Source organism: Pseudoalteromonas rhizosphaerae, from assembly GCF_028885455.1.
In the GTDB taxonomy this organism is placed as follows: Bacteria; Pseudomonadota; Gammaproteobacteria; order Enterobacterales; family Alteromonadaceae; genus Pseudoalteromonas; species Pseudoalteromonas rhizosphaerae.
In genome coordinates this window covers 1,095,343-1,210,685 of sequence record NZ_CP118496.1, presented here as the reverse complement: position 1 = coordinate 1,210,685, position 115,343 = coordinate 1,095,343, and the positions used below count along the sequence as shown (strand labels likewise).

At 40.5% G+C, this 115,343-nt stretch carries 107 protein-coding genes, 4 rRNA genes, 1 pseudogene and 1 riboswitch (2 of these 113 only partly in view); of the genes and pseudogenes, 38 read left to right on the top strand and 74 right to left on the bottom strand.

Features of this window, described 5'->3' with window-relative positions; genetic code table 11:
- A protein-coding gene (locus PVK79_RS05345) for a YfiR family protein (RefSeq protein WP_145237558.1) crosses the window boundary here: on the top strand, positions 1-60 show its 3' end. 465 nt of this gene lie to the left of the window's left edge; 60 of the gene's 525 nt are visible here — the last part of the coding sequence; its start codon lies off the left edge, out of view; its stop codon occupies positions 58-60.
- Between the two features lie 108 nt (positions 61-168).
- Positions 169-885, top strand: a complete 717-nt coding sequence (gene arcA, locus PVK79_RS05340) for a two-component system response regulator ArcA (protein ID WP_016709833.1) — start codon at positions 169-171, stop codon at positions 883-885.
- Positions 886-912: 27 nt separating this feature from the next.
- Here the strand turns inward: arcA and arcB are convergent, their stop codons facing one another.
- The gene (arcB, locus tag PVK79_RS05335) at positions 913-3,237 is read right to left on the bottom strand and encodes an aerobic respiration two-component sensor histidine kinase ArcB (RefSeq protein ID WP_145237561.1); all 2,325 of its coding nucleotides are present in this window, start codon (positions 3,235-3,237) and stop codon (positions 913-915) included.
- A gap of 213 nt (positions 3,238-3,450) precedes the next feature.
- Between arcB and folE2 the strand changes: the two genes are divergently transcribed.
- From folE2 to PVK79_RS05315, 4 genes are all read left to right on the top strand, one after another.
- Entirely contained in the window at positions 3,451-4,371 is a 921-nt protein-coding gene (gene folE2, locus PVK79_RS05330) for a GTP cyclohydrolase FolE2 (protein WP_182732442.1), read from the top strand.
- Positions 4,372-4,462: 91 nt separating this feature from the next.
- A complete protein-coding gene (locus PVK79_RS05325; protein ID WP_145237569.1) occupies positions 4,463-5,056 on the top strand; it encodes a DUF2726 domain-containing protein in 594 nt (197 codons plus the stop codon).
- A 102-nt stretch (positions 5,057-5,158) separates the two neighbouring features.
- Positions 5,159-5,866 carry a 5'-methylthioadenosine/S-adenosylhomocysteine nucleosidase gene (mtnN, locus tag PVK79_RS05320; RefSeq protein ID WP_145237572.1) on the top strand — a complete coding sequence of 236 codons (708 nt, stop codon included), beginning with the start codon at positions 5,159-5,161 and terminating at the stop codon, positions 5,864-5,866.
- A gap of 1 nt (position 5,867) precedes the next feature.
- A complete protein-coding gene (locus PVK79_RS05315; protein WP_257325444.1) occupies positions 5,868-6,815 on the top strand; it encodes a cobalamin biosynthesis protein CobD/CbiB in 948 nt (315 codons plus the stop codon).
- A gap of 63 nt (positions 6,816-6,878) precedes the next feature.
- Here the strand turns inward: PVK79_RS05315 and tyrS are convergent, their stop codons facing one another.
- On the bottom strand, positions 6,879-8,078 hold the full coding sequence (gene tyrS, locus PVK79_RS05310; protein ID WP_257325443.1) for a tyrosine--tRNA ligase: 1,200 nt from the start codon (positions 8,076-8,078) through the stop codon (positions 6,879-6,881).
- 150 nt (positions 8,079-8,228) lie between these two features.
- On the opposite strand from tyrS, the gene PVK79_RS05305 reads away from it, so the two are divergent.
- Both PVK79_RS05305 and PVK79_RS05300 read left to right on the top strand, forming a co-directional pair.
- Positions 8,229-9,542, top strand: coding sequence for a peptidoglycan DD-metalloendopeptidase family protein (locus PVK79_RS05305; protein ID WP_257325442.1), 1,314 nt, complete (start codon positions 8,229-8,231; stop codon positions 9,540-9,542).
- 366 nt (positions 9,543-9,908) lie between these two features.
- Positions 9,909-10,334, top strand: a complete 426-nt coding sequence (locus tag PVK79_RS05300; RefSeq protein WP_257325441.1) for a hypothetical protein — start codon at positions 9,909-9,911, stop codon at positions 10,332-10,334.
- Between the two features lie 486 nt (positions 10,335-10,820).
- On the opposite strand, the gene PVK79_RS05295 is transcribed toward PVK79_RS05300, so the two are convergent.
- From PVK79_RS05295 to PVK79_RS05280, 4 genes are all read right to left on the bottom strand, one after another.
- Positions 10,821-10,997, bottom strand: coding sequence for a hypothetical protein (locus tag PVK79_RS05295; RefSeq protein ID WP_167542971.1), 177 nt, complete (start codon positions 10,995-10,997; stop codon positions 10,821-10,823).
- Between the two features lie 139 nt (positions 10,998-11,136).
- Positions 11,137-12,267 carry a sodium ion-translocating decarboxylase subunit beta gene (locus tag PVK79_RS05290; protein ID WP_145237582.1) on the bottom strand — a complete coding sequence of 377 codons (1,131 nt, stop codon included), beginning with the start codon at positions 12,265-12,267 and terminating at the stop codon, positions 11,137-11,139.
- Between the two features lie 11 nt (positions 12,268-12,278).
- Positions 12,279-14,063, bottom strand: coding sequence for a sodium-extruding oxaloacetate decarboxylase subunit alpha (gene oadA, locus PVK79_RS05285; RefSeq protein ID WP_257325440.1), 1,785 nt, complete (start codon positions 14,061-14,063; stop codon positions 12,279-12,281).
- Positions 14,064-14,073: 10 nt separating this feature from the next.
- Entirely contained in the window at positions 14,074-14,319 is a 246-nt protein-coding gene (locus PVK79_RS05280; protein ID WP_182731879.1) for an OadG family protein, read from the bottom strand.
- A 521-nt stretch (positions 14,320-14,840) separates the two neighbouring features.
- On the opposite strand from PVK79_RS05280, the gene PVK79_RS05275 reads away from it, so the two are divergent.
- Together PVK79_RS05275 and PVK79_RS05270 are read left to right on the top strand one after the other, a co-directional pair.
- Entirely contained in the window at positions 14,841-15,014 is a 174-nt protein-coding gene (locus PVK79_RS05275; protein WP_145237585.1) for a DUF1328 family protein, read from the top strand.
- Between the two features lie 54 nt (positions 15,015-15,068).
- Positions 15,069-15,260 (top strand): hypothetical protein, encoded by a 192-nt coding sequence (locus PVK79_RS05270; RefSeq protein ID WP_149980895.1) that lies wholly within the window; start codon positions 15,069-15,071, stop codon positions 15,258-15,260.
- A gap of 69 nt (positions 15,261-15,329) precedes the next feature.
- On the opposite strand, the gene pdxJ is transcribed toward PVK79_RS05270, so the two are convergent.
- From pdxJ to rpoE, 10 genes are all read right to left on the bottom strand, one after another.
- A complete protein-coding gene (gene pdxJ, locus PVK79_RS05265; RefSeq protein WP_182731878.1) occupies positions 15,330-16,061 on the bottom strand; it encodes a pyridoxine 5'-phosphate synthase in 732 nt (243 codons plus the stop codon).
- Positions 16,062-16,123: 62 nt separating this feature from the next.
- Positions 16,124-16,813, bottom strand: a complete 690-nt coding sequence (gene recO, locus PVK79_RS05260) for a DNA repair protein RecO (RefSeq protein WP_145237591.1) — start codon at positions 16,811-16,813, stop codon at positions 16,124-16,126.
- 17 nt (positions 16,814-16,830) lie between these two features.
- Positions 16,831-17,763 carry a GTPase Era gene (gene era / locus PVK79_RS05255; protein WP_145237593.1) on the bottom strand — a complete coding sequence of 311 codons (933 nt, stop codon included), beginning with the start codon at positions 17,761-17,763 and terminating at the stop codon, positions 16,831-16,833.
- A complete protein-coding gene (gene rnc, locus PVK79_RS05250; protein WP_145237595.1) occupies positions 17,753-18,430 on the bottom strand; it encodes a ribonuclease III in 678 nt (225 codons plus the stop codon). The genes era and rnc overlap by 11 nt, the downstream gene beginning before the upstream one ends.
- Before the next feature lie 2 nt (positions 18,431-18,432).
- Positions 18,433-19,368 (bottom strand): signal peptidase I, encoded by a 936-nt coding sequence (gene lepB, locus PVK79_RS05245; RefSeq protein WP_145237597.1) that lies wholly within the window; start codon positions 19,366-19,368, stop codon positions 18,433-18,435.
- Between the two features lie 39 nt (positions 19,369-19,407).
- Positions 19,408-21,195 carry a translation elongation factor 4 gene (gene lepA, locus PVK79_RS05240; RefSeq protein ID WP_182731876.1) on the bottom strand — a complete coding sequence of 596 codons (1,788 nt, stop codon included), beginning with the start codon at positions 21,193-21,195 and terminating at the stop codon, positions 19,408-19,410.
- Between the two features lie 69 nt (positions 21,196-21,264).
- Positions 21,265-21,714: a SoxR reducing system RseC family protein gene (locus PVK79_RS05235; RefSeq protein ID WP_182731875.1), complete on the bottom strand. Its 450-nt coding sequence runs from the start codon at positions 21,712-21,714 to the stop codon at positions 21,265-21,267.
- Positions 21,715-21,726: 12 nt separating this feature from the next.
- Positions 21,727-22,683, bottom strand: a complete 957-nt coding sequence (locus PVK79_RS05230; RefSeq protein ID WP_182731874.1) for a MucB/RseB C-terminal domain-containing protein — start codon at positions 22,681-22,683, stop codon at positions 21,727-21,729.
- Positions 22,684-22,687: 4 nt separating this feature from the next.
- Positions 22,688-23,299, bottom strand: a complete 612-nt coding sequence (locus PVK79_RS05225) for a sigma-E factor negative regulatory protein (RefSeq protein ID WP_145237606.1) — start codon at positions 23,297-23,299, stop codon at positions 22,688-22,690.
- A 1-nt stretch (position 23,300) separates the two neighbouring features.
- Positions 23,301-23,882 carry an RNA polymerase sigma factor RpoE gene (gene rpoE / locus PVK79_RS05220; RefSeq protein ID WP_145237609.1) on the bottom strand — a complete coding sequence of 194 codons (582 nt, stop codon included), beginning with the start codon at positions 23,880-23,882 and terminating at the stop codon, positions 23,301-23,303.
- Between the two features lie 263 nt (positions 23,883-24,145).
- Here rpoE and nadB point away from each other — a divergent pair, with 263 nt between their 5' ends.
- Positions 24,146-25,771: an L-aspartate oxidase gene (nadB, locus tag PVK79_RS05215; protein WP_145237612.1), complete on the top strand. Its 1,626-nt coding sequence runs from the start codon at positions 24,146-24,148 to the stop codon at positions 25,769-25,771.
- Here nadB and PVK79_RS05210 read toward each other — a convergent pair.
- A complete protein-coding gene (locus PVK79_RS05210; RefSeq protein ID WP_257325439.1) occupies positions 25,731-26,102 on the bottom strand; it encodes a hypothetical protein in 372 nt (123 codons plus the stop codon). The genes nadB and PVK79_RS05210 overlap by 41 nt on opposite strands.
- Before the next feature lie 40 nt (positions 26,103-26,142).
- Positions 26,143-26,394, bottom strand: a complete 252-nt coding sequence (locus tag PVK79_RS05205; RefSeq protein WP_054205400.1) for an FAD assembly factor SdhE — start codon at positions 26,392-26,394, stop codon at positions 26,143-26,145.
- A 130-nt stretch (positions 26,395-26,524) separates the two neighbouring features.
- Between PVK79_RS05205 and ygfZ the strand changes: the two genes are divergently transcribed.
- Together ygfZ and PVK79_RS05195 are read left to right on the top strand one after the other, a co-directional pair.
- A complete protein-coding gene (gene ygfZ, locus PVK79_RS05200; protein WP_145237616.1) occupies positions 26,525-27,436 on the top strand; it encodes a tRNA-modifying protein YgfZ in 912 nt (303 codons plus the stop codon).
- A gap of 12 nt (positions 27,437-27,448) precedes the next feature.
- The gene (locus tag PVK79_RS05195) at positions 27,449-27,934 is read left to right on the top strand and encodes an FKBP-type peptidyl-prolyl cis-trans isomerase (protein ID WP_145237619.1); all 486 of its coding nucleotides are present in this window, start codon (positions 27,449-27,451) and stop codon (positions 27,932-27,934) included.
- A 61-nt stretch (positions 27,935-27,995) separates the two neighbouring features.
- Here PVK79_RS05195 and PVK79_RS05190 read toward each other — a convergent pair whose 3' ends face one another.
- The 5 genes from PVK79_RS05190 to PVK79_RS05170 form a co-directional block, all read right to left on the bottom strand.
- The gene (locus tag PVK79_RS05190; RefSeq protein ID WP_145237622.1) at positions 27,996-28,448 is read right to left on the bottom strand and encodes a hypothetical protein; all 453 of its coding nucleotides are present in this window, start codon (positions 28,446-28,448) and stop codon (positions 27,996-27,998) included.
- A gap of 16 nt (positions 28,449-28,464) precedes the next feature.
- Positions 28,465-29,280, bottom strand: a complete 816-nt coding sequence (locus PVK79_RS05185; RefSeq protein ID WP_257325438.1) for a DUF481 domain-containing protein — start codon at positions 29,278-29,280, stop codon at positions 28,465-28,467.
- A gap of 61 nt (positions 29,281-29,341) precedes the next feature.
- Complete coding sequence (locus PVK79_RS05180; protein WP_145237630.1) at positions 29,342-29,662, bottom strand: HI1450 family dsDNA-mimic protein; 321 nt, start codon at positions 29,660-29,662, stop codon at positions 29,342-29,344.
- Positions 29,663-29,775: 113 nt separating this feature from the next.
- The gene (locus PVK79_RS05175) at positions 29,776-32,886 is read right to left on the bottom strand and encodes an efflux RND transporter permease subunit (protein ID WP_145237633.1); all 3,111 of its coding nucleotides are present in this window, start codon (positions 32,884-32,886) and stop codon (positions 29,776-29,778) included.
- 11 nt (positions 32,887-32,897) lie between these two features.
- Positions 32,898-34,064: an efflux RND transporter periplasmic adaptor subunit gene (locus tag PVK79_RS05170; protein ID WP_182731872.1), complete on the bottom strand. Its 1,167-nt coding sequence runs from the start codon at positions 34,062-34,064 to the stop codon at positions 32,898-32,900.
- Positions 34,065-34,362: 298 nt separating this feature from the next.
- On the opposite strand from PVK79_RS05170, the gene PVK79_RS05165 reads away from it, so the two are divergent.
- The 6 genes from PVK79_RS05165 (at position 34,363) to PVK79_RS05140 (ending at position 40,610) form a co-directional block, all read left to right on the top strand.
- Positions 34,363-35,154, top strand: a complete 792-nt coding sequence (locus PVK79_RS05165; RefSeq protein ID WP_182716997.1) for a crotonase/enoyl-CoA hydratase family protein — start codon at positions 34,363-34,365, stop codon at positions 35,152-35,154.
- Between the two features lie 97 nt (positions 35,155-35,251).
- Complete coding sequence (locus PVK79_RS05160; RefSeq protein ID WP_145237642.1) at positions 35,252-35,638, top strand: CidA/LrgA family protein; 387 nt, start codon at positions 35,252-35,254, stop codon at positions 35,636-35,638.
- A complete protein-coding gene (locus PVK79_RS05155) occupies positions 35,631-36,338 on the top strand; it encodes an LrgB family protein (RefSeq protein WP_257325437.1) in 708 nt (235 codons plus the stop codon). Before PVK79_RS05160 ends, PVK79_RS05155 begins: the two co-directional genes overlap by 8 nt.
- Before the next feature lie 35 nt (positions 36,339-36,373).
- Entirely contained in the window at positions 36,374-37,210 is an 837-nt protein-coding gene (locus PVK79_RS05150; protein WP_182734488.1) for a mechanosensitive ion channel family protein, read from the top strand.
- A 16-nt stretch (positions 37,211-37,226) separates the two neighbouring features.
- Positions 37,227-38,393: a DUF3450 domain-containing protein gene (locus tag PVK79_RS05145; RefSeq protein ID WP_145237652.1), complete on the top strand. Its 1,167-nt coding sequence runs from the start codon at positions 37,227-37,229 to the stop codon at positions 38,391-38,393.
- 240 nt (positions 38,394-38,633) lie between these two features.
- Entirely contained in the window at positions 38,634-40,610 is a 1,977-nt protein-coding gene (locus PVK79_RS05140) for a phytase (protein ID WP_257325436.1), read from the top strand.
- A 29-nt stretch (positions 40,611-40,639) separates the two neighbouring features.
- On the opposite strand, the gene PVK79_RS05135 is transcribed toward PVK79_RS05140, so the two are convergent.
- The 4 genes from PVK79_RS05135 to PVK79_RS05120 form a co-directional block, all read right to left on the bottom strand.
- Complete coding sequence (locus tag PVK79_RS05135) at positions 40,640-41,224, bottom strand: YqaA family protein (RefSeq protein ID WP_145237660.1); 585 nt, start codon at positions 41,222-41,224, stop codon at positions 40,640-40,642.
- Between the two features lie 199 nt (positions 41,225-41,423).
- Positions 41,424-42,317, bottom strand: a complete 894-nt coding sequence (locus tag PVK79_RS05130; protein ID WP_257325435.1) for a GGDEF domain-containing protein — start codon at positions 42,315-42,317, stop codon at positions 41,424-41,426.
- 161 nt (positions 42,318-42,478) lie between these two features.
- Positions 42,479-42,811 (bottom strand): PBPRA1643 family SWIM/SEC-C metal-binding motif protein, encoded by a 333-nt coding sequence (locus tag PVK79_RS05125; protein WP_145237663.1) that lies wholly within the window; start codon positions 42,809-42,811, stop codon positions 42,479-42,481.
- Positions 42,812-42,929: 118 nt separating this feature from the next.
- On the bottom strand, positions 42,930-43,793 hold the full coding sequence (locus tag PVK79_RS05120; RefSeq protein ID WP_145237666.1) for a PA4780 family RIO1-like protein kinase: 864 nt from the start codon (positions 43,791-43,793) through the stop codon (positions 42,930-42,932).
- A gap of 211 nt (positions 43,794-44,004) precedes the next feature.
- On the opposite strand from PVK79_RS05120, the gene PVK79_RS05115 reads away from it, so the two are divergent.
- The 7 genes from PVK79_RS05115 to PVK79_RS05085 all read left to right on the top strand — a co-directional run bounded on the left by PVK79_RS05115 (position 44,005) and on the right by PVK79_RS05085 (position 50,869).
- The gene (locus PVK79_RS05115) at positions 44,005-44,223 is read left to right on the top strand and encodes a hypothetical protein (RefSeq protein WP_145237669.1); all 219 of its coding nucleotides are present in this window, start codon (positions 44,005-44,007) and stop codon (positions 44,221-44,223) included.
- 84 nt (positions 44,224-44,307) lie between these two features.
- Positions 44,308-45,198: a dienelactone hydrolase family protein gene (locus PVK79_RS05110; protein WP_257325434.1), complete on the top strand. Its 891-nt coding sequence runs from the start codon at positions 44,308-44,310 to the stop codon at positions 45,196-45,198.
- A gap of 132 nt (positions 45,199-45,330) precedes the next feature.
- Positions 45,331-45,699: a hypothetical protein gene (locus PVK79_RS05105; RefSeq protein ID WP_179959150.1), complete on the top strand. Its 369-nt coding sequence runs from the start codon at positions 45,331-45,333 to the stop codon at positions 45,697-45,699.
- A complete protein-coding gene (locus PVK79_RS05100; RefSeq protein WP_182731860.1) occupies positions 45,696-46,076 on the top strand; it encodes a hypothetical protein in 381 nt (126 codons plus the stop codon). Before PVK79_RS05105 ends, PVK79_RS05100 begins: the two co-directional genes overlap by 4 nt.
- 136 nt (positions 46,077-46,212) lie before the next feature.
- A complete protein-coding gene (locus PVK79_RS05095) occupies positions 46,213-47,847 on the top strand; it encodes a BamA/TamA family outer membrane protein (protein ID WP_257325433.1) in 1,635 nt (544 codons plus the stop codon).
- Between the two features lie 160 nt (positions 47,848-48,007).
- The gene (locus tag PVK79_RS05090; protein WP_257325432.1) at positions 48,008-48,574 is read left to right on the top strand and encodes a DUF2799 domain-containing protein; all 567 of its coding nucleotides are present in this window, start codon (positions 48,008-48,010) and stop codon (positions 48,572-48,574) included.
- Positions 48,575-49,198: 624 nt separating this feature from the next.
- Positions 49,199-50,869 (top strand): GGDEF domain-containing protein, encoded by a 1,671-nt coding sequence (locus PVK79_RS05085; protein ID WP_274804054.1) that lies wholly within the window; start codon positions 49,199-49,201, stop codon positions 50,867-50,869.
- 445 nt (positions 50,870-51,314) lie between these two features.
- On the opposite strand, the gene istB is transcribed toward PVK79_RS05085, so the two are convergent.
- Positions 51,315-52,088, bottom strand: a complete 774-nt coding sequence (gene istB, locus PVK79_RS05080) for an IS21-like element helper ATPase IstB (protein WP_182762799.1) — start codon at positions 52,086-52,088, stop codon at positions 51,315-51,317.
- On the bottom strand, positions 52,085-53,119 hold the full coding sequence (gene istA / locus PVK79_RS05075; protein ID WP_182762801.1) for an IS21 family transposase: 1,035 nt from the start codon (positions 53,117-53,119) through the stop codon (positions 52,085-52,087). The genes istB and istA overlap by 4 nt, the downstream gene beginning before the upstream one ends.
- Positions 53,120-53,553: 434 nt before the next feature.
- Between istA and PVK79_RS05070 the strand changes: the two genes are divergently transcribed.
- Positions 53,554-54,396, top strand: a complete 843-nt coding sequence (locus PVK79_RS05070) for a hypothetical protein (protein WP_257325430.1) — start codon at positions 53,554-53,556, stop codon at positions 54,394-54,396.
- Positions 54,397-54,504: 108 nt separating this feature from the next.
- On the opposite strand, the gene PVK79_RS05065 is transcribed toward PVK79_RS05070, so the two are convergent.
- From PVK79_RS05065 to PVK79_RS05055, 3 genes are all read right to left on the bottom strand, one after another.
- Entirely contained in the window at positions 54,505-55,146 is a 642-nt protein-coding gene (locus PVK79_RS05065; protein ID WP_257325429.1) for a GNAT family N-acetyltransferase, read from the bottom strand.
- Positions 55,147-55,178: 32 nt separating this feature from the next.
- The gene (locus PVK79_RS05060; RefSeq protein ID WP_257325428.1) at positions 55,179-55,526 is read right to left on the bottom strand and encodes a hypothetical protein; all 348 of its coding nucleotides are present in this window, start codon (positions 55,524-55,526) and stop codon (positions 55,179-55,181) included.
- 568 nt (positions 55,527-56,094) lie between these two features.
- Positions 56,095-56,568, bottom strand: coding sequence for a VOC family protein (locus PVK79_RS05055; RefSeq protein ID WP_145237712.1), 474 nt, complete (start codon positions 56,566-56,568; stop codon positions 56,095-56,097).
- 190 nt (positions 56,569-56,758) lie between these two features.
- On the opposite strand from PVK79_RS05055, the gene PVK79_RS05050 reads away from it, so the two are divergent.
- Positions 56,759-57,370 carry an SDR family oxidoreductase gene (locus PVK79_RS05050; RefSeq protein ID WP_182731851.1) on the top strand — a complete coding sequence of 204 codons (612 nt, stop codon included), beginning with the start codon at positions 56,759-56,761 and terminating at the stop codon, positions 57,368-57,370.
- 192 nt (positions 57,371-57,562) lie between these two features.
- On the opposite strand, the gene PVK79_RS05045 is transcribed toward PVK79_RS05050, so the two are convergent.
- Both PVK79_RS05045 and PVK79_RS05040 read right to left on the bottom strand, forming a co-directional pair.
- Positions 57,563-59,299, bottom strand: coding sequence for a DUF4153 domain-containing protein (locus tag PVK79_RS05045; protein WP_257325427.1), 1,737 nt, complete (start codon positions 59,297-59,299; stop codon positions 57,563-57,565).
- 58 nt (positions 59,300-59,357) lie between these two features.
- Positions 59,358-60,056: a tRNA1(Val) (adenine(37)-N6)-methyltransferase gene (locus tag PVK79_RS05040; RefSeq protein WP_145237721.1), complete on the bottom strand. Its 699-nt coding sequence runs from the start codon at positions 60,054-60,056 to the stop codon at positions 59,358-59,360.
- Positions 60,057-60,132: 76 nt separating this feature from the next.
- Here PVK79_RS05040 and srmB point away from each other — a divergent pair, with 76 nt between their 5' ends.
- Positions 60,133-61,365, top strand: coding sequence for an ATP-dependent RNA helicase SrmB (gene srmB, locus PVK79_RS05035; RefSeq protein ID WP_145237725.1), 1,233 nt, complete (start codon positions 60,133-60,135; stop codon positions 61,363-61,365).
- 89 nt (positions 61,366-61,454) lie between these two features.
- On the opposite strand, the gene PVK79_RS05025 is transcribed toward srmB, so the two are convergent.
- Positions 61,455-63,533 carry a S8 family serine peptidase gene (locus tag PVK79_RS05025; protein ID WP_338052621.1) on the bottom strand — a complete coding sequence of 693 codons (2,079 nt, stop codon included), beginning with the start codon at positions 63,531-63,533 and terminating at the stop codon, positions 61,455-61,457.
- 469 nt (positions 63,534-64,002) lie between these two features.
- Here PVK79_RS05025 and PVK79_RS05020 point away from each other — a divergent pair, with 469 nt between their 5' ends.
- A complete protein-coding gene (locus PVK79_RS05020; protein WP_182759996.1) occupies positions 64,003-64,326 on the top strand; it encodes a BON domain-containing protein in 324 nt (107 codons plus the stop codon).
- 241 nt (positions 64,327-64,567) lie between these two features.
- Here the strand turns inward: PVK79_RS05020 and PVK79_RS05015 are convergent, their stop codons facing one another.
- The 7 genes from PVK79_RS05015 to yaaA all read right to left on the bottom strand — a co-directional run bounded on the left by PVK79_RS05015 (position 64,568) and on the right by yaaA (position 70,752).
- Positions 64,568-64,759, bottom strand: coding sequence for a hypothetical protein (locus tag PVK79_RS05015; protein WP_145237732.1), 192 nt, complete (start codon positions 64,757-64,759; stop codon positions 64,568-64,570).
- 101 nt (positions 64,760-64,860) lie between these two features.
- A complete protein-coding gene (locus PVK79_RS05010) occupies positions 64,861-65,253 on the bottom strand; it encodes a hypothetical protein (RefSeq protein WP_182731847.1) in 393 nt (130 codons plus the stop codon).
- Positions 65,254-65,676: 423 nt separating this feature from the next.
- Positions 65,677-67,686 (bottom strand): alpha-amylase, encoded by a 2,010-nt coding sequence (locus PVK79_RS05005; protein ID WP_257325426.1) that lies wholly within the window; start codon positions 67,684-67,686, stop codon positions 65,677-65,679.
- Between the two features lie 298 nt (positions 67,687-67,984).
- Positions 67,985-68,179, bottom strand: a complete 195-nt coding sequence (locus PVK79_RS05000) for a DUF1289 domain-containing protein (protein ID WP_145242920.1) — start codon at positions 68,177-68,179, stop codon at positions 67,985-67,987.
- 109 nt (positions 68,180-68,288) lie between these two features.
- Positions 68,289-68,768 carry a DUF2059 domain-containing protein gene (locus tag PVK79_RS04995; protein ID WP_182758768.1) on the bottom strand — a complete coding sequence of 160 codons (480 nt, stop codon included), beginning with the start codon at positions 68,766-68,768 and terminating at the stop codon, positions 68,289-68,291.
- A gap of 189 nt (positions 68,769-68,957) precedes the next feature.
- Positions 68,958-69,872: a mechanosensitive ion channel family protein gene (locus tag PVK79_RS04990; protein ID WP_145242916.1), complete on the bottom strand. Its 915-nt coding sequence runs from the start codon at positions 69,870-69,872 to the stop codon at positions 68,958-68,960.
- Between the two features lie 100 nt (positions 69,873-69,972).
- Complete coding sequence (gene yaaA, locus PVK79_RS04985) at positions 69,973-70,752, bottom strand: peroxide stress protein YaaA (protein WP_149983400.1); 780 nt, start codon at positions 70,750-70,752, stop codon at positions 69,973-69,975.
- Positions 70,753-71,002: 250 nt separating this feature from the next.
- Here yaaA and tal point away from each other — a divergent pair, with 250 nt between their 5' ends.
- Together tal and PVK79_RS04975 are read left to right on the top strand one after the other, a co-directional pair.
- A complete protein-coding gene (gene tal / locus PVK79_RS04980) occupies positions 71,003-71,953 on the top strand; it encodes a transaldolase (RefSeq protein ID WP_182759993.1) in 951 nt (316 codons plus the stop codon).
- A 177-nt stretch (positions 71,954-72,130) separates the two neighbouring features.
- The gene (locus tag PVK79_RS04975) at positions 72,131-72,319 is read left to right on the top strand and encodes a DUF3545 family protein (RefSeq protein ID WP_145242910.1); all 189 of its coding nucleotides are present in this window, start codon (positions 72,131-72,133) and stop codon (positions 72,317-72,319) included.
- A gap of 109 nt (positions 72,320-72,428) precedes the next feature.
- Here PVK79_RS04975 and ung read toward each other — a convergent pair whose 3' ends face one another.
- The 10 genes from ung to PVK79_RS04925 form a co-directional block, all read right to left on the bottom strand.
- Positions 72,429-73,091 carry a uracil-DNA glycosylase gene (gene ung / locus PVK79_RS04970; RefSeq protein WP_145242908.1) on the bottom strand — a complete coding sequence of 221 codons (663 nt, stop codon included), beginning with the start codon at positions 73,089-73,091 and terminating at the stop codon, positions 72,429-72,431.
- Complete coding sequence (locus PVK79_RS04965) at positions 73,088-73,945, bottom strand: cobalamin-binding protein (RefSeq protein WP_145242907.1); 858 nt, start codon at positions 73,943-73,945, stop codon at positions 73,088-73,090. Before PVK79_RS04965 ends, ung begins: the two co-directional genes overlap by 4 nt.
- On the bottom strand, positions 73,945-74,544 hold the full coding sequence (gene cobO / locus PVK79_RS04960; RefSeq protein ID WP_145242905.1) for a cob(I)yrinic acid a,c-diamide adenosyltransferase: 600 nt from the start codon (positions 74,542-74,544) through the stop codon (positions 73,945-73,947). The genes PVK79_RS04965 and cobO overlap by 1 nt, the downstream gene beginning before the upstream one ends.
- Entirely contained in the window at positions 74,528-76,030 is a 1,503-nt protein-coding gene (locus PVK79_RS04955) for a cobyric acid synthase (protein ID WP_182731883.1), read from the bottom strand. The genes cobO and PVK79_RS04955 overlap by 17 nt, the downstream gene beginning before the upstream one ends.
- Positions 76,030-76,557, bottom strand: coding sequence for a bifunctional adenosylcobinamide kinase/adenosylcobinamide-phosphate guanylyltransferase (cobU, locus tag PVK79_RS04950; protein WP_182759992.1), 528 nt, complete (start codon positions 76,555-76,557; stop codon positions 76,030-76,032). Before cobU ends, PVK79_RS04955 begins: the two co-directional genes overlap by 1 nt.
- On the bottom strand, positions 76,554-77,351 hold the full coding sequence (locus PVK79_RS04945) for an adenosylcobinamide-GDP ribazoletransferase (RefSeq protein ID WP_182759991.1): 798 nt from the start codon (positions 77,349-77,351) through the stop codon (positions 76,554-76,556). Before PVK79_RS04945 ends, cobU begins: the two co-directional genes overlap by 4 nt.
- A complete protein-coding gene (gene cobT, locus PVK79_RS04940) occupies positions 77,351-78,415 on the bottom strand; it encodes a nicotinate-nucleotide--dimethylbenzimidazole phosphoribosyltransferase (protein WP_182735816.1) in 1,065 nt (354 codons plus the stop codon). The genes PVK79_RS04945 and cobT overlap by 1 nt, the downstream gene beginning before the upstream one ends.
- Positions 78,416-78,419: 4 nt before the next feature.
- Positions 78,420-79,415 (bottom strand): FecCD family ABC transporter permease, encoded by a 996-nt coding sequence (locus PVK79_RS04935; protein WP_182735817.1) that lies wholly within the window; start codon positions 79,413-79,415, stop codon positions 78,420-78,422.
- A complete protein-coding gene (locus PVK79_RS04930) occupies positions 79,402-80,238 on the bottom strand; it encodes an ABC transporter ATP-binding protein (protein WP_425607876.1) in 837 nt (278 codons plus the stop codon). Before PVK79_RS04930 ends, PVK79_RS04935 begins: the two co-directional genes overlap by 14 nt.
- A gap of 86 nt (positions 80,239-80,324) precedes the next feature.
- Positions 80,325-80,467: riboswitch (cobalamin riboswitch) on the bottom strand.
- 22 nt (positions 80,468-80,489) lie between these two features.
- A complete protein-coding gene (locus PVK79_RS04925; RefSeq protein ID WP_274804053.1) occupies positions 80,490-80,738 on the bottom strand; it encodes a histidine phosphatase family protein in 249 nt (82 codons plus the stop codon).
- Positions 80,739-81,372: 634 nt separating this feature from the next.
- On the opposite strand from PVK79_RS04925, the gene PVK79_RS04920 reads away from it, so the two are divergent.
- Both PVK79_RS04920 and PVK79_RS04915 read left to right on the top strand, forming a co-directional pair.
- Positions 81,373-81,507, top strand: coding sequence for a hypothetical protein (locus PVK79_RS04920; protein WP_257324444.1), 135 nt, complete (start codon positions 81,373-81,375; stop codon positions 81,505-81,507).
- A 168-nt stretch (positions 81,508-81,675) separates the two neighbouring features.
- Positions 81,676-81,900: a transposase gene (locus tag PVK79_RS04915; RefSeq protein WP_257324442.1), complete on the top strand. Its 225-nt coding sequence runs from the start codon at positions 81,676-81,678 to the stop codon at positions 81,898-81,900.
- Positions 81,901-81,960: 60 nt separating this feature from the next.
- Here the strand turns inward: PVK79_RS04915 and PVK79_RS04910 are convergent, their stop codons facing one another.
- The 7 genes from PVK79_RS04910 to PVK79_RS04880 form a co-directional block, all read right to left on the bottom strand.
- Entirely contained in the window at positions 81,961-82,293 is a 333-nt protein-coding gene (locus PVK79_RS04910) for a histidine phosphatase family protein (RefSeq protein ID WP_257325424.1), read from the bottom strand.
- A gap of 135 nt (positions 82,294-82,428) precedes the next feature.
- Positions 82,429-82,770, bottom strand: a complete 342-nt coding sequence (locus tag PVK79_RS04905) for an FKBP-type peptidyl-prolyl cis-trans isomerase (protein WP_310736657.1) — start codon at positions 82,768-82,770, stop codon at positions 82,429-82,431.
- Between the two features lie 394 nt (positions 82,771-83,164).
- Positions 83,165-83,279 (bottom strand): 5S ribosomal RNA (gene rrf, locus PVK79_RS04900).
- A 62-nt stretch (positions 83,280-83,341) separates the two neighbouring features.
- Positions 83,342-83,456: ribosomal RNA gene (gene rrf / locus PVK79_RS04895) — 5S ribosomal RNA — on the bottom strand.
- A 197-nt stretch (positions 83,457-83,653) separates the two neighbouring features.
- Positions 83,654-86,540: ribosomal RNA gene (locus tag PVK79_RS04890) — 23S ribosomal RNA — on the bottom strand.
- Positions 86,541-86,836: 296 nt separating this feature from the next.
- Positions 86,837-88,377: ribosomal RNA gene (locus tag PVK79_RS04885) — 16S ribosomal RNA — on the bottom strand.
- Together the 16S, 23S and 5S rRNA genes form the textbook arrangement of a ribosomal RNA operon.
- Positions 88,378-89,023: 646 nt before the next feature.
- On the bottom strand, positions 89,024-89,881 hold the full coding sequence (locus PVK79_RS04880; protein ID WP_145241107.1) for a tetratricopeptide repeat protein: 858 nt from the start codon (positions 89,879-89,881) through the stop codon (positions 89,024-89,026).
- Between the two features lie 100 nt (positions 89,882-89,981).
- Between PVK79_RS04880 and PVK79_RS04875 the strand changes: the two genes are divergently transcribed.
- A complete protein-coding gene (locus tag PVK79_RS04875) occupies positions 89,982-91,292 on the top strand; it encodes a M20 metallopeptidase family protein (protein ID WP_182734636.1) in 1,311 nt (436 codons plus the stop codon).
- 16 nt (positions 91,293-91,308) lie between these two features.
- Here PVK79_RS04875 and PVK79_RS04870 read toward each other — a convergent pair whose 3' ends face one another.
- The 4 genes and pseudogenes from PVK79_RS04870 to pomA form a co-directional block, all read right to left on the bottom strand.
- Positions 91,309-93,219: a DNA topoisomerase III gene (locus PVK79_RS04870; protein ID WP_257325423.1), complete on the bottom strand. Its 1,911-nt coding sequence runs from the start codon at positions 93,217-93,219 to the stop codon at positions 91,309-91,311.
- Positions 93,220-93,291: 72 nt separating this feature from the next.
- Complete coding sequence (locus PVK79_RS04865) at positions 93,292-93,774, bottom strand: hypothetical protein (protein WP_182731837.1); 483 nt, start codon at positions 93,772-93,774, stop codon at positions 93,292-93,294.
- A 147-nt stretch (positions 93,775-93,921) separates the two neighbouring features.
- Positions 93,922-94,837 (bottom strand): annotated as a pseudogene (locus PVK79_RS04860) (flagellar motor protein MotB).
- Between the two features lie 2 nt (positions 94,838-94,839).
- On the bottom strand, positions 94,840-95,607 hold the full coding sequence (gene pomA / locus PVK79_RS04855; RefSeq protein WP_145241117.1) for a flagellar motor protein PomA: 768 nt from the start codon (positions 95,605-95,607) through the stop codon (positions 94,840-94,842).
- A gap of 301 nt (positions 95,608-95,908) precedes the next feature.
- Here pomA and PVK79_RS04850 point away from each other — a divergent pair, with 301 nt between their 5' ends.
- The 3 genes from PVK79_RS04850 to dxs all read left to right on the top strand — a co-directional run bounded on the left by PVK79_RS04850 (position 95,909) and on the right by dxs (position 99,013).
- The gene (locus tag PVK79_RS04850; RefSeq protein WP_145241119.1) at positions 95,909-96,151 is read left to right on the top strand and encodes an exodeoxyribonuclease VII small subunit; all 243 of its coding nucleotides are present in this window, start codon (positions 95,909-95,911) and stop codon (positions 96,149-96,151) included.
- A gap of 3 nt (positions 96,152-96,154) precedes the next feature.
- Positions 96,155-97,042 (top strand): (2E,6E)-farnesyl diphosphate synthase, encoded by an 888-nt coding sequence (gene ispA, locus PVK79_RS04845; protein ID WP_257325422.1) that lies wholly within the window; start codon positions 96,155-96,157, stop codon positions 97,040-97,042.
- Positions 97,043-97,147: 105 nt separating this feature from the next.
- Positions 97,148-99,013, top strand: coding sequence for a 1-deoxy-D-xylulose-5-phosphate synthase (gene dxs, locus PVK79_RS04840; RefSeq protein ID WP_257325421.1), 1,866 nt, complete (start codon positions 97,148-97,150; stop codon positions 99,011-99,013).
- 165 nt (positions 99,014-99,178) lie between these two features.
- Here the strand turns inward: dxs and PVK79_RS04835 are convergent, their stop codons facing one another.
- The 11 genes from PVK79_RS04835 to PVK79_RS04785 all read right to left on the bottom strand — a co-directional run.
- Entirely contained in the window at positions 99,179-99,958 is a 780-nt protein-coding gene (locus PVK79_RS04835) for an aldolase (protein WP_257325420.1), read from the bottom strand.
- 16 nt (positions 99,959-99,974) lie between these two features.
- On the bottom strand, positions 99,975-100,688 hold the full coding sequence (locus PVK79_RS04830; RefSeq protein ID WP_257325419.1) for an iron-containing redox enzyme family protein: 714 nt from the start codon (positions 100,686-100,688) through the stop codon (positions 99,975-99,977).
- A 141-nt stretch (positions 100,689-100,829) separates the two neighbouring features.
- On the bottom strand, positions 100,830-103,289 hold the full coding sequence (locus PVK79_RS04825) for an AMP-binding protein (RefSeq protein WP_257325418.1): 2,460 nt from the start codon (positions 103,287-103,289) through the stop codon (positions 100,830-100,832).
- Entirely contained in the window at positions 103,286-105,523 is a 2,238-nt protein-coding gene (gene pabB / locus PVK79_RS04820; RefSeq protein WP_257325417.1) for an aminodeoxychorismate synthase component I, read from the bottom strand. Before pabB ends, PVK79_RS04825 begins: the two co-directional genes overlap by 4 nt.
- A 78-nt stretch (positions 105,524-105,601) precedes the next feature.
- Positions 105,602-108,259 (bottom strand): aminotransferase class III-fold pyridoxal phosphate-dependent enzyme, encoded by a 2,658-nt coding sequence (locus tag PVK79_RS04815; RefSeq protein ID WP_257325416.1) that lies wholly within the window; start codon positions 108,257-108,259, stop codon positions 105,602-105,604.
- A 117-nt stretch (positions 108,260-108,376) separates the two neighbouring features.
- Positions 108,377-109,522 (bottom strand): acyl-CoA dehydrogenase family protein, encoded by a 1,146-nt coding sequence (locus PVK79_RS04810; RefSeq protein WP_257325415.1) that lies wholly within the window; start codon positions 109,520-109,522, stop codon positions 108,377-108,379.
- Positions 109,523-109,664: 142 nt separating this feature from the next.
- Positions 109,665-109,994: a DMT family transporter gene (locus PVK79_RS04805; protein WP_210794908.1), complete on the bottom strand. Its 330-nt coding sequence runs from the start codon at positions 109,992-109,994 to the stop codon at positions 109,665-109,667.
- A 119-nt stretch (positions 109,995-110,113) separates the two neighbouring features.
- Positions 110,114-111,487, bottom strand: coding sequence for a condensation domain-containing protein (locus PVK79_RS04800; RefSeq protein WP_257325414.1), 1,374 nt, complete (start codon positions 111,485-111,487; stop codon positions 110,114-110,116).
- A gap of 39 nt (positions 111,488-111,526) precedes the next feature.
- Complete coding sequence (locus PVK79_RS04795; RefSeq protein ID WP_257325413.1) at positions 111,527-113,203, bottom strand: class I adenylate-forming enzyme family protein; 1,677 nt, start codon at positions 113,201-113,203, stop codon at positions 111,527-111,529.
- A 212-nt stretch (positions 113,204-113,415) separates the two neighbouring features.
- Positions 113,416-114,231 (bottom strand): aminodeoxychorismate lyase, encoded by an 816-nt coding sequence (gene pabC, locus PVK79_RS04790; RefSeq protein ID WP_257325412.1) that lies wholly within the window; start codon positions 114,229-114,231, stop codon positions 113,416-113,418.
- Between the two features lie 936 nt (positions 114,232-115,167).
- Positions 115,168-115,343, bottom strand: the final stretch of a protein-coding gene (locus PVK79_RS04785) for an IS1182 family transposase (RefSeq protein WP_202819450.1). It continues 1,267 nt past the right edge of the window; only the last 176 of its 1,443 coding nucleotides appear in the window; its start codon lies off the right edge, out of view; it ends in the stop codon at positions 115,168-115,170.

Below are 115,343 nucleotides of genomic sequence, written 5' to 3'. Positions count from 1 at the left end.
CGCAGCAGTTTTAAAGTGCAATCTCGGTTATTAGCTGTTTCTAAATTTCATCCGAATTGATTTTACTTGTTAACAATTGGATATACTCCTATAATCACTAGTATTCGGTTTTATAATACAATACCGAATTAATTGTAAATAAAATATTCCGAAAAAGGTTAATTAATAATGCAAACGCCAGTCATTCTGATTGTAGAGGATGAAGACGTAACTCGACTAAACCTCGTTAGTTTATTTGAAGCTGAAGGTTACAAAGTTATTGAAGCCATTGATGGCGATGACATGCATGACAAGCTTACAAATAATGATGATGTGAACCTTGTAGTTATGGACATCAACCTGCCAGGCAAAAACGGGCTAATACTAGCGCGTGAATTACGTCAAAAGCGTAACGTTGGACTTATTTTCCTAACCGGTCGTGATAATGATGTAGACCGTATTTTAGGCCTAGAAATTGGCGCGGACGACTATATTACTAAGCCGTTCAATCCTCGTGAATTAACTATTCGTGCTCGTAACTTGCTTTCTCGTACTGCCCTTGGTGGTGAAGAATCAAGCCTTGAAACAAATGGTGTGATCACATTCAATGGCTGGGAACTTGACGAAAATAGTCGCTGTTTAACATCGCCAAATGGTGATGCCAAACGTTTACCTAAAGGTGAATACAGAGCACTGCGTCTAATGCTTGACTCTCCGGGCCGTATTTTCAGTCGTGAGCAACTAATCAAGCATATGACTGGTCGTGAGTTACGTGCGAATGACCGTACCGTTGATGTAACGATCCGTCGTATCAGAAAGCATTTTGAAAGTGATAACAGCACATCTGAGCTTATCAGCACCATCCATGGTGAAGGTTATCGTTTCATTGGTAAAATTGATAGTTAATATCTGTTTTACCAAGTAATGACAGCATTAACGTTCTAATTGCTGTAAGAATAAATGAAGGGCATGTTGCCCTTCATTTATTTTATCTGCCAATATTACTAACCAAGTCTTTAATACTTCATCACTTTCTTCAATAGAACCATGTTCCATGGTCTTAGCGTGTAACTGTACATCATTTAAACCAACTGAACCTGCAGCACCTTTAAGCTTATGTGCTACAGACTTATACTCTTCACGGTCACCGGCTGCTAATGACGTTGCTAACTCTTGCTGATACTGTGGATTTAGCTTTTCAAATAAACTGCTGCTGCGCTTAAATGTTACTATGCCCATCGAATTAACAAAATCTTCAATGGTTTCAACATCAAGTAACTCTACATTGATATTTTCACTGGCTTCTTTGCTAACCGTCAGGCGTGTTTCATCAGACTGTTGTAGATGTTTAATATCAAATAGTTCAGCCAGCATTTTATCAAGCTTCGTGGTATTGATAGGTTTAGCTAATGCGCCTTGAATTGAGATCCCTTGTAACTCTTCTTCGGCGCTACGCACATTAGCCGTAAGCGCGACAATAGGTAACTTATCAAAATGGCTATCGGCACGGATCTGTCTTGCTACTTCATCGCCATTAATATCTGGCAGTTGCATATCTAGCAGTACTAAATCCAGATCATCCTCAGTTTCAACAAACGACAATGCATCTTCACCGGTTTCAGCCCAGATAACTTCATGACCACGTTGCTCAAGTAAGTTAGTGGCGATTTCAGCATTAAGCGGCACATCTTCAACTAGCAAGATATTCAAACTACGGCCAACATAACTTTGTTCAGCCGGAGCGATACAAAGCGCCAGCGGTATTTCAACCACAAAACAGCTGCCCTCTCCTTCGGTACTGCTTACATGTAATTGTCCTTTCATTGCTGTAACCAAAGCCTTGGTGACCGCTAAACCAATACCTGATCCTATCGCATTAGTACCATTTAAATCCGGCGCTTTATAATACATATCAAAAATACGATGTAATTGCTCTTGTGGAATACCTTGCCCGGTATCTGTTACTTTCATGACTAACCACGCGCCATCCGCACGATTTTCCCGAGCACACGCTAATTGAACTTTACCTTTTTGGGTAAATTTAACCGCATTATTTATTAAGTTCCATACCACTTGGCGTAATCGGGTCGGATCTAGCTGCGCATAAATATCCAGCATACCTTTGCGCTTAATTTCAAACTCTAAGTCTTTTTGCTCAGCGATCAATCCTGCAAAGTTAACCACATCATTAATAAAATCAGAGACGTTTATTGAGTCGGTAACAATATCGAGTTGTTCGCGATCTATCTTATCTAAATCTATAATATCATTAAAAATATTTCCTAATGTTTCAGCACTAGAAAATACGGTGTTACACCAACTACGTTGCTGCTTATCCAAGTCGGTGTCTAGTAACATACGGGTTAAACCCACAATACCATTGAGTGGAGTTCGTAATTCATGACTTAGGGTGGCAATAAATTTCCCTTTGTCTTTATAAGCGGTTTCAAGTGCTTGAGCTGCTTCTTTGCGGCTGGTGATATCACGCCCAAATGCTAATAAGCCAATGTAATCACCGTCATCATTAATAAATGGGAGCTTGCGCATTTCAAACCAACGGTTTTCATTGCCTACAGGGTATTCAACATCAAGCGTTAAAGCGGCGTGAGTTTTTTCGACTTTGTTATCAGTTAGTAATACTTCCGGTAAGAATTGCGTTGGGTAAATCTCCTCTGCAGTTTTACCTATTAACTCGTCACTTGATTTCCCCATAACCTCTTCAAACATTTTATTACAGCCGGCAAAAACACCATTGTTATCACGGTAATAAAATAAATCAGGGGATGAATCAACAATAGAGCGCAGTAACATGCCTTGTTGAGCAAGCTCTTGCTGGGTTTTTTTACGTTCAACTATTTCTCGCCTGAGCTCTTCGATTGCACGGTGCTTGGCATGAAATGCCATTTTACGTTCATCTATCTCTACATTTAAGCGATTGATATTATCTTTTAAAGTTTGATTTAATAATTTTTCTTGCTTAGTGGCACTATCTAAATACGCATAGGAAGCATCTAACTGGCGGATTGAATTGATCAACACACTGATAATAATGGGCGACACTACTGCAGTAAAAAATATCACGGCAAGCACATCGACAAGCATCACCTCGCCTACTGCAACATAATAAAACATACACGATAATATTAATGCCAGTACTAATAGTAAGACATAACAAATAGTTGCGGTTTTGAATTCACCAAATCGAGTAATTAAACTAGAAAGTATTCGAGCCCATGGACTCAAAGAGGAATCGATCATATATAAATCTGTCTCTTAGCTATACATATAAGTATATAAAAAATCAGCTGACTACACAGCTATAAAAAAACGACTAGTGTTAGGATTTTAGCACTTTTGCATTAACTATTTTCATGTTCCGCGACGAAAACAGAAAATTTTCATCTACCACGTATTTTTTATTTATTTCGTGTAAAATATTGCGCTTTACAATTGCCAATAACGAGATTTTCCATGCAAAGCAACATGCCCGATATAGCAGATACGGCTCCCGCCTTACAAACAGGTAAATTAGACTGGGTTGGTATGGCTGATATTGAACTGCCTTTTTTATTTGAATCTCGTGATCTTGCGCCTATTAATGTCAACGCTAAAGCTCGTGCTTTTGTTAATCTTCACAAAGAAGACGCAAAAGGTATTCATATGTCGCGGTTATTTTTAGCGCTCGATACCCTGTCAACTGAGCAACACGTTAACCCGCAAACTATTGCACAAGCGCTCGATAGCTTTATCTCTAGTCACACTGGATTAAGCGACCAAGCTAAAATTGAATTTAAGTTTGAACTACCGCTGCGCAGAAAATCACTCCTTAGCGGCAAAGCGGGTTGGAAAAGCTACCCGTTGACCATAGTGGCAAAAATTGACCGCGGTGTACTTAGTTTTGAATTAAGCCTTGATGTAACTTACTCATCAACTTGCCCATGCTCAGCGGCATTAGCTCGCCAACTTATTCAACAAGCCTTTGTTGAAAAGTTTCAGCAGCATACTCTTAGCCATGAAGAAGTGGTCAACTGGCTTGGCAGTACCGATGGCATAATCGCCACACCGCATTCTCAACGCTCTATTGCCAATGTAAAAGTCAAACTAGATAGTAGCATCCGTGAGTTTGATATTTTAAGCTTGATCAATACTCTTGAAGATGAGCTTAAAACCCCTGTACAAGCGGCAGTTAAGCGTGAAGATGAGCAAGAATTCGCCCGTTTAAATGGTCAAAATCTGATGTTTTGTGAAGATGCTGCGCGTAAAATCAAAGCCGTGTTAGAAGATGCACAATACGCCGATTACTGGTTACAAATAAACCATTATGAATCTCTGCATGCCCATGATGCTGTAGCGATTGCAGTAAAAGGAATTGCTGGCGGATACCAGCCATAACTTAGCTGTTATAAAGTGTAACTTCATTACAACTGGGCACGTAAATTGCTAAGTAATTTATAGTGTCAATTTGTTGTTGTGGAGTTACCGTATGGAATTCGCTTTATTATCAATTTTAGTATTAGTCGTAGGGGCATCTGTTGTTGCGTCAAAGTTTACCGATGATGGCGGAAACCCTTACCCATTCACGCGTAAAACCAGTGTATTTACGCAAGTTGAAAGCTCATTCTTAAACCTTTTAGAACGTGCTGTAGGCGATCAATATAAAATTGTTAGCCGTGTAAAATTAATCGATATCATTGATTGTAAAAAAGGTTTATCTGCTAAAGCTAAACGTGCTGCAATCGCTAAAGCAAAAAACAAACAACTGGATTATGTGCTGATTGATAAAGAAAAGATGACGATTGTGGCAGCGGTTGACTTAGTAAACAACGCCAATAAAGATGGTCATAAAGCACAACGAGACTGGTTTGTTAATGGTGCACTTGAAGCTGCTGGCATTCCACATATCCGTATGAAAGTTAAATCTGGCTATCGGCCATCAGAAGTACGCGAAGCAATTATGTTTAAGCTTGGCAAGCCGACAGCACAAAGTAGTCGCCCGACACGCAACCGTGTTACTAAGCCGGCGGTACTATCTCCTTCGCAAGCTAAAGCCCATTCCACAGCTTTAGCTGAAATATAAGTTTTCTTAAACGATAAAATGCGAGCTTTTAAGCTCGCATTTTTGTTTTTTATCGCTAACTTCACGTATAATCTAAACATCTAATTAGAGGAATTTAAAATTATGAATGTCGGTATTATTGGCGCGATGGAGCCAGAAGTTAAAATTTTGCGTGAAGCAATGCAAAATCCACAAATTCTAACTAAAGCAGGTTTCACTTTTTATACAGGTGAATTAGCTGGTAACACTGTGACTTTAGTGCAATCAGGTATTGGTAAAGTCGCCTCTAGTATTGCAACAACGTTATTAATTGATAATTTTCAACCAGACTGTGTGATCAACACAGGCTCTGCCGGTGGTTTTGATCCATCTCTGAGTGTTGGCGACGTGGTAATTTCATCTGAGGTACGTCATCATGATGTTGATGTAACCGCTTTTGGTTATGAAATTGGCCAAGTACCACAGATGCCTGCTGGTTTTGCCGCTCACCCTAAATTAATAGAGGCTGCACAACTAAGTGTTGAAAGCATCAGTGACGTGAAGACCCTGATCGGCTTAATTTGTACTGGCGATTCATTTATGTGTGATCCGGTGCGTATTGATAAAGCCCGCGCGGACTTCCCTACTATGTTAGCTGTAGAAATGGAAGGCGCTGCCATTGCACAAGTATGCTTTTCTTTAGCTACACCGTTTGTAGTGATCCGTTCAATGTCTGATATTGCAGGTAAAGAGTCACCACAGTCATTTGAAGAATACCTAGAAACCGCTTCAATAAACTCATCAAAAATGGTGGTCGCATTACTAGAAAAGCTGACTACGGTAACGCTCTAACGTGTTACTCAATTTAGTTCAGCAACATTTGGACTTTATTGTATTTATATTAGCGCTCCTTGCTGAGCGCTTTTTACCTTTGGTAAGCTGGTATCACCCAAATACATTTTTAACTGCGGTATTTAGAGCTCTTGGGAAACGCGTTTTTAGAAAGAGTGAACCTGCAAGTTACCAATATTTGTCATCCTCGTTATGTTTCACCTTAGTCATTTTAGTGATCATGACCTTGGTAGTCTTACTGCTTGAATTCGCCTATTACCCTGAACTATTAGCTGGGTTAATTTTATACCTCTGCCTAGAGTGGCGAAGTGTAGAAAGTAAAGCACTGCGCATTGCACGACTCGTTAAACAAAATCAAAAGTCTACAGCCCGAGAGTTATTAAAACCGCTACTTGCTCGTCAGGTAGATAAATTATCAGGCCCAGGTCTTTGCAAAGCCATCATGGAAACACTGATCTTAAGAGTTGCTCGTCATTACTTTAGCGTTATTTTCTTTTATCTACTATTTGGCCCTATAGCTGCACTGGCTTATCGCTTACTGACTTTGATCCACCAAGCTTGGCGCAAAGATATTATGCCTAATAGCCCATTTTTAAAATCACTTAGTTGGCTATTATATATTCTTGAGTGGTTACCTACGCGGATATTGGCGCTGACTATTGCAGCAAGTAAAGCCAGTAAATTGAGCATTCATTATATCAAGCATTATGGACGACATTTTTATCAAATAAATAGTGGCTGGTTATTAAGTTGTTGTTCGGCCTCTGTTGGTGTGCAACTCGGTGGCCCTGCCATATACCAAGATACTCGATTTGATAAAATGCGTATTGGTACTGAACGTTTACCGCAGGCTGATGATATTACTGTATTGATCAATCGGCTAAATCAAGCGCGTGGCTTTTGGTTACTGGTTATATTTGGCATCGAAATCATTAAAACAATGTTGTAGATCACAAAGAGTAAAAAACCAGCCGAAGCTGGTTTTTAAAACTGAATTTTCATTCTTTACCTATTAAGCACAGGTAATATTTGCAAACTTACGCTTACCAACTTGATAAATAGCTGTGCTGCCTTTTGCAATTTCAAGCTTAGTATCAGTGACCTTTTCTTCGCCATTGATTTTAACTGCACCTTGTTTGATCATTCGCATAGCTTCTGATGTACTCGCAACTAAGCCTGCTTCTTTAAGCAAGTTAGTAATAAATACGGTATCTTCATCAATCGTTACAGTCATATCTGGGATATCATCCGGTAAGGCATTTTTTTGAAAACGTTTAATAAAATCTTCATGCGCACCAACAGCTGCCGCATCGCTGTGAAAACGAGCAATCATTTCTTTTGCTAAATCGATTTTAATATCACGCGGATTAGTACCTTGTGCAACCTTTTCTTTAAGCGCAGCAATTTCGTCAATTGATAAGCTACTTAGCAAATCATAATAACGCCACATCAGCTCATCACTAATAGACATGATCTTACCAAACATATCGTTAGGAGCATCAGTAATACCAATGTAGTTACCTAATGACTTAGACATTTTTTGCACACCGTCGGTGCCCTCAAGTAAAGGCATCATTAATACGGTTTGTGGCTTTTGGCCTTCGTCTTTTTGTAGCTCTCGACCCATTAATAGATTAAAGCGTTGATCAGTACCACCGAGCTCAACATCAGCTTCAAGCGCAACTGAATCCCAACCTTGCACTAATGGATACAAAAACTCATGAATCGCAATTGATTGTCCGCCAGCATAACGCTTTTTAAAATCATCACGTTCTAGCATACGAGCAACCGTTTGACGTGCTGCTAGCCTGATCATACCTGCAGCGCCTAAATTCTCCATCCAAGTTGAATTAAAAGCAACCGTGGTTTTAGCCGGATCAAGAATTTTAAATACTTGTTCTTTATATGTTTCAGCATTTGCCAATACATCTTCACGGGTTAGTGGCTTACGAGTTACATTTTTACCCGTTGGGTCACCAATCATACCGGTGAAATCACCAATTAAGAAAATCACTTCATGACCTAAGTCTTGGAAGGTTTTCATTTTATTAATTAGCACAGTGTGACCTAAGTGTAAGTCAGGTGCAGTTGGATCAAAACCAGCTTTGATCTTTAGCTTTTTACCAGACTTTAGCTTTTCGACTAACTCGTCTTCAATTAATATTTCTTCAGCACCGCGTTTTATCTCTGCTAGAGCGGTTTGTAAGTCCACTATGTATTACTCCAAAAAATTCAGTCAATCTGGTGATTCTAGCGTAAATCCGCGCCAGTTTAAATCTACAAAACACTGGTATTAACGCTTTATTAAGTATATCCTGCAATATTAGTGATTAATTATCTTGACAGCAGGAAAAGGCACGTTATGGTTCGCGTTGCGCACACTCTCCCAAAAAAACACAAATTGCTTATTTTAGGCTTGGTTTCTGCTATTGCTGCTTTAACACTCATTCCTTCAGAAAAAGCCACCGCCTCTAAAGACAATAGCGCTGATGCGTTAGAAATTGGCAAGCGCTACGAATTACAAATTAAAGTTGATGACGTTGAGCAATTAACTGAATTAAATTCGCAAGAAGATGCAGCAAAACTCCCAGAATACGATCTCATCGATTTCGAAGTTAAAAACGGTGACAATTTAGCACTTATTTTCAAACGCGCCGGATTCTCGGCGCAAACCGTTCATAAACTGCTTAATACCAATGCAGAAACACGTAAACTTAGTAAAATTCACCCAGGTGAAACATTAAGCTTTGCTACCGCCGAAGATGGTTCTTTGGCACAGTTACGTTATGTGATTTCAAAAACAGATACCCTGTTCGTTACATTAAATGAAGAAGGTAACTACGACACGTCTATTGATAGTAAAGAAATTGAAACATTAACTAAATCAACAGGCGGAGAAATTACTAACAGCTTTTGGACCTCAGGTATTGCTGCTGGTTTAAGTGAACGGCAAATAATGAACTTTGCTGATATATTCGGTTGGGATGTGGATTTTGCCAATGATATCCGCAAAGGCGATCAATTTGATTTAATCTATGAATCGCATTATGTTGATGGCGAGTTTATTGGCACAGGTAAAATTATTGCCGCTGAGTTTATTAACCAAGGTCAACGTTACGCGGCTATCCGTCACAGCGATGGTACTTTTTACACGCCTGAAGGGCGTAGTATGAAAAAAGCATTTTTACGTGCACCAGTTAACTTTAAATATATTAGCTCAAGCTTTAATCCGCGTCGCTTACACCCTGTAACAGGACAAGTAAGAGCACACCGTGGGATTGACTACGCAGCTCGTACTGGAACGCCAGTAGTTGCCTCTGGTAATGGTAAAGTAATTAAAGCTGGTTACAGTAAGTATAATGGTAACTATATATTTATTAGTCACGGCACACAGTACGTCACTAAATACCTACACCTTAACAAGAAACTAGTTAAAACCGGTCAAAAAGTTAAGCAAGGTCAAAAAATTGGTACTGTCGGCTCCACCGGTCGTGTAACGGGCGCGCACTTACACTACGAGTTTTTAGTTAACGGCGTTCACCGTAACCCTAAAACGGTTAAGTTACCGAAGTCAGAGCCTCTGCCTCGCGACGAGCTTGCTAAGTTTAAACCAATAGCAGATAACTTCTTAGCGCAGCTAGAGCGCAACCGAGAGCTACAGTTAGCGCTTAAGTAAAGCGGCCAGAAAATATAAAACCGTTGCTATGCCAATAGCAACGGTTTTTTTGTGGAGCTATAGCCATAAGCCATAAGCCATAAGCCATAAGATTGTGTGTTCTGACCCCGATAAAATAGTCACGCGTTAATTTACAATAAAACAAAACTAATCAGCAACTAACTGTATACATCAATAGCAGCTTGAATTTTGTCCAATGTTACTGCTCTCTACCATTTGGGTGTATTGCTGCATTTAGAAAAGTGAAACGAAGTTACTAATTATATACAGCTGATTATTTGATGACTAAGATAAATACATCGTAATATGGACATTTGTCGGTTTATAAAACGACAAATGTCGTAGATAAAATTATTAGGCAACCCTATGTTTAACATCTTCAAAAAGGTAAAGTTTGAGCCCGAATTCCCAATCATAGAGTTGGATTTAACTCCTGATAAAGTATTCAGAAAGCTATCGACTTTCTCATCAGTAGAAAGGATTGAAGATTCAAGTAAAAAAGACATAGATTTTGAATTTGTTGTTGAAAATGACGTAACTCGTATTCACGTAGGCTTTGCGAATGATAGGGTTTCATACATAAACTATCTCACAGATCAGTTTAATAGCAGTGAGAATGAAAAGGCGGAGAAGCTTAATTGGTTTTTGGAATATTACGGCAGCAAGGAAGAGTATGGTGAGCCAAATAACACTGCCTATATGATATTTTTTCATAACACCAAAAGTAAACTCTCAATTGTATACGAACTTCACATGGGAGCTATTCGTGTCAATAACCTTGCAGATGCCTAACAAGTTTGTCATACGGAACCCTTTTGCTACGTTTAGTTTTGACTGGCTTTGTCATTGTGCCCCCATCAATGATTCTGTATGAAACTAGACAACCAAGAATTACATGACTTATTAGTCAAAAAACATGTTAAGTACTTCATCTGCAAACTCACTTGCAACAGCAATGAAATTTATTGAATAAGTAGGACAACAAGGACGGAGAAGCGATTTATTTCTCATGCTGAATATGTATCCAAATATCTATCGATGATTTTAAACCTGTTGAGGCTAAATAGTACAAGCTAAAAGTTTGACTTCACACATAGTGGTTCATGAATCGTCAGTTATTGCATTTAAGACATCCGATAATGCTGTGCATTGATGCAGACTGGCAGGATATTTTTCGTTGGGTTTCGGGGTGTTCAACCACAACCTACGCAGGCAATTTTAACGCTGAGCAACTTACCACTTCTAGCTGCCCTGAACCTTAAAACTGACGGCTACGCTCTATCTCACCAACACATAAATCAATTGCACAACCAATGAAATCATCACTAATGGCCAGATGTATTTGGCGTATTTAGTCGCACCATCTAGGCCCATTTTAGACTGATACTTTTCAAGTAGTGGCACAAGGATGATTAATGCAACAAACAGTGAAATTAAAATCACGAAGATATTCATACCATTCCTATTTAATAAAATATCTATCGAGTATACCCAATATGCAAGCAAAAAAAAGCGCAGTAAATACTGCGCAGTCGGTTGGAAGTAAAAGTTACCTCACCATACTCAGCTCGCTGGGTATAGTTTAATGATTTATTTAACCTACCAGTGCTAACAAGATACCTGCAGCCACAGCACTACCCAGTACTCCCGCAACATTTGGTCCCATTGCATGCATTAATAAGAAATTATGCGGATTATTCTCCAGACCCACTTTATTAACTACGCGTGCAGCCATTGGCACAGCTGATACACCAGCCGCGCCGATGAGTGGATTGATTGGTGATTTAGAGAACTTGTTCATACCTTTTGCCATAAATACACCTGAAGCTGTACCAATTGCAAAAGCCAAGGCGCCGAGTACCAAAATACCAATTGTTTCTACGGTTAAAAACTTATCTGCAGCAAGCTTAGAGCCTACAGCTAAACCAAGGAAAATAGTGGTGATATTTATGATCTCGTTTTGTGCACTATTACTTAAACGGTCAACCACACCAGACTCTCGCATCAAGTTTCCTAAACAGAACATGCCTACCAGTGGCGTTGCTGCAGGTAAAAACAAAATCGTTAAACTCAATACCATTAACGGAAAAATAATTTTTTCCTTTTTTGATACGGTGCGTAACTGTGGCATTTGAATTTTACGTTCTTCTGGTGTGGTTAAAGCCCGCATAATTGGCGGCTGAATAATTGGCACCAACGCCATATATGAGTATGCAGCTACGGCGATAGCACCCAATAAATCAGGAGCAAGTTTTGAGGCTAAGAAGATTGCCGTCGGGCCATCTGCACCACCTATGATCGCAATTGCTGACGCATCTTGTAAAGAAAACTCAAAACCTGGTACATAGTTTAGTAAAATTGCGCCAAACAAGGTTGCAAAAATACCAAACTGAGCTGCAGCACCTAGCAATAACATACGAGGATTAGCTATCAAGGCACTAAAATCAGTGAGTGCACCAACACCCATAAATATTAATAATGGGAATACACCGGTATCAATCCCAATATGATAAACGTAATACAGCAAACCACCGGGGTCTGATAAGCCCGCTACGGGGATATTTGTTAATATTGCCCCAAAGCCAATTGGTAATAATAATAACGGCTCAAAGTTGCGCGCAATTGCCAGATACAACAATAAACACCCTACTGCGATCATAATAAGCGCAGGAAATGTAAAATTAGCAATACCTGTTGCTTGCCAGAGGTTTAATAATGCTTCCATCCTCTGCGCTCCTAAGCTAGTGCTATCATAGCGTCACCCGTTGCCACTGAATCACCTTCAGCAACAAGAATTTCAGCAATAGTACCGGTGTGGGTTGCACGAATTTCAGTTTCCATTTTCATCGCTTCCATGATGATCACTACATCGCCTTCATTTACCGTTTGACCCGCTTTCACCTTGATTTTAAAGATGTTACCAGCAAGTGGAGCGTTAAGTGTTTCGCCGGAAGCAACTGACGCCGATTGTGGAATATGCTCACTATCTTTAAGTGTTACTTCTTTAAGCTCACCGCCTTGTGCAACCACTACATCATAAACTTTACCATCTACTTTTACGCTGTACTGCTCTGCTTTTACTGTGTTGCTGTTACTTTTTTTATTACTAACTGGTTGTTCTTTATTAGCAGATTCAGCACTTGGTACAGCTTCGAAAGCATCTGGGTTATTACGATTTTTAATGAATTTTAACCCAATGTGTGGGAATAATGCATACGTTAACACGTCATCAATCTGCTCATCCGCTAAGCTTAAGCCTTGCTCTTTTGCTTCTTTTAATAACTCAGCTTGGAGTATTTCTAGTTCTGGTTGCAATAAATCAGCTGGGCGGCAAGTAATGACTTCTGCGCCATTAAGTACGCGCTCTTGTAATTCTTTATTCATCGGCGCAGGAGTTACGCCATACTCACCTTTTAGCACTCCGGCAGTTTCTTTGGTGATAGTTTTATAACGCTCGCCCGTCAATACATTTAATACTGCTTGTGTACCAACAATTTGTGATGTTGGTGTAACTAACGGTAAATAACCTAAGTCTTCACGTACACGTGGGATCTCAAGTAATACTTCATTCAATTTATCCGCAGCACCTTGCTCTTTAAGCTGGTTTTCCATATTAGTTAACATGCCACCAGGCACTTGCGCTAATAAAATACGGCCATCAACACCTTTTAAGCTGCCTTCAAACGCGGCATATTTTTTACGAACATCGCGGAAATAAGCTGCAATCTCTTCGAGTTGATTTAAATCCAGCTCAGTATCACGTTCAGTACCTTCAACAATCGATACAATCGTTTCAGTTGCGCTGTGTCCGTAAGTCATACTCATTGATGAAATTGCGGTGTCAAGCATATCAATACCTGCATCAATCGCTTTTTGGTAAGTAGCAGTACTTAAACCTGTTGTGGCATGACACTGCATTGCAATTGGAATAGAGACTGTTTCTTTTAACGCTTTGATTAACTCTTCTGCATCGTATGGTTTAAGCAAACCAGCCATATCTTTAATACAAATTGAATGACAGCCTAACTCTTCAAGCTGCTTGGCAAGCGTTAACCACATATCAAGTGTATGAACCGGGCTTACTGTGTACGAAATTGTACCTTGTGCATGTGCGCCAACTTTAATCGCAGCTTTAATAGCCGTTTCAAGATTACGAACATCGTTCATCGCATCAAAAATACGAAACACATCAACACCATTTTTGTGCGCTCGCTCTACAAATTTTTCAACAACATCATCTGCATAATGACGATAGCCTAAAAGGTTTTGACCACGTAATAACATTTGCTGTTTAGTATTTGGCATAGCTTTTTTAAGAGCACGAATACGCTCCCAAGGATCTTCACCCAAATAACGAATGCATGAATCAAAAGTAGCCCCACCCCATGATTCGATCGACCAGTAACCTGCATCATCTAATTTTTGTGCAATCGGTAGCATGTCATCCAAACGCATACGCGTTGCTAATAATGATTGATGCGCGTCTCTAAGTACTAATTCTGTTAATTTTAATTTAGCCACAAGTCATCCCTTATAGTTTTTGTTTATTTTTGTACTGAGCTATGGCAGCACTTATCGCAGCGATGTGTTCACTTGGTACACCGGGTGCTTTGATCGATGGTGTCCGCGTTGGCATTACAACCGGCTGTTCAAAGCGGCTCGCTAATTTAGACATAGCGGTAATTGCTGCAATCAACAACGAAAGAAAAACGAAAACTCCCACCATCCCAGTGAGCATTAAGTTTGCTGCAGTAGCAAGTAATTGACCTATATCCATTCTGCCCCCCCCCTGAGTATTCTTACCCACCCGAAAGATAGGTAAAAAATCACTTTATTTAAATATTTATGCAATAATCATATCAAAGAAACAGACCAAGTCCAACACTTTGTAAATTGGTAAAACCAATTAATATAAAGCTAACATATCTTCAGCAAAGTTAACACACTGCTTTTTACTATAATTTAATAGGATATAGATGATAAAAATACTGAATATAGCTATAACTTATAAGTGAAATCTAATCTGCACCTTAATAACTTACCAACCGAACTACTCAACAACTGTTAAATTAATGAAAAAGCACTCAACATGAAATTGGTCTTACCAAAAAATCATGCTAAAATATTTATTTTTCAGGACGCCGAGTATAAGTTACAGATAAAGCTGTAAATAATTCCCACCTAATTCATGAAAATAAATAAAATAAACACTATCCAATTGATAATAAAGGATTTAAACACATGGCATGTAACTGGCATTATTTACTCTGAACAAATTAACAAACCAAGGAGACGACAATGTTACGCTGGACAATTACATTTTTAGTTATTGCGCTTATTGCTGCAGTGTTAGGTTTTGGTGGTATCGCAGGTGCCGCAGCAGGAATTGCTAAGATTATCTTTTTTATCTTTATTGTATTGTTAGTTATTTCACTCGTTTCAGGTGCGTTGCGCGGCAATGTCCCTAAGTGATAACAATTTATTTTAAATAACAACACATTTATTAATTTTACAAGGAATTACATTATGAAATCGACAACTATTAAAACTGCTGTGATCGCTTTATTCGCTAGTTTTTTTATCATGGGTTGTGAAGACAATCATGCAGAAGAGGCCGGTGAACGCATCGATGAAGCTGTAACCGACGTACAAAACAAAGTAGAAGACGCCTGTGAAGAAGTAAAAGAAGGCGTTAACGCTAAAGAAACTAACTGTTAATCCAGTTAGATACAAATAATAAAAAACGACTCTTTTGAGTCGTTTTTTGCATTTTAAGAGAAGTTAAAATTAAGCTCTCGCTTCTAGCATTAGTCGCTTCATGTCACGTACTGCTTTATCTAATCCATCTATGGCTGCACGCGCTATAATTGCGTGACCAATGTTTAGTTCGTAAATCTCTTTCATAGCAGCAATCGGTTTCACGTTATGATAATGAAGTCCGTGGCCGGCGTTTACTATCAAACCCAAACTTGCTGCATACTTTACACCTTGATGAATATGCTCAAGTTGTTTTTGTATCTCAGCATCAGTTTGCGCATCCGCATAAGCGCCAGTATGAATTTCAACATATGGGGCATTACAGGCTGTAGCTGCATCTAGTTGTGCTTTGTCTGCATCGATAAATAACGACACTTTTATACCGGCGTCAGTTAATTTTGCTGTCGCGGCTTTAATCTTATCTAGATTACCAACAACGTCTAAACCGCCTTCGGTGGTCAACTCTTCACGTTTTTCTGGTACTAAGCAAACATAAGCTGGCTTAACATCTAAAGCAATATCAATCATTTCATCTGTAACCGCTATTTCAAGGTTCATTCGTGTTTGGATTGTTTTAGCCATCACATACACGTCACGATCTTGAATGTGACGACGGTCTTCACGTAAATGAATAGTGATCCCATCAGCGCCAGCATGCTCAGCAACACTCGCAGCATGTGCTGGATCTGGGTAACTTGTACCCCGAGCTTGGCGTAAGGTAGCAATATGATCAACGTTTATACCCAAAAGAATATCTTTCATTTTTTTACCTGTAAAAATAACGGTTAAAAATACCGTATTAAGATTGTTGGTGAATACCCAAACTATTTGGATATAAACAGCTCGCGACTTTTTAATGGTTTTTTGCCTAATAAAGGCTTCATTAAATGACGACTTAATTGTTTCGCCATATATAACACATCCGGCGCACTAAAGTCATGAGCTGCAATTGCATTTAACTGCGCGCCAGAAAAGCCACTGCCTTGATTTTCTTGGGCAACAAAGCCGTATTCAGCAAAGTAACTATACGTTTGCTCTGCCGAAATTGGATCGCCTGCGGCATCAAAACTAAAGTCAACGCCATAGCCTAATAATTCTAATAATTGAAATTCATAAGAACGTAATACAGCTTGTAAGTTAGGGTGCTGGTTAAGCTGTTGTAGGTGAGTTTTATACAATTGATAGGCATGATCAATTGGTTCATTAATTGGTACAATGCGGTTGGTTAGTTCATTGAGGTAAAACCCACAATAAAGCTGATCCCCAACTAGTGTGGATTGCGTGCCATGTAGTTCAAATCGTTGGATATATTTCAGGTCGTGTTTACCGGTATAATTTACCAGTAAAGCTTGGAAGGGTTGTAACTGAGCTTTGTATTTTGTTGCTTGGCGACCGCTAATTCGCGCCAGCATGCGCAACTGGCCAACGCCTTCTACTAACATATCAAGCATTACTTGTGAGTCACTAAAAGGACGTCGGTGTAATAAATATGCCGTGTAGAAGTCGCTATCCATAAATATCGCTTAGGCTATTAATCTTCACCATAGCCTAAACTGCGAAGTGCTCTCTCGTCGTCAGCCCAACCTGATTTAACCTTCACCCAAAGTTCTAAAAACACTTTATTATCAAGCATTTCTTCGAGATCTTTACGGGCTTCGCGGCCAATCACTTTAAGCTTTTCGCCTTTATTACCAATAACCATACGTTTTTGCGTTTCACGCTCAACTAAAATCAAGCCATTGATATGCCAAATGCCATTTTCTTGCCATTTAAACTGCTCAATTTCAACGGTAACTGAGTAAGGAAGCTCCTCACCCATAAAGCGCATCAACTTTTCACGGATCACTTCGGCTGCCATAAAGCGCATTGAACGATCTGTTACGTAATCTTCAGGGAAGTAAAATTCACACGGTGGTAAACGCTTAGTTACTTCATCTTTGATCAGGTTGATATTTTTACCTTGAGTCGCAGATACTGGCATAATGCCAACAAAATCAAACTTTTCGCCTAACCACTTCATATGCGGTAGCACAAGGTCACGGTCTTTTACTTGATCAATTTTGTTCATCACAAGTAATACTGGTTTGCCATTTTGCTTTACTTTGTTAAGCACCATTTCATCGTCAGCATTCCAATGAGTACCTTCAACAACAAAAATAACTAGCTCAACATCACCTAATGAACTTGAAGCAGCACGGTTCATTAAACGGTTAATGGCACGCTTTTCTTCAACATGCAGGCCTGGTGTATCAACATACACGGCTTGGTGCTTACCTACAGTATGAATACCCATAATACGGTGGCGTGTGGTTTGCGGTTTACGCGAGGTAATACTTACTTTCTGCTCAATAATTTCATTAAGCAAGGTAGATTTACCAACGTTTGGGCGGCCAACAATAGCGACCATGCCACAAAAAGTATCTAAATCACGCGTGTGCGGTTGGATCAATGTATCAAGATTCATTTTTAAGTATCTTCAACGCTTTTTCAGCGGCTTTTTGTTCAGCTTTACGACGAGAACTGCCAACTGAGATGATGCTATCCATACCTTCAACAATACATTCAACCGTGAACGTTTGATTGTGTGCCTGACCTTTAGTATCTACTACAGTATAGCCTGGCAAAGGTAATTTGCGGGCTTGTAAGTATTCTTGTAGTAATGTTTTAGGATCTTTTTGGTTTAAACCTGGCGAAATGGCATCAAGGCGAGATTCGTACCACGCCAAAATCAAGTCTCCACAAACATCAATGCCAGCATCTAAAAATACCGCACCAATAATTGCTTCAACCGCATCAGCTAAAGTTGATTCACGTCTAAAACCACCACTTTTAAGTTCACCCGGCCCTAAGCGTAAGTAATCACCTAGGCCAAACTCTAAACCAAATTCAGCTAAGGTTTGTCCACGCACAAGCGTTGAACGCATGCGGCTAAGATCGCCTTCACGCGCTTTGGGGAACTTACTATATAAAGCATTGGCAATGACAAAGCTTAAAATGGAATCGCCCAAAAACTCTAAGCGTTCATTGTGTTGTCCTTTATGGCTGCGATGGGTCATCGCCTGCTCAAGCAATACTTGATCAATAAAGGTATACCCTATTTTGCTATATAACTCTGTTACATTTTTTTTCATTGTTACTGAATATTACCTAGGCGTTCAAAACGAACACCAGTTGGAACCCAGCCTGGTAAAATGTCATCTGGGCCATTCTCAAATTCAAAACTCATCCATATAAAGACAGCTTTACCCACCAAGTTTTCTTTTGGCACAAAGCCCCATACGCGACTATCTTGGCTGTTATCGCGGTTATCACCCATCATAAAATAATGATCAGCCGGCACTACCCATTCATCAGAACGTGTACCCGGTTGTTGATAGTAACGCCCTTTCATTTCCAGCGCTTCAGGGTTAATTAAAATATTATGTTTTAGCGTAGTCAAATTTTCATCTAACCGGACTAAATCCATAGAGCCTTGCTTAAATTCATCGCGATTAATGATCTCCATATCAATTTTATTAAATTCATTACACAATAAGTCACCTTGTTGTGTTTGTCCTTGCTCGCAATTTGGCTGAATGTATAAACGCTTATCGCGGTAAACGATTTTATCACCCGGTAAACCAATCGCACGTTTAATATAATCAATACGTTCGTCTAATGGGTATTTAAATACCACAATATCACCACGTTCAGGCTCTGCAACATCAACTAATTGAGTGCGCCAAACAGGGTCTTTCACGCCATACGAATATTTCTGTACTAAGATAAAATCGCCAACTAATAGTGTCGGCATCATTGAACCTGATGGTATTTGAAACGGCTCGAATATAAACGATCTAAAAATCGTAATAGCCGCAATCATCGGAAAAATTGATTTTGCCGTTTCAGTAATCGTCGGTTCTGGCGCAATTAATGCTGCAGTTTCTTCATCAAGCTCGCCGCCAGCAGAGCTTTGCGCAAGAGCTAAGCGTTGCTGCCTTTTTGGTGCAAACATAAAATGGTCAATTAACCAAATTAAGCCTGAGCCTAGAGTTAACAAAACTAAAAATATTGAAAAATAACCTGCCATGCATTAAATCCTTTATCTTACGTAATTTGGTTAAGAAACTTACTTACCAACTTTAAGAATCGCTAAAAATGCTTCTTGAGGCACTTCAACATTGCCTAGTTGCTTCATACGTTTTTTACCATCTTTTTGCTTTTGAAGTAGCTTTTTCTTACGACTCACGTCGCCACCATAACACTTCGCAATTACGTTTTTACGTAATTGCTTAACAGTGGTACGAGCAATAACATGCGCGCCAATTGCCGCTTGAATTGCTATATCAAACATTTGACGAGGGATAAGTTCTTTCAACGCATCAGCTAATTGACGACCACGCGATTGCGCGCTGTCTCTGTGAACAATAATCGCAAGCGCATCAACGCGCTCACCATTGATTAATATATCAACGCGCACCATGTCTGATGTTTGAAAGTGCTTAAAGTTATAATCCAGCGAGGCAAAACCACGACTGGTTGACTTTAACTTATCGAAAAAGTCCATCACCACTTCTGCCATTGGCAGTTCATAAGTAACAGCGACTTGCTTACCGTGATAGTTCATCTTAGTTTGCATACCACGCTTTTCAATACAAAGCGTAATAACGCTACCTAAGTACTCTTGTGGTACAAGAATATTAGCTTCAACAACGGGCTCACGAATTTCTAAAATATCGTTTACAGCAGGTAAATCAGATGGGTTATCAATCTGAATCGTACCCTCTTTAGTTACAACTTCATAAATTACCGTTGGTGCGGTGGTAATTAAGTCAATATCATATTCACGCTCTAAACGCTCTTGAATGATTTCCATGTGCAACATGCCCAAGAAACCACAGCGAAAGCCAAAGCCAAGTGCTGTTGAATTTTCTGGTTCGAAGAATAACGACGCATCATTTAAGCTAAGTTTATTAAGCGCATCACGGAAAGATTCATACTCATCCGAGGCAATTGGAAACATACCGGCATAAACTTGTGGTTTAATTTTTTGAAAGCCCGGTAAGCGCTCAGGTGCTGCATTTTTTTGATGGGTAATAGTGTCACCTACTGGCGCACCATGTATTTCTTTAATACCCGCAATAACAAAACCTACCTCACCAGTTCTTAAAATACCGGTGTTGGTTTGCTTTGGTGTAAAAACACCAACCTGATCTGCAGTGTGTATATGCTCGTTCGACATAATTTTTATCTTGTCGCCCGTTCTTAATTCACCGTGCTTAATACGCACCAGCGATACAACACCTTGATACGGGTCAAACCATGAGTCAATGATAAGCGCCTGTAGCGGTTTGTCTTTATCACCCACTGGTGGCGGTACGTCCTTAACAATCATTTCAAGAACTTCGGCAATACCCACACCTGTTTTAGCGCTACATTGCACGGCATCTAGGGCATCGATACCAATAATATCTTCAATTTCTTCGGCTACACGAAGTGGATCAGCTTGTGGTAAATCGATTTTGTTTAATACCGGAATTACTTCTAAATTCATTTCGATGGCAGTGTAACAATTCGCTAGAGTTTGCGCTTCAACACCTTGACCGGCATCAACAACTAATAATGCACCTTCACACGCTGCCAGCGAGCGCGATACTTCATAAGTAAAGTCAACGTGTCCCGGGGTGTCGATAAAGTTAAGTTGGTAAGTTTCACCGTCGTTGGCTTTATAATTTAGAGTTACACTTTGCGCTTTAATGGTGATACCACGCTCGCGCTCAATATCCATTGAATCCAATACTTGCTTTTGCATTTCGCGGTCTGTTAAACCACCACAAACTTGGATCAAACGATCTGAAAGGGTCGATTTACCGTGGTCAATATGGGCGATGATCGAAAAATTACGGATATGCTTCATAAACTGGATTCTAAACTTCTATTTTAATGGACTGAGTGTATAAAGCCGCAATTTTACATTTAATTGGCTTCAATCACCATCTATTTGAGTTAAAGGGAGGCTAATTGGGTGAATTTTTATTACTTTAACATCATGCTTTAGGCTTTTCACTCGGCTTTTAGCAATGCCAAAGCCAGTAAAACCACCACCTATAGCGGCAATGATTTGCAACCATTCAGGCACAGAAAAAACCTCAGCAGCCACTAACGCAAATACCAGACTTAATACCAAAGGCAACATATACACTGCAAAAGCATGCTTTACCATGTGGCTATCATCCAGTGCTAGGGTTACTTTTTGCCCAACCACAACAGGGATTTCAAAGCGATAGGGGAAGGTTTTTTTAGCAGTGCCAAATAACTTACTAAATATTTGAGAACCACAACGGCCGTTGCACCCTTCACAGGCTTGCTTTTGTTGGGCTTCTAAATGCGCAGTGGCGCCTTGAATCGACACCACTGTAAGGGTTTGTTCTATCATTATCAGCTTATATTACAAGGGTCTTGCAACCGATTCAGCAATTGCTTTTGCAGTCATTGCTGGAATATTCCCCACCACTGACACATCAAAACTACCGCTATTATGCACATATACTGTCGTGGCACCGGATGACAATGCACCGCTTGGCCTGCGACCAGGTAATGGTCTTTGTACAAACACTGAAATTTCGACAAAACCATCTGAGTATAAATAATAATCCGTCAGTTCATTGTTCAAATCAAGCTTATGACGGTCTGATTTTAACAAACTAAACCCCTCCGGTAACCAGCCTATTTGCCAATTATTACTTTCTGTACTTGCTTCATTTTTGGTAATTGCCGCTGCTGGTAATGGCGTTGGAAACTTACGATTTAGCATTTCAAGTAATAACGCAGCGGGCTCTTCGGTTACACTAATATGGGTTAACTGTAGTTGTTCTAACATCTCACCGGCATGATTAACATAAGCAGATTTTAGTAATAGCGATGACTCAGCATCAAGCCACAGCCAATAATTAAACTTATACTCGTCTTTTGATTCGATACGCACAAGCTGCGCAGCACGCCCTGCAATACGGCCTTTACCACCGAGCACAAAATCGTAATGTTGGCTTAAACGCTCAACATCTTTGAATAACACTTCTGGGATTGGGCCTGCTATAGAATCAGTATCTATTGAATAAGGTTCAGACTGTGGCTCAAAATAAGTAACTTGATCATCAATACGAACCATTTCAAGGCCTGCGCCATTGAGTAAGCTCAAATGCTCGAGTTCTGTATTACCTTGTTTTGCATGCAACCAACGATATGGTTCCATTGTCTTCCCTTTGACGACCACAAATGATGCGTCAAAGTTACGATTATGAACGGCGTCAGCCATTTTGAGCAGAAGCTCTTTTGCGGGGTTTTCGTCGTCAGCAAAGGCTGGAGCCATTAATACCAACGACAAAATAAAAGTAATTACTTTCATTTAATTAGTTTTTTTCCTCTTCGGCTTGCGCCTCAGTGTGAGCTTTTTCTAATGAATATGCAACTCGTGCTTGGCGTTGATGTTCTAATACTAACGCGCCAATACGCTGTTGCTGTAACTCACGCAAACCTTGCTCTGCATTTTGTAAAGCGGGTTCTGACGAATAGCTAACTGGTGATGCCATTCCTGTTACTGGTGTTGTTTGTAACATCGGAATTTCATTGCTAGGTGAGTTTTCACCTTGTGGCAATGTTTGTACACCAACAATTGCAAACATGGCAACACTTGCTGCAATTGCAAGTTGTGCAACTGGTTTGCGCCAGTTAAACGCCACTACGTTATCGGTGCCCGTGGCAGCCAATGGTGCAGGTTGTGACGCAGATTGTGTGAAATCAGCATAAACTGGTTCACTTTCCAGCGCTTGCGCAACACTATCGCTTATATCAAAGACGAAAGCATCTTCTGACTCAGCACGCATTACGTCACCTATTAGCGCATAACGTCCTAAGGTTGCCGCATCTTGCTGGGCAATAACCTCATCAGTTAATGATTGTTCGCCGTCAAGTAATGCGGATAGATGCTGATTATCCAACTTGTTAACGTGTGCTTTTGTCATATTAAGACTCGCCTATTAATGGGTTTAATTTGTTATCTATTGCTTCACGGGCACGGAAAATACGCGAACGCACCGTCCCGACTGGGCAATCCATCACCACGGCTATTTCTTCATAGCTCATCCCTTCGATTTCTCGTAGAGTGATCGCGGTTTTAAGATCTTCAGGCAAACTATCAATGGTGTTAAAAATCACTGCGCGAACTTCTTCGCTTAGTAGCAAGTTTTCAGGGGATGCATTTGAACGCATTGCATCAGACCCTTCATAAAACTCTGCATCGTCAGCATCTATATCATTTGCTGGCGGTTTGCGGCCCTGAGCCACTAAGTAATTTTTAGCACAATTAACGGCGATACGGTATAACCAAGTATAAAAGGCACTGTCCCCTCTAAAGTTTGGAAGTGCGCGGTATGCTTTAATAAAAGCTTCTTGAGCAACATCAGCAATATCGCCTTGATTTGATACATAACGTGAAATCAAACCGGCTATTTTGTTCTGATACTTCTTTACTAAAAGATTGAAGGCATTTTTATCGCCCTGCTGGACCCTTTTTACTAGCGCTAAATCCAAATCCTGCTCGCTCATTCGAGCCGGTACTCCTCTGTCTGATTATTGCTTGTCATTCATATCCTGCCATTGTTTACAAATACTCTGACTGCTGCATGAATGAAAAGTTCTGTTTAATATTATTTTTTTATAAAATAGCATATAAATATGTTGGCGAAAGTTGAAAATCACTAATAGTGTCGCGCCAAATATGATACATATACGCCTATCATAATATTATTATTTGCTCATTACTGTTTATACATTAGTATCTGGGCATTGTAACCGCAAAGACCACGGACATGAACCAAAATAAACACCATATCACGGATGTCGCTATTATTGGCAGCGGCGCAGCTGGCCTCTCATTAGCATTATCTTTAGCTAATCACTGTAAAGTTACCGTGATCAGTAAAGGTGAATTGACGGAAGGTTCCACACTTTATGCACAAGGCGGCATTGCTGCCGTGTTTGATAAAAAGAATGACAGCATTGAATCTCACGTACAAGACACCTTAGATGCCGGTGGTGGTTTATGTGACAAAGCCGCCGTGCAATACACCGCTAGTAATGCCCATGATTGCTTGCAATGGCTAATCGAGCAAGGCGTGCCTTTTGATATGGAGTTTGATAGCAAAGGCAAAGAGCGCTTTCATTTAACCCGTGAAGGCGGCCATAGCCATCGTCGAATTTTGCACGCTGCAGATGCTACCGGCCGAGCAGTGCAAACAACGCTAATAAGCCAAGTACAAGCGCACCCAGAAATCACCTTATTAGAACAATACAACGCAATAGATTTAATTGGTGATAAAAAATTAGGCCAAAACGGTAAACATATCCATGGCGTATATATGTGGAACCGAGCGGCAAAGAAAGTCGAAACAATTTCAGCTAAGTTTGTAGCCTTAGCAACCGGTGGTGCCAGTAAAGTATACCTTTACACATCCAACCCTGATGTATCCAGTGGTGATGGTATCGCCATGGCTTGGCGGGCAGGTTGTAGAGTAGCTAATATGGAATTTAACCAATTCCACCCGACCAGTTTATATCACCCAGAGCTACAAAACTTTCTGATCACCGAAGCGATGCGCGGTGAAGGTGCTTATTTAAAGCGCCCTGACGGCACAAGATTCATGAAAGACTTTGACGAGCGTGAAGAGCTAGCACCACGCGATATTGTTGCCCGCGCTATCGATTTTGAGATGAAGCGCCTAGGTGCTAACTGTGTGTATTTAGATATCAGTCATAAAGATAAAGACTTTATTATTGAGCATTTCCCGACCATTTATGCAAAATGCTTAAGTGTCGGGCTCGATATCACTAAAGATCCAATTCCAGTGGTTCCTGCGGCACATTATACCTGTGGTGGAGTAATGACTGACTTTAACGGCAAGACCGATCTAGATAACTTATATGCGGTAGGCGAAGTCGCTTATACGGGGCTACATGGCGCTAATCGCATGGCCAGTAATTCATTACTAGAGTGCATTGTGTTCGCGCACGCCGCAGCAAAAGATATTTTAGCAAAAATACAACATAGTCCAGCATTAAAAGTGCTGCCGATGTGGGATGAAAGCCGCGTAACTAACTCAGATGAAGAAGTGGTGATCACCCATAATTGGCATGAACTAAGACTATTTATGTGGGACTATGTTGGCATTGTGCGTTCAACTAAACGCCTAGAACGTGCGTTACACCGAGTTGAATTACTACAACAAGAAATTCGTGATTATTATGCAAACTTCCGCGTTTCGAATAACTTGCTTGAACTGCGTAATTTAGTGCAAGTAGCAGAGCTTATAATTCGCAGTGCAATGGAGCGAAAAGAAAGCAGAGGCTTGCATTATACGATTGACTACCCACAGTTAAATGATAATCCAACGCCCACTATTTTAACTCCGCTTGCTCATGACGAGCAGCCAAAGTAAGACGTTTCAAGCGCACAAAACTCAGTTCATCAACCCCGCTGGCATTAATAATCAGCCAGTGGGAGCTTGCAAAGCCATTAATATATAACCAAACACTGCTTTGATAAACACGGCTTTTGTTACTGATATGGCCATTTATTTTTAGCGTATTATTTTCAAAACGACATTGCGTAGAATCTAATATAAAAACGCCTTGCTGAGGATGGGATTTTTTATACCAGTGCCAACTCACATAGCCAAAAACAGTACTACTGGCGACACAAATAAATTGCGCTAATATGCTAGTTAAAAAGAAGCTATAACACACTGCGAACAAGCTAAAGTAGACCACAAAAGGCCTGTGGTCTGGAACATTATTAGTAACCCTAAACCTATACACGAACTCGGTCTAAAATCAGTTGTACCATCTGTTTAAGCTCAGGATCTTTACATTCTTGATGGCCCATAAACCACGCAAATAGATCGGGATCATCCGCTTCTAGCAAACGTTGAAGAACAGCTTGCTGCTGTACAGATAACGAATCAAATGCCTCATCTACAAATGGCATAAATAACACATCTAGTTCTAACATGCCGCGGCGACAAGCCCAGCGGATACGCGCTTTATTGTGAATTTCAGTCATTTTTTACCTCGTACTAAGTTACTTAGCAGTTTAACAAATTGCACCTGAATAAACAGCTATTTATGCATCTATACCAGCAGCGCTAACTACGGTATTATACGCGCCTACATTTATTGTAAAGCAGGTTTTTATGTCAACAGTACACGCATGCCCTTTATCACATCAGCTGATCCGCATTAGCGGTGTTGATAAACTCGCCTACCTTCATGGCCAAATTACCCAAGATATTAATAAGCTCAACCAAACCAACTTCTTATGGGCTGGGCACTGTAATGCCAAAGGTAAATTATGGAGTGTAGCAAAGTTATTTGCTTATCAGGATAGTTACTATTTAGCAGCATCAGCGGTTGAAACCACTCAATCTTTAACGGAATTAAAAAAGTATGCGGTGTTTTCAAAAGTTGAAATACAAGCTGCTACCAGCAAGTTAATTGGTTTAATCGGTGATGATCTAGCTGCAACCTTAAATGCGTTGAACATTCATTTTAATGAGCAAGATAGCGCTTGCGATTTTAGTCATGGTAAAGCACTAAAATTAGCAAAAAACCGCATTTTACTGATGGTTAATGATGAATTTTCACTGCCTGATGAGGTTATCGCCCTTGAAAACGACGCGCTGTGGCACCAACATAGTATTTTAGCGGGTGAGCCTGAGCTCAATGAAGCGGCACTCGGTGAATACGTACCACAAATGGTTAACCTGCAAGCAATCGGTGGAGTAAGCTTTCGTAAAGGCTGTTACACAGGCCAAGAAACCGTTGCCCGCATGAAATACCTTGGTAAAAATAAACGCGCTATGTATATCGTATCAGGGCACAGCGATGGAGAATTAGCAGAGCCAGAGCTTGAAACCCAAATGGGTGAAAACTGGCGTCGTGCTGGCAAATTAATAAGCCAAGCCTACAATCAACAAAGTAAAACCTTATTTGGCCTTGTTGTGTTGCCAAACGACAGTGAACCTAGTCAGTTACTGCGTGCAAAACATGCCCCAACGGTAGAGCTATCAATCCTTCCTCTACCCTACTCTCTCGAAGACGAATAAATAGGAGTGACTATGATCGTTGCAACAAATAAAGTGGTAAAAATGCATTATTCAGTCATGGATAATGACAAAAACTCTATCGATAACTCATTTGATGGTGAGCCACTAATCTTTATCGTTGGTACCGGTTACTTAATTCAAGGCCTCGAAGATGCCCTACAAGGTAAAAAAGCGGGCGACACACTCAGTGTTACTGTGCCACCAGAGCAAGGTTATGGCGAACGCCATGATGATCTGATGCAAGCAGTACCAAAGTCGATGTTTGAAGGTATGGAAATTGAAGTTGGTATGCAATTTCGTGCCTCAACAGATGACGGCGATCAATCTGTAATGATCATTGATATTCAAGAAGAAGATGTAATTGTTGATGGTAATAACCCACTCGCTGGCATCACTTTAAACTTTGATGTAGAAATACTTGAAGTGCGTGATGCAACAGCAGACGAACTAGAGCATGGCCATGTTCATGGTGATGGCGGCTGTGGTCACGATCACTAATATCGACTTAAACCGACAATAAAAAAAGCGCTACTGCGCTTTTTTTATATCTATAATTTAATCAAACGAGTGTAGGCTCTGCTATTGGCTCGCTTATCTTACCCGCCAACGCTGCCAGTAAACCATCTTGGTCGTTAGTTCCCAAGCGATATTGGCTACCATCTTTTAAAGTTAGCTGTACTGCGCTAAATCCTGACACTGTGTATACCCAACCATCATGGGTAATACGTAAGCCAATACCATGACGAAAAGAATTTTCTACTGCTTTAGCTTCAATAATATCCACTAGCTGCAACTTATCACCAAACACACCAGGACCAAAACCCCAGCTAATTTGGCTGTCATCAACTTTAATGGTTAAACCATGGAACAAAAAACCCACCAGCACTAAAATCGCTGCAAATACCATTAACGGCATATCGGCACCAATTAAATACCAAGCTAAACCAACAAAGCTGGCAATCCAGCTTAGAATAACAAAAATGAACAGTGCAAATTGCTTATGCTGATACATAACACTCTCTAAAATATTAAAAACTATAAACTAATGTCGCACTTAGTTCTGAATCAAACTTTAACTTGTCGTCTTCCGGCTTAGAATTATAACGATATAAATAAGTAAACTTTAATGATATAGCACCCATCACTTGGCTGATCAATGATGTTTCTGACTTTAATCGTGAGTTTAATCCTGACAATGATTGCTCAATACTTAAATCTTGATTGAAACGTGTTCGAGTCGAGACAGTTCGCTCCCACTGCAGTGCTAAACGTAATAAATAGCCGGTTTTGGTTTTGTCTTGCTCATCTTCAAGCTCAGCATCATCTTGCGCCACCGAGCTGTATAAACCAGGCCCTATATCAAAATCAACTTGGTTTTTTACCCCTTGATACAAACGGTTACCATAACCTGCCGCAAGCGTACTTTTAAACTCAAGACCACTGAATTCATCTTCTTCATAATCACCATACATAAAGAATGAGGCGTTTTTTACCCCAACTTTATAGTTGCCCTGCGCAGAGAAAAATATACGGTTTGCCGAGACTTCATCATTACCAGTAGCATCGTTACGATCACGTTTATATAAACTATCTATTTTGAATTGATTACGCCATTTATCAAGGTCTTGATATAAGTTACCTTTGAACTTAAAACTGGTCGAGTTAGTATTACCGCGACTAACAATAAGTCCAAATTCAGTATCGCCGTATAATAGTTCGCCTTGATGGATTTTATGGATCTCTTCATCTGAGAGTTGACCATACTCATGAAAGTCTTCAAAAGGATCAACTGCCCAGACTTTAAAGCTAAGCAGGCAGCCCAACAACAGCAGTAACCTAATCACTGTTCGCTCACTGTGTTGATATTTAAAACAAGGCTGTTTTCACTAAGATACTGCATCTAGATTATTCGCTATCTTTCCATAATATATGACAAAACGGCGCATCTTTATCACGGCTAATCAAAATTTTAGCAAATAGAATATCTTGATTATCGAATTCAAGTCCCACTAACACCTGAATAAATAATTCTGGCTCTATTTCTAATGCAACAAAATCTTGCCATTGATCATCAGGCTCGCCTTCTTCAATAAAGCCAAGCTCTTCTCGATGCTGGTTAAAATCATCAACATCTTGCTCACTAAGGTTATCTGGGGCTAACTCTAAAAAGATATCGTAAGCTTGATGCGTTACTTCTTCTTCACTGTATAAACGGGGTCCTGTCATTGCCATAAACCTTTCATGATGCTAATGCCAGATATAGTATCAAACCTCAGCAAATTTTTGACAAAAAAAAGCCAGGTTTCCCTGACTTTTTTTATACAAAGCTTATTTTACGCTTATGAAGTCGCTGTACCCTTTATTTTTTCGCGCATTGACTGCACCAAACTATAAAATAACGGCACCAACAAAGTACCCAATATAGTCGCTGCTAACATGCCGGCTAGCACAGTGACACCCAGCGATACACGGCTTCCCGCTCCAGCGCCAGTTGCAAATACTAACGGTAATACACCTAATACAAATGAAAGAGCCGTCATTAATACCGCACGAAACCTCATTTTAGCTGCACTAAGAGCCGCATCAAAAATACTCTTACCTGCAAGCCGCTCTTCCATCGCAAATTCTACAATCAAGATTGCAGTTTTGGTCGACATACCGATAAGCAGTACTAACCCCACTTGCGCATAAATATTATTTTCTATACCCAAAACGTATAACGCTAACATTGCACCAAACATTGCCAGTGGAATCGCTGCTATAACTGAAAAAGGGATCGTCCAACTTTCATATTGTGCAACCAAGAACAAGTAAACAAATAGAACGGCCAAAGCAAATAGCAACGGTGCCATATTGCCAGCTTCAATTTCTTGTTTAGATTGCCCTGCCCATTCAAATACATAGCCATTAGGTAACTGCTTAGCTAGCTCTTCCATGGCAGCTATTGCATCACCACTTGAGAACCCCGCAGCTGCTTGACCACTAATACTCGCACTACGATATAAATTGAAGTGCTTGAGGGTTGTTGGCCCAAGAATTGGTTCAAGTTTAGCAAGTGTCGTTAATGGCACCATGTCGCCTTCATTGTTACGCACAAAATAATGCTGCAAGTCTGAGGGATTTTTACGGAATTCACTCTCAGCTTGCATGATTACTTTGTAAGTACGGCTAAACTGATTGAAATCGTTAATATATAATGAACCGAGCTGGGCTTGCAGCGTTAAGAATATGTCACTTAATGCAACCCCTTGAGCTTTAGCTTTATTGCGATCTATCTCTAAAAAGTACTGCGGTACATTTGCTCTAAAAGTACTATACACATTACTCAAGCTTGGATGTTGGTTCGCTTCATATACCAGCCCATTAAGTACTTGTGCCAACTCAATAGGATCTCGGCCTTCACTGTCTTGCAGACGAAACTCAAAACCAGCGCTATTACCCAAACCAGGAATTGGCGGCGGGTTAAATACCATTATCTGCGCATCAGGCATAGCCCACATTTTTCCCATCAAACGACCAATCACTGACTTTAAGCCAAGTTCAGTACTGGTGCGCTCTTCCCAGTCTTTTAAAATAACAATACCTAAAGCATTATTTGAACCCGCCCCGCCAATCAAAGAAAAACCGGATACAGCAATAAAATCGGTTGCAGCTGGTTCTTGTTTAATAATGTCACCTATTTTATGCATCACATCAACAGTGCGTCCCGAAGCCGCCGCATCTGGTAATTGCACATCTACAAATACAAAGCCTTGGTCTTCGGCTGGGACAAAGCCTGTTGGAACGCTTTTAGCAAGCCAACCTGCCGCTACAAAAATAACTAAGGCAAAAATAGCCATTCTCGCTGAGCGTTTTAGAATAAAGTGGATAATTTTAGAATAGATGGAGGTTGATTTAACAATGCCTTTTTCAACTGGCGCCAGCCATTTTATCGGTTTCATTGACTTTTCAGTTAACAATAAGGCACATAAAGCTGGGCTTAGGGTTAATGCGTTAACGGACGAAATTAATACCGCAAACGAAATCGTTACAGAAAACTGCTTATAAAGCTCCCCAGTAATACCTGGCATGAAGCCTACTGGCACAAATACAGCTAATAAAACTAGGGTGGTCGCAATTATAGGCCCGGTTACTTGCTCCATCGCTTTAGTGACAGCCTCTTTAATCGGCAGCTTTTCTTCTTTGAGGATCCGCTCAACATTCTCAATTACAATAATTGCATCATCTACCACAATACCGATCGCTAGCACTAAACCAAATAAGGTGATTAAGTTAATTGAGTAACCCATAGCCATCATAAAAGCAAACGTGCCCACCAACGATACTGGAATGGCAATAGTTGGAATAAGTGTCGCGCGCCAATTTTGTAAAAACAAAAACACCACTAAAACAACCAGGCCAACAGCTTGAAATAATGTAACAATCACTTCTTCGATTGAGCGATTGATAAACTCTGTCGTATCGTATGGTATTGAGTATTCAACACCATCTGGTAATTGCTTAGCAAGCTCTGCCATGGTGGCTTTAACATCACTTGCCACTTGCGTTGCATTGGCATCTGTTAATTGGTAAATAACTATAAAAGCAGTATCTTGCTGGTTTAACTTAGCTGTAGTGCTGTAATCTGCTGAGCCAAGTTCAATGCGAGCAATATCAGTCAAACGTACAAAGTTACCATCTTGATTAGCACGAATAATTGTTTGGCCAAATTCATCTGGAGTTTTTAAACGCCCTTTAGCCTGAATTGAATATTCAAACTGCTGACTTGGTGAGCTCGGTGCCGCACCTAACTTACCAGCTGCAACTATAGTGTTCTGCTCTTGTAATGCCGCCCTAACTTCGCCTACTGTCAGCCCTAACGCCGCCATTTTATCTGGGCGTAACCACAATCGCATTGAGTAGGTTTTCTCACCCATAACTTCAGCCGATGCCACGCCTTTAATTCGGCCCAGCGGTTCAGTTAAGTAGTTTGTTGCATAGTTACTTAAAAAAATGGCATCAATGTTTGCTTGGCTAGAATACAAGTTAATACCCAATAACATTGAACTGGATTTTTTCTTAACCGATACACCTTGGCGGGTTACTTCGCTGGGTAACCCCGGTTCAGCTAAGGCAACACGGTTTTGCACATTTACTTGAGCAATATCAGTATCCGTGCCCACCTTAAAGTATACCGTAATCGTAGCCGTGCCATTATTACTGGAGCTGGACTCGATATACATCATATCTTTGACACCATTGACTTGCTCTTCAATGGGCCTGACCACTGACTCTTCCACTATTTGCGCACTGGCACCTGGGTAAACTGCGGTGATCTGTATTTGCGGTGGAGTAATCTCGGGATACATATTAACTGGCAGCAAACCCATGGAAATCAAACCCGCTAGCGTAATCACTATCGAAATGACTAGGGCAAATTTAGGCCGCGCGATAAACGTTTTACTTATCATGTGCGTTTCCTTTAGTTTGCAGCGTCTGGTTGGCTAGAAATTGTACCTGTGGTGTGATCGACCTTTTTTTCGACTGGTTTAACTTCGACCCCTTGACGTACTTTTTGTAAACCTTCAACAATCACTTGCTCACCTTCTTCAAGACCCGATTTAACGACCCACATCGCATTTATACGCCGTCCTAATTGCACAATACGCGTTGCAACTTTATTATCTTCACCCACTACTAATACAAATTTACCTTGTTGATTTTCTTGTACTGCAGCTTGAGGAATAAGTGCTTGCAGTTGCTTATCTTTACTTTCAACAATTAAGGTGACAAATAAGCCTGGCATTATAATGTTCTGTGGATTAGCGAATGTAGCTCTTAATTCAACAGTGCCAGTACTGCGATCAATTTTCGTATCGGCAAAATCTAACTGCCCTTTTGATCCCAAGTCCGAGTTATTTGGCAAACGCAGGGATAAATCTATTGGTACATTTTGAGGGTTATTAGCACTATCTTGATGTTTTTGACGATAACTAATGTAATCGCCTTCTTCGACCTGGAAGTTAACATAAATTGGATCCACATCAGTCAATTCCGCCAATTCATTTGAGGAAGGGCTAACAATGTTGCCTACGTCATAATTAACCTTACCGATACGCCCTGCAAACGGCGCTTTTATCTCGGTGTAACTTAGATTTAATTTTGCTTTTTCAAGGCTGGCCTTTGCAGAAATAACAGCAGCAGCGGCTTGCTCATATTTAGTGGTTAATTTATCTAAATCAGATTGTGAAATAAACCCTTGTGCAGCAACTTCTTTACCGCGTTTTAAATCACGAGACGCACCATCTTCGCCAGCAAGTTTACTTTTTAAGTCTGCTTCAATTTCAGCAACAGAGGATTGGTATTCACTTGGGTCAATTCTTAGTAATAACTGTCCTTTTTCAACAAATGAGCCTTCATCAAAATGACGTTCAATTAATTCCCCCTCAACACGAGCGCGAATTTTTACTTCCTGATGAGCTTCCGTGCGAGCAACAAACTCTCGATAATTCCCCACCTCTTGGGTAACAACATTAAATACTGAAACCGCGGGAGGTGGAGCGACTTGTTTGGTAGCGTTATCATCTGAACAACCAGCTAAAAAAGCGATTAATGTTGTACCAACTACCCCTTTGATCGCTAATGACATGTAAGTTCCTAAAATGCTAGGCGTGAACCTTTTTAGCATGGTTTATCTCCTTGGTAGCTGCGCAACTACCTTTATGTATGTATTTAAATTATCCTTAAACGTCAAGTTACGTTCAGAGGCTATTATTGGCTGATTATATAACAAGCCACTCGATTAAAAATATAGACCAATTTGTAATCATTTGTATCTCAAGTTAATAATAACTGACTCTAAAACAGCTTGTTTTTCAAAAAAAGCCACGCTTTACATCAATTCAATTAACTCGTAAGCTAAACTGAAACAGGTCAGAGGAGTTGACATGATTAACTTTGAAACACAACAGGCAATCGCCTTCGTTACATTATCCCGAAAAGATAAACAAAATGCGTTGAATTTTGTCATGTTCAAACAGCTGACAAGTATTATTAAAAAAATTAAAAAAGACCCGACTATCCGCGCTGTCGTTATTCAAGGTGATGGTGAGCATTTTTGTGCTGGACTGGATGTTGCTGCCGTTATGAAAAGTCCCATAAATATTGCCAAGTTGCTATTTAAATGGTTGCCGGGTAACTGTAATTTAGCGCAGCAAGTTGTGCTGGGTTGGCAATCACTAAGTGTGCCGGTATTCGCAGTCGTCCAAGGTAATTGCTTTGGTGGTGGCCTGCAAATAGCTCTTGGGGCTGATTATCGGATTGTGCACCCAGATGCTAAATTAGCCATTATGGAAGCGCGCTGGGGACTATGCCCTGATATGGGTGCAAATGTTGTACTACCTAGCTTACTAAAACGTGACGATGCCATGTGGCTTGCCAGTCATGCAGATCCTATTAGTGCTGATAAAGCGCTGCAATTAGGGTTAATAACCGAAGTAAATGCGGATCCAAAACAACGCTGTTTAGCAATGATCAATACCTTATTAGCTCGCTCACCGGATACTTTAGCGGCAATAAAACGCGTTACTCAACAAAGTTTTAACACTCCAAGAAGACAAATTTTAGCAAAAGAAACCATTAGCCAAATTCGTCTGCTTATTAACAGCAATACAAAAAAGGCCATTGCAAAAGCCAAAGGCGCCGATAACATTGAGTATCAAAATAGTAAACGTTGGTAACAAATTCACTTAATATCAACGCTAAGCAATAAGTCGCATAGTTTTCAACAAGCAAATATGATGAAGTATAATACGACCTGTAGTGAGTAAATAATCAATGGATCCCCGACCCCAAGTGCTTAAAAAAATCTTCCCTTATTTACTCAGCAGCTGTTTGATTTTGGGTTGTTTGGCGATAGCAAAAATAATCATGCACTGGCTGCAAGGCAGCTTTCCAGCCCCCCTCTTAGCGATGCTAATGCTACTTACGTTACTTTTAACAAACGTAGTTAAAGAGCATCACTTAACTCCCTGTGCTAAGCCATTATTAAATGTCATGCCGCTTTTTTTCATCCCTGCTGGAGTTGGTTTTATCGAACACCTTGAGATCATCGCCCTGCAATGGCAATTTCTCAGTGCAGTTTTCATTTTGGTGCCATTGACCAGCTTACTGCTTATCGCAACGGTGATCAGTGTATTTAAAGGCAGGATTGAACATGATTGATCTATGGTGGTTAAGTATTCCTGTAATTATCACGCTGTTTTTAGGATTAAGGAAGCTCAATACAACCATTAACAATCCTTTATTAAAAGCGCTGACTAATCCCGTTTTTATCACTATTACGCTTATAGCCATATTACTAGTGAGTTTTTCACTGCCCTACTCGCAATTTGCCAGCCATAGCCGGTTATTAAGCTATTTACTGGAGCCTGCCATTGTTGCGCTTGCATTACCGCTATATCAACAATTTGTGCATATACGAAGAAATCTCCTGCTGATTGTTGGCTGCTGTAGTTTGGGCATAATCAATGCCACTGTGGTTGCAACCTTACTCAGTGCCGCATTTAATGTGCCTGCACAATTAGCAGCATCTGTTGCCGCTTTATCGGTCACTACTCCCATTACTCTATTAGTGACTGATTCACTCGGAGGCATTGCTTCGTTGGCAGCTGCGATGGTGATTTTTATCGGCTTATTAGGTGCTTTGTTCGCGCTACTTATTCTTCGTCAGGTGAGCATTTATAACCATCAGGCACAAGGCGTTGCGATTGGTACTGCATTTCATGCAATAGGCACCGCCGCCGCACTTGTTGAGCATCCGCGTATTGGTGCATTTGCTTCAGTGGCAATGGCACTGAGCGCATTACTTACCGCTTTAATCGTACCATTACTTTATCCTTTTTTGAGTCAAGCTCTGCTATGATGAAATAGTTTAACCACTTTATTTATGGATAATAGATGATCAGTACAGAAATCCAACAAGTTGAAAAATACTACACCATGATCAGTGAGTACCTCGTTAAGTACAGCATGCAATTAGTTGGCGCATTGTTGATCTTGATTTTTGGTTTGTGGGTGGCACAAAAAATATCTAAGATGATTGCCGCTTTAATGGCGCGTAATAATATTGATATTACTCTCACTAATTTTGTCAGTAATGTAGTGAAAGTATTGTTTATCGTTATGTTCATTATTATTGCGCTAGGTAAAATTGGCATAAGTGTCACACCTTTTGTCGCTGCAATTGGTGCAGCTTCTCTTGGTGCTGGTTTAGCATTGCAAGGGATGTTATCAAATTATGGCGCAGGCTTGGCTATTATTGCCACCCGCCCCTTTATCGTTGGTGACACGATTGAAGTTAAAAATGTCAGCGGCCAAGTAAAAACCATTGAGCTAGGTTACACCATTTTGATCAATGAAGAAAAAGTCGAAATTACTATTCCTAACAAACACATCGTTGGCGAAATACTGCATAACTCATTTAATTATTCATTGGTCAAAGGTGAAATTGATATTGCCTATAATGCCAGTGCTGAGCATGCTATAGAGCTTATAGAAAACGTATTGAAAGACCATGAGTTAGTCGCAAATGAACCGCTATCACAAGTTGGCATTGAACGGTTTGCTGAAAGTGGAGTAACTATTAGTTACCGCTACTGGGTGCCGACGACGAAAATAATTGAAACCAAGCTGGCCGTAAACGGTGGTGTATATAGTGCGATTCAAGGTGCGGATATTGAAATTCCATTCCCACAACGAATTGTTACCATTAATAAAAATGAACTAAATAGCTAATTTTTAAAGGATAAAAATGCGGAGCCGTTCAGTATGTACAGCTAAATACATTGCTTTAATTATTCTTATTATACTTTGCTGGTCAGAGCAATTTAACAGCTATGTCATGGATTTTCTTGACCAAACCTTAGTGCAGTCATCATTAGTTTATGCTTCTGCGCGCAGTGTTAACGGCATTATTTCTTTATTGCAGTCGGCTGAAGTCGGTATTGGTATAGCCAGCATAGCGCCTGCACAATTGCTTGATCCGGTGAACGATTTAGCCGAATACATTGCCGATGCGATGCGCATATCATTAGGCTCACTGTTTATCCAGCGGATTTTATTTACTATTTCATCAGGGGTATTTTTTAGCACCTTGTTTACCGCCAGCGTCATTAGTTATTTAGTCTGTGATTATTTTGGGTATTTAAAACAGCTTAAAGGTAAGTTACTCGCTAGCCTGATTTTAGTGCGGTTTTTAATTCCATTTGTAGTACTTGCAACTGGGCTTGCCAGCCAAGCCTTTCTAGATGAAGAAATTAATTATCAAAATCAATATGTTGAAAAGACCGTTGACACACTTAGCGTACAGGCTAATGCAACCTCCACACTATCAGCACAACTGAGCGCAAAAATTAACAGTGACAAGCAAACAACTCTCGATGAACTCGAACTTATTGCCGTTCAGCAACAACAATTAAAAGCAATTATTACAGATAACCAACAGCAGCTTGAGCAATTAAATAAGCAAATTGACGCCATTCAAACGACCCGCAGTTTAGCCGAAAAACTCACCTTAACAGAGCTTCCCGAGGCTAAACAATTACTGCAAAAACAACGCGAGTTAAAGCAACAACAAGCATCTATCAACAATCAGTTCGCCGCGTTATATCAACAGAAAGCTCAACTGCAACAACAGCTGCATGATTATAACGACCAACTAGCAGGTAATTCTGGCAATTTAATTAGCAAAGTCGTTGATACCGTTACCACTGGCATTACAGATATGGCTAATTCTTTAGAGGGCTTATTTATTGAATTTTTAAACTTAGTGTCGTTACTAATCATCAAATTATTTATCATGCCTTTGCTCTTCTTATATTTATTTAGTAAGGCATTTAAAGCTATTTGGCAACGTTCCGTGCTGCAAGCATTAGCGCAAATGAAAACAGAAATACACACCACCATCACAGAAAAATAACCGCTATATCATGCTTAGGGTCACATCAGCTCAGCATGAAAGCGATGCCCTAATGGGTCATTTTAAAACTAACAATTAAAAATTAAAACCAATAAAAACAGATAGATAAAATAAAAAGCATTGAATGAAAGGAAACCTAAATAGCTTTACTCTCACTGCAGAAGTCTTTCTTTTGTCACGGTTTTGTCATAAAAGTTATTTAGCTTGCATCGCATACATGGCTAACTTAGGACTTTACTCGTGCCAACACTTAAACCACTTGCTTATGCACTGAGCATATTAACACTCACAGCAACATTAGGCGCTTGCAGCAGCCAAGATGTTAATTCCACTCAACCAAGCCAAACTACACTAAAGCTTAACAGCACACCATTTTGGCAACAAAATAATGCTCAAGGATCGCAAGCTGCTTGGCTTTTTGATGATGCATGGTTACTAGCCAGTGAAAGCCAAGGCTTAATTGTAGTAGAGCAAAATAAACAACATAGCGAAGTACTTAACGCGGGTAACTTTGAAACTCTGTCAGTGCGTACTATTGGCGATAATCGCTTTTTAGTGACCAGTATTGATAATGAACGTGATCTGGTTGCCGTTTTCACCCTAACTAAAAGTAACGGCAACTGGCAGCTAACGGAGCACACACCGATTGTTGCACCGCAAGCAAAACCTGAAGCGGTCTGCCTATTTAACAATCACAATACGGGGAGTATTTCTGCTTTTGTTGCTGATGTTCGCGGCTTAATGCGCGAAACCTTAATTTATAACTTTGCCACAGAGCAAACCACTAACATTGCGGTCCGAGAATTTGCCGGTGTAAATGAAGCTGCGGGTTGTGCGGTTAATGATGTAAGCCAACAATTATTTATCAGTGAAGAAGAACTTGGCATTTGGCAAATGAACGCCAATGCAGAATCTTCAGCGAGTAAACAACCTCTTACCATGGTTGCTCCCTTTGGTGAACTGGCCAGCGGTATTGGCGCATTAACCACCAGCACTGATGGCAGCCTCTGGTTTACTAGCAGCAGCAATAACACCCTATACCGATATAATCCAGAGCAAGGTATACAACAAAAGTGGCGTGTCTCTGGAGATCTCAGTATTGGTTCTGTGGTAATTGATAATAACGCCACTACTGCTCAAGCCATTATGTATGACGATGAAAGTGGCGCGTACCGCAGCAGCCAGTTAATTTTAGACCCAATCACCAGTACGACAAAAACCAACACCACCACTGCAAAAACAGCACATGTGTATGCAAACGTGCAAACGACACCAGTTGCAGCATTTGGTGATGCCGCAGACGATCCAGCCATCTGGGTGCATCCAACCGACGCCGCTAAAAGCTTGATCATTGGCACCGATAAACGTCGCGGACTGATGATCTATAACTTAGCTGGAGAGCAAATTCAAAGCCTTGACGTAGGTAGAGTTAACAATGTTGACGTTCGTCAAAGTAGTAATATCAACAACCCAACTCACACTCTAATTGCAGCCAGTAACCGCAGTGAAAATAGCATTAGTTTGTTCACTGTCGACATACAAAACAGCGTACACCACTTAGGTAGCGTGGCTACCAATTTGAGTGAGATTTATGGCTTATGCATGTATTCATCGAAATCAGGTGACTATGTATTTGTGAATGATAAATCAGGGTTATATCAGCAATATAAAATAACCAGCCAACAGCAACAGGTATCAGGCAAACTGGTGCGCGAATTTACTTTACCGAGCCAACCGGAAGGTTGTAGTAGTGATGATAAAAATGGGGAACTTTTTGCCGGTGAAGAAGACGCTGGTATTTGGTTTATTAATGCTGAACCTGATACAAAACAACAGCCGATATTACTGCAATCAGTTGATAACATGCTGGTTGATGATGTAGAAGGTATGGAGATTTATCATGGTAAAGACGAGCGCTTATTAGTGGTATCTAGCCAAGGTGACGATAGTTATGTCGTGTATCGTATAAACAAAAGTGAGCATCACCCTACCCTTGAGTTTGTCAGTAAGTTTAATATTCTTGCAAACTTAAATAACGGTATTGATGGCGTGTCAGAAACCGATGGCTTAACCGTTACAGCCAAACCGCTGCCTGGCTACCCTCTTGGCGTATTAATAGTGCAAGATGGCTACAATCGTATGCCACAGCAACCACAAAATTTTAAACTGGTGGATTGGCGCCAAGTACATTCACTTATCCATGGCGATGTTAAGTAAACTAAACAAATATAGCCGTCACTTGGCGGCTATATTACCGTTGTTAACCACCAAATAACTAACACCAACACAGTCAAACCAAGCATTGCTTTGGTTTTATGTTTTGTGATAATTCGCTCTGCTTGATTGCCAGCATAATACACCACCAGCGCCAGACCAAAATACCGAATTGAACGGGCAATAGTCGTCGCAATTAAAAACATTATTAATGAATATTTGGTCGCACCCGCTGCGAGCATAGCTATTTGAAAAGGGATTGGCACTATCCCCAACATTATTACAAACCAAAAACCTTGCTGCTGCATTTGTTGTTCTACGTGTTCAAACTGCTCTGGATTTGAAAAGGTATTGATCACCCAATCGCCAACCGCATCAAACAAGTAATAGCCAAGCGCGTAACCAAACAAAGCCCCAATAATACAGCCTAAAGTCGCCATTAAGGCTATCAGCCAAAGCTTTTCACGCCGCGCTTGCATCAACGGCACCAATACTGCTTCAAGAGGGATAGGAACTATCGTTGACTCTAAAAATGAAGCCGCCGTTATGCTGGTTAACATATGCTTTGAATCAATAAATTGTCGTGTTTTTTGCTTTAAGCGCTGCATAACAGCCATAGTATCACCTTGGTAGTGCTTATAAGTTATATTTATAAGCATATTGCAAGCTCAATACCAGCCTTGCATAATTAATAAGTACATTGTTTTATAAGCATTTTTTAATAAAATTTAACAGGAACAGGCAAATAAATTTAACTGATAGTGTAAAAACCCCCAATTAAAATTGTAAATTTTACTGTAATCAATCGCTTAGGGATTAAGCAATGTAATATTGGCTACGGCCGCTATTTTTCGCTTTGTACAAGGCTTGATCAGCACGTTTAACTACCTCATTAAACGCTTCTTCTGGGGCCTTAAATGACACACCAATACTTACACTTACCGTTCGATTAGCAGCAAGTTCAATGGTATGTGCAAGTGATAGTAATTGCTCACTTAAATCGCAGGCTTTTGGTCGGTTATCACCGGGCAGGTATATTGCAAACTCTTCACCACCTAAACGTGCAAAGACACTATTATTCGGTAAAGCTTTGGCATATAAAGATGATAATTCGATCAGTACTTGATCCCCCCTATCGTGACCAAACTGATCATTAATCACTTTAAAAAAATCGATATCAATAAGCAAAATTGTATACGGGGCTGATTGATTTTTTTGCATATATTGATAAAAGAATTGGCGGTTCGCTATTTGGGTTAAGTAATCAGTGATCAGCTCTTTTGATAACTGCTGCTGCACACTTGTTAAATCGCCTATAGTTAGCTTTAAACCATAACAAGTAAACAACATGCCTGCAGTACGTAAAACATCCTCAACATAAATACCAATAAACAAAGGCTGGATCAGCACTTCATCAAGTAGATCAAAGGTTAAACCCGCTGACCACAATAATAAACCGATGCTTAAATTAACATAAGCAAAAACTGATAAGTTGGCCCTTTGGACAATGATAAAAATAGCCACCACAATTAATAGGTTAATTGCGTCGGTAAGTACACCATTAAAAAAAATACTGTTATCTAATTCAGGATAGAAATAAATATACGAGGTAACTATTAAAAACAGAGTAACTACAAATACAGCTGAAAACACGGGTTGTAAGGTGTTTTTTGCCGTTTGTTGTTGAAGTTTATTATCACTGTATTTCATACACGTTTCGCTGATTAAGTGAGCGCTATATTAAATAACGCTATCACAAGCTAATGAATATATAGCTTTTAAATACAACTGCCGTTTTATATCACTGGAGCTGATTTTTTAAGTTCCTAACACCAGCACCAACCTGAGTTTACACACCTAAACAAGGTATTTTAACCACAGCATTTTTTGTATTTTTTATTACTGCCACACGAACATGGATCATTACGTTGTGGTGTTTTTTCAAAAACTTGAGTAACAGGTTTATTAAGTACAATATCTAAAGGAGTAATATCTTCAGCAAGCGTACTATCAACACGAATATCTGCAAATAAATCATTAGCTATCAAAATAGCGTTTATTTCAAGCTCACGTGCAGCGCTTTGCACCTGTAAAACGAGCGGATTTTCTTCGCTACCAGGTTTTACTTTCGGTTTAGGCTGATAAGTACCTTGATTATTTTTACCCATAATATCGGGCTTACCACGATAGAAAAATTTTGACACCTGCGTTCCTAACTGTCATTTAAAGCAACTCACCGCGAGTAGCTAAAGGCTGCGCAGTCTAACAGAATTTAATGCTGTTAGCGCGCATCTTTAAAATCGATAATGAAGCTAATAAACTTTAGTCGTCTTCAGGTGCTTGTGCTGCTTTTATTCGCTCTTGGTTTTCTTGCATTTGCTCAAATGCAGCTTTGATTTCATCAAGCACTGAATCAACATCAGCCTCAGCGTGGTTATCTGCAACCTCACCGTAAAGAACAGTTTCTGCTGTTAATTCACCCGCTTGATACAAAGCCCACATTTCTTCACCAAAACGCGTATCGAGTATTTCTGGTGCGTACTGCCCGTAATACAAGCGCATATTGCGTACATCACGTAAAAACATTTCTTGCGCATTGTTATTCGCCGCCGCATTTACTGCCTGCGGTAAATCAATCACTACCGGACCGTAGCTATCTACTAACACATTAAATTCAGACAAATCACCATGCACAATACCCGCACATAGCATTAAGCGAATGTAATGAACCATAGTAGCGTGATCTTCAATTGCCTGCTCAGCAGTTAAACTCACATCATTTAAACGCGGCGCAACATCACCATCATTATCGGTGACTAAATCCATGATCAGTACACCATCGTAACAACCATGAGGTTGTGGTACTTTTACGCCAACCCGAGAAAGCGTGAAAAGCGCATCTACTTCCGCATTTTGCCACACGTTTTCTTGTTCTTTACGACCAAACTTAGAGCCTTTTTCCATCGCACGACCGCGGCGGCTATTCCTTACTTTACGTCCTTCTTGGTATTTTACTGCTTGTTTAAAACTTCGGTGTTGTACATCTTTGTACACTTTCGCACAGCGAATATGCTCGCCACAGCGAACCACATAAACCGAGGCTTCTTTTCCACTCATTAATTGGCTGATGACTTCATCAACGATACCGTCTTCTATTAACGGTAAAATCTGTTTTGGCGTTTTCATGACACTCTTATACCGTACTTAGGCATACCTTGTAATCTTCTCGCAAACTATTTTATCTGACAGACCCTTACGTTAAAGCAAAAGCAGACGAAAACCAATGCTAATAAGCGCACAATTGAACTTATCAAGCATGTTAAAGAACAAAAAACTTGACTAAATCGGCTAAATCCACAAACTGCGAAGTTAACAGCCCAAATTATACTTACTTTATATGAATTCAGAAATACGCTATCGCTTCCAATCTGGTCAAATCGCTAATCGTTTTTTAAACGAATTAAAGCATTGGCCTGTCGCCCGGGTAAAAACAAAACTTCTTAATGGTGGTTTTGACGTTAAAGTAAATTATCAATTCGATGGCGCGGGGTTTGATTACACTTGCGCAGAACTTGATGAATTAGCCGCAAAACATGCCGGTGAAGAAGTTAGCTAAGTATATTAAGCATACAGCAATATACATTTTGAGTTCTCTCAGCTATGTTATTAAATCTTAAATCAATAACATATAGGCACTGCAATGAATAACCCACATTCAGATCACATTCCTCAAGAAGCCTTTGATTGGTACGATGAATACGCTCATGGCAAAATGGATAGACGCACGTTTATGAAAAAACTTGGTGGCTTAGTCGCCATTGGTTATTCAATGACAGTGCTCACTTCAGCGTTATTACCAAATTATGCCTTAGCCGAACAAGTTTCGTTTAATGATGAATCAATTAAAGCAACTTACCAAAGTTTTGATTCTCCCAATGGTCATAACAAAGGACAAGGTTATTTAGTAGTGCCAACACAATTAAAGGGCAAGCGCCCGGTAGTCTTAGTGGTGCATGAAAACCGAGGCTTAAACCCCTATGTAAAAGATGTGGCCCGTCGTTTAGCCAAAGCGGGTTTTGTCGCTTTTGCACCCGATGCGCTATTTCCGCTAGGTGGTTATCCGGGTAATGATGACGAAGGGCGAGCCATGCAAAGCTCAATGGATAAAGAGAAAATTCAAAATGATTTTGTTGCCGCAGCCCACTATTTAAAATCACACCCACTCAGTAATGGTAAACTTGGTGCCGTTGGATTTTGTTTTGGCGGTTATATTGTCAATTACCTCGCTGCGGTTGATTCATCATTATTAAGCGCCGGAGTACCATTTTACGGCACGCCCGCCAACGAAGCTCTGCGCAAAAATATTAAAGCCCCGTTAATGATCCAATTAGCCGAGCTTGATGAGCGCGTAAATGCAACATGGCCTGACTATGAGCGCGATTTAAAAAGTCTCAATGTAGATTATAAAATGTATATGTATAAAGATGCCAATCACGGTTTTCATAATGACTCAACGGGCCGTTACGATAAACCGAATGCAGAACTTGCATGGCAACGAACCTTAGCATTTTTTGAGCAACACCTTGTTTAATTATATCTTGTTTAATTATATCTAGTTTAATTGCACCTTGATTAATTGCATAATGGTTAGTGCCAAGCATAATAAGCTAGCACTAACTTCACTCAGTATTAAGTACTTCAGTTAAGAAAAGTCACCGACTCTATGACTAAATTTTTTCTCCTAAAATACATCGCTTTTTTTAGTGGATGTGTTGCTTGTTTTACCCTTCATACACAATTTGCAGTGCCTGCGGTTATTGCATCTTGCCTAACCGGACTTATTGGCAGCTTTATTCCTTTTCCAAAACAGTATGCAAATCATCCTTACGCAGCTGTTTATGCTGGTAGTTTTGCTGGAATGTGCTCTCAGGGGTTGATTAATACCTATTGGGAATTAGCAATTATTTCATTGATTGGGGCTATTTTATACGTACTGACGACTAAAGTGTTTACTGGCTTTGGTGGTAAATTAGGAAGTATCGCCTTTATTAGTGTTGCTTTGTTTGTATTAGCTAAAGGGCTTGCGGCATGAGTTTATCATCGGTAACACTTGCTTTACTTGGCGCGTTTTTGACCTTTTATTTAGCTAAGCATAACCGTCTAGATGCGATTAGAGCGTCAGCAATTTTAGCTATTATCGCTTACCTTATTTTACTTGCCACCGAGTTCAACGCAGAGCTATATAGCAGCATTTTTTTTGGTGGCACATTTATAGGCATGAGCGCACCAAAGCGCTTTGGTATTTACACGCTGTTTTCTGCCAGTGTTATTTTTTCGATTTTGTTTGATAATTTAGTGCCTTACCTGAGTAGCTTTGGCGGAGCTTTAGGCATAAGTGGATTTTTGTCGATATGTGTCTGCCAAATAGCGATTGTACTAGGCGCTCCTCGCAGTAAAAAACCGCTTTAGTTTCGATGTTTAATTAGTCAAACTTTCAGTTTAAGTTAAGCTTTCCTTAAGTATTGCCTTCTATGCTGAGTTTAAATTACTACCACACTACGCTGAATATGCTTATGTTCAACGCAGTCATTAAACTCAGGCACTTATGAAACGCATCATCTTAACTAGTTGTTTATTTTACTGCTGCTGTAGCAATGCAGAGACTGCTAACTCACTCGAGTCCATATCGAGTTGTAATGCTATTGAGCCCCAGCCTGCGACCATTGAACCAAATGCACCGCTTGGTGAAATAATTATCAAAAACAATCCAATTTTTGATCCGCATTCACCTGAAACCACAGCCTTACATCGCTTTATTAATTGGTTACATATTGATACTCGTAAAGCAGTTATTCATGAGCAGTTACCATTTCAGTTGGGCGAACAAGTCGATGACACGCAATTAAGAGAAGCTGAGCGTATCCTGCGTAAGAAAAAATATATTCGCGACGCAAAGATCAGCACAACGCCAAACTGTAATGACAACAATGACCAAGCCGTAATTGTTGAAACATGGGACACCTGGAGTTTATTACCAACCATTGACTTTGGTCGCAGCAGCGGCAATAACAAGTTCAGCATTGGTTTTAAAGAAGAAAACTTTTTAGGCTATGGCATACGCGCATCAGTAAAATATAAAACAGATCACGAACGCAGCGGTTATCATACCATGCTGCAAATGCCTGTGCCGTGGCAACCGCATGCGACATTGAGCTTACAAGCCGATGACTATGACGATGGACAAGTTTTTATGTTTGACTATCAACAACCTTTTTATCAACGAAGTAGTGATGCTCTAAGACGTTATTATGCTAAAACACAACAACAAAAAACCTCTATATATCAAAATGGCGAAACTCGCTCTGAGTTTTTTTCTGATGATACACAAGGGCAGCTTGCAGTAGGTGGCGTATGGTCACAAGACAGCAGCGCAACAACGCATTGGCTTACGGGGATTGATTATCAAGACACCCGCTATGATCAAGTTGCCAACACACCGCTTCCCGCTAACTTAAATAACTTTACCATTGCAACACCTTGGCTTGGCGTTCACTGGATACAAGATGATTTTACCGTACTTCAAGACATCGACCTTATCAATCACAGCGAAGATATTAACCTTGGCTGGGAATTAAACGCCAAATTTGGTGCTGATATAATTAATCCCGGTGAAGGCTTTATTGTTGAAACGGGGATCGACAAAGCCTGGGCGAGCGATTCATCCACCCTGTTTAGATTTAGCGGCGGCTTAAATGCCAAAATTGGTACTGAACTTGAAGATCGTGTCGCTTTATTTTCTAAAGGGCAAGTTAACCTGCGTCTCTCCCCTTTATTTGCCTTATATAGTCATATAAATGCACAGTGGCAAAATACCGAATTCGCTGAACAACCACTTGCTGTAGGTGGTGAAGAAGGTATGCGCGGCTTTCCACAAAGCTACCAACATGGCACACAAAGTATACAAGCTAGCGCAGAGATACGTATATATCCAAACATAAATTTATATCAAATTGCCGATGTAGGTTTTGTGGGCTTTGTCGATGTTGGGCGTGCCTCTGGCAAAGTGCAAACACCTAATATCACTGATAGTACGCTTAGTAGTGTTGGTTTAGGTATTCGTCTGTTCTCATCGCGCTCTAGTAATGACAACGTCGTACATATCGATTTAAGTAAACCCCTTGGTAATTACCAAGCGGTCGACTCATGGCAACTTGGATTATCTGTGGGTACAACTTTTTAATTTGTATCGACTAGATTTGTTACATAAAATTAGTCTATAACATATTTAAATGTGTATTTTTTATAGCGATCGCAAGTAAGATAAGGCATCGGCAAAACAAAAATGTCGATGCTAAAGATCATTTAAAATGTCAGTAAATCCGATACAGAACAGGAAGTTTATGCCAAATCGTTTATTTATATTAAGTTGTATAGCACTACTAAATGGCTGCACAACGTTAAGTCAAGATGAGTGTAAAGTCGCTAATTGGCAAAGTTTAGGTTATGAACACGGCGTAAACGGTGGTGATTATGCCGATGGCATAACAAAGATCGCGACGTGTAACGATTACAATATTACCCCAAACATAGCACAATTTAAAAGTAGCTACGAAAGTGGTTTAGCGGTGTATTGTCAACCTGAAAACGGCTTTACTCTTGCTATGCGTGGAGTCTCGTATAACGGTGTATGTAACAGCCGTGCATTTCGAAAAGCGTGGGAAGAAGGTAACGACCGTTATCAAATCCAACAACGTCGTATAGAAATTGATAACCGTATAACCGAGCTAAAACAACAACTCTCTGAAACTAATCAGCAATTAAACAGCAATAACATCACGCAAACGCAGCGTAAAGAGTTAAATACACAGCAACGCCAATTAGAACGTGAGTTAAAGGACTTAAGACGCGAAAAATCCTTATTACCACTATTGAATAAAGCCTCAACAGTTGAAATTACCTTTCCTTAATTACCTTCTGCCCAGCCTGTAATAATAGAGCTGGGTTAATGCAAAAAGCGAAAGCAAAATTCAGATTAAAAAAAAGCCACTGTAATTTATGTGAATAAGTCTTAACTTGAACTGTCAAAGCAAGTCTGAGCCAGTAAACACTGCTCGAGTTTAACTAATTCTGACAATATATTAAGAGCTTCATAGTAGCGATGAAAGCCCTCACGCAGAGGGCTCTAAATCCTTATAAAAATAATTCGGCAGAGCACCAAGATTAGCGGAAAATTAAAGAAACATACCGCCAGACGCTTCAATACGCTGTCCCGTAATCCAGCCGCTGTCTTCACTAAGCAACATGGCAAACTACGCTTAAAAACCAAACGGGGTCACCCTTTAATTTCCATAATTATAAGCCAGCTAGTACAGGAAAACTGGCATGAAATGATAGGAGAATCGATACGAAAGCAGTTAAATAAATTGACTGATGATGATCAGTTAAGCTAATTTAAAAACAGCTCTATAAAATGATAAATAAAGTGATCAAAGCTGATGAGAATCAATGAGCAAAGTCATGATAATACGCAGGCTGTTACTATACTTAGCCTAATACTTACTTTTTACACGGATAAATAGGCTAAGCATTTTATGTTCGGAGGCTTTGATACTTTTCGAAAGCGCATTACTTTATTATCTGGAGGACTGCTGCTTTCTCTAAGTTTTGTGCTAATTACCTCTTTTTACCAACTTACTTCTACTCGTCTTTCAAATGCTAGCGGTGAATCGCTAGTAAATCTAAGTCAATCTATTTCAAATATGCTGTCGGCTAATCTCATGGAGCGTGAGCGAGAAGTTCTTTTGCTTAGCACGCGATCCTCTTTGTATGAAAATCAAGATTTGAGCGCTTTGCAGTATGCTATTGATCAAATTAAAAGCTCCTATAAAGACTACGCTTGGATTGGTTTCGCTGATGTTGAAGGTGCGGTATTAGCATCAAGTAATGGCGTATTGAAAGGGGCTGATGTCAGTCAGCGACCTTGGTTTATTCATGGTCGATCGGGACCTTTTGTAGGTGATGTGCATAAGGCGTTATTACTTGAAAGCTTGCTACCTAAGCCGAAAGACGGTGCGCCAATTCGCTTTGTCGATTTTGCTGCTCCTGTCATAGGTCAAAATGGTGAGTTGAAAGGTGTGGTTGCCACTCATGCTGATTGGGCTTGGGTTAGAGAGGTTTTATTATCTTCCTTGACTGACGTTTCGAAAAGAAAAGGGATCGATATCTTTATTATCGATAATGAGCACAGTGTTTTATATCCAGATAATCATTTTCCTAACAATATTGAAGTACCAAAAGTACTGCCTAAAGATGGGCAATTTAAATCTTTGCTTTGGCAAGATGACAAAGAATACCTGACCAGTTTAGTCTCTGTACGCTCTCCAGAATCAACGAATCTTGGTTGGCAAATCGTCGTACGTCAGCCATTGTCTATTGCTATGTCAGCAGTAAAAGAAGTTCATAAATTACTACTTTTTTTTGGTGTGTTTGCGACCTTACTTTGTATGTTACTGGCCTATAAATTTGCTAGTACATTAAGTCGCCCATTGGAACGGTTAGCGCTCACGGCAAAAAGTATTCAGCAAGGAAATCGAAAGGCCACCTTCCAAGATGACAGTCAATTGAGTGAGGTGCTTAGCTTAAGTCGTTCACTACAGGAAATGATGTCTTCCTTGTTGGAGAGAGAGCAGTCTTTAATGCAAATGAATGTTACGTTAGAAACCAAGGTACGTACTCGTACGGCTGAGTTAGAAGCAAGTAATCGATCCCTAGAAGCTATCGCTCGACAAGATCCGTTAACCCATAGCTATAACCGATTGGCATTAGACGAAGCCCTGCTTGATGAATATCGTTTAGCGCAAGAGTCGAACCATCCGTTAGCCGTTATTATGGTAGATGCGGATCATTTTAAAAGAGTGAATGACAATTATGGCCACACTGTTGGAGATATCGTGCTTCAAAAAATGGCCAAATTACTTGCTGTACAAGTTGGTGTCAAAGGCATGGTTGCTCGTTTTGGTGGCGAAGAGTTTACCGTGTTGTTACCAAATACAAGTGCTCTGGAAGCGCAAAGCGTTGCCGATACGTTACGTGAAGAACTTGAAAAAGAAGAGATGATCGATGATCTTTATGTTACGGCTAGTTTTGGTGTTGCCATGTATGAAATAGGCGATTGTCATTATGAACAAGTGCTTAAACGTGCCGATGCGGCTCTATACAAAGCTAAAGAGCAAGGCCGAAATCGAGTTGTAGTAAGCGACTAATAGAGTTGTTTGTATACAAGTTCCAAACAGCCAATGGGTGACCCATTAGAAAGGCCTACTAATTTCTGTCCTACCTCAATTTGAAGCCGAGCCAATGCCGGTGTCTTTACTCTATTCATCACGAAGACAACCAACCAAACGCCTAACTGTATTTATGGATTGGCTGCAATCAATAACCCTAGCAAGGTTATAAAAGTCACAGCGCTTTGGGTCACGTTATTGAACACATCTATTGTGAAAACCGCCTTGTACTTATTCCAAAAAAGTTCACTTGAAAATATTTTAATAACTAAATTTTTTACATAGACTCACTCTCAATATAATTCACTGCTTCCCAGTTAAGGGCACTATGAAATATAAACAGCATTTTTGAAATCTTGATGGTTATCGCTCATGTCAACAACAACCGAAAAGTGATCCACTCCACCATTTGAATAATGATCCACTATTTATTAAGGTTTTCCATTAATCCGGCTTGTTTCTTTTCTTTGATCCTATAACTTTCCCCCTTAATTTGAACAATATGTGAGTGGTGTAAAATTCTATCTAACATCGCTGATGTTAACGCTGTGTCATTCGCAAAAATGCTCCCCCATTGTCCAAATGGGAGGTTACTGGTGAGTATGACCGCTCCTTTTTCATAACGCTTTGCAATGACATCAAACAATAATTTAGATTCCTGAGCACTAAACGGTAAATAGCCTATTTCATCAATTATTAGTAGCCTGGGTGCCAGAACTGAGCGCTGCATCACTTGTTTATACTTATCTTGACGTTGCGCTGTGGTTAATTGCAATATTAAATCAGACGCGCTAATAAAGCGGGTTTTTAAGCCTGCTTGCACTGCCTTGTAACCTAGCGCACTGGCAATATGTGTTTTGCCTACACCTGATGGCCCGAGCAGAACGACGTTTTCTTTTCGTTCAATAAACGAGAGTGTGGCAAGCTCGTTAACTTGTTTTTTGGGCACACCGGTGGCAAACGTAAAGTCAAACTCCTCAAGCGATTTTAATGACGCAAATCCAGCCATACGCGTAAACATAACCTGTTTACGTTGGTGCCGGTACGCCTGCTCACCTTGCAGTACGCGCTCTAAGAACTGTAAATAATCCCATTCCTCTTTTGCTGCTTGCTGCGCTAGCGCTGTTGCATTTGTTTCAACACCGGCGAGTTGCAGCTCCTCCGTTAGTTCATGTAAGCGTGCGAGTTGCAAGTTCATAGTGCCTCCGAGAATTGCGCGTAAATGTTTAAGTCATGATGTAACGGGTGAGTCTCGAAGGACATATCAAATACAGGTATAGCCACTTCTGCCGGCTGTGGTGGTGCAACAGGTTGGAGCGGGGGTAAAGGTTGTAGGTACGCTTGCTCTTCTTTTAATCTATCTGCGGGCTTTACTTTTATTGTGTCGTGAATGCGCTGGTTAGCCACTGTGTTCAACCAGTTAATGACTTCAACATTGGCTGTTTCAACGTCCAAAGTAAGTTCAAGGGCAAATAATTTAGTGGCTAATGGCTGATAAAAGTTATCGCGCACATAGCGCACCATTCGCTCTACTTTCCCTTTTGTTTGTGGGCGGTAGGGTTTACAGAGCTTTGGAATGAACCCCATTTCTTTACTAAATTGATAAAAGCATTGATTAAAGCGATGTTTGCCTTCACCGTAAGCATCACGCTCTATTACCACTGTTTTCATATTGTCATACCACACTTGCTGTGGAATGCCTTGGAAATACTCAAAGGCTTGGCGATGACACGCTTCGAGTGTTTCATAGCGCATGTTATCAGTGATTGCGACAAACAATGCACGGCTGAAGCCTAAAACAGCGACAAAGGCGTGCAGTGGTGATTTCCCACCTCGCATTTGGCCCCAATCAACTTGCATTTGTTTGCCCGCTTCTGTTTCAAAGCGAATAATGGGTTGGGGTTCAACGCTACCTCGATATTGATACAAGTACTGGCGTAGTAACGATATTTCTCCGGTATAGCCTTGCTCTTTAATTTCTCTGAGTAAAACAACGGCTGATAAATGTATTGGAGCGGCTTTAGCTAATCGAGAATGTAAATACGGTTTAAATGCCTCTAATTTTGAAATACCCGTTTTACGAGTAGCATAATGCGGCTCGTCAAAGTCACCTTGAAGGTATTTTTTAACGGTGTTGCGCGATATGCCCAATTGTTTAGCGATGGCTCGTTGAGACATGCCTTGCATGGCTAAGACTTTTATTTTCATGAACTCTTCTTTTGAAATCATGGTGCTTATCCAAAAGCACCAGTGTTAAGTTAACTGGATCAGATTTCAATTGTTGAAGTGGATCATTTTTGCATTGCTGGTAACAGCTCACAGCCGTAATATCGGCAAAGTGCCATGAGCAGACGTTAATGAATCGTGATATATGACGTTAAGATTTAAATGTTTAGACTTTTTTACTTATCTTTTTCGATGTTTTTAGTGAGTGCAGCATACAATTGCGGCATAGCTCCTTCGCGGTTTGGTAAAAGGCACTTGTCTGGGTTGTATATGTTTAGATTATCAGTTATGGCTATACCATATAAAAGTAAGCGAGTTATCTGCGCGTTCAATAATTTGTTGAACCTTTAAAATTGAGCTTATTTATAATACACCGTTCTTGGTTTTTTCGTATTTTATGAATATAGTGGTTCAAAATATAGTTCAAGGGACCTGGTGTGGAAACGTTTAAAAGAATTCTAAAGTGGCTGATTAGTGATTGGATTAAAGTTCAAGAGGATAAAGCCCTTCACGAAAATAGACTCTTTTGGTTGGTTGTTTTAGCTCCGTTAGTATTTATTGCATGGATTGTTTATAGGTTGACTGAGGAGTTAATCACGAAAGGTCTATATAACCCCAACGTTAGCTCTGAGTCATTAGCTAACTTTGCTCTTTATTATGCTTTCCCTATTACGCTACTGACAGTGCCACTAACTTTGGCTGTAATGATTAACAGGTTTCACTCTTCTAAACAAAAAGCAAAAAGTAATCTTTTGGTTGAACAGAACAACGCTGCAAATAATTATTTTAATCATTTTGACAGCTATAACGAATATATAAAAAAGCTAGAGAACGAAGATTCTATATCTACTTTTAAAGTAAAAATATCACCTCAAATATCTTATGCAATTTTTTTTAAATCATCTTCGATTAATTCACCTTGCTTTTTAATATCATTATCAATTATCGATGAGTTTATTAAACAGATTGATGATGAAGTTAAGAAGTACAAAATTTATTTGTCTAATGAAGTAAAAGGTACATACACAATTCAGTTTAAACTAGCCGGTTTTAGTCATCGAAATTGGGGGGTAAATAATGATAACGATGTTATTACTCTAATGAATACTTATTACTCCCTTTTCCAACAAATTACAGAATTTCATGGAGCAACAAACTCAAGTGAAGCCAACCTTTATTTAGAATCGAAGTATGATGAAATATTCAGGAGTCACTTTAAGTATGATTCTGGGTGGAAATTAAAACCTCTTGAGAAAACTGTTTTAGATACTATTTTGTAATGTGGCTGAATATCGATCCAAGCCGAACTTCGCCAAAGTGCCATGAGCGGACAGTGCGAACAACGCCCAAAGCAGCGGCGCGTTTACGCGTCCGACTGCCTTTGCTTGTTAAATGCATTTACGCTCCATAGGTATACTCATACCATGTTCAAGAGCGTCTTTTGAAAAATTGTTGTTCTCAATATTAAAGCCATGCGATTCAAAATATTTAATTTGATGATCTGAGGCGGCCGACAGCGTAATTTTCGCAATACTATTCTTCTTACCGTAGGCAATGATATTCTTTAGTAATTTAGCAAACAGGCCGAGACTACGATATTCATGAAAATGATGCTTTTTCTCATTCTCTGGTACTGGTTCATATGGATTACTGAATTCAACATCCGAGATATGTAAGTTATTTGGATAAACTCTAGCAAGAAAAAATTGACCACAAATTTTATTTTCTAGTTCAGGATCTTGTACCTTGGCATGCACTAGCATTATGTCTTGAAGAACTTTTCTTTTCATAACCTTCTCAACTTCTCTGAAAAGAAATGGGTTCCCGTTATCAAAGTGCTCACTTAACTTGCGTGGGTTAACTTTAGCTCCTGACTCAACATAATGCATCCAAGCGTTACCACCGATTTCACATAAGCAATTCGGTTCAAGTTTGGCAATAGTGTCTATGTCTTTCATGAAGTAGTATTCGACGCTGACTTCAGCTTCAAACTTTTCTTGTAACTCTTCGACTGGATATATCTCTTCCATGCTTACTCAATCTCCTAGCATTTAACGCCTTGTTAAATTTCTTTTGGCCCTTTGCTCATATTTGCTTCAAGTAGTTTTAGAATGAACTCTGAGTCAACATTATTTTCGTCAACAGCCTCTACAAATTGTGCATCCTCATCTCCTTTATTCGCTAAAGATATACCAACTTCGCCAGGTCTAGCGTCTGCTAAAACGAGTAAAATAATTCTCCCTGAATGAACACATGTTAAACGAACGGCATCAGCTTCCGCACCTTCAACATGCCGAAGCTTTTCAGATAGTAATTCAACTGACATCGCAGCTCTCTCATAACTTTTTAGGAAATAGTCTTGTGCAGCTAAGGATGAATTATGGATTGTAGCTAAAGAGTTTGATGCCATTTAATACTCCTTTATTGACTGAAATTTAACATTTTAGTATTTATGCGACACGCAGTTTGTGTTACATAATCGCTTGTTGGACTGAGGCGCTACCTGCTCTGTGTGTCAAAGTTGGTGTTGTTTATGCTATGGGAATTTGCTTTTTAGAGGCTCTAGCTAAATCAGCTAATTTAATAATAAGCTTACCTATTATAATTTAAGCTTTCCCTGCGTTGCTCAGCGTTTATTATCTGTTCATTAAACCTAATATTTAACCGTTAAGCAAGGATATTTTTCGCCCGCACAGCCAATATTAGCCTGAAGCAATTAAGCAGGTTAACTCATTGATTTGATGCAGCAAGCAAGGTTGCTAACTCGTTCGCGCAATTTTCTTTGTCACCACAATTATACTATTCATCATAACAGTAAATGGCAAGATGCCAATTAACAGTGAGGGCTATGGATAAATCAACTGTGATGTCATGCGTCACCATTTTTGTGACTGGCTGCTTCTCGCTCATAGCTGTCTTTCAGATGAAATATAAACCTATTTTTCAAAACTATGAGATCAGATATCAGCCACTGTAATTTATGCGTCTTCTTCTTTACTGATCAGATCAACCATGCGTTGACTAATCTCGTCATCGCTGAGGTCTTCTTTATGAGTGCCTATTGTCCATACATGGCCAAATGGGTCTTGTAATGTACCGGCCCTATCACCGTAAAATTGGTCATGTACTGGGCGTATTTCTTTACCACCTAAGGCAACCGCATTAGCAAATACGGCATCTACATCTGCAACGTAAAGCATTAAGCTCACAGGCGTTCCGCCAAGCTCATCAGGGCTTTTAAAATGCGCTTCAGGGCACATATCTGAAAGCATAATATGCGAATCACCAATTTTAATTTCTGCGTGAGCAATGCCGCCATCTGGCAGCGGCATTTGCATAATGAGCTGGGCATTAAATACCTTCTCATAATACTCTATTGCTTTTGCTGCGCCGTTAATTATCAAGTAAGGAGTAATTGCATGATACCCCTTTGGTATTGCTGAAACCGTCATTTTACGCTCCAAATGTGTGACCTTATTAAATAAAGGTTAGTCGATATCAGCTGAAAGTCAGCTTTACAAAAATGAAAACTAAATACTCTGGTTTAAGTAATAAAGTGGTTCTAGCCCTTTAAAAATAAATATCTCCCCCAAGGTCTATAAACACAGTGAGCAATTTAGCTATTTTTTGAAGGAGTTAATGATGAGCAAAACATTAATCATAGGCGCAAGTGGCCAGATTGGTAAAATAACGACACAGTTACTACTTAATGATCAGCATCAGGTTGTCGCTCTCGTACGTGATAAAAATAAGTTAAGCGATTTAAATAGTCCCTACCTCAGCGTGACCGAGCAAGATCTCGAGGGTGACTTTAGCCAAGCATTTGCCGGCTGCGAACAGGTAATTTTTGTTGCCGGTTCTGGCGGAAATACCGGCGATGATAAAACATTATTAATTGATTTATGGGCTGCGGTTAAAGCCGTAAATTATGCAAAGCAATATGATATAAAAAACTTTATTATGGTCAGTTCAATTGGCGCAGATGATCCTGATGCAACAGAAAGCGATTTAAAACCTTACTTAGTTGCTAAACATATGGCTGACGAACATCTAATCAATAGCGGCCTAAATTATACTATTGTACGCCCAGGTTCACTTACCAACGACAGTGCTTCATTGCAAATCACCACACAACGGCCAAGTGAACGTAAAGATGCAAAAGTCAGCCGTGAAAACGTGGCAAATGCCTTGTTGCAAGTGGTAAAAACGGCTCCTGGTGACAACCGAATATTTGAGTTATTTGATGCCAATTAAAGCCTGTATCTGGCTGTAATTACAGAAATACCAGGAGCTATAGCAGAATAATTTTCTGTATGCTCCTGCTGTTACTTAGCCTAACAATATTTATTAGTTTGGTGATTCAATGTATTACGCTAAACGTTATAGCGTTGAACTTTATATTGAATTACCAACTAATATTTTGAACACTCTGACCTTAAACCCTGTTTAGTAATCAATATTACTCCTGACTTTAAACAGCACATCGCCAATTTTCAAATCATTATATTTGGGTTGTGCAACCTCAATGTTATCTGCATCAATCAGTGTTTTTAGTAATTTAATTTGCTCGGGATTATCGATAGTCATGTATTTTGATTGCCATTGAGTGCCATCATGCAACCACAGATTAGCTTCAGTAGAGTGATTCGATTCATCTATAAATACATAATCGAGTTGTTCATCTTGGTTTAAATCTATGGCGATAAAATAAAATGAATGACTTTTAAGCGGTGTCCAGCGGTTGAAATGTAAGCTCTCGAATACAGCCTGAATTAACTCATCCGAAAACACCTGCTGCCTAGGCCAAAACGTCGAGTGCGTAACAAACTCTGTTATTGATGTTTGCTCGGCTAAAGCCTCAAACTCTGGATTATCTGAGTTGACATACATTCGCTCAATGATCATTGCTTGCTCTGGATGAGTACTCTGAATTTGCGCTTGTAACTTTTGCATTGCAAGATAGCCTTGGCGTCCTAAATTACTTGAGAAGTAATAATAATCAAATTCTTCAATACTCACGTCACCTTCATTTAAGCGCGCGATTTGACTCTCGGTAGATAAACGCTGAAAATTCAAAACTGGCGAGTTCACTAGTAGCATAAATATTAAAATCACCACTCCCATCACAATATTAACTTTGCTTTGCACTTGTTGCCATGCATCGCGCTTTTTAACGATCCCGACTAAATACCCAAATGAAAAACACGCAAGTAAAAGACACACTAAAATAGCCCAGCAGCGACCCACCGTGATCCCGTATTGTTCAACTCTAAGCCAAATGCCATAAGCGGCAATCACACTGTAAATTGGTAATAAAGCAATACCAAAAAATACTAACCTATGTATTACAATTTTATAAGGTCGCTGATCAGCAGCGTATTGATAAACCGTATTCACAAAAAATAAAGTGAGTACCTGTAACCATAAAACTAACGAGCTACCACTGCCTGTTTGCCATAATTTATCTAGCCCCGTAAACGGTAGCGTCGCTAAAAAGCCTAAAGAAATAACCGTAAGTACTGGCAGTAAAAACTTAATCAAGGTTTGCAATAAAAATGAGATGTTATCTTCTATATGCATAACCCCTCTAAAGATCACCGTGGCAAAACCGAACGCTAAGGTTAAAGTTGGGATCCAAAACCAGTCTTTTTTGAGTAGCTCAGAGAAAAATGTAATCTCTAACGCATTAAATAGCGCCGCTCCTAACTGCAAAATTCCCCAGAAAATTAAAACGAATAACCAACACTCTGCAAACAAAATAAAGTTACGCCATGAGAGCTTGACTAATTGGCTATAACTAATTGCTTCATTACCAATCAGTTGTTGGATATACATAAGTGCTTTAAAGCTGGCAATTAAGGCTGTGAATATAAAAATGGCCGTTAAAGCATCGTTATTAACCAGCGCAATAGGGTATTGCTGAGCACCAATATAAGCACCAAGGAGTGATAACAACAGACTAAATGGTAACAAGTAACTAAGCAGTTTTTTAATATTAGCTTGCTCTACAGCAAGTAAAGTCAGTAGCACAAAACTAATGGTAAAAGTAACTAAAGAAAACAACCAAACTGGCTCTGTCGCAGGCCATAGCTGATTTTCAACACTGCGATATAACAAAGTAAGAATAATGCCTTGCACTAAGGAAAGTACAAAAATAAAAGGTTTAGGTAGTTGATTATCCATATCTATCACTCAGGTTTTTCATCAGTGTGCGATAAATGTACCTTTTATTCAATGATGATTACATTTTCAAGTAAAAGTCTTTACATAAAGCTATATACTCATCGCTATATTGAGCCCCTTGGCCATGAATCGTTAAGCTGGTCAGCTCGCATTCTTGCATCTGATAAGCAAAGCACATTAAGCTCCTGCTCGGCGCTTTAGTGGCAGTAGTTTGTACTAAACAATGGCGCACTAAATACAAACCTTGTAATTGCGCTTGTGCAATAAACAACTGCGCCTCAGGGCAAGGTAGGATCACATTTAAAAAAGCATTTTGGTGACTAAGGTGTTTGAATGCAGTGATTAACTCACTAAAACTTAAGCTATCTGTATGACGTGCGGTATTACGAGCTAAGTCCTGCCCTTTTAAACTGGCATTAAAATACGGAGGGTTACTGATCACAACATCAAACTCAGTTGTGGTGGTTACTTGCTGAATAGCTTTTTGCATCAGTGTAATATCTGGCCATGGGCTATTTGTAAAATTTTGCTGCGCATCAGCACATGCATTGGCATCAATTTCAACAGCATTAACCTGCATAGTTGGTTTGCGTTGCTTGCACATTAATGCCAACAACCCAGTACCTGTGCCAATATCAAGTAACCGCTGTGAAGTAGTTAAGTCAGCCCATGCACCGAGTAAAATTCCATCCGTCGAGACCTTCATCGCACTGCGCGTTTGCGCTACTTTAAATTGTTTAAACACAAAGCCTGACATTTTTTCACCTTTTCATTCACCAACTGGCGGATAGCGCGTATAATTACCAGCAATTGTCCTCTATTTTTGACACTCTATGCAATTTTCTGATTTTGATATTGATAACAAGATACTACAAGCCGTTGCTAAAATGGGTTACGAAACCCCAACTAGCATTCAACAACAAGCGATCCCTGAAGCGCTGCAAGGCCGTGATATTTTAGCCTCTGCACCAACCGGTACTGGTAAAACAGCGGCATTTTTGATCCCGGCGATTCAATACTTACTTGATTTCCCGCGTCGCGAGCCTGGTTTTGCCCGTGTTTTGATCATGACTCCAACGCGCGAGTTAGCTTATCAAATTCATGAACAGTGTGAACTACTTGCTAAAGGCACTAACCTTAAAATTGGTGTTGTTACTGGCGGTATTAACTACGGTACGCATAAAGAAATTTTTGAAAAAAATAACGATATATTAATCGCCACACCAGGGCGATTAATGGAATATTTAGAAACCGAAAACTTTCATGCCGAAAACGTCGAGATGCTTATTTTAGACGAAGCAGACCGCATGTTAGACATGGGCTTTCGTAAAGAAATGATGCGTATTTGTGAAGAAGCAAAAAATCGTCGTCAGTGCTTTTTATTCTCAGCCACTCTTGAAGGCGATAGCGTTGAACGATTTGCAGAGCAAATTTTAAAAGATCCAGCCCTATTAGAAGCTGAATCTTCACGTAAAGAAAAAGCTAAAATCCACCAATGGGTACACATTGCTGATGATTACAACCATAAATTAGCAATGTTGGTTGAAATACTAAACAGTGAAGACTTAAGCAAAGCTATTGTGTTTGTTAAAACCCGTGATCGCCTAGAAACATTAGTCGGCGAGCTGACCAATGCTGGGGTTCGCGCAGCCTGGTTACGTGGCGAGATGCCACAAGACAAACGCATGAAGGCAATGGAAAATTTCCACAGTGGCCGTACAAGAATATTAGTTGCGACTGATGTTGCCGCCCGCGGTATTGATGTGGCTGATATTAGTCATGTGATCAACTTTGATATGCCACGCACAGCAGACGTGTATGTTCACCGTATTGGCCGCACTGCTCGCGCAGGTAAGAAAGGCATTGCAATTTCGTTAGTAGAAGCCCATGACATTGCAGTATTAGCAAAAATTGAACGCTACATTGAGCTGCGCCTTAAACGCCGTGTTGTTAAAGGATTTGAGCCGCGTCATAAAGAAGCTAAAGCGCCAATCAAAAAACATAAAGATCCGGTAAAAATCAAAGCCCGTAAAAAGGCCAAAGCAAAAGCTAAGAAAAAGAAATAATTCATCTGCTTTGACGCTACATAAAAAGCCGAGACTTATGGGGTTACTTCATATTCATAGTCTCGGCTTTTTAGTTTAATTACCAACAGCTACTGACAAACTCCTAGGTCTTTCCAAACGGCCCATGCGCTGGAATTATCAGCAGGGTTTGCACCGCGTGTCCACCATTTCGCACTGTAGCGCTTACCATTATAGGCCACCTCTTCGCCAGCCGTGTATACAGCACTTGCACTCCAGTTCGATAAGTCTGTACAGCCAGTTTGTGTGCCATCTGTAACAGTTACTGTTTTAGTTAAGGTATGATTAAGTCCTTGGGCGTCACTTACCGTAAGTGCTACATCATAGGAACCTGCGGCTTGATAAGTATGATTGGGTGTTACGGTATTAGCGACACTGCCATCACCAAAAGTCCAATTATAGGTTGTAACAGCCACATCATCAGTCGATGCATTAGTGAAACTGACAGCCAACCCATTGACACTAAAATCAAAGTTCGCTTTAGGTGCTTGATTAACATCACCGTCATTTTGACAATTACCTTGACGCGACCAAACATTAGAATAAATCGCTGGACTTGCCCCCGTTGACCACCAAGTTGCTTTATATTTAACTTGGTTAAACTCAACCAAATCACCAACACGGTATGACTTTGCTGCATCCCAACTAGCTAAACCATCACAACCGCCAGGAGGATTCGATGAGATAGTCACAGTTTGACTACGCTGATTTGTTTGTCCTATGGTGTCAGTTACTTCTAAAAGGACTGTATAATTACCTTCTGCAGTATAAGTATGAATAGGGTTTTTAGTATTCGATGAATTGCCATCGCCAAAACTCCAACTATAACTGCTGATCCCTTTATCATCCGTAGAGGTATTATTGAAAGTAACCTGTTTATCATTTACGGTTGCACTAAAACTTGCAACTGGCACATTATCCATGCCACTACCACCACCGCAGTCAGATTGTGCTAAATAATCATAGGCATCTTTTGCTTTAACAATACCAAAACCGTATGAGGTATCCCGCCCTTGTGCGCCACGATCTTGCGCAGTGGTATTTAAAGCATCACGAATTTGTTGATTACTACAGTTTGGAAAGTGACTCCAGACTAATGCAGCTACACCAGATACATGCGGTGTTGCCATGGAAGTACCACTTATACTCTTATACCCGCCATTATTCCATGTTGAGTTAGTACCAACGCCTGGCGCTGCAATTTCAACCTGTGAATTATATTGTGAGAACGATGCCTTATTACCATTTCTATCAACTGCCGCCACAGATATAACCGCATCATAAGATGCAGGGTAACTTAACGAGCTATTCGCATCATTACCTGCAGCTGCAATATGCAACATACCTTGCGAATAGCTATTAGCAAAAGCTTGGCGCTCAGCATTAGATGATTGAGGCCCCCCCAAACTCATACTGGTCACTGTTGCCCCTGCGGCTTGACATTGACTGATAGCTGCAACAAGGTCAGAACCATATGCCCATCTTCCTTGGTCGTTAAATACCTTAACAATGTGTAAACCCAATTGGCCCGAAGAATTAACCCCAACAACACCCTGACCATTTCCACCTAACGCTGCAATAGTACCCGCAACATGTGTACCATGGCCGTTACCATCGTTATACCAATTACCTGTATCATTAGCGCCATAACCATCACTGCCAGTGACGCCTGTATTTGGTAAGTCAGGATGATTTAGTGTGTAGCCAGTATCCATAATACATACTTTTTGACTGCCAGTTAGGTTATCTGAAAGTTGTTGAGCTTGAACCATAGTAATACCATATGGGGTGCTTTCGGCCATTAAATAACGCTTTGGATCCACTTCTATACTGGCTACATCGCTACTTTGTAATAAACGAGCTTTTTGATCCGCCGTTAAAACCACCGCCATTGCGTTAATATCAGGCAAGCTTTGTAGTACTTCAACATTAGCTTGAGTAGCAACATCGCTCATCAAGCTTACTTTAATATTATTAATCTGCGCTTTACTTTGAGCAAACGCAGTATGTAGAGCAGTCGTTTGCTCAGATAAATGCACAATAAAACGCTCTGACTCTACTTGCTCAGCGATTGCAGAACCAGCTGTTGATAACAAAATAGCACTCGCTAATGCCGTTATTTTGAATGTTGGGGTTTTCGACGCTTTCATTTAAAAATCCTTGGATGTTAGTTTAAAGAGAATTGAATTAACAAATAATTCACATCAATTTAATAAAAACACCTAAAGACAACGCTGTCAATAAACCGAGTACAGTTGTTTATCCATAGAAAGTAGAGCAATTAATCTATTGTAATTAAAGAAAATATTTTTAATTAGATGGCTATACAGTAACTAAACCACATGCCTTTGATTTACTTGAGTTCAATGATTTTTGTAAAATAAATGTTACAGGTAGTTTTATATCATATTGTTCTAAAAAAACAAAAAAAGGAACAAATAAATCTAAAGTAATTAAAAATTACCGTATTTTTTACTCAGTTGAATGTAAAAAACTCCTAAATAGTTTACAAAAATTTTAAATTGTCAATATATTTCAATGACTTAATCTTGGAATGAATATTGTAACACTAGGGTTACTAGTCACTAAATAAATATAATAGACGTTATGGGAGGAATCATGAATCGCTTCAAATTAACTATGTCATTAGTATGCTGTATATTTTCACTCGCCTGCACAATACAAGTCAGTGCGGCCACCAGCACAATTATGATCAGCAGCGTTTCTCCTCAACCGACATTACAACAGACTATAATTCATAAACTGCGCAGCAATCCAAACCTACACCTCTCGCAACTACAAGTGCACGTTAATGGCAACAAAGTAGCCCTGTACGGTATAACCGAAACCGGCTTTGAACGCGCACTGGCACAAAAGTTTTTAGAAAATACCCAAGGTGTGGCAATTATTGAAAATAAAATGCAGGTTAAAGTAGCTAGATAGAAGATTAAAAATTGATTTGCAAGGCTCTACTATTTAAAGACAAGATAAGCATTACTGTGCTTGCTCAACATATAAAAACATCACCAACACACCGCAATGCACAATAAGGTATTTAATAGAAATAGAACTGCTTTGTTGTGTTATCGCTGGTGCAATTAAACTCACTGCTGAGTTTAATTGGCAATTTTATGCGTTTAACACAAATGTGAGAAACACTAATCTACAGATGAATTTTTATGATTTACTCAACTGCTTTAATTTTAACGATACCAAACTTAATGAGGCCAAAATATCCGATCTCGGCAGCTACCACTACAGGCAGAACTATTTTTAACCAATAGTTTGGTGAACCGTAAAACATCGCCAGTATAGTCACTGCAATAGATGAAATAATTAGGGCTGCAATACCGCCACTAACCTTATCAATTCGCACTGGCTCCTTACAATTTGAGCACTTTACTTTCAAGGGATTCATGGTGTTTAAAACTGCCATAAAAGAAATACTGGCACTACAATTATTACACTTACTCATTACTAACTCTCAGTTGGTTTAATAAAGAAATCTTTGGCATCGCTAAAATACAAAGCCCATGCAGCGAACAATGGATATATAGCTTTATTTATAATATTTGAAAATGAAAAAACAGCGTTACTTTCTAATGAAACGATAAGTGAATCACCCGCATATAAAAATACGTAAAGAAAAACTACAGAGAAAAACAAATGTAATCCTTTTGAATTTCTTTTAAATATTTGCCACATAGCAATTATTTGGATCGTAACAGCAATTGACCAAATAACTAAACTGATAATACCTAAAGTTGGGTCATCAGAAATAAACACCAGTAAAGCTGATGCGATAAAAGGCCAAAGACCATAACAAAAGAAACAAAGGATAACTGTTCCATAAACCATGATTTCTTTCATCCAGATACCTTAATTCCCTTTAAAATATATTGCCGCGCGCAACAGCGAACAAATCTACGCAGAGGAGTGATTGTCTAGCCCAAATGACATAGTTAACTAACTCATTGTATACAATTTAATAATGCCTAAGTAAGTTATATTAAACCACTCAACTTATAGCACTTATACATTATTTAAAAGCTAACGAGTATTTAGAATTACTCTTTCTATTCAAACATCAAAAAAGAACTAACTTTATTTACATTCAATCACTTAATCAAGCATTAATAGTAAATCGTAATTAGATAACTGTTTATCTAATTTGCAGATACGCAAAGTTACTAATGACCATAAAGCTCAAAATTCATTTTGGCAATAATAGTGACTTACAAATCCCAGCTAAACGCATACTTATGGTTTAGCTGGGATTTATCTGTAATAAAATTAGAAATTGCGTATTTCTACCGTTGAATTATTAAACTCAAATTTATTAATTTTGCCGCATTGAGCAACATGATTAGTACTAGCATAAGGGGGGTTTGCTTGCGCGATATTGCCCTCCCAGCCCTGACCATTTTTAATAAACGCTTTTACCTCAAACCATCCATTAACCGCTTTGCTGCAATCCATATCAACATCAAGCAGCCAATAATGTTCACCCCAAATATTCAGTGGTGTAACACCAAAGCCATCATTAGCAACGGTTTTTTCTGCTCCCCAAGTTGCTGGCCAAATATTAGTTGTCCAATCGGTTGCGGTCCCTTGCGCCTCACTACTTTGGCCCGTTTCAATACCATACCAATCTAGGTAATTATCGTTTGCTTTCCAAGGACTGGTAGTGGCACTTTGCAAATTATTATGGCGAATTGGCATAGCACATTCAAAGTTGCTTGTTTGGCAGTTACGCCCAAGATTTGTGTTCGCATAAACATGGTCAATCCCGCCGCGAATAAACATATCTTGGCCAGTTTGCGTTTGTGCGTTAATAAATATCACAGTTCGCTGCCAATCACTCTGAGGAGCAGGGGTTGAGTTAGTGGTTAACTTGGCATTTTTATGAATAGCCATTGCATCCCACGCGGCTACATTTAAGTTTATAGTGCCATTTGCATTAACAGTAATAACTTCACCAGTACAACTTGTTGCATCATTAGTCAGCGCTCCTTTTAGCACGTTACAGTATTGCCCTGGAGCCATATCTGTTTGCACGGTAGTATTGAGTGTTGAGCCTTCTTTATTAATGGCAACATGACCTGAACTTCCTCTACCAAAGGCTATTTGATTATTAGTATTATCCCACCAATTGGTTGTTGCCCAGTTATCAGCCGTATTATTTCTAAAATCTACGCCACCTGCAATGTATGCCCAACGATGCTCACATTGCCAATTACTCGCAAAGCATTCTAAATTACCGTTGTTATGCACAGGTACGCTTGGACCACCAGCATCTGTGTCACCATGATAGTCGTAACTAGACATTACTTTTGGATAACCATATGGGTAAGCCAACATAAATACGTTTGCTAAGTCATACAAGCGGCCATCTTCAAAGGTAATTACATTACCGGCACCACCATGACCGCGTTGATTATCATGATTATCTACAAATACTACAGCTGATGCACTTGGCATAAACCCCCACCCTTCACCAAAATTACTTAACCATGCGAGCGAGCCATTTCTAAAGGTATTGCCAAGTTCAGTGCTGTATTTAAATTCCGTAACTAAACCTGACGCTAAATACTCAGAGGCACCAACAGCCTCGCCACCTTGATCAATTACTTCTTGAAAGACCACTGGCGAGCCATTCACTTTCGCCATTAAACTTTGAATATCACTGGCTGCAACATGTTTAGAGGCATCAAACCGAAACCCCTTAACACCAATGGCTTGTAATTCATTAATGTAAGCCGCTAATGTGTTTTGGACATACGTTGCAGCGGTATCTAAATCTGCGAGTCCAACTAACTCACAGTTTTGTACTCGGTAACGATCGTTGCCGTAGTCAGAGCCATTAATGGTGCAACTGGTGTGAAAGTCTTGTGGGCTATAAATTGGGTATTGTTTATTACCATAGGTATTACCAGCGGTACCTGTACCACTGCCTGCAGCCATATGATTGATTAAAGTATCTACATAAATATCAACGCCAGCGGCATTACAGCGATTAACCATATCAATAAACTGCTCGCGGTTACCGCCTCGGCTTTGCAATAGGTAACTGACAGGTTGATAACGCGTCCACCATTGGCTGCCTTGTATATGTTCATTAGGCGGCGATACCTGTACCGCAGCATAGCCTTTAGGTCCTAGGTATTGTTCACATTCGAGGGCTACATCTTGCCAGTTCCATTCAAATAGATGGACGAATGTTGTTGGTGTTGCATTTGCAATCGACGTAGCACTTAGGGCAATGCTTAGCCCAATAGTGGTTACTATTTTTTTAATTTTCATTGTGTGTTCCGTTGTATTGTCAAGTAATAGGCATTCTATATTTACAAAGAATTAACAATAGAGAGGTTCTCACAAAATGAAAATTGAATACGTATGCAATCAAAAATTCAAAAACACCATCGATTATGGATGCTTAGCCAAATGCAGTGGTACGAGTATATCGCTAACTTATTCTTTGTGTGTGTTGGAGTGTTTATTAACGGGCAGTACAGAGCAGTAAAAACTAGTATACGGTTTTTATACTAATCTTGAAATTTGGGGTTAGCTTTTTCAGACTGCAGTTTGCTCTACAAAGTGATTATTTATGTTGCGCGTTTTTGCGATTTTGGCATTCATTAAGAACCTGCAGCTTTTGTGCAGGACTTGCACTGTGCCACGCGAGAATTTCATCAAGGGTTCTAAAGCAACCGATACAGGTATCGTTTTTATCCAAACAACAATGCCGAATACATGGGCTACTTGGTTCTTCATTGCTCACTTTAATGTTATTCATTAATTTTACCTTCGACTTTACTTATTAGACACTAGCCTTAGTTTTAGCTCGTGTCTAATAAGTGCAGTAGATAATCGGCTAGCGATAACTAAACTATGACCACTGCCTTTTACTTGTTTTGATGCTTCGCCATAAATGGTTGCAGTCTTTCAAGCAGTAGGCCTTGTTTTAACTGCCCTTCTTGCATACCTAACTGCGCACCTATTTGCATCAATTCTGGTGATTTAGCTAGAAACTTTTGCCCTGTGGGTGTTTCATAAAAGGCGGTTAACTCATTGATTTCTTTGTCAGTGAAATTCTCTGAGTAGACTTCAACCAATTCAGCTAAAATTGCTTGCTGATCAAAATCATACTTAAACCAATCTCGGTAAATATTTTTCAGCTCTTCTTTCGCCGCTGCATCCAATTTTAACTGTGCCGCCATTTGCTCAATAACCGGCAACATAGCTTCAAAACCACCGGTCATCTGCTTATCCATGTCCATTACTGAGAACATTCTTTCAACTGGGCTGGTTGCTTGCTCTTCTGCATAACTGAGGTTGGTTAATATTAATAGTGAAAACGCACATATTGATAGGAGTTTTTTCATTGTAATTTCCTTATACAGGGATAAATAAACATGCACTTATCTTACTCTTATTGTTGCTGTCTATCAGTAGAAAACTTAATACTGGTAAATATGCGCAAATCAACAACTGTATTACCAGCTGTAAATTTGTGTAAATTAGCACTATCAACAGGTAAATATTACCTGTTGATATAATAAGCCTAGAACCATTTATTGTTCTGAGTGCTGGCGCTTTTCAGTGATCATCGCATCGAGTTTTTCACCGCCTTTAATACCAAAATCAAGGGTGCGAATTGGGAATGGAATACTAATATCAGCGTCACTTAGCGCTTGTTTGACTGCCACAATTGCTTTATGGCGTACGGTCATAAAGTCTGCCTCGCCGGGGTATTTTATCCAAAACCACACCAGTAAGTTGACACTACTGTCGCCAAACCCTTCAGCATAAACAGCGGTTTCGTCTTGTTTAATTACAAAATCAAATTCATTGATTTTTTTAACTATCACCTCAGCTGCCAGCTCTGGGTCATCACCATATGAAATGCCCACCGGCACTTCAATGCGGCGTACACCTAAGGTACTGTAATTACGTAATACATTACGAAAAAGTATTTTGTTAGGCACTAAAATCAATTGCCCATAAAAGTTTTCGATGAGCGTGTTGCGCAAATTTATTGAGCGCACATTGCCAAACACATCATCGGTTTTTATAACATCGCCTGTTTTAAACGGTTTGCGAATACCCATAGCAATACCAGCGATTAGGTTCTCTGTCATATCTTGAAAGGCAAAACCAATTGCTAGACCAACAATCCCAGCACCAGCCAGTAATGACGTTACAGTGCCTTTTAGCCCTATAAAATCGAGGGCAACAAATAACCCAACACACAGTACTATCATCTTGAATATCGATGCCATTAAGTCTGCAATTTGTTGGGAGTCTAACGAGCGGCGTAAAACATTGCGCATCATCGAACCTAAAAAACGCGCGAGAATTGAGAAAACAATGGCGATGATCACCGCCACTATAAAATTAGGTATATGACTTATTACGACATCAAACCAGCCACCGAGTTTTTCTTCAATAAGTTTTTCGGCATCGCTGATAGAAGGTATTTTTAGCATTGCTTAACCTTGATTATTTTATAAATAGTGTCAGGTTATTGCAAAATAAGCGCCAAAACTAAAAAGCCATGCATTGCATGGCTTTTAAACAGATTAATAACTAGTTTTGTTCATCTCTTAGAAATACTGGCTCCAGCTCTTTTTGGGTCGCTTCGCTACTGTAGTAGTAACCATCAACAGTAAACTTTTTTAAATCGCTTAACTGGGTAACTTTATTCTCAATAATGTAGCGAGCCATCAAGCCGCGAGCTTTTTTAGCATAAAAGCTGATAATTTTATATTGGCCGTTTTTACAGTCTTTAAAGTGTGGAGTAATGATTTGCGCGTTTAAGGCTTTTTTATCAACCGCTTTAAAATACTCGTTTGATGCTAAATTTACTAGATATTGGCTATCTTGCTCAGCGAGTACGCTATTTAGTTTATCAGCAATAATACTGCCCCAAAATTCATAGAGGTTTTTACCACGGCTGTTATCAAGCTTAGTGCCCATTTCTAAGCGATACGCTTGCATTAAATCAAGTGGTTTTAATAACCCGTAAAGGCCTGACAAAATACGTAGATGACTTTGCGCGTAATCAAGTTGCCCGGCAGTTAAGCTGTTTGCATCTAAACCACCATATACATCGCCATTAAAAGCCATCACGGCTTGTTTAGCGTTGTCGGTAGTAAACGGTTGCGACCATTCACTAAAGCGCGCAGCATTAAGGCCTGCAAGCTTATCGCTAATTTTCATTAAACTGCCAATTTGTGCCGGCGTTAATTCGCGGCACACCGTCATCAACTCTTCGCTGTGCTCAAGTAACTCAGGTTGCGTGAATTTATCAGTGCTTGCTTGGCTCTCGAAATCTAAATTTTTTGCAGGTGAAATAACAGTGATCATAGTTAGCTATTGACTTGGAAATTATTTAATGTCAATTTCAACATTAAATGAAACGAAAAGCACGTTTTGTTTATATCAATTAGTTAGAATTGATTGGTATGATACCTACCTTATTAGCACAGCAAATTATGCTATGCACCTTCGTTCTTCACTGATACGGACATAAGACCTATTAAGCGCTGTCACAGTGCTGCAGTATAAGGTAGTTACAGTAGATTTTCTTTTAACTTGCTTGGAATGAGGAAAGCAAATGACTTCAGCTCTACAAAGGCTCAAACAACATTCATCTATCGTGGCCGACACTGGTGATATTGAAGCGATTAAAAAACACCAACCGGAAGATGCAACAACTAACCCTTCATTGCTATTAAAAGCCAGTGAAATTGAAGCCTATAAGCCGTATTTAGATAAAGCGTGGAGTTATGCTAAAGAAACCGAGCAAGACGCTGCTAAACAATTAGAACTAGCCTGTGACTACTTTGCTGTATTACTAGGTAAAGAGATCAGTGACATTGTGCCGGGTTATATTTCAACCGAAGTTGATGCACGTTTATCATTTGATACTAAAGCAACAATTGCTAAAGCACACACATTACTAAGCCTTTATGAAAAAGAAGGTGTGAGCAAAGATAAAATCTTAATCAAAGTTGCCTCAACGTGGGAAGGTATTAAAGCCGCAGAGCAACTTGAAAAAGAAGGTACTAAGTGTAACTTAACGCTGCTATTTAGTGATGCTCAAGCCCGTGCTTGTGCAGATGCTAACGTATTTTTGATTTCACCATTTGTTGGCCGTATTTTAGATTGGCACGTTGCTAACGGCTTAGAAAAACCAACCGATCCATTACAAGATCCAGGCGTGCAATCAGTACGCAGTATTTTTGAATTTTATAAGCGTCATGATTATAAAACGGTTGTTATGGGCGCAAGTTTCCGTAACACCGGTGAAATCATCGCACTAACTGGTTGCGATAAACTAACCATCAGTCCTAACCTTTTAGAAGAGCTAGGCAACCTTGAAGGTGCACAAGAGTATTTACTTGACAGTGATATTACTAAAGAGCCTAAACCTGCACCACTAACTGAAGCTCAGTTCCGTTGGTTACATAATCAAGATGCCATGGCGACAGAAAAACTAGCTGAAGGTATTCGTTCTTTTGCTGATGCACAAGAGCAACTAGAAGCGCGTTTTAAAGCAATGTAATCGCTTTTATCGTTTAAATTAAACGTCGCATTTGCGGCGTTTTTTTATGCCTGAAAATAATCTCTATTCATTAATTTATCACTTACCTGTAACATAAATGTCACTTTTTTATTCTATTTTAGTGTGGCCTGTGGTATAGGTATTTTCGAGGTTCAAAAAATTCAATAGGAGAAGTTCATGGATAGCCTAGACGATATTTTAGAGATATTAGAAGGTCCTGATACAACAAGAAAGACCTCTCAGAAAAATAAAAAGAGAAAATGGCGCGAAATCGAAGCTTTAAAAGACAAGCAACGTTTACGTAAAGAACTACAGGAACTAGACTTTTTTACAGACAATATTGCGATTGATGAATTAGATTTTTAATTTCGCAATAGCTACTAACCAACTAAAAGGCCCTTACCGATAAAGTAAGGGCCTTTGTTTATATCAGTTAACGTATATTCTGCGCAGGATAACCTAGCATCTACAATTCCTAAACTTGCCAATCGATCGCTGTTTGCCCTTGCTGTGTTAATAACTGATTGGTTGCGGAAAAATGCTGGCAACCAAAGAAGCCACGATGCGCAGACAACGGCGATGGGTGCGGGCCATTTAAAATATGGTGACGCGTACTATCAATGCCTTTACCTTTCTTTTGTGCGTGAGCACCCCATAAAATAAATACCACACCTTCACAGTGTTGATTAATATGGGCAATAACCTTATCGGTAAACTGCTCCCAACCTAAGTGTTTATGGGAATGGGCTTGGCCTTGCTCAACAGTCAGTACGGTATTAAGTAAAAACACCCCTTGCTCTGCCCAGCGTTGTAAATAACCGTGCGTAGGCACGCGAAAACCATCGATATCTGTAGCCAGCTCTTTATAGATATTTTTTAATGAGGGTGGAAGTTTACCTACCTCTGGTAATACCGAAAAACACAAACCATGTGCTTGTCCTTCGCCGTGGTAAGGATCTTGTCCTAAAATAACCACTTTTATATTACTTAACGGTGTTGCATCAAATGCACTAAATACATACTGCTCTGGCGGATATACAGCAATACCTTCGCTGCGCTTTTGAGCAACTGTATCCAACGTCTGCTGCATATAAGTTTTTGCACATTCGGTTTTTAAAAAGTCTTGCCAATCACTCATTGTGCCTCCTTAATTGCAACGCGTGAATCATCTATTTTAGTACACATATCAGCAAGACCATCCAACATACGCGTGGTAAAACGGTGTAGTAAATCAGCATTGACGCTAATAAACTGATGGTGCTTTACCGCGGGTACTTCGGGCCATTGTGTCCAATCAATCACCGTTTGCTGCGCTTGTGACTTTTCATTAGGCAATATAATGATCTCTGGTTTTGCCACGATCACATTTTCAATACTTATCAGAGGGTAATCAGTTCGGCTGCTAGCAAATACATTACGACCTTGGCAAATTTCGATTAACTGATTGATCCAGGTATTTTTACCCACCGTCATCATCGGTTCTGCCCATAGCTGGTAAAATACCGCGACCTTACTTTTACCTTGCTGCTTGGCTTTGATTACAGCAATTTTTTGCTCAAATTCAAGTGCGGCTTGCTCGGCTGATTGCTCACGTCCAGTAAGCTCACCTAAACGGCGCAGTTCATTGGGTACTTTATCTACTTCACTGGCGTCACTGTAAATTATATCAATACCAAAACTTTTAATACGTGCTAAATCCTCAGCTTTGCTACCCGTTTTCCATGCTAAAACTAAATCAGGTTTGAGGGCCAGTAGCTTTTCTATTTGAATACCTTGGTGACCACCGATACGTGGGATATCATTGGCCGCAGCAGGGAAATCAGCATATTCCACGGTTCCCACGATTTGCTCACCAGCGCCGATGGTATACAGGTTTTCAACAATATGCGGGGCCAAGGCGATAATTCTTAATTGCTGCTTGTTAGGATCAGCCACGAGCTTAAAGCAGCACAGAGCCAGCGATAAAACGAGTACAAGCCTAAGCGTAGCCATTAATAATCAAATCCTATTTGCGCTTTAACACCAGCATCAAATGCATGCTTAACATTGCGCACTTCACTAACAGTATCAGCTAAGTCAGTTAACTTGCGGTGCGCACCACGGCCAGTAATAATTAAAGATTGCATTGGCGGACGATTAGCGATCACTTCGAGTGCTTCGTCTAAATCAATGTAGCCGTAGGTGATCATATAAGTAATTTCATCAAGTAATACTAAATTAATTGATTCGTCAGCCAACATACGTTTTGCTTCTTGCCAAGTCGCTTGCGCCGCTGCGGTATCTGATTCTTTATTTTGCGTCTCCCAGGTAAAACCTGTGTTCATAATGGCAAATTCAACCCCTGCGCCTTGCAATACATTACGCTCACCACACGGCCAAGTACCTTTAATAAACTGGCACACAGCAGCTTTCATGCCATGGCCTACACAACGTGTTACCGTGCCAAACCCTGAGGTTGATTTACCTTTACCGTTACCGGTGATCACCTGAAAAACACCTTTCTCAGTTTGTGCTGCGGCTATACGCTCATCAACTTTATCTTTTACTTTTTGTTGGCGTTGTTGGTGCTTGTCGTTATGTGTGTCGCTCATGATTAACTCCTTCCCAGTTTTGGTAAATTTGCGTTATTTTGTCTAAATCTAAATGTTCTTTACACATCGTGGCTAAGCGCGTTAATTGCTGCTCGCGATGTGTGTCTATATCTATTAATTGGGTAATACCACTATTTGGCAATACCCAATCCAGTATTAGTTGCGTAGCTGCACTGCTATCAAATAAGCCATGTAAGTAAGTACCTGCTATACAATCATCATCTGATATAAAGCCATCTTGCCTAACATGCTGTGGATGCTGAGTAAATTGTAAAAAAGGCTTTTTAAATGCTGGGCCAGCGCTGCAACCAGCGTGTATTTCATAGCCTGCGACTTTTGCTTGTTGACCGCCAAGATGGATCACACCAGCAGCTTGAGTTAGTACTTTATGCTGCCCTAAGTGAGTGGCAAAATCAGCAAGCCCTAAAGCTTTACAGTGTGTTTTACTTGATTCCACACCCTCAGGGTCATAAATATCTGTGCCGAGCATTTGCAAACCTCCGCAAATACCTAATAACTTACCGCCATAACGCAAGTGACGCTGAATCTGCTCGCCCCAGCCTTCATTGTTTAAAAAGGCTAAATCATTAATAACATTTTTACTGCCAGGAATGATGATCAGATCAACGTGTGGAATTGCTTGAGTATGGCGAATGTAATTAATGTCAATTTGCGGGTTTAAACGCAGCGCATCAAAATCAGTGTGGTTACTAATATGAGGAAGTAGCAATACTGCGATTTTTATTTTTGCTTGGCTTACTTGATTATCTATCGCTACCGCGTCTTCAGCATCGAGGGCGAGATCATGTAAATACGGCAACACCCCTAACACTGGTTTACCTGTGTACTCTTCAAGCCAATCAAGGCCACCTTGCAATAAGCCTATATCGCCACGAAAACGGTTGATCACAAAGCCTTTTACTCGTGCTTGTTCTGACTCGCTTAATAGCGCAAGAGTACCGACCAAATGCGCAAACACACCGCCTTTATCTATATCTGCAATAATGATCACGGGGCAATCAACCGCTTCGGCGTAACCCATATTAGCAATATCACCCGCACGTAGATTAATTTCAGCCGGGCTGCCCGCCCCTTCAACTACCAGTAGCTCAAACTCTTCGCTTAAACGCTGTTGCGAAGCCAGTACCGCATCCATCGCGACTTTTTTATAATCATGATAAGCACCTGCTTCCATATTACTAATGGCTTTACCGTGAATTATCACTTGAGCGCCAGTATCACTATTGGGCTTGAGTAAAATGGGGTTAAAATCAACCCGTGGCGCCACTTTAGCTGCAATCGCCTGTAGTGCTTGCGCACGACCTATTTCGCCGCCATCTTCTGTTACAGCGCTGTTTAAGGCCATATTTTGTGGTTTGAATGGAGCAACTTTGATCCCGCGTTCAACAAATACCCGGCACAATGCTGCAACTAAAGTACTTTTCCCTGCATCAGAAGTCGTACCTTGTACCATTAATGTTTTCATCATGACTGCCCTTTCAGTGTTAAGGCAAGACCTGCCATTATAAATTCAACTCGCGCAGCTTTTGCGGCAATGGCTTGATGTAACCAGCCTGATTCATCTACAAACCGGCGGCTTAGCTCGCCCAGAGGCACAATACCGTGGCCAACTTCGTTACTGACAAAAATCACTTGCCCCGGTAAATTTTCAAGGGTATTTAGTAGTGCTGATTTCTGTTCATCCCAACAATCACTTGTGGCGTGACATAAACAGTTACTTAACCATAAGGTTAAGCAATCAACTAAAATACAGTTATCTTTGCTGCTGTGTGTTTGTAACGCTTCAGCCAATGCAATTGGCTCCTCAACTAACGGCCAATCGACAGGGCGCTGTTTTTGATGATGGACTATACGATCTTGCATTTCAGTATCGTGGGCTTGCGCCGTTGCGAGGTAAATAACGCTTTTATTGCTTTGCTGTGCAAGCTGTTCAGCAAAGCGGCTTTTTCCACTGCGTGCGCCGCCTAAAATAAATGTGTGGTTAGCGTTCATAATATACTCACGAAAGTTAAGTAAATGGCAATTTCACTTAGCTGCTGCGCCGCACCTAAACAATCGCCAGTGTAACCACCTAACTGCTGTTTAAACCAGCGGATCAAAATGACTCTTAGGATCAGTAATACTGCTACAAGAATGAATACGGTTTGCCATAACAATACACCAACAGCAATCAAGCTAACCAGTAAAGTAGCGGCGGTTACAAGTAACGTAACTAAACTAGTGACCGATAGGTGCATAGCAAGCGGCTTTACTTTTGAAGTCGCATCTTCACTTACATACTCCATCCCCATAATTAAACTGGTTGCCACTACTCGGCTTACACATTGCCCGATAACAATTGCACTCAATACAGTAATCAATGACTCACTAAGAAAGAGTAGGCTTTGAAATTTAACCAGCAGCATAATAAATAATGCCGCTGCACCATAAGTACCAAGACGACTATCTTTCATAATGGCAAGCTTTTGCGACACCTGCCAACCACCGCCAAAACCATCCCATACATCGGCCCAGCCATCTTCATGAAATGCGCCTGTTAATAACAACCCGACCGCCATCATTAGTAATACACTTATTGATGCTGGTAACAGTAATTGAAAAACGCCGTAGCTGAGTGCTAATAATCCACCAAGCAGTAAACCCACTAAAGCAAAATAGCGACTTGCTTGATTTAAATGAGCACCGGTTACATTAAAGCGCAACTGCACCGGTAGCCGGGTTAAAAAGCTAATTGCTAATAACAGTAACTGCCATTGCGTTACTTTATTTGCCTCTGGGTTAGGCATTAACTGACAACCTGCTTAACACCAGCATCAGCAAAACTAGCCATCTGATTATAAAAACCAAGTGCGGCTTGCAATAATGGTAAACTTAACGCAGCGCCAGTGCCTTCACCCAAGCGTAAATCAAGTTGCAGCAGTGGCTTAACATCGAGTGCGTTTAACATCAGTCGATGGCCTTGCTCATTTGAGCAATGTGCAAAAATTAAATAATCTTTCACTGCTGGGTTAATATTAATTGCGGCCATTGCCGCAGCACTACAAATAAAGCCATCAACTACTACAGCCATGCCTTGCTCAGCCGCAGCCAACATAGCTCCCGTAATATGCACAATTTCAAAGCCACCTAACGCTGCAAGTAGTGAAATAGGATCTGCTAAATGTAACTGATGCAATACCAGCGCTTGCTCTACAACTGTTATTTTACGCGTAACAATATCATCACTAACACCCGTGCCTTTGCCAACACACTGCTGTGCAGGTAAATTCAGCATAGCTGCCATAATCGCTGCTGCACTGGTGGTATTACCTATGCCCATTTCGCCAAAGGCAATTGTATTACAACCACTATGACTGAGCTGCTGCACCAGCTGTTTAGCATTATTAAAGCCTTGCTGTACCTGCGCGGTATTCATTGCCATGTCTGTATTAAATGGCTTTGTTATACTTCCTAGACGGCAATTATGGACACTTGGCGCTGTGACTGGATGCAAAATACCACAATCAATCACTTCTAATTGCCAACCTAACTGTTGGCAAAAGACATTAATAGCGGCACCACCGCTGACAAAATTAGCTACCATTTGTGAGGTGACATCACTGGGCGCTATCGATACCCCTTGTGCAGCAACACCATGATCTCCTGCAAATACCAGCAAAGTAGGCTTATTGATTGCAGGTGCAAAGGTTTTAAAAGCATCTTCGCTTGCCACTTTTTGGCTAAACAAAGTAACCAGTTGTATTGCACATTGTTCTAACTGTCCAAGTGCACCAAGCGGTTTAGTTTTTTGGTTAATCTTATCAATGATGAGGTGACCAAATTGATTAGTTACTGTGGGTATATTAAACATCTGACTAACTCTCTCGCTTGCGAAAATAAAGTAACGATAAAAAGAAAATACTGCCTATTGCAGAAGTAATAACACCGATTGGCAATTCTTGATTTGCAAGTAAAACACGCGATAGCACATCAACCCACACCATAAATATACCGCCAACTAAAGCCGTCATGATCAAACCAGTAATAGTGCCTTGCGACACAAAAAACCGTACTATATGCGGGATCATCAAACCAACAAAACCAATACCACCACACATCGCCACTAACACTGCAGTGATCAATGAGCTCAATACCAACATTAATAACCGAAACCGCTGTACCGGTATTCCTAAAGTTGCAGCACTTTCATCACCTAGTAACATTGCATTTAGTTGCCGACGAAAACCCATCATCAGCACTGTGCAACTAATAATAACTAAAGCGGGTAACCATAACGTTGACCATTGTGCGCGAGCAAAGCTGCCTAGCGTCCAAAATAAAATAGCCGTGATCGCCTGTGGATCACTAAAATACAAAAGTAAGCTGGTAAAGGCACTGAATAAAAAGGATAAAGCGACCCCAGCCAAGAGCATGCTTTCAACTTGTCCGCGACCTGCTCGTCCGGCAATAAAAACCAGTAATAACATAGTCAATAAACTACCAACAAATGCCGCGGCCGACATTGTTATTCCCGCGCTGACTCCTGTTAGTGTCATAAAACATACCACACCAAATGAGGCTCCCGATGAAATACCAAATAAGTAAGGATCGGCTAACGGGTTACGGGTTACGGTTTGTAAAATTAAACCAGCAATAGCTAGACCAGAGCCAGCTAAAAACGCCAACAATGTTCGTGGCATTCGCAGTTGCCATATGATCCGCGCTATAAAGGAGTCATCTCCCTGACCTATAATACTGTGGTATACATCAATAAATTTACTGGCCGCAGCACCAAAGCTAAGTGCTATAAAAATGCTCGACAAGGCAAAGAATAACGCCACGCTGACTGCAAAATAATTATTTTTTTGCATCAACGCCACCACCTTGATAACCGTAAAAATAGGTAATACGCGGAATGACCTTATTTAATTGTTTACTCTGTGGATGCGCCGAGACTTCGACACAGACACCAAATACTTCGCTAAGCATTTCTTCCGTGATGACGTATTCTGGGCTACCCGTTGCAACTAACTTACCTTGCTTTATCACCAGTAGTTCATCACACATACTTGCTGCAAGATTAAGATCATGGAACGACGCTAATACCGTTACATTTAGCGATTTAGTCAACTCCATTAATTGAATTTGATATTTAATATCTAAGTGGCTGGTAGGCTCGTCCATAATTAATAATTGAGGGCTTTGTACAATTGAACGTGCTATCAATGCGCGTTGCTTCTCGCCACCGGAAAGGGAATCAAACGATTGCTGTAAATGATGGCTCAAGCCAACTTGCTCAATCGCCTGAAAAATAATTTGTTGATCATTTTTAGTTGTCGAACTAAATAAGCTTTTATGCGGCGTAAGGCCAAGACTCACTACATCATAAAGCGATAGATTAAATTGCGAAGGTGTTTCTTGCAGCACCACAGCAACCTGCTTGGCATATTCATCCGCACTTAGCTGCCAAATATTTTTCCCTGCAAATATAACCTCACCGCACACTGGTTTAGTGTAACGGTATAAACAACGCAATAAACTTGATTTACCTGCGCCATTAGGCCCTAACAAACCGATAAACTGGCCTGGTTTTATTGCAAAATTAATATCGTGCAAAATAGCGGTATTTGCCACCGACCACGATAAATTAGTTACTTCAAGTAAAGGGGGATCAATTACTGCTGGTATTTGCAATGTGTTATCTCTCTAGCAATAGCTAAACCCAATACACTACAAACCATTATGATCATGGTGATAATAGAAGAGTTAGCCCGCTCAATAGGTAATAAATTAACGTATTTTGTATCTGACTTATCGCGCTTGCGACTTACAGTTGCGGGAACAGTTGAGGAGTTACACCCCATTCCAAAATACATAAGGCTCTATTATGGGCGGGTGAGTAAATATTTCAATTAATATCTTTCTAGACGGCTAAAAATAGTCTTTTAAAACACAATTCTTGGCCATGCTTTATCGCTATCATCTATGTAAATATCAATACAAATGAGCTTCCCATAACCGATTGAAAATATGTTTTGCTGATTCGACTCTTTTGGTAACCGACAAATAATACCTAATAGTTGCTTGATCACTCCGGCATGCGTTAAAACTAATTGTGCTTGAGTACGATTACTTGCAATATCAATTAGTAACGTTTGCCACCACGTTGCTATTCGCTGATAAAAATCCCTCATACTTTCGCCATGAGGGGGAGTTACTTGCCAAGGGCTTTGCCAAAAATCGCCAAGACTAGTACCCGTTCACATAAGTTCTGATTAGTTCCCTTACTTAAATTCGGGCAACTGATTTATTCCAATTAATAATTTTATAGTTTGGCTTTTTCCTGCAGTTGAAGTGATGAGTATTTTCTTTTTAAGCGTTAAAATCATTGCATGAACACTCAATGATGCAGTCCCAAAACCACTTGTAGCAGGTGCAATACTATTCACTTTTGTGTAGTAATAAATGCCAAATACAGCCTTTTTTCACAGTAAACGACAGCAACTCTTCTTTATTGATAATGAAAATTTTATCCTAATTGACGATCCTTTAACTCATATTTACTCATTTAATATTGTTATGAACTGAAAGTATGCTATTGAATTATAATAAAAATTAGATCTAGTAACCTACTGCAAAAAAGGCATGGTTAATGTTCGAAAGTACAAACGAGCCGCTATTTAATTAAAAGCTGACCGTTGTCGATATACAACAGAGCAAATATGTTAGGCGATTCAAGTTAGTTCTTCAACTGCATTTCGGGTCAAACGTCAGTGTGTCGAAGAGAGTTTAGACGCTGTTTTAAATGAAGATGCACGAAATTGTGCTATGAGAAAAATATCTGCGAAGGAGGAAGCAACTTTAATAGCCACAGCCTGTACTGAGCAGCCAACGGGATATTGCCGATGGACATTAGCGTCATTAGGTGAGCGATTAATTACATTAACGGATTGGCGTGGATAACTTATTTGTATTTTTTGACCGTCGTCGAGGTTGGCGGCATGTTAAAGCAACATAGGAGAAAACGAAGGTTGATTGTGCTCATTATATGAACGACTTAGTCGATGAACAGTATCCACATGCGAATAAAATTCGTGTAGTGCTAGATAACTATCGACTGATACTGAAGGTGTGTTATTTAAAGCATTTTCACCTCAAGATGCGCGACGTATTTTAAATAAAATAGAGTTCCATTACACACCAAAACATGCGAGCTGGTTGAATATGGTCGAGATAGAAATTGGCAATATGAATAAGCAATGCTTAGATCTTCGCATAGCAAGTACGGAAGAGTTGAAGGCAGATCTCGCGGCGTGGGAATGGCGCCGAAATACAAAAGGCAGTGGTATAAATTAGATTTCTAATATTAATTCTGCACGTGAAAAACTAGAGAGAGCTTACGATGCTCTCAACTAGTCAAAATTTGTGTGATGAAGTACTAGGAGAATCCGTCTGTTGCCACAAATCATCATATTTACAGCCATCCCAATCACCAAAATTAAACTCTCGGAGCTGATCGGTCAGAAAAAGTGGTATTTGCTGGGCATTACTAAAAGATCTGGCAAATTCGCTACAACGTTTCAAAGTCGAACTTTGTACAAGCTCAATATTAGTTAGCTCATTACACGCTTGATGTAATTGCGCACGGCCAAGTTCACTGAGTAAAAAATCTGTCTGTCCGGCCAAGACTCCTTGCTCAATCAATTCGCCATGGCGTAATAAGTAAACGCGACTAGAAAATGGCGGCATAAAACCCTCTTACATTAAAGAAAAGTACTTTTAACAATAGCATAATGGTCATCCTAAACGGATTAAGCGCACATCAAAATGTAGAACGGCATTAGCTCCTATTTTCCCACCATTCCCCTTGCGTCCCCACGCCAGCTATGCAGGAATTACAAATTCATAGCGAGAACCAACCGACATCAATAAAATACCTTCTCGTAATCCTTCGATTGCCTCATCTAAGGTAAATACTTCAGGCATTCCAGCTTTATAACTATCAGCTATTACGCTGCCATCAGCAAGCATAATACGCTGATTTATGACCACGGTATCTGTGTCAGTTACTCGCTCACCAGAGATCTCATCTATTACTTTATACATCAAACCAGAAGCACACAGTTGAGTATCAGCATGACGACTAAATTTAACTATGAAGCTTTCACTGTTTTTACGATTGAGTCCTGATGAACCTTTTGATTTAGTTGTTTTTTTACGTACCATGAAGCTCCACCATTTGTATGATAAATATAATGGTTTTATCGCATAGGTAGAGGCCTGAACGCAAGTTTTATAGTGAGTTTGCGAGTTTTTCAAAACAATAAAATGATCTTATACCAATCGTGTTAAGTTACTGACCATTTATAGCGACAGATAAATACAGTGATAACAAGGCATAAATTTTGACATGTAGTTGTTCTACATGAAAAATTTATAACGCAGTTAGCGCTTTATTTAGCTCGCTAGAATGGTTAAATATTTAAGTCGATTGGTATTATACATATAAGAGTAAATGATTGGCGCTGTCTTTGCCCGCCAGCATAATCTCACTGCTAAATCACTTTCCTGCAAACGTAAAAAAGCCCGACTATTTCTAGTCGGGCTTTCTTTAATTAGATCCTGGCAATGTCCTACTTTCACATAGCAAATGCTACACTATCATCGGCGCTGTTTCGTTTCACTACTGAGTTCGGCATGGGGTCAGGTGGGTCCAAAACGCTATTGTTACCAAGAAAATTCTTTTCAATTTTCTTATTTTAATTATTAAGTTTTAAGTCCTTCGACTAAATTTGGAGCCTGGCAATGTCCTACTTTCGCATAGCAAATGCTACACTATCATCGGCGCTGTTTCGTTTCACTACTGAGTTCGGCATGGGGTCAGGTGGGTCCAAAACGCTATTGTTACCAAGCAAATAGGGTGAAAAGGAGTTATGACAAAGCACGTAGTGCTTACATTTCCTTTGCGCAAGGTGCCTCAACTTTAACGCTACGCGCTAAGAGTCACCTTATAAATTTGGAATTCTGATAATAAAGTTTTCAGTAAATCTACTTTAGTCTATTAACTTCTTGCGCTATCAACTATCACATAAAACGCGTTTGGCGTTGTATGGTTAAGCCTCACGGGTAATTAGTACAAGTTAGCTTAACATATCACTATGCTTCCACATCTTGCCTATCAACGTTGTAGTCTTCAACGGCCCTTCAGAGACTTTAAAAGTCTAGTGAGAACTCATCTCGAGGCCTGCTTCGCGCTTAGATGCTTTCAGCGCTTATCAGTTCCGAACGTAGCTACCGGGCAATGCCATTGGCATGACAACCCGAACACCAGCGGTTCGTTCACTCCGGTCCTCTCGTACTAGGAGCAACCCCTCTCAATTCTCAAACGCCCACGGCAGATAGGGACCGAACTGTCTCACGACGTTCTAAACCCAGCTCGCGTACCACTTTAAATGGCGAACAGCCATACCCTTGGGACCGACTTCAGCCCCAGGATGTGATGAGCCGACATCGAGGTGCCAAACACCGCCGTCGATATGAACTCTTGGGCGGTATCAGCCTGTTATCCCCGGAGTACCTTTTATCCGTTGAGCGATGGCCCTTCCATTCAGAACCACCGGATCACTATGACCTACTTTCGTACCTGCTCGACGTGTCTGTCTCGCAGTTAAGCTGGCTTCTACCATTACACTAACCGTACGATGTCCGACCGTACTTAGCCAACCTTCGTGCTCCTCCGTTACTCTTTGGGAGGAGACCGCCCCAGTCAAACTACCCACCAGGCACTGTCCGTAACCCCGATTCAGGGGCCAACGTTAGAACATCAAAACTACAAGGGTGGTATTTCAAGGACGACTCCAACAAAACTAGCGTCTCATCTTCAAAGTCTCCCACCTATCCTACACATGTAGGTTCAATGTTCAGTGCCAAGCTGTAGTAAAGGTTCACGGGGTCTTTCCGTCTAGCCGCGGGTACACAGCATCTTCACTGCGATTTCAATTTCACTGAGTCTCGGGTGGAGACAGCGTGGCCATGGTTACACCATTCGTGCAGGTCGGAACTTACCCGACAAGGAATTTCGCTACCTTAGGACCGTTATAGTTACGGCCGCCGTTTACCGGGGCTTCGATCAAGAGCTTCTCCGAAGATAACCCCATCAATTAACCTTCCGGCACCGGGCAGGTGTCACACCGTATACGTCATCTTGCGATTTTGCACAGTGCTGTGTTTTTAATAAACAGTCCCAGCCACCTGGTCACTGCGGCTCCAATCAGCTTAGGGAGTAAATCCCATCACCAATCGGAGCGTACCTTCTCCCGAAGTTACGGTACGATTTTGCCTAGTTCCTTCACCCGAGTTCTCTCAAGCGCCTTAGTATTCTCTACCTGACCACCTGTGTCGGTTTGGGGTACGATTCGGTATAATCTGAAGCTTAGAGGCTTTTCCTGGAAGTATGGCATCAGCAACTTCATCACCTTAGTGACTCGTCTCGTGTCTCAGCCTAACAGCAACCCGGATTTACCTAAGTCGCTAGCCTACTCACTTTCACATGGACTACCAACGCCATGCTTGCTTAGCCTGCTCCGTCCCCCCATCGCAATTATACCAAGTACGGAAATATTAATCCGTTTCCCATCGACTACGCCTTTCGGCCTCGCCTTAGGGGTCGACTTACCCTACCCTGATTAACATGGGATAGGAACCCTTGGTCTTCCGGCGTGCGGGTTTTTCACCCGCATTATCGTTACTCATGTCAGCATTCGCACTTCTGATACGTCCAGCATACCTCCCGGTACACCTTCAACCGCTTACAGAACGCTCCCCTACCACTCAGAATAAATTCTGAATCCGCAGCTTCGGTGCATAGTTTAGCCCCGTTACATCTTCCGCGCAGACCGACTCGACCAGTGAGCTATTACGCTTTCTTTAAAGGATGGCTGCTTCTAAGCCAACCTCCTGGCTGTCTGGGCCTTTCCACATCGTTTCCCACTTAACTATGACTTTGGGACCTTAGCTGGCGGTCTGGGTTGTTTCCCTCTTCACGACGGACGTTAGCACCCGCCGTGTGTCTCCCGGATATTACTTTACGGTATTCGGAGTTTGCAAAGGGTTGGTAAGTCGGGATGACCCCCTAGCCTTAACAGTGCTCTACCCCCGTAAGTATTCGTCCGAGGCTCTACCTAAATAGATTTCGGGGAGAACCAGCTATCTCCCGGTTTGATTAGCCTTTCACTCCTAGCCACAGGTCATCCCCTAACTTTTCAACGTTAGTGGGTTCGGTCCTCCAGTTGATGTTACTCAACCTTCAACCTGCCCATGGCTAGATCACCGGGTTTCGGGTCTATACCTTGCAACTAGTCGCCCAGTTAAGACTCGGTTTCCCTACGGCTACCCTATTCGGTTAACCTCGCTACAAAATATAAGTCGCTGACCCATTATACAAAAGGTACGCAGTCACCCAACAAGTGGGCTCCTACTGCTTGTACGTACACGGTTTCAGGTTCTATTTCACTCCCCTCACAGGGGTTCTTTTCGCCTTTCCCTCACGGTACTGGTTCACTATCGGTCAGTTGGGAGTATTTAGCCTTAGATGATGGTCCACCTATATTCAGTCAAAGTTTCACGTGCTCCGACCTACTCGATTTCACTTAAAAGGGATTTTCATGTACGGGACTATCACCCTGTATCGTGGCACTTTCCAGAGCCTTCCATTAACACCAATTAAGCTTAAGGGCTGTTCCGATTTCGCTCGCCGCTACTTTCGGAATCTCGGTTGATTTCTTTTCCTACGGGTACTTAGATGTTTCAGTTCTCCGCGTTCGCCTCGTTAACCTATGTATTCAGTTAACGATACCTGCAAGCAGGTGGGTTTCCCCATTCGGAAATCCTAGTCTCAAGTGCTTTTTACTAGCTTGACTAGGCTTATCGCAAGTTAATACGTCCTTCATCGCCTCCAACTGCCAAGGCATCCACCGTGTACGCTTAGTCACTTAACCATACAACCCAAACGGGTCTTTGTTTCGTGACAGTTTAACTTCGCCAGAAGTTAATATTGAATACTAAAGTAGATACCAATCAACAAACGTAAACGTTCATTAAATGGCACTGAATGATACTGCTATCATTCTTTTTTACTTTTGAAAACTCTGTACAAATACACTGTATTCATACGAATTTTATTATCAGCTTTTCCAAATTTTTAAAGAGCATATTAATTAGTTATCCCAAAGGGATACGCACTAATTAACAATCATCTGTGTGGACACTACGAACAAATAAGTTCTAAATCGTATAAGGAGGTGATCCAGCCCCAGGTTCCCCTAGGGCTACCTTGTTACGACTTCACCCCAGTCATGAATCACTCCGTGGTAAACGTCCTCCCGAGGGTTAGACTATCTACTTCTGGAGCAACCCACTCCCATGGTGTGACGGGCGGTGTGTACAAGGCCCGGGAACGTATTCACCGCGTCATTCTGATACGCGATTACTAGCGATTCCGACTTCATGGAGTCGAGTTGCAGACTCCAATCCGGACTACGACGCACTTTAAGTGATTCGCTTACTCTCGCGAGTTCGCAGCACTCTGTATGCGCCATTGTAGCACGTGTGTAGCCCTACACGTAAGGGCCATGATGACTTGACGTCGTCCCCACCTTCCTCCGGTTTATCACCGGCAGTCTCCTTAGAGTTCTCAGCATTACCTGCTAGCAACTAAGGATAGGGGTTGCGCTCGTTGCGGGACTTAACCCAACATCTCACAACACGAGCTGACGACAGCCATGCAGCACCTGTATCAGAGTTCCCGAAGGCACCAAACTATCTCTAGTAAGTTCTCTGTATGTCAAGTGTAGGTAAGGTTCTTCGCGTTGCATCGAATTAAACCACATGCTCCACCGCTTGTGCGGGCCCCCGTCAATTCATTTGAGTTTTAACCTTGCGGCCGTACTCCCCAGGCGGTCTACTTAATGCGTTAGCTTTGAAAAACAGAACCGAGGTTCCGAGCTTCTAGTAGACATCGTTTACGGCGTGGACTACCAGGGTATCTAATCCTGTTTGCTCCCCACGCTTTCGTACATGAGCGTCAGTGTTGACCCAGGTGGCTGCCTTCGCCATCGGTATTCCTTCAGATCTCTACGCATTTCACCGCTACACCTGAAATTCTACCACCCTCTATCACACTCTAGTTTGCCAGTTCGAAATGCAGTTCCCAGGTTGAGCCCGGGGCTTTCACATCTCGCTTAACAAACCGCCTGCGTACGCTTTACGCCCAGTAATTCCGATTAACGCTCGCACCCTCCGTATTACCGCGGCTGCTGGCACGGAGTTAGCCGGTGCTTCTTCTGTAAGTAACGTCACAGATAGCCTCTATTAAAGACTACCCTTTCCTCCTTACTGAAAGTGCTTTACAACCCGAAGGCCTTCTTCACACACGCGGCATGGCTGCATCAGGCTTGCGCCCATTGTGCAATATTCCCCACTGCTGCCTCCCGTAGGAGTCTGGGCCGTGTCTCAGTCCCAGTGTGGCTGATCATCCTCTCAAACCAGCTAGGGATCGTTGCCTTGGTAAGCCATTACCTTACCAACTAGCTAATCCCACTTGGGCTAATCTTTTGGCGTGAGGCCGAAGGTCCCCCACTTTGGTCCGTAGACATTATGCGGTATTAGCAGTCGTTTCCAACTGTTGTCCCCCACCAAAAGGCATATTCCCAAGCATTACTCACCCGTCCGCCGCTCGTCAGCAAAGTAGCAAGCTACTTTCTGTTACCGCTCGACTTGCATGTGTTAGGCCTGCCGCCAGCGTTCAATCTGAGCCATGATCAAACTCTTCAATTAAAAGTTTTTTGTCTTTCGACAGCTCAATGAATTCTGAATTTATTTAATATCTTTCGATATTGAATTGACTGTGCCGAAGCAACTTATAAATAAGTTACTTCTGTTGGTCACTCAGTTTCAATTGAGACTCTAAATTTTTTGCCTTGCTTAGCTATCTAAAAGAAAGTTAAGCTCGGCTGTTAGAACTCAATCTGTACGAGTGCCCACACAGATGATTGCTTTATATTGTTAAAGAACGTTGCGGTTAAAGTTAAACTTTAACTCGCTAGGGCTGCGCATATTACGCTTTCCTATTTTTTTGTCAACACTTAATTTTAAAATTTCTTAAAATCTAAACTCAAGCTTTACTCGACTAACTGATTAACTCTTGCCTCGCTAAGCGTTGCTGTCTGCCGTCTCAGTGGGGTCGCATTATAGGGCGCGGCGAATTTTACGCAAGCGTTTTTTAAAGAAAACTTGAAATAAAGTGCTGTTCGTTCAATTTACGCGCTAAACACACTAAAACCCCTAGTCAACTGTACAAAATAACAACGACTTTTCCCTGAAAGGATCTTCAGTATTATCTATTATCGATATTTCGCAAGTTTTTGGCATAAAAAAAGCGCCATTAACTTCGGCGCTTTCCATAAAACAAAATAAAAACTTGTTAATAGAGGATACTGTAAAGCTTTCTTCTATATTTAGCCGCTAAACTATCACCATCCGGTAAAGAGGCAATAATAGCTAAATAACTTACCTTGGCATCGGCAAAATTCAAATCTTTTTTCAACACTGTAAATAGTAACTCTAACGCTTGCTCTTTTTTGCCTGCTTGGTCGTATGCTGCACTTAGTTCAACTTTTAATTCAAGATCGTTAGGATACTTTTCAACTTTCGCTTGTAATGCTTTTAGCTCTGGCGATTCTTGTGCTTGAAGTGCTTGTGCGCACTTTGCTTGAATATTTGTAAAGTATGCATCTTGCTCATTTTCATTTACTGAAGCTAACAAAGCTTGCGCGTCATCCAGTTTATGAATTTGAATGCATATATCTGCCAATACTAATTTTATACGCGCATTTGTATTGTCTAATTCGTAAGCCTGCTTGGCAAAATTAAACGCTTGATTTAAATCCTGAGCGATCAGTGCTTGCTTGGCTTGTTCTAACAACATTTCATGAGGCTGCGGTAAATGTTTACTTAACGCTTCTCTGATTTGAGTTTCAGCTTGTGCACCGGCTAATACATCAACAGGTGCTGAATCTTTTAATAGCACTAAGGTTGGTAATGTTTGTAGTCCAACTTGCTGTGCTAGTTGTGCTGCGAGTGCTTGCTCTAAATCACAATCTAATGTGGCAACTAATATATAGTCACCATAATCTTTGGCTATTGTCTGTAAAATAGCTGCTTGAGATTGACACTCTGGACTTTGTGCTGAAAAGAAACTTAACAGGACTAGTTTTTGTTGTGATGTTTCACCCAGCACTTGTTGAAGATTTTGCGGATTAACATTTACCATATTATTCATTGCTATTGATTGCCATATCAGACTATTTAGGGTTTTATATGGAGGCAAACATAATAATTACAAGCCCAGAATCACAAGCCATAAATCAAAAAGGTCTTTTATGAAATTTCATAGTCTATACGCTGCACTTATACTGCTTAGTCCATTAGCAAGCTCAACAACCTTGGAGCTGAAGTTAGATAAAACGATGCCTGCCATTGAAAAGTTTTACTTAGATTTACACCAGTCCCCAGAACTTTCATACCATGAGCAAGAAACGGGAGAAAAGCTTGCCACCAAATTACGTGCGCTTGGCTATGAGGTGACCGACAATGTGGGTGGCTTTGGTGTAGTAGCCTTATATAAAAATGGTGATGGCCCGACAATAATGATCCGTACTGATACAGACGGCTTACCAATCATAGAACAAACTGGTAAATCATATGCTTCAACAGTCACTGTTATGAATGATGAAGGAGCAAACGTTGGTGTGATGCACGGATGTGGTCATGATATTCATATGAGTTCATTTATTGGTACTGCGCAACAATTAATGCTACATAAAGATGCATGGCAAGGAACCTTAATGATGGTGGCACAACCTGCAGAAGAGGTGGGAGGCGGTGCAAAAGCGATGCTCAAAGAAGGTTTATTTAGTAAATATCCGACTCCTGATCACGTTATCGCTTTGCATGTTAGTGCGAGTGTTCCTGCAGGACAAGTCAGTATGAAAAATGAGTACACCATGGCCAGTGTGGATTCAGTAGATATTACGGTTAAAGGTAAAGGTGGTCATGGTGCTTACCCGCATATGACTATTGACCCTGTTGTTATCGCATCACGGATCGTGTTGGCACTGCAAACAATTACCAGTCGCGAATTATCACCTCTTGAACCCTCAGTAATCACAGTGGGTTCAATTCACGGTGGAGCTAAACATAATGTAATTTCGAATGAAGTAAAGCTACAGCTGACACTTAGAAGTTATAATCCTAAAATTCGCGAGCAACAAATTGCAGCTATAAAACGTATAACTAAAGGCATTGCATTAAGTGCAGGATTGGATGAAAGCTTAATACCAGTGGTTTATGTACATGAAGATGAGTCAATCCCATCTACATATAACGACCCTGCACAAACTAATATTGTACGTAGTGCGATTAGCTCGGCGATTGGACAAAGTAATGTGCTTGAAACCGAAGCGGTTATGGCAGGGGAAGATTTTGGTTTATATGGCCGCACAGATAAAAACATCCCTATCACCTTATTTTGGTTAGGTGGTGTAGAGCAAGCTCAATATCAAGCGGCACAAACATCAGGGGCAACTTTACCTTCACTACATTCAAGTAAATTTGCACCTGACTATAAAGTTGCAATCCCCACAGGTATCACTGCGATGAGTAACGCTGCGGTGGCTTTGTTTAATCAATAATCTTAGCAATGGATGACTAAGCCGATTTTGTTTTTGGTTTAGTTTTTCTTGTAAAACGCCGCTTTTGCGGCGTTTTTGGTAATTGTGCAAATACGTTGCTATCACAATTTTTGGCAAGTTCCACAAAAGCCGCTAAATCCACTAATAAAGGATTTAAAAATTGTTGATAACTCATTTGTTGTTCTGCTATGTCGCCCAACGATGCTTCCCATTTTGCGGTTAGGTCTGGGCTGGCTAAACCATGCGGTAACGCACTGATCAATGCTTTACCTGTATCGGTTGCTAAAATGAGTTTACCTTGACGTCTTAAAAATTGTCTTCTAAATAATAACTCTAAAATACCCGCTCTGGTTGCTTCAGTTCCTAAGCCGTCTGTTTCTTTGAGTATTTTTTTGATTTCTGGATCTTTAACGTACCGACTAATACCTGTCATTGCACTAAGCAGCGTTGCATCATTGAAATGAGCTGGCGGGCTGGTCATTTTATCAATTACTTCACCGCGTTCACACTGCAACTGTTGCCCTTTAATTAATGGCGGCAATATCTGCTCATCTTTTAATGCGGTTTTTCCCATTAACGCTTTAAAGCCTAAACTTACATCTTGTTTTGCGTTGGCTTTAAAAATACCACCATTAATTGTTATTTCAGCCTTTGTTTTATTGTAAATGTAGTCTGGATAAAACTGGATCAGATAATGACGGCTAATAAGACCATACACTTTACCTTCTTCAACGCTCAAACTTGCTGACTTTTGCTGCTTAGCGGTAGGAATAATGGCGTGATGCGCAGCCACCTTAGCATCGTTAAAACACTTACTGCGTTTACTCACATCTGCGCCTTGGCAATGAGTGTCATTTTGCCCGCCATTGATAGCAATTGCCTTTATTATACTGGCTGCTTCTTGGTGATGATCTTTGGGCAAGTAACGATTGTCTGAACGTGGATAGGTAATTAGCTTGTGACGCTCATATAAATTTTGACAAATATCCAATACCTTTTGTGCAGGCATTGAAAAAGCTTTCGCAGCATCAATTTGTAACGCTGACAAATTATACGGCAAAGGTGCTTGTTGCTTTTTCTGCTTTTGTTCAAGCGCCGTAACTTCACCTGATTGATTAGAAATTCGCGACGCAACATTCTCAGCAAGGCCTCGATGGAGCACTCGCCCCTCTTCATCTTGATAAGGTTCACACGCTTTGCTTGGTTGCCACTTTGCTGTAAACGTCTCTTTATTTTCGGTACTTAAATGGGCTAATACTTCATAAAAAGGTTTTGGCACAAAATTAGCAATCTCGTTATCACGCTGAACAACCAATCCTAATATCGGTGTTTGTACACGCCCTACTGATAATACATTACCAAACCCTGCTTTTTGACCTGCAAGCGTATAGGCGCGCGTTAAATTCATACCAAACAGCCAATCAGCTCGCGAACGCGCCAAAGCAGATACACTAAGTGGAATAAATTCACGGTTAGAGCGAACGTTTTGCAGCGACTTTTTAACCGCGCTAACATTCAAATCACTGATCAATAAACGTTGAATTTGCTGTTTTTTGGCTTGGCTAAGTTTAACTTGCTCAATCACCTCATCAACAAGTAATTGCCCTTCTCGGTCTGGATCACCAGCATGAACAAGTTGATCAGCTTGTTTGATTAACTTTTTAAGTACCGTAAGTTGCTTACGAGTTTTAGATTTTGCTTTTAACTGCCATTGCTGTGGGATAATCGGTAAGTCATCAAAGCGCCATTTTTTATATTGCTCATTATAATCATCAGGCTCTGCTTGCTCGAGCAAGTGACCTATACACCAAGAAACACAATCGCCATTAGCCACTTCAATATAGCCATCATGTTTTTTATGAGGCTTTGGTAGCGCATCAGCAATGGCACGACCTAAAGATGGCTTCTCGGCTATATAAAGTTTCATAGGGCACTATCAACAACTGGTTATTTACACAGTAGTTTAGCACACGTAATTTAATCTACAAATAGTTAATGATTAGCTCTTTAGACTGCGATTTTTTCGCATAAATAAATACAACAGAGGAAGGTAGCACACAACGACAGTGCCAATATTGATTAACGGTAATAACGTTTTATACAGCATAGTGCTATACGATAAATCCCAAAGGTGGCGATCCACTAATCTAAATAATTGTAAGATAGGCGCACTAATTACAACCAACTGACCAATCACACTTTGCCAAAGATACACTTTATCTTTAATAGCCCAGTAAGCAATCAAAGCCATCCAAGCAATATCATTAAAAGCCCAAACTACATAACGCCAAATATAAGGGTCATCTAACTCTCTAAGGCTTGAATAAATCACAGCGCCATACAAGAAGAAAACAGCTGTAATCAAGACAAAGCGTAATGCCAACCAATCCTTACGTAAGTAAAATACAAAAATAGCTGGGAGTAAAAATAACACCCAGCTATATTCAAGTATAAAAATTAAATTGTTCACCCAATTAGGCATTGACGTTACTTAACATTCTTCTCTTCATCATCGCCACCAGAACCATTGCCCGGCATATAGCTATATTTATCAACGTTTTTCATCAGACACTCCGTTACACTTGTTAAAAAACTACTTTAAGCTAAATTAGGTACTTTGCCAAGCATCTTAACGAACATCTATAGGATCTGACTCTTTAGCCTTGCATTATTGAAATTTCCACGCGGCGATTACGTCGTCTATCCGCATCAGAATCATTTGGAACAAGTGGTCGAGTTTCGGCATGACCGACAACAACCATTCTGGTTTTATCAAAGCCTTGTGCTTTTTGCATTTCAGTTGCAACCGCAACTGCACGCTTCGATGATAAATCCCAGTTATTGGTATACAGCTCATTCGAAACTTGAAAATCATCAGTATGACCAGACACCGTAATTTCACCTGGCACATCTTTTAGTAACGCAGCTATATCACGAATAATTGGTTTAAACTTAGGTTGTAAAAATGCACTCCCAGATGGAAATGAACCATTTTCACGAATACGAATAATAATTTGCTGACCTAATGATTCCAACTCAACAGCACCATCCATGATTTGTTGTTCCAATTGCTGGGCTATCTTTTTAACTAACTCATTAACCTGCTCTTGATCAGCTGCAGAAATAGATTGTTCTGATGCTTGTTGTTGCGCTGTACTTTGTGACTCACCGCCACGCTTATTACCGCGTTGCTCTTGACGACCGCCAGCTGAGCTTTCATCACCAGCCTGAAACTCAAGCATTTGCTGGGTCATTTCGACAGTTTGCTGTTGAATGGTTTCGATTGGAGTAGGTTCAGGTTTACCTGGGGTGAACTCCATCGCGATAACGGATGTTCCTTTGGGAATATCTTTTACTTCTATTTTATTTTGTACACCAAAGGCAAACTTCATTGAGCCTGCGATTTGTTTAAATTTAAGTACATCCATTTCTGAAAACGCGAGTAAAAGTACAAAGAAGCACATCAATAGTGACATCAAATCCGCGAAGGTACCCATCCATGCTGGTAACCCGGGTGGTGGACACTTGCACTCTTGATCTGACATGCTTACTCCTCAGTATCCACTTTTCGTTTTGATTCAGCTAGGTAGTTTTTCAAAATACCTTCGATGACTTTTGGGTTTTGGCCATCTTGTATACCTAATACCGCATCTAAAATTAGCCGCTGATTCATTGCTTCTTCGTCTTTACGCAATTCCAATTTTACTTGGATAGGAATTGCCACCACGTTTGCTAAAAACGCACCATATAATGTTGTTAAAAGCGCTACCGCCATCGCAGGACCAATCGCTTTAGGGTCATCCATATTCGACAACATCGCAACTAGACCAATCAAAGTACCGATCATACCCATCGCAGGCGCAATATCGGCAAGCGCTTTAAACAAACCGGCCCCCGATTCATGACGAGTAGAAGTAAGAGAAATATCTTTTTGCAAGGTGGCACGAACAACATCAGCGTCATGACCGTCAACAAGCATATCAACCCCTTTACGCATAAACGCATTGGGTATTTCTGCTTCCTCTAGTGCTAAAAATCCGCCTTTACGGGCCGAGTCTGCAAGTTCAACTGCTTTTTCGATAAGCTCTTCAGGTGACTCTATTTTGAACATGAAGGCTTTAGCCGCGACTTTACCGATACCGAGGAATTGACTCATCGTATAGTTTGATAACACTATAAAAATCGAACCACCGAAAACAATAACCACCGATGGCGTGTTATAAAACATAGCCACTTCGCCGCCACTACTTAGTACCATTGACATAGCAATAAGACCAATAGCTCCGAGAATACCTATAATGGTTGCTAAATCCACTTACCCCTCCAGAGGAATCGATGCTTTGTTGCTACCAGCAACAAATTTTTATTATTAACAGCTTATCGGCAATCTATTGAATTACTTAAACCATTTAATGAAAAAAATGAAATGAAAGTTTTCAACCCTATTTGGCATTTTAAGCTACCATTGATAACCTGCAAGGTTTAAGCAAAGGTATAAATAATTAAAAGTGGCAAGAAAACAATTAATTATTCAAAAAAAATGCATCACCCTTTGACCTAGTTTAGCATTCCCCCTAAAATTGGCCTCACATTTCTATCATCTAAGTTAAATCAGTATGGCGACGAAAAAACCAGAGAACCTAAGCTTCGAGCAAGCGCTTGATGAATTATCCTTAATCGTCACAGAAATGGAGCAAGGAGAGCTTTCCCTTGAGCAATCGTTAAAACAGTTTGAACGCGGTATTGCTTTAGCCGGCGCATCTTCAAGTAAGTTACAACAAGCTGAACAAAAAGTAGCGATTTTAATGGGTAGTGATAGTCAGTCACCACTTACTAACTTTGATAATGATTTGGAATAACGGGTGTTAATAACAGAGCAAATAAAATGTGCTCAACAAGATGTTGAAGCCACTCTCAATCAGTATTTTGAGCAACCGCTCGATACCGAGCAAAGCATCAAACAAGCCACCCACTACAGCGTTTTAAATGGCGGTAAACGATTACGGCCATTTTTAGTGTATGCCACGGGGAAAATGCTTGGCGCAAATAAACAAGATTTAGACGTGTTGGCTGCTGCTATTGAATGTATTCATAGTTATTCGTTAGTTCATGATGATTTACCCGCGATGGATGACGACGACCTGCGACGTGGTAGACCGACTTGCCATATTGTCTATGGCGAAGCTCATGCTATTTTAGCCGGTGATGCGCTGCAAACATTAGCGTTTGATTTAATTGCTAACCATCCATTTAACGTTTCTGCACAGCAACAGTTAAATATGATTGCAGCACTTACCAAAGCATCGGGTATTGAAGGTATGGTCGGTGGTCAAGCACTGGATATTGCAGCGACTGACAAATTAGTCAATTTAGCTGAGCTCGAACGTATCCATAAATTAAAAACAGGTGCTTTGTTAAATTGTGCAATTACTTTAGGTGCATTATGCGCAGCTGATACAAATCAACAAACATTATTACAATTAAAACAGTTTGGTGATGCAATTGGACTGGCTTTTCAGGTGCAAGACGATATTCTTGATATCGAAGGTGATACCCAAGTCTTAGGTAAACCACAAGGCTCCGATGTTGCAGCAAATAAAGCGACCTACCCTGCTCTACTTGGGCTTACAGGTGCAAAACAAAAAGCACAATCATTACTAAAATGCGCACTCGATGCGTTAGCAGCAATAGATGCTGACACTTCTGAGCTAGAAAACTTGGCAAAATACATTGTTGAACGCGATTATTAATTCTAGGCTCTAGCTTGAGCAAGTAATGATGTACAAAATAACTAAAGAATCAGAGTAATATTACGCTATAATGACCTCTGATTAGCGAAGGATGTATTAAAAATCATGACACTTGATAGTAGCAAGTATCCATTATTAGGTTTGGTTGACGAACCAGCCCAGTTGCGTGATTTAGCGCAAGACAAATTACCTGCTTTTAGTAATGAGTTACGTGATTACTTACTAAACTCAGTCTCGCAAAGTAGTGGTCACTTAGCATCAGGTTTAGGCACAGTTGAGCTTACTGTAGCGCTTCATTATGTATATAACACCCCTGAAGATCGCTTAGTATGGGATGTAGGCCATCAAGCATACCCACATAAAATTCTCACAGGGCGCCGTGATCAAATGCACACGATCCGCCAAAAAGACGGTTTACATCCGTTTCCATTTCGTGAAGAAAGCCACTACGACACTTTTAGTGTTGGCCATTCAAGCACCTCGATCTCTGCTGCTTTAGGCATGTCAATTGCGGCGCAAAAAGAAGGCAAAGGACGAAAAACAGTAGCGGTTATTGGTGATGGTGCGATTACCGCGGGTATGGCGTTTGAAGCAATGAATCACTTAGGTGATGTTAAATCTGACATGCTGATCATATTAAACGATAACGAAATGTCGATTTCTGAAAATGTCGGTGCACTAACTAATCATTTCGCTCGTATCTTATCAGGCAGTTTTTACACTAACATTCGTGAAGGTAGTAAAAAGCTGCTATCTGGCGTGCCACCAGTAAAAGAATTAGCCAGCCGCATGGAAGAGCACTTAAAAGGCATGGTTATCCCAGGCACCTTTTTTGAAGAGTTAGGCTTAAATTACATTGGCCCAATTGATGGTCATGATGTAAACATGTTGGTTGATACACTGCGCAATATGCGTAACCTAAAAGGGCCGCAGTTACTGCATATCAAAACCCAGAAAGGTAAAGGCTATAAACCAGCAGAAGCAGATCCAATAGGCTATCACGGCGTACCTAAGTTCGACCCTGCGATTTCCAGCCTACCAAAATCAAAACCAGGCGCTGCGACTTTTTCTAAAGTATTTGGCGATTGGTTGTGTGACATGGCAAGTCAAGATGAAAAGCTTATGGCAATCACCCCGGCTATGCGTGAAGGCTCAGGCATGGTGCGTTTTTCAAAAGAATACCCTGAGCAATATTTTGATGTTGCCATTGCCGAGCAACACGCGGTTACTTTAGCCGCAGGTTTTGCCTGCGAAGGCTTAAAACCAGTTGTCGCTATTTATTCAAGCTTTTTACAACGTGCCTACGATCAGCTTATTCACGATGTTGCTCTGCAAAACTTACCCGTGTTATTTGCAATTGACCGTGCTGGTATTGTTGGTGCTGATGGCGAAACCCATCAAGGCGCATACGATTTAAGCTTTATCCGTTGTATCCCTAATATGATTATCATGGCACCGAGTGATACTAATGAATGTCGTCAAATGCTGTACACTGGTTATCGTTGTAACAGCCCTGTTGCAGTTCGTTATCCTCGTGGTAGTGCTGGCACAACTGAAATCTGCGAGCAAATGACTGAGCTTGAAATTGGTAAAGGTCGTGTGATTAAACAAGGTGCTAAAATCGCAGTTTTATCCTTTGGTACTTTACTTGAAAACGCTCAACTGGCAGTCAATGAATTAAATGCCAGCCTCGTTGATATGCGTTTTGTTAAACCTCTTGATAGCGCACTAATCGACACTTTATTAGCCGATCATGACGTCATTGTAACCCTTGAAGATAACGCGATTGTTGGTGGTGCAGGCTCTGCTGTTAATGAATATTTAGCAGCTATCAAAGCAACAGTAAGCATCCTAAATTTAGGCATTCCCGATGAATTCATCAAGCATGGCACGCAAGAGCAAATGCACGATGAAATGGGCTTAGGTTCACAAGGTATACTCAACCGTATAAATAGTTTTATTGCTGACTAAGCGATATAGCGACTAAATCACTCGAGAAAGTCCGGTTAAATAATAAAAAGTGTGCTATTGAATAAACCGCACCTATCCTTATCTTATTGTTTTATGTAATCGAGTATGAGTTGAGTACAAAAGCCAGCTATCTAGCTGGCTTTTGTACTTCAATTTCATCCGCTTTTATACTGTAAAGTCGTACTCTTTTTGTGTCCGCCGAGCATAGTATGCAAAGCCTGCTTTTGAGCGTTTATCCTGCAAAATCCAGTCATGCGCTTCTTTGGCTAGTTCAGGGTTGATTTCTTTTATCTCACCCGCTGCTTCTGCTAATAACTGCAGCTTGGCAGCTCGTTCACATTGAATGGCTAACATACAAGCTTCTTCAATAGTGCGACCTGCTACAACCAAACCATGATGGCACAACAGTGCTGCTCGCTTACCACCTAAAATACCCGAGATAATTTCACCTTCTTCATTACCCACAGGCACTCCCGGCCACTTAGCAAGGAAAGCGACATCGTCATAAAGCATACATGTATCCATATGCGAAATTTTTAATGGCCGTTCCAACATAGATAATGCAGAAACATGCGGCGGATGAGTGTGAATAATACACCCTACATCAGGTCTTGCTTTGTAAATCCAAGAATGAAACCGATTTGCAGGGTTTGGCATTCCATCCCCTTCTACGACTTCCAAATCTTTGTTTACTTTAAGCAAGTTATCTGTCGTTATTTCATCAAAACCATAGCCAAATGGTTGAGTGAAGTATTCACCAGAGTGCTTATCACACGCGGTTATTTGGCCCGCCAAACCTGAGTCGTGTCCCTGTGCAAAAAGTATTCGGCATGTAAGTGCCACTTTTTGTTTCTCACTCCATTTGCCTTCAGGTAATTTTTGAGCAATCTCTTCACGACTTTTGGCCATGATAGATTGTTTATCCATTGTTAATGTGGTGCTCATTCTTACATCCATCTTGTTACGTGAACGCTATACTCGCACTTTCTAATTTAACTGCGGGAGGTATTTTATTTTCAATCGCGTCAAAAAAGGTCAAACGTGCTTCTATTATTTGTTCACCTGCTTTAATCATATTGTCGAGTTGAAATTCGTTTGAACCTGCTATTTCTAACATAATGTCATTTAATGTTTCTGCATGTCCATCATCACATTCAATATGTAAAAGTAAAAAATGTATTTGTTCATCAGGTACACCATGATGTCTAAATCCCGCGACCAAGCTCGAATACAGATCGGGTACAATCGCTTCAGCACCGATGCATAATGCACCAAGCCCAAATGCGGGGTTTAACTCTCGACAGTGTGCAAACATACAATCAATTAAAGCCTGTGTTTCCTGCTTAATTTTGGTTGAATCAAGCTCAATATCAAAGCTATCTAGCATATTGCGATAAATAATGTGATGAGGAGTTGGGCTACCAGGCTCTAAACCCAACTCTTCGAATAAGTTTTCCGCCAATTCCATTACTTGGTCATTTGATGGTAAATTCGCCATCATGGCACAAAGGTAACGTGTAAAGTAAGCACTGTATAAACCCTGCTGAAGTAAAAATGCTTTTAACTCATCCAGTGAAATTGAACCATCTCTGCACCTTTTCAAAAATGAATGCCCATTCAGCCTTGTTGCTAGCGCTTTAATGCTTGTTTCAAGCTTGCTTATACTCTGTGTCATTTTATTGTCTCCGTCACGCGTTTTTACTTGCTTCTATCCTTTAAAAGAAGCGTCAACATACATTAAGTAAGTAACCACTTACTTAAAACTTTTTTCGACCGCCTTTTAGTATGTAAGAGCCGCCGTAGTGGTCGGTTTAAACTACAATACCGATTCGCTTACAACGCCTCTGAGCCGATAACGCTGCAGCTTACCCGTAACTGTTTTAGGTAAACTTTTTGTGTATTGAAATAAATGAGGATATTTCCATCTTTCAAGATTTTGTTTCGCATATTCCTTTAACTCTTTCGTCAGTTGTTCATGATCCTGTCGCTTTGTCACCACAAACGCTTTTGGTCTAGTCGTGGTCTTATGATCACCCACGGCTACAACCGCTATCTCAACAACATCAGGATGGCCTAAAAGTACATCTTCAATATCTTGTGGCGAGACCCATTGACCTGAGACTTTAATTACGTCATCTGCCCGACCTATGTAACGGAAATAACCATCCTTATCACATTTGAACATGTCGTTTGTACAATACCAGCCATCTTTGAACCGAGCCTCAGTTTCAGTATTATTGTTTTCATAGCGACTCGGTAAAGTGGGCCCTTTCAACCATAAAGTTCCAATATCATCATGTGAGCAAATAATTCCCCGTTCGTTTAAAATCTTTGCATCAAAGCCTGGGACAATTTTTCCTGTGTCCCCAAGCGTTCTATTGGAACCGGGAATATTGGTGAGATACGTACTAAATGCTTCAGTAGAACCCAGACTATCTAGGATCACGGCGTTAAATTTTGCCTGCCACTTTCGATTTAATTCTGTTGGCATTCGATCACCTGCTGAGACAAAGCAACGCACTGTAATAAAATCATTGGCACTGATGTTTTCATGTGTCAGCAAGAATTGGTATACAGTTGGCACCGCATAAAAAATTGTTGGCTTATAAAGCTTTATAGATTCAACTATCTTATCAATGGACAACATCGGTGGTGACAAAATCGCCGTTGCGCTATTGTATAAAGCGTTAAAACAGTTATGCAAACCAAACGCAAAACTCATTCTAGAGACCGATAGTGCGCGGTCACTACTATTGATATTAAGTACTTGCGCGGCATAGCGCTCAGCTGCAACAACAAAGTCTTGATGACGATGTAAAATGAGTTTTGGACTGCCAGTAGTACCAGACGAAAACATGCCAATTGCATAATCAAATGGTCGCGTTCGGGCAGGAGCCCAATGTGTGACTCCTTTATCATCCGCAGCATCGCAAATTGGTGCGACTTCTCTAATATTAGCGAATAGAGAAATCAAATCTGTCGGCAAATACTCACTCTCACCGGCTAATTCAAAAAAGTCATCATCACCAAATACGATATCAATCTGTGCAGACCTAACCGCTTGGGCAATTGTCTCTGCTTTTAATAATGGGTTAATAATAATGGCTGTACACCCCGAGTACATCAAAGACAACACAGCAATGGTGAAGTGGGTACTGTCATTAGAAATGACCCCAACGCGTGTACCTGGCTTAATATCAAGATTGACGACGTTTGACACCGCATTTTTTATTGAGTGTTCAAAGTCACCATATTTCATATCACCAAGCGCATGATGAATCGCTACTTTGTCTTGTTTAATTGTACGAGCAATCTCTAAGAGCTTATCAGCAAAGTTAAGTGATTCTGTATGCTTCTTTTCATGAGCAAACAAAATAGCATCAACGGTAATATCTTCTTTCCACATCTTTGCCTCACTAGCTTGCATACAAAGCGAGCTTAAAAATGAGTGCGTATTCTCTTCATCCTTATGTGTGTCTTTTCGTGTGTCTTTCCGTGTTGATAACGCAAGCTCTTCTCGCTCAAGAAATTCAATAAGATCCACATCTTGTTCGAGCGCGTCATTTACAAATTCCAGGTCTAGCGCCAGCACGTTTGCTATCTCAGACACCAGTTTTTGCGCTGATACGTTCACGGTATCTTTGGCTATTTTAACACATACATCATTAGCCAAAATGTCATCCAAATAACGTTCAAAAGGCAAAAACGCCAATTCAATATCTTTAGGAATATGCACCTTTACAGTGCGCCCTTTCACCTCTTCCGAATAGTCTAATAAGCTGAAAATAAACCGGTTTAGAGGCGTATCAAGCTCGTCTTGATAGTGGCCAATCGGACCTGAAATATTTGCAATATCAATTTGCTGTACACTTCGCTGATCTCCATCACTTGACAAGTACTTCAGGATTTTTGCGGAACTCGGTGTACTAGCGCTGCCTTTAACTTGCGTTTCAACTTCCCAACGCACTTTTTCATGATGATAAACACCCAGCGAGGTCAGTCGCTGCTCTATTTCGTCTAACGCGTCGTCTATTCCAGCATTACAGTCGTGGTTATACACTGTCAGCTTTGCTAGCTCGGTTGTACTGAGCAAAATGTTATTCTTGGTGGCTATTTCGTTTAAACATTTAAAAACGACATTTTTACAAGCCACTTCATCCGAACCCTGTCGAATGATGATAGATATACGCTCACTTAATTGGTCTGTTACTAAGGTTAAAATTAAACGCGCCGTCGCATAATTTAGTTCACCAAACACTATATGATGTTTATTCATGCTTCTAACCCTTCTTCTTCAGCACAAAGTAGCTCTTTATCACTTTGTGTACTTATCCCTCCCAATGACGCATTCGCGACATCATTAGACGTAATGCCTATAATTTGATAGCGATTTTCGTCCCCAGTTGCATACTTAGTGATCGCCCTCATCAAGGCGCGCCCCTTAATCAAAATTTCTTCAAACTCTTCTTCAGGATCCGATAGCCAAGTGATCGCCCCGCCAACCCCAATCTCTATAGCGTTATCACTTGCGACTAAAGTACGAATCGCAACATTTAATTCTGAGGCACCATTGAGAGACATATAACCAATTGAACCTGAATAAATACCTCGAGCTGACGATTCAAGATGATCGATGATTTCAAGTGTTCTAGTTTTAGGCGCACCGGTCATTGATCCTGGGGGAAAGGTTGCACCAAACAAGCTGGCAAGTGTTTCTTGATCTTTTAACCTGCCACGAACTGTTGATACTAACTGATGGACAGAAGCGTAACTTTCTATTTGCATCGCTTTAGGAACCCAAACAGAACCGGCTTCACACACACGGTTTAAGTCATTGCGCAACAAGTCGACTATCATGAGATTTTCTGCACGATCCTTTTCGCTTTCTGCCAAGTCCTGTATTAACGCTGCGTCTTCTCGCTCGGTCGCACCACGTTTTCGAGTGCCTTTGATAGGTTTGGCTTCAACCACTGCATTTCTGCCAACACTAATAAACTTTTCAGGTGATGAACAAAGAACAGAAAACTCAGGACAGTGTAAATAGGCCGCTCTTGGCGCTGGATTTACTTGCCTTAACACATCGTAAAGCGCAAAAGGCTCTACATTTAGTGTTGAACGTATTCGGTTAGTTAAGCAAATCTCATAACTTTCACCTTGTAAGATGTATTCCTTACAATGCGCTATTTTTTCAATATATTCCTTTTCACCGTCTTCCAAGGTAAACTTAACATTTTGTTGTGATTTATTATGCTTATCCAACAAAGCATGAGAGTTAGCAGCGGTGTTAACGCCTTCTTTTTCAATCTTTTTGATGCTGTTACTCGTTGTTTCCAACCAAGTAAGTGCGTCGCTCTCTGTGTTAGCTACCACACTGCCTTTTTCAATAGCGACAATATAAACAAGCCCTGTTTTGTGATCAAAAGCAATAAAGCGATCCACAAATACACCTGAAGCATCGGGGTGTTTTGAGCTATATTTATTGTCTACTGACTCCGTTTCAGACTTCAACTCATAACCTTGAAAACCCACCAAACCACCACAAAAATCAAATGGTAAATCTTCCGCGCCAATCACTGTGGCCGCTAAAGACTCGGCCACAAAGTTTTGGTAACATTTTGTTAATTCGGTTTTTTTTCCATGGTTATCTAAAGTAATGTTTTTTGTTTCAACATCATAAGCAAACCAGAATGACTCCGCACCACTGGTATCCCCCATAAATGAAAAACGTGCTTCAGCGTTATTAATCGAACTTGAATCTAACCAAAAGCTGTACTTCGACTTTTTATAAAATGCTCTAAACACATCAACCGCTTTCACATCAACATCAAGTGTTTCAAAATGGCAATGCCAATCTGTTTTCTGTACTTGGCCTCTCCTCTCCCCCTCATTTGCTAATGCTGATTTCTCAGCAAGCAAAGCGGGTTTTTTACACTCAATATAATAACGGTCAACCAACATTTTAAAGTTTTCAATTATCTGCCTGCCGCAGTTGGTATAGACTGATTCTGGGTGGAATTGCACGCCCCACATGGGACGGGTACGGTGCTCCACCCCCATAATCATGCCATCTTGTGTAAAGGCCGTTGCTATCAGCTCCTCAGGCAATGGTTGATGTGCGATCAAAGAGTGATAGCGCACGATCTCCAGAGGATTTGGCAAATTTGAAAAAATGCCACTACCACCGTGTACAATATCACTTGTTCTACCATGATAGGGAACCCCTGATATTTCAACACTTCCGCCCATATAAGCGACAATTGACTGGTGTCCTAAACAGATGCCCAATAACGGCTTATCAGTTGTTTTTATTACTCTTTCACAGATCCCGGTATCACTTTCTCGATACGGTGTACCAGGACCTGGGGAGATGACTATTGCATCAAACTCTTCAACATCAACAGTTTCATCACGATTTTTCACCACTGTCGGTAAAACACCAAAGACTTCACTAATGTACTGATAGAGATTAAATGTAAAACTATCGTAGTTGTCTACAATCAAAATTTTCACAGTCTTTCCTTAAACTTAAAACCTAAACACAACCTGAAAAAGGAAGGTTATTTATCAAAATAAGAAATAAGGCGCTTTTTAAACAAGCGCTGCCGCTTTACCCTCACTAACCGCCGACTCTATGCCGTCAGTGTAATCATTACCAGAAGGTGTGGAGGAGTAACCTAACGGCTTAAAGCCCTGATTTCTTGCAACATCTAACACATAGCGCGCCTGTGAATAAGCAATTGATTTTCCAAAACTAAATTTCCCTTCACAGCCATCCATTGCCAATGCAATCGTTTCAGATAAACAAGCAAGGTTAATGCCCGGTGGTAAGCCAACCATATTGACGTCGCCATAACGTAAGGCTTGAGGCTGAATAACTAATCCCCCCTCAAGCACTTCGGCTTTTTGTTCCGGTGTCACAATGAAGTCAAATGGACGCGCGGTATCAACTGCAATCGCACCTTCTTTTAAGAACTCAGTGTTTAAGAAAGCTTTACCTTCACTTGTTGCTGATACAACAAAATCTGATTGTTCCAATGTAGATTGGTAACATTCGCTTGTACCCAATCCCATAGATACAATTAAATCGTCGGCTAACAACAATTCACAAACCTGCGTTACTACTTGATCTGGCACTTCATTTAGCGCGCCTATGTAGCTAGATAGCTCCGGCACACATGAATGGATATAGCCCTGAATGTTATCGATGACAGAACCAGGCTGCGCACTTTGTTCCGCGCTAAACGCTAATTGACATAGGATTGGCACCAACTCAACGAGTAGACGTTTTTCAGTTCCAGGGCGTCCCATTAGAATGATATTGTCGCACCAATGAGATAACTCACTTACCATGAGTTTACCGACTGCTCCACGCGCACCTATTACACTGATCACTGAACCAATTAAATTATAATTTGCAGCTTCAATGACCGTTTCCGTGGTTGCCAACGCCGTTAAGCTATTGCCCGTGGTAAAAGATAAGCCTTCAATATCGTTTAGGTTTTGCTCACCACCACGTGTTATTACCGAGGTGTATGCGCCCAAGCCGAAAAACTCCACGTCCTCACGTTTTGCCACAGCTATAAACTCCTTCATTAAGTTTACTTTTTCTGCTGTCGATAAGTTCATCATGTCTCGCGCTTGGATCGGACTCATAATCATCAAGCCATCCGCATAGCTATGCTCATTACTTACGGTAAACTCAAGCGCAACTTCTGGCGCATAATCCACAGCCCCTACTTCCATGATTAATTCAGCTAATTCACGGATTTCTTTTTCACTATAGTGAATGTGCATACTCTTTGGCATCATGCGGATACAGTCTTCAACCACCGTAAAGTGCATTAAGAAGGCAAACTTTTTGCCACGTTTTTTACCTGTCGCTGTATTGCGGGTTGGTACTGTTTGGCCAGCTCTCGCTGCAGGATAATATTGCTCAACACTTGGCAAGTCAGATAGTGGCTTTTCAATTAAGCCCGCCAATAAGATATCGTAGCGACTGTTTTGCACAACATCACATACGTTTTGCACCGCTAAAAAGAAGTCTTTAATGTCCTGTTCACTGATATTAAGTGGTGGTTCAAAGCGAATTGAGCACTTGTCAGATAGCAATGGCATCACCATCATGTTGTGCTCATTCAATAAATAACTACAGAATAACCACGCCAGTGAACCACTGTTCTGCATATAAGTGACAAAATAGTTTGTCTCGGCTTGGTTATCCTTAAATTGCAGCGCTCTCATTAAACCGGCACCACGACAGCTAAAAATACCAGGGTATTGCTTAGCTAATCGCTCACACTCTTGATCAACTAAACTCGATATTTTTCTGACGTGGGTAAGTGCTGCCCCATCATCTTTTTGTAGTTCTTTGATCACAGCACGACCAACTGCAGTTGCTAATCCATTGTTAGCGAATGTGGAACTGTGCTTTCTATCAAATTCTGGCGTTGCAGCCCAGTTGGAGTAAATAGCAGCACCTGTTGGGATCAAACCGCCACTGAGAGATTTTGCTAATAATAAAATATCTGGTGTAATACCTAGATCCATCGCAGCACACATAGCGCCAGTACGCCCTAAACCCGTTTGTATTTCATCAAAAATAAGTGCTGTACGAGTCTTGGAGCAAAGCTTTCTTGCACGCTCAAGCCATAAAGGGTCAGCAACATTCATCCCCCCTTCGCCTTGAATTGGCTCGACGATGAACGCTGCATACTCTTGAGTTTCGAGTTCTTTTTCTAACGCATCAAAATCATTCAGTGCTAATTTGAAAAATGAATCATCTGAATTGCGTAAATGGTCAATATTATGGCGACGAGAATTTGTTGCTAGCAAAGCGGAGTATGTTTTACCGTGAAATGAACGCTCTACTGATAAAATCTTCTTTCTACCAGTTTTAATTCGCGCTAATTTAAAACCAACTTCTACCGTTTCAGCACCACTGTTAGCAAACGTGACATGCTTAGCCCATCCACCCAGCGCATCAACAAGCTCTTGAGCAAACAGCTCGGTTTCTTCTTGAAAAATTGGTTGGCTAAAGACAGGCGATTTATTCTGCAGATGTTCTGCTACAGCTTTAACACAAAACTCTGGATTATGGCCAAAAGGCAATGCACCGTATTGTGATAAATAGTCACGGACCACTCGCCCATCTTTGGTATAAATTTTATTATATTCACACGTGGCAATTGATATATCCAGTTCAAGTTTGCCCGTTAGAAATTTTCGATAACTGTTAATTAATGACACTATTTTTCCTCCATGCCTATAATGTAAAATGACGGTTTGATACATACACAGACCCTTTAAGTAGTGCCTGCTTGCCTTCGACTAGTAACGCTCGTTACTGAATATCTATCCAGTCAACTATAAGTGACTATGGCATAAAACATGGCGAATAAAGTCAATACGTTCACCACGAGATAGTGGGTGGAAATTCAGACAATTCGCTACTTGCAAAAGATATCTAACATCTTCATTACTCAAATATTTCATGCCTCCCAAGCTCATAACTGCAAGGTTATTGGCACGCTCAATGCACTGAGACACCATAGTGCGCACTACTATTGCTGTGGCAACTAACTCTTCACTGGGTACATGGGAGTCAATCTGTGCTGCGATACCTTCTAGTGCAAGGGCTGCGGTTTCAAGCTCAATGGCTATTTGGCTCATATCTGTTGAATTTGTATGTTTTGCTTCAAAGCAAAGTGCAGCTAAGCGAGATGCAACACCAAGGTAAGAGGCTGCAACCATAACTTGGAAACTACTTAAACCAACCAACTCGGTAATTTCTATCGCTTGCTTTGTTTTGTCTGGCTCAGCACCCATTTCCATTAATGCAACGTTGTCTTTGCTAACTTCTAAGCCTCGAAATGCAAGTTCATTACTACTTGTCGCCGTTAAGATTGAAGAAGGCCAAAAAGGTACTTTTTCAATCTTCGCTGCATTCATGTTATCAACGATGAGTAAGCCCCGAGACTCTTGACCTGAGCCATTTGGGTTTGCAATACCAACCAATGCCAGATCAGCAAAATCAGTCATAGTGCAAGGTTTTTTGCTACCCGTAATCACAAACTTGTCGCCACTTGAATTTAATTGGGCGCTTACCGATGAACTCAAAATATTGGCACCAGGGCACGCCTCTGCAAACCCAGAGCAAAATACCAGTCTGTCGTTAGCAACATTGGTAAGCGTCATTTCTGTAATAGCCAGTGATGAATCCATCGCTCTATTTAATGCGTAGGTTGTATGGTTGTGCATTGTCATCATAATAGCGAGCGACGGACTTAAGCTGCCAACATAACGATGTATTCGTACCGCAGACACCAAATCCGCTCCCAAACCACCTAAGTTTTTACCCACCATCAAGCCTGGGTTCGCTTGGTTTTTTAAGATTTGAAATAATTCACGGCCATCACTCGCTTCACGCTCTGCCATCGGTTTTTGTTTTAATACTGCGGCGAGTTCTGGAACTAATTGTTCAGTTGCTACTTTTTCCCTATTTAAAAACATAATTTCTCCTTATAAATAAATGTTGATAGACCTTTCAGGCACTCGTCATGGCACAAGTAACCCTCGAGGTTTGCGTTCGATAAAGTAAATTTTTTATGGCATACCGAATCTAATTGTTCGGTATGCCTCTTTGTAGTCGGCTCTAGTGAGAAGCTGTTTTAGAGAAGAAGTGAATAACCATCACTCCAGTGATGATCATCAACAAACCCAGTATAGCTGGAAGGTCAGGGATCTCTTTAAAGAACACTGCGCCAATAAGAGTGATCAATACGATACCAAGACCAGCCCATATACCATAAGCAATACCTACCTGAATCGAAGAAAGGGCAATAGATAAAAAGTAAAAAGCAGCGCCATAGCCTAAAACAACGACAATAGATGGACCTATCTTGGTAAATTCTTCAGACATTTTAAGTGCTGAAGTTCCAATCACTTCAGACAAAATTGCTAGACCTAGAAATAAGTACGGCATAAGTTTTTTTTCCTATATTAAGTTTTAAATGAGTAAATCAATCCTTGTGTGCTCGGCTCGCGTTAACGCCCCACGCACACCCACTAATTATGATGAGAAAACATGTCACCCAATTAGGGTTACACTTCCTCTTCTAACAACGCTTCTTTTGACGAACTCGTTGACGTTTTTGGTTGTTCAACAGCGCTGCAAATTTCATTGAGTATTTCAGTAAATGGTTCTACAACAACCTCTTTCATAGGTTCTGTGAAACACCTTGAATCGTATACAAGAGTCAGCTTTAATCGGCCTCTAAAAGTACAGAAAAAGAAGCCAAGCCTCAGTGGACCACCAACGTTGGGGAAGCTAAAAAAGTCTGTTACTTCTGAGTTACCAAACTCATAGGAGTCAAAGTTGAAAACACCTAAATTAGAGATCAACATATTGCCTCTGAGCTTATCGTCTAACACTGAACGAACATATTTGGCACGCAAAAATGGGGGCAAAATTAAAAACGCCCCCACCCAAAGCTTCTGTTGATACCAGTCTTCAAAGATTTTTCCGTCTTTAAGGCCCGTGATATAATCGGTAATATCTTTGATGATCTCGATTTCAGGTTTATTCGTATTAAAGTCTTTGAAATGATTGATACTAAATGCGTCATATGACATCGACACATCTTCATCAGAAAACTGACGCATCGTTAGTACATCTAACAACTGAAACCCCAAACGTTCGCAGTCATGATTAAATTTGTGTTGGTATTTGATCATAGCCAACACAAATAAAACGTGTACGGAGGTATTGTAATGCTTCGCAGCTTTTTTTAACTTACCCAACATGTCATCTGGCAACGCATCTGAGTATATTGACCGAGTAGCTTCCTCTTTCGGGTCTGGCAAGTTTAACCCTGTCACTTGAAACCCAGGTCTAGAGAGGAATGCTTTAATGCCTCGACAAAATATTTTTACCCTTTGTGTAAAGGGTAATTTATCAAGATAAACGCGACCTACATCACGCCGTTTTACAATATATTCGCTTCTATCTACAACATGAGAATACGTTAAACCAGTGTAGATTTTTGCAATATCTTTGAATAAGATAAAACCAGATTGTGCATCAGCTGATGCATGATGCGATACGCTTTGCAGATAGTATTTGCCATCACCGGTGTAAATGAGGTAAAACCGCACTAAACGCTCTTTAGTAAAGTCAGCTTTGCGGCACCAAGTGTGCGTTGCAATTTTATCTTTAATTTCAAGCTCTGAAAGAGCACTATAATCACAGCGTTCAACTGATATGGGTATACCTTCCACGAGTGGCTCCCAGTCATAACCAAACAACCGTGGTTTTATACAACACTTTAAAATTGGCTGCTTATCTACAGCTATTGCAATCGCTTCTTGTAAACGTTCGAAATCTATTTCTCCAGTGATCTGGATGATTTCTGCTGAGTGGGAGTTCATTAACTTCCCCCAAAGCAAGTAATTTATATTTAAATGAGTTAGCTTCATGTTATTCCCTTACGCTAAATATGAGCTAGATCAGTGCTATCACACCACACGGATCTTTTTAATGTCTTCATTTTTATTTTGATCAAAGTGCTCACTAATACTACTTTTTAAGCTTCTTTTTAATACTTTTCCTGTTAATCCTCGCGGGAATTCATTTAAGGTAAATACAAAGTGTTTGACCTCTTTAGCCAAATCAAACTGCTTTATTGTCGATACAATAGACTCGTAATCTTCTTCTTTAGCGTCTGATTGGATTACACACGCCACACTTGGATTATCATCACCATTTAGGTGGATACCTAATACGCAAGCATTTAAAACACCATCAGCTTTAATCACCTGCTCTTCCATGGCTAAGGTAGAAATTGGCCCGTTGCTAGTCTCAATAAGATTCACACCTCTATCCATATGATAAAAGCGACCTCGGCGATCTTTATAAACCACATCACCTGTCCACCACCAATCATTATGGAATACACCTAACTCTTTCTCGCTATTGTTCCAATAACCTTTGAACATGGTTGGACCGCTTACCACTAGTCGCCCGGGCTGATTCACAGGCACCTCATTCCCATATTCATCAACGACGTTAACTTTTAAACTATTGTTCACTGGGCGACCAAGGTAACGACCAAAGCGATTACTGTATGAAGAAATGCTTCTCATCAATGCTGGTACACCTGTTTCTGATGAGCCCAGTAAGTCAATAAACAAAGATTTCATCACTACTTTGCCGAATACTCTTAACAACGCACCTTTTTGTACAAATTCACGTTGGTGAACTTCATAACTTACATCCGCAACAGATACCCACATTTTTATCGTATCAAGGTGGTAATTATCTAATCCTTCGTTGTACATTTTTGCGTAATTACCTGCAAAAGCGATAAAATTGTTAGTCTTGTACTTATCAATATTCTCTAAAACAAACTTTGCAGAGAAATCTTTAACTAACCATCGAGTGGTATCACATGAAACTAGGGTAACTAAAAAAGCACAGTGTGAAATCCAATGATTACATGGCATAACGAGCATTACTTGCTCATCTTTTGATGTAAAAATAGCTTTAGAATTTGACAGTAAAACAGCCACTAATGTTGAGTCTGTGTGCGTGACGGGTTTAGGAATACCAGTAGTACCCGATGTATGGGGGATGAGTATCACGTCGTCTGGACTAAGCTTAATACACTCAAATTCATCAGGCTGTTCTTGTGCAGCATCCTCAACATAACACCCACGTTCATCAAGGTTTTTATCGTCTAAACTGATGTAATGCTCTACCTGCTGAGCAGGGTAATTCTCACCCCATATCGCTGATTCAGTGACAAGTATGTTGACACCGGTTTGAGTCAGGTATTCGTCTAATTCAACCTTATCAAAGCCACCATTCATAGGCACAGCAATACCGCCAGCTCGAACTATTGCCAAAAACCATATGTGGTATTCCATGCTGTTATCTAACAAGATCCCCACTCTGTCATGGCGATTTATACGGTATTTATTTTTTAGAATATTGCTGTAGGTATTCGCTCTTTTTCTCAAGCATTGCGCTGATAGCCCCCGACTAGTATCAGCTGAGCTTTCAGACATCTGAAAGAATATACTCTTGTCGCCGTGTAGGTCACTCACTACATCAATTAGATTTGAGACACTAAGTCTCTCCCCTTTTTTTGCAAGCATTCTTTTTATCAATGATAAATTGCCATGGTAAGACATTTTCGCTCCAAAATATCAACAATGATAGTTTATGGTTAAATCTAACTAGAGAATGCATAAGGGAGGGAATTAGTTAGGAAAGCAGGTTTTGAGCTTTCCATAAACGAATAAATACCTATCCTTTTGTATTCATCTTGTAAAATAAATATGATCTAGCTGACCTTTTACTTCGTATTTAATTTATAGTTGTAATGCGGTCAATTTTAACTTTGTCAGTTGCAATCATGAAGATTCCTGCTAACAATTTCTTTTATTAATGGACTAACGGTAAATACTTTATCGCCTATTTGTGATAAAGGTATTACACCCATTAACGAATTACTGATGGCAACAGAATCAGCACAAAGCAACTCATTTTTAGTGATATTTTTAACACAAACGGGGGCTTTCGCTGCCTCTTGTGTCTCTATCACTTTTCGTCTCGCCACGCCACTGACACCCGATTTATCAAGCTTTGGTGTATAAAGCACACCGTCTTTCTCAATAAATATGTTAGACATAGTGCCTTCGATGACCAGTTCGTCATTATCCAGCAAAACCCCTTCTCGAATTTGTGGATCTTGCCACTCAGCCCTAGCGATTACTTGCTCTAATCGATTGAGATGCTTTAGACCCGCCAAGTTCATATTATGCGATAGCCGAGTTTCACAAAAAATTGCTTTCACACCATTTAGGTAGTCACGTTCACTCGTAATGTATTCGGGAGCCGACATCACAATGACTGTTGGCTGCTCATTGCCTGTATATATGTAACCCCTATTCCCCATACCACGGGTAACAATTATTTTTAGTACTAAATTTGGACCTGTTTCTTTAATTACTTTATCTACGTCATTTTGCAAATACTTTAAATTGGGCACAGCGATTTTTAACGCATTACAACTATGCACAAGCCTATCTAAGTGCATGGTCCACAGCTTGGGCACTGCCTCTTTAACCTTAATCGTTTCGAAAATTCCATCACCATAAAATAGACCCCGATCTTTTACGCTAATCTCGCTTTTTTGTTGTCCATTTACAATAATCACAATACCGCTCTACTTAATTTTTTACACGCCCACGCGAATGCAACAAAAAAAACAACTTTAATTCACACTTGTAACTAAATACTCCCATAATTAACCGTAGCACCGTTATCTCTTGTTTAAAATCATGAGATAGATCGCCAAACAAAATAAGGGGATTAGACTTACTATACAAAGACTTACATAGGTTATTTTCTCTTTAATTTAATGTAACCTATTCTAACCAGTTAAATGAACATGTCAATACAACCAATAACAAAAACTTAACAAAAATGCTACCTTTGTTGTTTTTTACATCACACTTGGCCAACCTACAGCATTTACTTTTGTCAGAACAATACGTTTAAGTACCCATTTATATCTATAGATGAAATAGCTTCAACAAGGTAATTTTTACTCGTTCTCCACTTGGCCAAATTAGAAGTTGCACCGAAGAAGCCATTATATTCTGTCGTTCCAAACAAAAAAGGCGCCCGAAAGGAGTATATAGTAAAAACAGTGTCTATTCGCGTGTGAGTGAGTGGCAGCCCTTTACTGGAAATGCTTCTTTGGGGTATATAAAGCGTACACACTATGTATAATGGTGTGTACGCTTTTTTTATCCCTGAAGGCTTAGCAAGGCGATGGTCTCACTGCGTGAAGACCATCACCCTGCCAAAAGGGTATTTAAGGGAATGATGGTAAAGTAAAATAATAAAGCCACTCCTGACGCTCGCACAGCTCACTACTCGCTAGGCATTTATGATTTTTCTTGACCATCCGCTGAAACACGTTTCTGGACAAAAACGAGTTAGAGCCGAAGGTCGGCTCTGTGCCCAGACTGTGTAAAAACTAATTTTTAATAAATTGTCTTGGGTATGTTCTTAGTTTGAAACCATTTAAGATGGTTGCGATCGATTTTTTCTCAGTATCGCAATTTTCTCCGCGCGAGCGAAACTGCTATGGCAACGCTACTCTAATTGCTTTACTTAGGCCGTTAACTCCCATAATTGTTATCATTCTTCTGAAGTTGTAAGCTAGGACATGAAGACTTATTTCTGTCCCCACGCTTTTTAAACCTCGTGTTAGTAAGTGGGTAGCTCCCATCCAGAGTTTAATTGTGCCAAAGGGGTGCT

Excerpts from the sequence above, each read along its gene's own strand:
- yaaA (WP_149983400.1), bottom strand. The coding sequence starts at position 70,752 with ATGATCACTGTTATTTCACCTGCAAAAAATTTAGATTTCGAGAGCCAA.
- PVK79_RS05170 (WP_182731872.1), bottom strand. The coding sequence starts at position 34,064 with ATGTCATTAGCGATCAAAGGGGTAGTTGGTACAACATTAATCGCTTTT.
- PVK79_RS04870 (WP_257325423.1), bottom strand. The coding sequence starts at position 93,219 with ATGAAACTTTATATAGCCGAGAAGCCATCTTTAGGTCGTGCCATTGCT.
- PVK79_RS04810 (WP_257325415.1), bottom strand. The coding sequence starts at position 109,522 with ATGTTTTTAAATAGGGAAAAAGTAGCAACTGAACAATTAGTTCCAGAA.
- ygfZ (WP_145237616.1), top strand. The coding sequence starts at position 26,525 with ATGTCAACAGTACACGCATGCCCTTTATCACATCAGCTGATCCGCATT.
- PVK79_RS05065 (WP_257325429.1), bottom strand. The coding sequence starts at position 55,146 with ATGGAAGAGATATATCCAGTCGAAGAGTTACAAGAAAAGTTTGAAGCT.
- ung (WP_145242908.1), bottom strand. The coding sequence starts at position 73,091 with ATGAGTGATTGGCAAGACTTTTTAAAAACCGAATGTGCAAAAACTTAT.
- PVK79_RS05305 (WP_257325442.1), top strand. The coding sequence starts at position 8,229 with ATGGTTCGCGTTGCGCACACTCTCCCAAAAAAACACAAATTGCTTATT.
- PVK79_RS05300 (WP_257325441.1), top strand. The coding sequence starts at position 9,909 with ATGTTTAACATCTTCAAAAAGGTAAAGTTTGAGCCCGAATTCCCAATC.
- istA (WP_182762801.1), bottom strand. The coding sequence starts at position 53,119 with ATGATTTCAAAAGAAGAGTTCATGAAAATAAAAGTCTTAGCCATGCAA.
- PVK79_RS05045 (WP_257325427.1), bottom strand. The coding sequence starts at position 59,299 with ATGGATAATCAACTACCTAAACCTTTTATTTTTGTACTTTCCTTAGTG.
- cobO (WP_145242905.1), bottom strand. The coding sequence starts at position 74,544 with ATGAGCGACACACATAACGACAAGCACCAACAACGCCAACAAAAAGTA.
- PVK79_RS05060 (WP_257325428.1), bottom strand. The coding sequence starts at position 55,526 with ATGGCATCAAACTCTTTAGCTACAATCCATAATTCATCCTTAGCTGCA.
- PVK79_RS04955 (WP_182731883.1), bottom strand. The coding sequence starts at position 76,030 with ATGAAAACATTAATGGTACAAGGTACGACTTCTGATGCAGGGAAAAGT.
- pdxJ (WP_182731878.1), bottom strand. The coding sequence starts at position 16,061 with ATGAAAGATATTCTTTTGGGTATAAACGTTGATCATATTGCTACCTTA.
- PVK79_RS05110 (WP_257325434.1), top strand. The coding sequence starts at position 44,308 with ATGAATAACCCACATTCAGATCACATTCCTCAAGAAGCCTTTGATTGG.
- PVK79_RS04995 (WP_182758768.1), bottom strand. The coding sequence starts at position 68,768 with ATGAAAAAACTCCTATCAATATGTGCGTTTTCACTATTAATATTAACC.
- PVK79_RS05160 (WP_145237642.1), top strand. The coding sequence starts at position 35,252 with ATGGATCCCCGACCCCAAGTGCTTAAAAAAATCTTCCCTTATTTACTC.
- PVK79_RS05275 (WP_145237585.1), top strand. The coding sequence starts at position 14,841 with ATGTTACGCTGGACAATTACATTTTTAGTTATTGCGCTTATTGCTGCA.
- PVK79_RS04865 (WP_182731837.1), bottom strand. The coding sequence starts at position 93,774 with ATGCCTAATTGGGTGAACAATTTAATTTTTATACTTGAATATAGCTGG.
- PVK79_RS05180 (WP_145237630.1), bottom strand. The coding sequence starts at position 29,662 with ATGACAGGACCCCGTTTATACAGTGAAGAAGAAGTAACGCATCAAGCT.
- PVK79_RS05325 (WP_145237569.1), top strand. The coding sequence starts at position 4,463 with ATGGAATTCGCTTTATTATCAATTTTAGTATTAGTCGTAGGGGCATCT.
- PVK79_RS05050 (WP_182731851.1), top strand. The coding sequence starts at position 56,759 with ATGAGCAAAACATTAATCATAGGCGCAAGTGGCCAGATTGGTAAAATA.
- PVK79_RS05055 (WP_145237712.1), bottom strand. The coding sequence starts at position 56,568 with ATGACGGTTTCAGCAATACCAAAGGGGTATCATGCAATTACTCCTTAC.
- PVK79_RS04800 (WP_257325414.1), bottom strand. The coding sequence starts at position 111,487 with ATGAAGCTAACTCATTTAAATATAAATTACTTGCTTTGGGGGAAGTTA.
- PVK79_RS04920 (WP_257324444.1), top strand. The coding sequence starts at position 81,373 with ATGAGAAAAATATCTGCGAAGGAGGAAGCAACTTTAATAGCCACAGCC.
- srmB (WP_145237725.1), top strand. The coding sequence starts at position 60,133 with ATGCAATTTTCTGATTTTGATATTGATAACAAGATACTACAAGCCGTT.
- PVK79_RS05155 (WP_257325437.1), top strand. The coding sequence starts at position 35,631 with ATGATTGATCTATGGTGGTTAAGTATTCCTGTAATTATCACGCTGTTT.
- dxs (WP_257325421.1), top strand. The coding sequence starts at position 97,148 with ATGACACTTGATAGTAGCAAGTATCCATTATTAGGTTTGGTTGACGAA.
- PVK79_RS05120 (WP_145237666.1), bottom strand. The coding sequence starts at position 43,793 with ATGAAAACGCCAAAACAGATTTTACCGTTAATAGAAGACGGTATCGTT.
- PVK79_RS04835 (WP_257325420.1), bottom strand. The coding sequence starts at position 99,958 with ATGAGCACCACATTAACAATGGATAAACAATCTATCATGGCCAAAAGT.
- PVK79_RS05010 (WP_182731847.1), bottom strand. The coding sequence starts at position 65,253 with ATGAAAGAAATCATGGTTTATGGAACAGTTATCCTTTGTTTCTTTTGT.
- cobU (WP_182759992.1), bottom strand. The coding sequence starts at position 76,557 with ATGAACGCTAACCACACATTTATTTTAGGCGGCGCACGCAGTGGAAAA.
- PVK79_RS05090 (WP_257325432.1), top strand. The coding sequence starts at position 48,008 with ATGCCAAATCGTTTATTTATATTAAGTTGTATAGCACTACTAAATGGC.
- PVK79_RS05145 (WP_145237652.1), top strand. The coding sequence starts at position 37,227 with ATGCGGAGCCGTTCAGTATGTACAGCTAAATACATTGCTTTAATTATT.
- PVK79_RS04805 (WP_210794908.1), bottom strand. The coding sequence starts at position 109,994 with ATGCCGTACTTATTTCTAGGTCTAGCAATTTTGTCTGAAGTGATTGGA.
- PVK79_RS04945 (WP_182759991.1), bottom strand. The coding sequence starts at position 77,351 with ATGCCTAACCCAGAGGCAAATAAAGTAACGCAATGGCAGTTACTGTTA.
- PVK79_RS05150 (WP_182734488.1), top strand. The coding sequence starts at position 36,374 with ATGATCAGTACAGAAATCCAACAAGTTGAAAAATACTACACCATGATC.
- PVK79_RS04795 (WP_257325413.1), bottom strand. The coding sequence starts at position 113,203 with ATGTCTTACCATGGCAATTTATCATTGATAAAAAGAATGCTTGCAAAA.
- PVK79_RS04875 (WP_182734636.1), top strand. The coding sequence starts at position 89,982 with ATGAAATTTCATAGTCTATACGCTGCACTTATACTGCTTAGTCCATTA.
- nadB (WP_145237612.1), top strand. The coding sequence starts at position 24,146 with ATGAACCAAAATAAACACCATATCACGGATGTCGCTATTATTGGCAGC.
- PVK79_RS05005 (WP_257325426.1), bottom strand. The coding sequence starts at position 67,686 with ATGAAAATTAAAAAAATAGTAACCACTATTGGGCTAAGCATTGCCCTA.
- cobT (WP_182735816.1), bottom strand. The coding sequence starts at position 78,415 with ATGTTTAATATACCCACAGTAACTAATCAATTTGGTCACCTCATCATT.
- PVK79_RS05190 (WP_145237622.1), bottom strand. The coding sequence starts at position 28,448 with ATGTATCAGCATAAGCAATTTGCACTGTTCATTTTTGTTATTCTAAGC.
- PVK79_RS04975 (WP_145242910.1), top strand. The coding sequence starts at position 72,131 with ATGGATAGCCTAGACGATATTTTAGAGATATTAGAAGGTCCTGATACA.
- era (WP_145237593.1), bottom strand. The coding sequence starts at position 17,763 with ATGAATCTTGATACATTGATCCAACCGCACACGCGTGATTTAGATACT.
- PVK79_RS05135 (WP_145237660.1), bottom strand. The coding sequence starts at position 41,224 with ATGGCTGTTATGCAGCGCTTAAAGCAAAAAACACGACAATTTATTGAT.
- PVK79_RS04880 (WP_145241107.1), bottom strand. The coding sequence starts at position 89,881 with ATGAATAATATGGTAAATGTTAATCCGCAAAATCTTCAACAAGTGCTG.
- recO (WP_145237591.1), bottom strand. The coding sequence starts at position 16,813 with ATGGATAGCGACTTCTACACGGCATATTTATTACACCGACGTCCTTTT.
- PVK79_RS05085 (WP_274804054.1), top strand. The coding sequence starts at position 49,199 with ATGTTCGGAGGCTTTGATACTTTTCGAAAGCGCATTACTTTATTATCT.
- PVK79_RS05230 (WP_182731874.1), bottom strand. The coding sequence starts at position 22,683 with ATGAAAGTAATTACTTTTATTTTGTCGTTGGTATTAATGGCTCCAGCC.
- PVK79_RS05105 (WP_179959150.1), top strand. The coding sequence starts at position 45,331 with ATGACTAAATTTTTTCTCCTAAAATACATCGCTTTTTTTAGTGGATGT.
- PVK79_RS04925 (WP_274804053.1), bottom strand. The coding sequence starts at position 80,738 with ATGAGGGATTTTTATCAGCGAATAGCAACGTGGTGGCAAACGTTACTA.
- istB (WP_182762799.1), bottom strand. The coding sequence starts at position 52,088 with ATGAACTTGCAACTCGCACGCTTACATGAACTAACGGAGGAGCTGCAA.
- PVK79_RS04905 (WP_310736657.1), bottom strand. The coding sequence starts at position 82,770 with ATGGTACGTAAAAAAACAACTAAATCAAAAGGTTCATCAGGACTCAAT.
- PVK79_RS05280 (WP_182731879.1), bottom strand. The coding sequence starts at position 14,319 with ATGGATATAGGTCAATTACTTGCTACTGCAGCAAACTTAATGCTCACT.
- PVK79_RS05020 (WP_182759996.1), top strand. The coding sequence starts at position 64,003 with ATGAATCGCTTCAAATTAACTATGTCATTAGTATGCTGTATATTTTCA.
- PVK79_RS04830 (WP_257325419.1), bottom strand. The coding sequence starts at position 100,688 with ATGACACAGAGTATAAGCAAGCTTGAAACAAGCATTAAAGCGCTAGCA.
- arcA (WP_016709833.1), top strand. The coding sequence starts at position 169 with ATGCAAACGCCAGTCATTCTGATTGTAGAGGATGAAGACGTAACTCGA.
- PVK79_RS04825 (WP_257325418.1), bottom strand. The coding sequence starts at position 103,289 with ATGAATAAACATCATATAGTGTTTGGTGAACTAAATTATGCGACGGCG.
- PVK79_RS05295 (WP_167542971.1), bottom strand. The coding sequence starts at position 10,997 with ATGAATATCTTCGTGATTTTAATTTCACTGTTTGTTGCATTAATCATC.
- PVK79_RS05025 (WP_338052621.1), bottom strand. The coding sequence starts at position 63,533 with ATGAAAGCGTCGAAAACCCCAACATTCAAAATAACGGCATTAGCGAGT.
- PVK79_RS04990 (WP_145242916.1), bottom strand. The coding sequence starts at position 69,872 with ATGCTAAAAATACCTTCTATCAGCGATGCCGAAAAACTTATTGAAGAA.
- rpoE (WP_145237609.1), bottom strand. The coding sequence starts at position 23,882 with ATGAGCGAGCAGGATTTGGATTTAGCGCTAGTAAAAAGGGTCCAGCAG.
- tal (WP_182759993.1), top strand. The coding sequence starts at position 71,003 with ATGACTTCAGCTCTACAAAGGCTCAAACAACATTCATCTATCGTGGCC.
- PVK79_RS05130 (WP_257325435.1), bottom strand. The coding sequence starts at position 42,317 with ATGAAATACAGTGATAATAAACTTCAACAACAAACGGCAAAAAACACC.
- PVK79_RS05235 (WP_182731875.1), bottom strand. The coding sequence starts at position 21,714 with ATGATAGAACAAACCCTTACAGTGGTGTCGATTCAAGGCGCCACTGCG.
- PVK79_RS04910 (WP_257325424.1), bottom strand. The coding sequence starts at position 82,293 with ATGCCGCCATTTTCTAGTCGCGTTTACTTATTACGCCATGGCGAATTG.
- PVK79_RS05095 (WP_257325433.1), top strand. The coding sequence starts at position 46,213 with ATGAAACGCATCATCTTAACTAGTTGTTTATTTTACTGCTGCTGTAGC.
- PVK79_RS05205 (WP_054205400.1), bottom strand. The coding sequence starts at position 26,394 with ATGACTGAAATTCACAATAAAGCGCGTATCCGCTGGGCTTGTCGCCGC.
- lepA (WP_182731876.1), bottom strand. The coding sequence starts at position 21,195 with ATGAAGCATATCCGTAATTTTTCGATCATCGCCCATATTGACCACGGT.
- PVK79_RS05175 (WP_145237633.1), bottom strand. The coding sequence starts at position 32,886 with ATGATAAGTAAAACGTTTATCGCGCGGCCTAAATTTGCCCTAGTCATT.
- folE2 (WP_182732442.1), top strand. The coding sequence starts at position 3,451 with ATGCAAAGCAACATGCCCGATATAGCAGATACGGCTCCCGCCTTACAA.
- rnc (WP_145237595.1), bottom strand. The coding sequence starts at position 18,430 with ATGAAAAAAAATGTAACAGAGTTATATAGCAAAATAGGGTATACCTTT.
- PVK79_RS04935 (WP_182735817.1), bottom strand. The coding sequence starts at position 79,415 with ATGCAAAAAAATAATTATTTTGCAGTCAGCGTGGCGTTATTCTTTGCC.
- arcB (WP_145237561.1), bottom strand. The coding sequence starts at position 3,237 with ATGATCGATTCCTCTTTGAGTCCATGGGCTCGAATACTTTCTAGTTTA.
- PVK79_RS05040 (WP_145237721.1), bottom strand. The coding sequence starts at position 60,056 with ATGTCAGGCTTTGTGTTTAAACAATTTAAAGTAGCGCAAACGCGCAGT.
- PVK79_RS05270 (WP_149980895.1), top strand. The coding sequence starts at position 15,069 with ATGAAATCGACAACTATTAAAACTGCTGTGATCGCTTTATTCGCTAGT.
- PVK79_RS05000 (WP_145242920.1), bottom strand. The coding sequence starts at position 68,179 with ATGAATAACATTAAAGTGAGCAATGAAGAACCAAGTAGCCCATGTATT.
- PVK79_RS04850 (WP_145241119.1), top strand. The coding sequence starts at position 95,909 with ATGGCGACGAAAAAACCAGAGAACCTAAGCTTCGAGCAAGCGCTTGAT.
- mtnN (WP_145237572.1), top strand. The coding sequence starts at position 5,159 with ATGAATGTCGGTATTATTGGCGCGATGGAGCCAGAAGTTAAAATTTTG.
- PVK79_RS05195 (WP_145237619.1), top strand. The coding sequence starts at position 27,449 with ATGATCGTTGCAACAAATAAAGTGGTAAAAATGCATTATTCAGTCATG.
- PVK79_RS05115 (WP_145237669.1), top strand. The coding sequence starts at position 44,005 with ATGAATTCAGAAATACGCTATCGCTTCCAATCTGGTCAAATCGCTAAT.
- lepB (WP_145237597.1), bottom strand. The coding sequence starts at position 19,368 with ATGGCAGGTTATTTTTCAATATTTTTAGTTTTGTTAACTCTAGGCTCA.
- PVK79_RS05165 (WP_182716997.1), top strand. The coding sequence starts at position 34,363 with ATGATTAACTTTGAAACACAACAGGCAATCGCCTTCGTTACATTATCC.
- PVK79_RS04965 (WP_145242907.1), bottom strand. The coding sequence starts at position 73,945 with ATGGCTACGCTTAGGCTTGTACTCGTTTTATCGCTGGCTCTGTGCTGC.
- PVK79_RS05100 (WP_182731860.1), top strand. The coding sequence starts at position 45,696 with ATGAGTTTATCATCGGTAACACTTGCTTTACTTGGCGCGTTTTTGACC.
- PVK79_RS05290 (WP_145237582.1), bottom strand. The coding sequence starts at position 12,267 with ATGGAAGCATTATTAAACCTCTGGCAAGCAACAGGTATTGCTAATTTT.
- PVK79_RS05225 (WP_145237606.1), bottom strand. The coding sequence starts at position 23,299 with ATGACAAAAGCACACGTTAACAAGTTGGATAATCAGCATCTATCCGCA.